Origin of the sequence: Croceicoccus esteveae, from assembly GCF_031846435.1 — a bacterium.
Classification (GTDB): Bacteria; Pseudomonadota; Alphaproteobacteria; order Sphingomonadales; family Sphingomonadaceae; genus Croceicoccus; species Croceicoccus esteveae.
Genome location: NZ_JAVRHS010000001.1, coordinates 455,008 through 570,350, shown reverse-complemented (window position 1 = coordinate 570,350; position 115,343 = coordinate 455,008). Strand labels below are relative to the sequence as shown.

Below are 115,343 nucleotides of genomic sequence, written 5' to 3'. Positions count from 1 at the left end.
CGCGCGTCTGATCCGGCCGCTGCTTGTGATCATCAGCGTTGCACTGACTGCGCGACTCTTGTGGGGATGGTTCCAGGCCTGATTGTCAGAACTCGTACACCACCGTGAGCCGCGACAGCGTGTCGGTTTTGAAAGCCTTGTCAGGTGGATCGGTATCATGTTCAAGGCTGTAGGACAGTCGCGCTTTCAACCCTGAACCAATGTCCGCCTCAAGCCCGGTCAGCGATGAAAAATTCGAATTGCCCGAGCGGATGAACAGATTGGCTTCTTCGGTAAGGTTGATGATGTCCGTGATTTGCCAATCGGCGTTGAATGCGCCCAAAGCTGCCAGAAAGCTTTCCGAGCCATCGGGTGTCAGTTCCACCCGCCTGTATGCCGGCCCGCCCTTGAACGACACTTGCAGGCGGTCACGCTCGATCAGGCGGTAACCCACGCCTCCCGAAAGCGAATAGCGCGACGTGAAACCCTGAAACCGATCGCTTTCATATTGCAGCAGGGAAAACACGAAGCCTTTGTCGGAAAAATTGTAGTTTGGCTCATAAGAAGCACGATAGCGCTCGCGGGTGGTGCGGCCGGCGCTGCGTTGATAGTCCACACGGCCGGCCAGCTTGTGCCGCCAGTCGACGCCGATCCGCTCAAGCGCGAGCGCGCCTGTAAATCCGGTATTCCGCGTATTACCGGTCGATCGGAATGCGCCAAGCTCGCCCTTGCCTTCCCAAAGGTCAAACAGGCCGCCGCCATGCGCAGGCGGCGCGTCTGCCTGTGCCCGGGCGGCAAGGCGGGCGCGCTGCTTTTGCTGGAAACTGTCATAAAGGATGTCGATTTCGCGCACATCTGCCGGGTGTGTCTGACGTGCAAACTTCGTGATCGTGTCGACGGCCTCTGCATCGCCCGACGCAATTGCCGCTTCCACCATGGCGCGCACGCCTGGTGGCAATTGCGCCGCAGCAGGAGTCGTGCAGGCAAGCATCGCCATAAGCACAACCGAACCGACCTTCTTCATCACGCGGCGCTCTAGCAATCAGTCGCGCAGCCGCCAACCGGTCTTGAAGATCCATGCAATGATCCCGACGCACAGCACCAGGAACGCGATCGTCAGCCCGGCGGCAAGCTCGATGCTGACGTCCGCTTCGCCATAGAAGGTCCAGCGAAGGCCGCTCACCAGATAGACAATTGGATTGAACAGCGCGACGGTGCGCCATGGGTCTGCCAGCATGTCGATCGAATAGAAAGTGCCACCCAGAAAAGTCAGTGGCGTAAGCACCAGCAGCGGAATCATCTGTAGCTTTTCAAACCCTTCCGCCCATAGTCCAAGAATGAACCCGAACAGGGAAAAGGCGCAGGCGACTAGGATGATAAAGCCGAAAGCCAGCACCGGATAGGTGATGTGGTAGTCGACAAAGACCGTGGCGGTCACAAGGATGATCGCGGCAAGGATGAGGGATTTCGTGATTGCAGCGCCGATAAATCCGATGAGCGTCTCGGCAACGCCGACCGGCGCTGATAACAGTTCGTAAATGGAGCCGGTGAACCGGGGCATATAGATGCCGAAGCTGGCGTTCGACGTGCTTTCGGAGAGGAGAGTAAGCAGCAGCAAGCCCGGCACGATGAACGCGCCATAGCTGACGGTGCCGACGCTTTCCATGCGGCCACCAATGGCAGCACCAAACACGATGAAGTACAGACAGGTGGTAATGACCGGCGAAATGATCGTGCCGAACACCGCGCGCCACGCCCGATACAGTTCGTTGCGGTAAATGGCCCAGGCACCGGTTGCATTGAAGCTGCCCATCATCGAGCCGCTCCCGCGCCATTTTCCACAAGGTTCACGAAGATATCCTCCAGGCTCGATTCGCTGACATCGAGCGCGGTGAAAACGATGTCATGTTCCACCAGCATCCGCGCAAGCTCGGCAATCTCCTGCTTGCCTTTGCCCGACCCGTCGCCGCCCCTGTAACACAGCACGCTGCCGCCTTGCGTCAGCGTCGCGTTCATAGCCGCGATTGGGGGCGGCAGCATCGCGAGGGGCTCTGCCAGGGTGAACCGCGCTTCTGTCCGGCCAAGCCTTGCCATCATGGCTGCCTTGTCATCCACCAGCAGGATGCGGCCCTTGTCGATGATGCCGACACGGTCGGCCATTTCCTCGGCCTCTTCAATGTAATGCGTGGTAAGAATGATGGTGGTGCCGGTATCACGCAGTGTGTCAATCAGCCGCCACATGTCCCGGCGCAGTTCGACATCGACGCCAGCGGTCGGCTCATCGAGAAACAGCAGTTCCGGATCGTGCGCCAGCGCCTTGGCAATCAGCACGCGGCGCTTCATGCCACCCGACAGGGTGCGGATCTGCGCATCGCGCTTGTCCCACAATTGCAGCGAGCGCAGCACCGTTTCCACCCGGCCAGGATCAGCAGGTGCGCCGAACAGACCGCGGGAAAAGGCGATGGAGCGCCCGACCTTTTCAAAGATGTCGAAGCCCAGTTCCTGCGGCACCAGCCCGATGCGCCTGCGAATGCCGCGCCAATCGTGCCGCATGTCCTTGCCAAAGGCCATGATGGTGCCCGATGTCGGCCGTACCAACCCGCATACCGCGCCGATCAGCGTGGTCTTGCCCGCGCCATTGGGGCCAAGCAGCGCAAAGATCTCGCCCTTGCCAATGGCAAGATCGGCATGGTCGAGGGCAGTGACGGCAGGCGCGCCGCCGCGGGCCGGATATTGCTTGGTCAGGCCGCGTATATCAAGAACGATGTCCATCGCCGGCGTAGTGCGGGCAGCGCGATCCGATTGCAAGCCGTCTGACCGATTGCAATCGGTCAGGGGATGAGCAGCGATGCATCGCCATAGCTGTAAAAGCGGTAATCGCTTGCGATCGCGTGGGCGTAAGCCGCCTGCATCCGCTCCAGCCCCATCAGCGCGCTTACCAACATGAACAGCGTGGAACGCGGCAGATGAAAATTCGTCATGAGACCATCCACTCCGCGAAACCGGTAGCCCGGCGTGATGAAAATGGCCGTGTCTCCTTCAAAGGGCTGGATTGTTCCAGCTTCATCACAGGCGCTTTCCAGCAGCCGGAGCGAGGTAGTGCCCACGCAGATGAGCCGCCCGCCATCCTGCCGCGCCTTGTTCAGCCGTTCGGCAGTGGCAGCGTCGATCCGGCCCCATTCGGCATGCATGACATGGTCGTTGGTATCATCGGCCTTGACCGGCAGGAACGTGCCCGCACCAACATGCAGGGTCAGGAGTTCGCGGGCAATTCCCGCCGCCTCCAGCGATGCCAGCAGTTCAGGCGTGAAGTGGAGCGCTGCGGTCGGAGCCGCGACTGCGCCGTCCCGGCTGGCAAACATCGTCTGATAATCGGTGCGATCCGCTTCATCAGGCGTGCGCCGTGCCGCGATGTAGGGCGGCAGAGGCATCGTTCCTGCCCGTTCCAGCAACAGCTCGACCGGCTCGTCACCTGCGAAGGCCAGCGTCCAGCTGCCATCGGGGTGGCGTTCTTCGGCAAGCACGGCGACGTCATTGCCGAACGCGATCGTCTCTCCTGCACGCAGACGCCGGCCATTGCGGACGAAGGCCTGCCAGCGGCGCAGATCGAGCCGCTTGTGCAGGGTGACGCCAAGCCTTGCCTGCCCACGCCGCCCTTCCAGCTGCGCAGGAATGACCCGCGTATCGTTGAAGATGAGAACATCGCCTGCCCTCAGAGCCGACGGCAAGTCGCGCACTGACCGATCCACCACCGGCGATCTGCCATCCACGACAAGCATGCGGGCGCTGTCACGCGGACGGGCCGGACGCAGGGCGATCCGGTCTGTCGGCAGTTCAAAATCAAAATGATCAACACGCATGGTGCGCGTGTAAGGATGGGCGGCAAAACTGCAAGCGGATCGCCGCCCGGCCACACCGGCAGCACACCGGCAGGCAGGCCACTCACCGTCAACTGCCGGCGATCGCGCCACTCACATGATGGATGCCGCCGGCTTACTCCGCGATTGGCGCATTCAGCATGTCGACCGTCGTTTCGCCCCGATCGGGAGAGGCAAGATCAGGCCGCGGCTTGCCCTCGCTTGCCAGCGACGCCTGCACGATACGGGTCGGACTGGCTGGCGGTTCACCCCTCGCGATGACATCGACCTGATCCATTCCGGCAATGACGCGGCCAAAATTGGTGTAATTGCGATCGAGCGACATGCGCGGATAGAACACGATGAAGAACTGGCTGTTGGCGGAATCAGGCTCTGCTGTACGGGCCATGGATACACTGCCGCGCAGGTGCGGGACCTGGTTGAATTCGGCCGCAAGATCGGCAAGCTGGGAGCCGCCTTCGCCAGTCCCGGTCGGGTCACCGGTCTGTGCCATGAACCCCTCGATCACCCGATGGAAGATGACGCCATCGTAAAAGCCCTGTCGAGCAAGCGTCTTGATCCGTTCCACGTGACCCGGCGCCCAATCGGGCTTCAGCCGGATGGCGACTCGACCGCCATTTGACAGATCGAGCAGGAGGACATTGTCAGGATCTGCAGCGATATCGGCGTCCACCAGCCAGTAGCTTTGCTGGGCTGAAGGCGTAGCGACCGGCGCATCCTGCGCAAACGCCGGCGTCGACAGGACAAGGGCCGGGCCAAGCAGGCCTGCGGCGAAACGACGCATCTTCATTGAAGGCACTGCACCTTTCCGGCCAATATCGCGGCCATGTTCTTCGTTATGATATGTCAGGGCCAGGACGTCAGGGCCAGGCAGTGACGATGGTGTGGTAGCCTGTCAAAGCTGACAAGGTAATGAACGTCTGTGCATCACGGCATGAATTTAAAGACTGCCCTTCTGGCCATGGGCAGCGACATGGGCGATGACTTGTTCGCGGACCGCGCTGCTGACAAATGGTGTGATGTCGCCGCCAAACCAGGCGATCTCCTTGACCAGCTTCGATGCGATTGGCTGCAGGCTGACGTCGGCCATGAGGAAGACAGTCTCGATGGCATCGTTCAACTGCTGGTTCATGCCGGCCATCTGATATTCATATTCAAAATCGGCAACTGCCCGCAATCCGCGCACGATCATGGTCGCGCCCTGTGCCTCGGCAAACTTGATGAGCAGGGCATCGAACGGGACGATGTCGATATTGTCGAGCTCCATGCGCGCCACCTCTTGTGCCACCATGGCGTTACGCTGTTCGGTAGTGAACATCGGGTTCTTCGATGGATTGGTCGTGATGCCGATTATCAGCCGGTCGACCAGCTTTGACCCGCGGCGGATGATGTCGCAATGCCCCCGCGTGATCGGATCGAAAGTGCCGGGGTAAAGACCCACGCGCTGCCTGCCTGGCTCAACCTCTTGCTGCGCGACCATGGTTTCCCCCTTCATGTCCTTACCTGCAAACCCCTGATCGCGACTGCCGGCCATCTTTCACGATCGGTCATTTTTTGCGTGCGATCGTGAAACGCGCCACGTCGCGCAGCAGGTCCGCTTCTGGTCCATGATCGGCAAGATGCGCAATCGCCTGTTCCACCAGCGCCTGCGCCTGATCGCGAGCACGAGCGGGCCCGAGCAGGGACACAAAGGTTGCCTTGCCTGCCAGCGCATCCTTGCGCAGCGCCTTGCCCGCAAGGTGTTCGTCGCCTTCATGATCCAGCAGATCATCCGCAATCTGAAATGCAAGCCCGACATCGCGCGCATACATGCGCAGCGGCTTGCGCGCTTCTGAAGAAACGCGGCCAAGGATTGCGCCCATTTCGACAGAAGCAGTCAGCAGCGCGCCGGTCTTCAACTGCTGCAGGCGCGTAACGGTAGGAAGGTCAAAGATCTGGTGTTCAGCAGCAATGTCCATCATCTGCCCGCCTGCCATTCCGGCAAGGCCACTGGCTCGGGCAAGCGCGGAGACAAGATCGGAGCGGGTGACCGGATCGTCGCTGATATCGTGCGAGCCCAAGATCTCGAAGGCCAGCGCATGGAGCGCATCGCCTGCAAGCACGGCTGTGGCTTCATCAAAAGCGCGATGCGTGGTCAGCTTGCCGTGCCGCAATTCATCGTCGTCCATGCATGGCAGGTCGTCATGAATGAGAGAATAGACGTGTATCGATTCGAGCGCGCATCCGACCTTCACCGATACATCGCGATGAACATCGAACATTCCGGCGGTTGCCACGCACAGCAATGGCCGCATCCGCTTGCCGCCGCCGATCGCTGCGTAACGCATCGCTTCGACAAGCTGGCGGCGCGGATCGGACGGAATTGGCAGCAACGCATCGAAGCAACAATCGACCTCCTGCGCTATGCGCTCAAGCGCAGCCGGCAGAGTGTCGGTGGCGTGGACCATGGACACGTTCACCCAACGCCCGGCTCATCAAAGGGGCGGGTTCCCGCTGCCTTGCCGTCTGCATCAGCCACGATGGCTTCGATCCGCGCCTGCGCTGCGTCAAGCCGCGATTGGCAATGCTTGCGCAGCTTTTCTCCGCGCTCGTAGAGATCGATCGATTCGTCGAGCGCGGCCTCCCCACCTTCGAGGCGGCGCACAACCTCCTCAAGCTGCTTGAGCGCAGCTTCGTAGCTCAGCGCGGTGATGTCCTGATTGCCCTCATCCATGATGGTGCAGCTTTGGCGGTGTGGCGCAGCATGGTCAAGAGAGGGGAAAAGTTCTGGAACGATGATGGTAGCTTGGGTTAAGGCGCCGAACATGCCCCAGACCCCAGATCCGATCACCGCCCAGACCGTTGCCGCGCACGGGCTTTCCCCAGAAGAATACGACCGGGTGCTCCATGCGCTCGGGCGGGAACCCAATCTCGTCGAGCTCGGCATCTTTTCCGTGATGTGGTCAGAGCATTGCAGCTACAAATCCAGCCGCTTTCACCTGAAGCGCCTGCCAACCGAAGCGGAATGGGTCATCTGCGGCCCTGGTGAAAATGCCGGCGTCATCGATATCGGCGAAGGGCCAGACGGCAGCAGGCTTGCCTGCATCTTCAAGATGGAGAGCCACAACCACCCCTCCTACATCGAACCGTATCAGGGAGCGGCGACTGGCGTTGGCGGCATCCTGCGCGATGTGTTCACCATGGGCGCGCGGCCGGTTGCGAACATGAACGCCCTGCGGTTCGGATCGCCGGACCATCCCCGGATGAAGCATCTGGTGAAAGGCGTCGTCGCTGGCATCGGTGGCTATGGCAATTGCGTGGGCGTACCCACGGTGGGCGGCGAAACGAACTTCGACCCTGCCTATGATGGCAACATCCTGGTGAACGCGATGACGGTCGGCATCGCAGAACAGGATCGCATTTTCTATTCTGCTGCGACCGGCGTGGGCAATCCGATTGTCTATGTCGGATCGAAAACCGGGCGCGACGGCATCCATGGTGCCACCATGGCCAGCGCTGACTTTGACGAGAACTCCGATGAGAAGCGCCCCACGGTGCAGGTGGGCGACCCGTTCACTGAAAAACTGCTGATCGAGGCATGCCTGGAGCTGATGGCGACCGATGCCATCGTTGCCATTCAGGACATGGGCGCGGCGGGCCTCACCTCCTCCAGCGTGGAAATGGCGACGAACGGCGGCACCGGCATCACGCTCGACATGGGCGCGGTGCCCTGCCGCGAGGAAGGTATGACGCCTTACGAAATGATGCTGTCCGAATCGCAGGAACGCATGCTGATGGTGCTGAAACCCGGCCGCGAAGCCGAGGCAGAGGCGATCTTCCGCAAATGGGAGCTGGACTTTGCCGTGATCGGCACCGTTACCGACACCGGGCGAATGGTGCTCACTTTCAAGGGCGAGACCGTTTGCAACATTCCTCTGGGTCCGCTGGCCGACGATGCACCGCAGTACGAGCGCCCTTATATTACGCGCGAAGAATACCGGACCTGGGCGCAGGTCGAACCTCTTGGGCAGGTGGAGGAAAGCGCCGACCTTGGCGCGGACCTGCTGGCCATGATGGGCAGCCCTGCCCTCGCCTCCCGCCGGTGGATCTGGGAACAATATGATTCGCAGGTCGGTGCAGACACGATGCAGCGTTCGGGCGGCGATGCCGCCGTGGTGCGGATCCATGGCACGCAAAGGGCGCTGGCGATCACTACCGATTGCACGCCGCGCTATTGTTTTGCCGATCCTTACGAAGGCGGCAAGCAAGCCATTGCCGAAGCCTACCGCAATCTTTGTGCAGTGGGTGCACGACCATTGGCAGTGACCAATTGCCTCAATTTCGGCAATCCTCAGCGGCCCGAAATCATGGCGCAGTTCGTCAACTGCCTCGAAGGCATGGGCGATGCGTGCCGGGCGCTGGCTTTCCCCATCGTCAGCGGCAATGTCAGCCTGTATAATGAAAGCAAGGCGACCGGCGGCGGTTCGGCGATCCTGCCGACGCCTGCCATTGGCGGCGTCGGCGTTCTTGAAGACAGCAGCCGCATGGCCACTATCGCTTTCAAGAATGCGGGCGATGCCATCTGGCTGATCGGCGGGCATGGCACTGATCTTGGCCAGTCACTCTGGCTGCGCGATGTGCAGGGCCGCAACGCGGGTGCGCCTCCCGAAGTGGACCTGAAAAAGGAGTTTCGAAACGGCGAACTGATCCGTGCCATGATCACAGGCGGCATGCTCAACGCCGTTCACGATGTATCAGACGGCGGCCTGCTCGTGGCACTGGCGGAAATGGCGCTGGCAGGCAATCTTGGCGCTGATATCGATCCGCTCACCACCGGCGAGGCATTCGCCGAGGATCAGGGCCGTTATGTCGTGACCACCCCTGCCGGGGCTGCCGACCTCGAAGGGGCGCTGCGAATCGGCACCGTTGGCGGGGATGTCATCAGCGGTGTTGACCTTCCCACACTGCGCAGCGGACATGAGCGGTTCTTTGCCGATTGGATGGACGACTGAGAGCCGATTGGCAGCTTGGTTATCCCGGCCTGCAAGAACCGATGCTTCTGATGTGTCAGTCCACCCAGTCTTCGCGCGCAATATCGAGCAATTGCAGGATTGCGGTCAGGTCGCCCCGCTCAACCCAGCCGTTGGCGGCGGTTCGCGCCGCAGGTTTCGCCCGATAGGCAATGCCGTAATCGGCCGCCTGCAACATCGGAATGTCATTGGCACCGTCGCCCAGAGCCATGCTGCGCGCGCCGTCGCCAAGCCGGGCCTGTTCTTCTTCAAGCACGCGCCGCTTTGCAGCGGAGTCCACAATCGCTCCTGTAAGTGTTCCGCTCAGCCGGCCATCAGCGGCGCCGAGCCGATTTCCGACCACACGGTCAAAGCCGATCATCTCGGCAACAGGATCGGCAAAGCTGTGGAACCCGCCGGTGACAAGTATGCTGCGCGTCCCGCGCGCAGCCAATGTGCGCACCAGAACACGTGCGCCCGGTGTCGGCACGATCCGTTCAGCCAAGCATTGCGCGATGCAATCCTCAGGCAGGTCGGCAAGCAGGCCGACCCGCTCTGCGAGCGCGGCGGCGAAGTCGATTTCCCCATTCATCGCCCGTTCGGTGATGGCAGCAATCTGCGGCTTCACACCGGCATAATCGGCGAGCTCATCGATGCACTCCTGCCCGATCATCGTGGAATCCATGTCGGATACAAGAAGATGCGGCACTGTAATGAGATGATCCGCCATCAGCAGGTCGCACGGGCCGAAAGCTTCGTCCAGAATTTGCACCACGGCAGTCCGGTCCCCTTCGGGCAGAAGGATCTGCAACGTATCGCCGCAAAACTCCAGCATCGCTGCTTCGGCGACAGGCCAGCCCCGGCGCGCCAACTGCGCAGAAGCGGCATCAAGTGCGGTTTCAAGTCGGTCCTTGTCTGCTAACAACCGCACGATGAGCAATGTCTGGCACTCCGCAAAAGACGGTGGGACAAAACCGCCGCTCGCGCTCATCGCAGGGCCGACCGCCAGCGGCAAGAGCGAACAGGCCGTGCGCCTGGCCTTGCGTTTGCAGGACAGGGGGCAGCCTTCTATCATTATCAATGCCGACAGCGCGCAGGTATATGGCGACCTTCGTGTGCTTTCAGCGCGGCCTTCGGTTCACGACATGCACGGTATCGAGCATCGGCTGTTCGGCACCTGGGATGGTGCGCAGGCGTGTTCCGCTGCCGACTGGGCCGCAGCGGCACGGGTCGAAATTGCACGTGCGCACGATGCCGGCGCGCTGCCCATTCTGGTCGGAGGCACAGGGCTTTACCTTCGCAGCCTGCTCGACGGCATCGCTCCTGTGCCGCAAATCGAGCCCGCCATTCGCGCGCAGGTCCGCGCCATGATGACCAGCGCTGCCCATGCCGCGCTCGGTAACGAGGATCCTGCCGCCGCACGGCGCCTGGCTCCTGCCGATACGACGCGCATCATGCGGGCGCTGGAAGTGGTGCGCTCCACCGGACGGCCGCTCCACGCTTGGCAGGAAAAACGCTCAGGCGGCATCAGCGAGCAGGTTCGCCTTTGGCCGGCTATCCTGCTGCCTGATCGGACAGCGCTTTATGCCCGTTGCGAAACGCGCTTTGCCAGTATGATGGACAATGGCGCGATCGATGAGGTTCGTGCCCTGCTGGCTCGCCGGCTCGACCCTGCCCTGCCGATCATGCGCGCCATTGGCGTTGCAGCCATCGCCACGTTCCTGCAACAGGAGAGCGATCGCGAGACGGCAATCACCATCGGAGCACAGGCGACTCGCCGATACGCAAAGCGTCAATACACCTGGTTTGGCAATCAGACGCCTGCCGCATGGCACTTCGCGGGTAACAATGAAGCTTTTGACACCGCCTTAAACGACATATTATTATCAAGACTGCTGTTGACATGACATAGCGTTTCACTTAGCAGTCGCACAATATTGTGAGCAAGCGGCCCGGCAGCCTGTCTTCCGGGCCGCAATTATGTCAGATTTCATCCTGATGGGAGACTTCCCCGTGACCCACCCTGCGACAAAGCGCACCGGCGCCGAGGTCCTGATGGACAGCCTGGTTGAGCAGGGCGTGGAGGTTGTGTTCGGCTACCCCGGTGGCGCAGTGCTCCCCATCTATGATGCGCTGTTCACCGATGATCGCATCCGCCATATCCTGGTGCGCCACGAAGCCGGCGCTGCCCATGCAGCCGAAGGTTATGCTCGTTCCACCGGCAAACCCGGCGTGGTGCTGGTCACTTCCGGGCCGGGTGCAACGAACGCGGTCACCGGCATTGCCGACGCGTTCATGGATTCCATACCCATAGTCGTGCTCAGCGGGCAGGTCGCCACCGCGATGATCGGCACCGACGCGTTCCAGGAAGCGGATACGATCGGGATTACCCGCCACTGCACGAAGCATAATTATCTGGTGAAGGATCCAGCAGAGCTTGCCGGCACCATCACCGAGGCTTTCCGCATTGCAACGACGGGACGGCCCGGCCCGGTGGTCGTCGATATTCCCAAGGACGTGCAGGTTGCCGAGGTCCAGGCAGGAAGCGCTTCCCCGCTGCGCGCCGACCGTTACCGACCTGTGCTCCTTGGCCGGGATGAAGCGATATCTGAAGCGGTGCGGCTGCTGGCTGCCGCTAGGGCACCGGTGCTCTATACAGGTGGCGGTGTCATCAATTCAGGACCGGAAGCGTCGGTGTTGTTGCGCGAGTTGCAGGCAGCATGCGGCGCCCCGGTGACTTCCACGCTGATGGGATTGGGCGCTTTCCCTTCGCGGGGCAAGGCATGGCTTGGCATGCTGGGCATGCACGGGACATTCGAAGCCAACATGTCGATGAACCGTGCGGACGTCATCCTGTGCGTGGGCGCGCGCTTCGATGATCGCGTGACTGGTCGTCTTGACGATTTTGCTCCCGATGCAATCAAGATCCACATCGATATCGATCGCTCCTCGATCAACAAGACCGTTGCGGTGGATCTGCCGATCATCGGGGACTGTGCGCATGTGTTGCGCCAGATGCTTGATGAATGGAAAGCAACTGGCGCGCAGGCTAACGATCTGGGCGAATGGTATGCCCGCATAGAAGGCTGGCGGGCGCGGCTTTCCCTGGCCTATCCCAAATCCGACACGCAGATCATGCCGCAGCATTCCATCGAGCGCCTGTACGAGCTGACGAAGGATCGCGACCCGATCATCACGACCGAGGTGGGTCAGCACCAGATGTGGGCAGCGCAGCATTTCCGGTTCTTCAGCCCCAACAAATGGCTGACCAGCGGAGGTCTGGGTACCATGGGCTATGGTCTGCCCGCGGCGATCGGCGCGCAGATCGGCAACCCCGACGCACTGGTCATCGACATCGCCGGCGAAGCTTCAATCCAGATGAACATCCAGGAACTTGGCACAGCGAGCCAGTATCGCCTGCCGGTGAAGGTGTTCATCCTCAACAATGAATTCATGGGCATGGTCCGCCAATGGCAGGAGCTGACCTATGAAAGCCGGTACTCGAACAGCTATTCGGAATCGCTGCCCGATTTCGTGATGCTGGCGCAGGCCTATGGCTGGAAAGGCATTCTGGTGCAGGACCCGGATGATCTCGATCAGGCAATCAACGACATGCTCGCGCATGACGGTCCGGTCATGGTGGACTGCCGGGTTGCACAGCTGGCAAATTGCCTGCCGATGTTCCGTTCAGGCGCGGCACACACCGACATGCTCCTTTACGGCGACGAAGCACCTGCGGCTGTCACGACAGAAGCACTGGCCGCGGTATGAGCATGCTGGATGAACGCCCATCTGAACGTCACGTACTGACAGTGACGGTGGACAACGACCCGGGCATTCTGGCCAAGATCGCGGGCCTGTTTACCGCGCGCGGTTACAACATCGACAGCCTGACTGTCGCCGACATCAGCGAAAATCATCGTGTTTCGCGCATCACCATTGTCACACAGGGCCCGCCTCAGGTCATCGACCAGATCCAGGCGCAGCTTGAACGGCTGATCCCGGTCCACAAGGTGGAGGATCTTACCGAGCTCGGGCCGCATGTGGAACGCGAACTTGCGCTCGTGAAAGTGGCGGGACGCGGCGACAGCCGGGTGGAAGCGATGCGGGTTGCCGGGGTGTTTCGCGCCAAGGTGGTCGACACCACGACGCAAAGCTTCGTCTTTGAAATCACCGGGGCACCGGCAAAGATCGACAGCTTTGTTGCGCTCATGCGCGAGCTCGGTCTGGTCGAAGTCGGCCGCACAGGCATCGTCGGCATGATGCGCGGTGTCGGCTGAGCCAGGTTTCTTGCTCCTTGGTGAAGGAGCGCTTCACGCCTTGAGGGATGATTGACTTTGAAAGTATTTTACGACGCGGATTGCGACACGAACCTGATCGCCGACAAGAAGATTGCCATTGTCGGCTACGGCAGCCAGGGCCACGCCCATGCGCAGAACCTGCGTGACTCCGGCGTGAAAGAGGTTGCCATTGCTCTGCGCGAGGGGTCCGCAACCCGCAAGAAAGCCGAGGACGCCGGCTTCAAGGTAATGACGAATCGCGACGCAGCGCAATGGGCAGACATCGTCATGGTGCTGGCGCCCGATGAACACCAGGCCGCGATCTGGCAGGACGATCTTGCCGGCAACATGAAGCCGGGTGCGGCGCTTGCCTTCGCTCACGGGCTCAACGTGCATTTCGGTCTCATCGAACCGTCCGCCGATCTCGACGTCATCATGATCGCGCCCAAGGGTCCGGGGCACACCGTGCGCAGCGAATATGTGCGTGGCGGCGGGGTGCCCTGCCTCATTGCCATTCACCAGGATGCAACCGGCAATGCCCATGACGTGGCGCTTGCCTATGCCTCGGGTGTGGGCGGCGGCCGCTCCGGCATTATCGAGACGAACTTTCGCGAAGAATGCGAAACCGACCTGTTTGGCGAACAGGCGGTGCTGTGCGGCGGCATTACCCACCTTATCCAGGCCGGGTTCGAAACCTTGGTCGAAGCAGGTTATGCGCCCGAGATGGCTTATTTCGAATGCCTGCATGAAACCAAGCTGATCGTCGACCTGCTGTACGAAGGCGGCATTGCGAACATGCGGTATTCGATCAGCAACACGGCCGAATATGGCGATATCACTACCGGCCCTCGCATCATCACGGACGAGACGAAAGCCGAGATGAAGCGCGTGCTGGCCGACATACAGTCAGGCAGGTTTGTAAAGAACTTCGTTCTCGACAATCGCGCCGGGCAACCTGAATTGAAAGCGGCGCGCAAGCAGGCCGAAGCGCACCCGATCGAAAAAACCGGTGCGCAGTTGCGGGCAATGATGCCTTGGATCGGTGCCAACAAGCTGGTGGACAAGGAACGCAACTAAGCATGATCTAAGCAGACGCTGCTTGCGCTGAACAGACGATGTTGCCGGTGCGTCGATCTGCACCGGCAGCGATTGCCGGCAAAGTAACACACAAGTTGCTTGCGACGGATCGGTCCAGCGGCCACTCTTGTCGCTGCACCCGCCTGAAAAGGAATTGTTCATGCAACCAAGATACCTTGTACCTGTCGCGGCGGCTCTTATGATCACTGCTGTGCCAGTGCTCGCGACAAGCCAAAGCGGGCCGCAGGTCCCCGGAGCGCAGGACGTCTCCCGGGTGAGCGCCGGCACCTATCGCACTGACCCTCTGCACACGTTGGTCGGCTGGAGCGTCAATCATTTCGGGTTCAATGATTACTACGGCGTGTTCGGCGATGCAGAAGGCGTGCTGCAGATCGACCCTGCCAATCCTGCGGCAGCCAGTGTGGCAGTCACCATCCCGATCACCAGCCTTGCAGTCGTCAGCGAAGGGCTGCGCGAGCACCTGCTGCGTGGCGGCAAGGATGGCGCGGCGGCCGATTTCTTTGGCCCTGAACCTGCACCTGCGATTTTTCGTTCGACTTCTGTCCGAATGGATGATGACGACAAGGATGAGGCGGTGATCACGGGAAATCTCACTCTCAATGGTGTCACCCGGCCAATCACCATAGAGGCGGAGTTTACCGGCGCCGGCGCAAACCCGATGAGCAAGAAGGAAACCATTGGCTTCGAAGGCGAAACGGTGATCCGGCGCTCCGAGTTCGGGATGAGCGCCTTGATCCCGCTCGTCGCAGATGAAGTCGAGTTGAAGATCAGCGCTGCGTTCGAAAAGCAATGATCGGCGGGTTCGGGCGGCGCGGTCTGCCGCCTGCCTGAACTTGGCTATGGACATATGTTGCACACGCTCACATAACATTATGAAACATGCTTTTTGATGCTGCCCTTGTGCTGCGGTTTTCGGGATTGCCCGCGACCCTGGCTTCGCTTTTGCGACTTACCCGCCCCCGGGCGTGAACTTCTGCGCGGCTATCTGCGCGTAGTGTCCGGGGGTTGATACAGCAAAGCCACTCTCGCAAAATCTAAAAGCGGAAAACCTACATGTCCATGTTGCCTGATCCGTCGGTAAAGTACCGGCCATTTGCTCCTGTTGATCTGCATGATCGCACGTGGCCGTCACGTGTGATCGATGCGCCCCCGCGGTGGCTTTCAACCGATATGCGCGACGGCAATCAATCACTTATCGATCCTATGGACAGCGCAAAGAAGAACCGCTTCTTCGATCTGCTGGTGAAGGTCGGACTCAAAGAAATCGAGGTCGGATTCCCGGCTGCCGGAGCGACAGAATTCGGCTTCATTCAGGGGCTGGTGCAAAGCGGACGCATTCCCGACGATGTGGTCATACAGGTGCTGACGCAGGCGCGCGAGGATCTGATCCGTACCAGCTTCGACAGCCTGGAAGGCGCACGAACTGCAATCGTGCATCTGTACAACGCAGTGTCGCCAGCCTGGCGAGAGATCGTGTTTCGCATGGATCGTGCGCAGGTGCGCGAGATTGCCGTTACAGGTGCGAGCATCATGCGTGACGAAGCGGCCAAGCGGCCCGACACTGACTGGCGCTTTCAATATTCGCCCGAAACCTTCTCGACCGCAGAACTCGATTTCAGCCTCGAGTGCTGCGAAGCGGTGATGAGCGTGCTGTGTCCCACGCCTGACCGGCCGCTGATCCTCAATTTGCCTGCCACGATCGAGGCGGCAACACCCAACATCTACGCTGACCAGATCGAATATTTCTGTCGCAACATTCCCAATCGCGAGAGTGTCGTAGTCAGCCTGCACACTCATAATGACCGGGGCACCGGTGTCGCCGCTGCCGAGCTTGGCATCATGGCCGGCGCAGACCGGATCGAAGGCTGCCTGTTCGGCAATGGCGAGCGTACGGGCAATTGCTGTCTCGTGACAGTCGCTCTCAACATGTACACGCAAGGCATTGATCCGGGACTGAATTTTTCGAACATTGATGAAGTCATCGAAACGGTGGAATATTGCAACCAGATCCCGGTGCATCAGCGACACCCCTATGGTGGTGAGCTGGTGTTTACGGCATTTTCGGGCAGCCATCAGGATGCGATCAAGAAAGGATTTGAGGCACGGGACCAGCAGAACGACCGTGGCTGGCGCGTGCCTTACCTGCCGATCGATCCCGCCGATCTTGGCCGCAACTACGAGGCTGTGATCAGGGTGAATTCGCAATCCGGCAAAGGCGGTTTCGCCTGGGTTCTGGAGCAGGATCAGGGATTGAAATTGCCCAAGCGGATGCAGGCGCATTTTTCCAAGGCAGTCCAGCATCTCGCTGATGAAAAGCAGCAGGAAGTAACGGCACACGACATCTGGTCCGCTTTCTGTCGCGAATATCATCTCGATGCACCGCAGCAATTCACGCTGGTCGAATATGAGGAGACCAGGGCAGCGGATGGTTCCCGCATCTTTGCCGGCACGATCGGCGTCGATGGCAAGGAGCGCAGCGTATCGGGCCGCGGAAACGGGCTGTTGTCATCGGTGGTCGCGACGCTCGCCGACAGCTTCCAGATAAGCTTGGAAATCATCGACTATTCGGAGCATGCCATGTCGACCGGATCAGATGCCCGCGCGGCCGCTTACGTTGAATGCATGGCCGCAAATGGCGAAATCATCTGGGGGGTCGGCATCCACGAAGACGTCGCAACCGCCAGCGTCCGCGCCATCTTGAGTGCCGCCAACGCAGCACACGGCCTCCTTCCCCGCTGATCAGCAGGAATGTGCTTGTCAAACGGCACTCCATAGCGCGTCCGCCATGGCGTCCAAGGTGCTGAAATCAACGCCTTGGGCTACCGGATCCTTGCGATTGAGCGTAACCGGCGGGCCTGCGGCGCTGCACAAGCGGCGTCGCAGCGCCAGTTGCAGGAGGAACAATCGTTCCGCAGCATCCCTATCTGCCTGAAGAACGCATGCAGGGCGTCGTTGCGACCAATTTTTTTCAATGACCGCCACCCGCTCTGCAACGACGTCGGTGTAATGCCGGTGCGGTCCACGATGCAACGGCAATTTCTGCTCGGCCGCATGGCTTTCGGTCCCAGGAAGCAGAACACCATTGGTGGTAAAATCTTCAAAACCGACACCTTGGGCCTTCATCACCATCCAGAACGGCCGCAAATTTTTTAGTTTTTGCAACTGCCTGGGAAGCAGGTGATGCTTCTGCCAGCCCGGTTTGAACCCTCCCCGGTTGCGGCAATTCACGTCCCTGAAGAACAGCCGCGGCCTGCCGCCGGCGTAAAACCGTTGTGTCGCCCCCAAAATAATGTGCCCCCCGACTCATAATTGTCAATAAAGGGTTAACGGCATCGCCGGGATCGAAAAAGATGCGTTCGGCAAAATTGTGCCTCGTGCCTGCCAATCCACTTTGCGAAGCAACGCAACAGCCGTAGACGCAGTGACATGGAACCTGCGATGATGCCCGCCAGCCCCTTCGAGCTTGCCGCGATCGTTTCGGTCACGGCGGCCGTGCTGGGCTGGATCAATTATCACCTGCTACCGCTGCCAAATGCCATCGGGCTCACCGTGCTTGGCGCCGCGCTGTCGGGTGCACTGCTTGTCGCCAATGCGTTCGCACCCGGGCTGCAACTGGATAACATGGTCAAGGCGCTGCTCGCCCAGACCGATTTTTCGCAGACCCTGCTGGAAGGCATGCTCAGTTTCCTGCTGTTTGCCGGAGCCTTGCACGTGAACCTGCGGGCTTTGCGTGCCGAATGGCTGCCGGTGCTGCTGCTTTCGACGTTGGGCGTGATCCTGTCGACCGTGATCGTCGGGTTCATGATGTTTGCCGCCATGCAGCTGATCGGGATCGGCTTGCCGCTGATCTGGTGCCTGGTGTTCGGTGCGCTGATCGCGCCGACAGATCCTGTGTCCGTGCTGGGCATCATGAAGCAGATGAAGGTGCCCCCGCTCCTCCAGGCGACGGTGTCGGGCGAAAGCCTGTTCAACGACGGCGTCGGCATCGTGGTATTTACCATCCTGCTGGGGGCGGCAGCGTCCGGGCAGGATTTTTCTTTCGCCAAGGGTGCGCATCTCTTCATCGTCGAGGCGGGCGGCGGGTTACTGGTCGGGCTTGCCGCCGGCAGCATCGCATTTCTCGCCCTGCGATCGATGGACGATTACCCGATGGAGGTGCTCATCACGCTTGCCGTTGTCATGGGCGGCTATGCGCTGTGCAACCGGCTTCACCTGTCGGGGCCGCTCGCAATGGCGGTTGCCGGCCTGCTCATCGGCAACATGGGCACGCGCTATGCGATGAGCGAAGTGACCCGTGATTACCTCATCAAGTTCTGGGAAGTGGTGGACGAACTGCTCAATGCCGGACTGTTCCTGCTCATCGGACTTGAAGTCATTGCCATCGTGCCGGCGCTGGACGAGCTGTGGATTGCACTGGTGGCCGTTCCTGTAACCCTGCTTGCCCGGACCATCGCGGTGCGGGTGTCGCTGCTTGCCGTGCGGATCACCCGTGGACGCCAGCCTGCGGCCCGGCGCGTGCTGATCTGGGGCGGATTGCGCGGTGGCATCTCGATCGCGCTGGTGCTGACGATCGATGCCGGCACTGTCCGTGACCTGCTGCTGGCTGCAACATTTGCCGCCGTGCTGTTTTCGGTGCTGGTGCAACGGGCGACGCTGGGCCCGCTGATCGACCGGGCAAAGGCCGAGATCGACGCCTCGAAGAAGATCAGAGCGAACCCCTGATGGTGGTGCGGTTTCGTTGCGCCGGCGGTGCTTTTCCAATACAGCCGCGCTAAATCTCTTTGTCAGGCAGGACTGCCGCATGGCGGCGATCTGCCTTGCCAGCTTAAAGGAAGTGCAATGTCGCGTCGTCGCCAGATTTACGAAGGCAAGGCAAAGATCCTTTACGAAGGGCCGGAGCCAGGCACGATTATTCAATATTTCAAGGATGATGCCACCGCGTTCAATGCGCAGAAGAAAGGCACCATCAACGGCAAGGGCGTAATCAACAACCGCATCAGCGAGTTTGTGTTCACGCGTCTGTCGCACATCGGCATACCCACCCACTTTATTCGCCGGCTGAACATGCGTGAACAGCTGGTCCGCCAGTGCGAGATCATTCCCATTGAGGTTGTGGTGCGCAATGTCGCGGCAGGATCGCTTTCAAAACGGCTTGGCCTTGAAGAGGGGGAGGCTCTGCCGCACACGCTGGTCGAATATTACTACAAGGACGACGCGCTTGGCGACCCGCTGATCGCAGAGGAGCACATCGCCTGTTTTGGCTGGGCCTCCAATGAAGAAATGCAGGACATTGCGGCAATGGCCATCCGCGTGAACGATTTCCTGGTCGGAATGTTTGCTGCCGTCGGCATCCGGCTGGTCGATTTCAAACTGGAGTTCGGTCGGCTGTGGGATGGTGATTACGCGCGCGTCATCCTTGCCGACGAGATCAGCCCGGACGGCTGCCGACTGTGGGACATGGTCACCGGCGAAAAACTCGACAAGGATCGTTTTCGTCGCGACCTGGGCGGCGAAGAAGATGCCTATCAGGAAGTTGCGCGCCGCCTTGGCGTCCTTCAGGAAGACGGTCCCAGCGAGGTCGCCGACCTTTCGCATCACCGTAAGTTGCGGGGCAAGAACTGACACCGGCAGATGGGCTGGCGTGTGGTGGCGATGACCCTGGCAGCTTGCGGGTTGACTGGATGCAACACCCTCTCCCTGCCAACGCAGGCGTCAGCCGCTGCCGGCCTTGTGACGCTCCCGGCAGGCGGACCGGTTAGAATGCAAGCCGGCCGGAACGGCGTGCCCGCGCCCGAGGCGATCCTCGATAACAGCGATATTAAAATTGACCCTGCGATCCGTCTGGGACGGCTCAATAACGGCCTGCTTTACGCCATCATTGCGAATGCCACGCCTCCAGGAACGGGCGAAATCCGCCTGCGGATCGACGCCGGCTCGCTTGATGAGGAGGAGCACGAGCGCGGTTTTGCACATTTTGTGGAGCACATGGCGTTCAACGGTTCCACGAGCGTTCCCGAAGGCGAAATGATACGGCTTTTGCAGCGTGAGGGGCTGGCATTCGGCGCCGACACCAACGCCAGCACCGGGTTCGAGGCCACTACATATCGCCTTCGCCTGCCCAGCAACCGTCCCGAACTGCTCGACACCGCGTTGATGCTCTTTCGCGAGATCGGAAGCGAACTGACGTTTGACGCACAGGCCGTGGAACGGGAACGCGGCGTCCTGCTGTCGGAGTTACGCGACCGGCACGACTACCGGCTTAAAGAAACCATCGGCCGATATCGTTTCGAAACGCCGGGCAGCAGGCATTGGCAGCGGCTGCCGATAGGCGGGCGTGACAGTCTTGAAAACGCCGACGGCGCTGCGCTCCTCGCTTTCTGGAAACGCCATTATCGCCCCGAGCGCGCAGCTATCATAATCGCCGGAGATTTCGACGTTGACGCGGTGGCGCAGGCGATCGAACATGCGTTTTCAGACTGGACGAATGATGCGCCGGCTGCTCCTGCCCGCGAATATGGCGGGATTGCCATGCGCGATCGCGGTCGCATGGCAGTTTACATCGATCCTGCCCTCTCAGAGCGGCTCACTGCTTCGGCAGCAGCGCCTGCCCTGCCCGCTGCCGACAGCGCGGACGAGCGGCAGCGCAATGTCCTGCGCCGCATCGGCTATGGCATCGTCAACCGGCGTCTCGCCAGACGGTCGCGCGACAAGAACGCACCTTTTGCTTCGGCGGGTTTCGGCACCGGCACCCTGTTCCGCATGGGACAGGTCACGCGCCTTGTCGTTGACACCGAAGAAAATGGTTGGCCGGAGGGAATTGCAGCGTCAGTGGCGATCTACCGGGACGCTCTTCAAAACGGGTTTTCTTCTGCCGAGGTGGACGAGCAATGGGCCAATATCCTCGCTGCGGTGGAGAACGGCGCGACGGGCGCACAAACCCGTAGCCACGCTGCTCTGGCTGATGGGCTGGTGGCACTGCTCGACACCGGGACCATCCCCGCTACACCGGCCAGCGCATTGGCGCGGCTGGAAGCCATGCGCGCTTTGGTCACGCCTGCCAACGTGCTGTCCGCGTTGAAAGAGGATGCCTTGCCGCTCACCGATCCTGATTTGCGTTTCCGCGGCAGAACCGCACCTGCAGGCGGTGGAGAAGCGATGCGGGCTGCCTGGCACAAAGCCATGCAGGCATCCTCTATGCTCGATGCGCATGACGAGGCCGGACATTTTGCCTACGATGATTTTGGTCCGTCCGGAACGGTGGCGACGGATAAGCTGGAGCCGGTCTATCAGATCCGGACCATCCGTTTTGCCAATAATGTCCGACTGAATCTGAAACGTACCAGTCTTGCCCAAGACAGGATCAGCATCTCGCTCACCATCGATGGTGGCGATCTGCTGACTACGGCTGAGGAACCGCTCGGCGTGCAGCTTGTCCCGCTGCTTGCGGCGGGTGGCCTTGGCAAGCACGATGCAGACAGCCTGCAGACGCTGCTTGCCGGGCGCAGCGTGGGCCTTGGTCTCACCAGCGCGGGCGATGCGTTCGTGGCAAGCCGCACCACGACATCGCGAGATCTTGAACTGCAATTGAAGCTTCTTGCAGCACTGGTGGCTGATCCTGGCTTTCGCGAGGAACCGGTCGCGCGATACAGACGCACTCTGCCCGACACTTTTGCTCGGCTCAATGCCACGCCCTTTGCTGCGCTGCGTGCGGCAGAAGGCGGTATCCTGTCACAGACCGATCCCCGCTTTACCCTGCAATCACAAGCTGCTTACGAAGCTTTGTCCTTTGCCAGCCTGCGTGAAACCATTGGTCCCTCACTTGCACATGGCGCGGTGGAGATCGGCATCGTTGGCGATTTCAATGAAGATGCCGCCATTGCTGCTGTTGCACGCAGTTTTGGCGCTTTGGGCCAGCGAGACGCCGCATTCGCTCCTCGCACGACGGCACGGCGTCGCAGCTTCACGACCGAGCGGGCCGAACATGTGGTTCACCATGCCGGAGCGCGGGATCAGGCGCTGATCCGCGCGATATGGCCGACTACTGACGACAGCGATCCGGAGCTTGCCGCCCGCCTTGAATTGCTTGAAAAAGTCGCAGGCATCGCCTTGACCGAAGAACTGCGTGAGCGGCTTGGCCAGGCATATTCGCCCTCTGCGGATAGCAGCATGAGCAATGTCTACGCCGAATACGGCACGTTTTCACTGACGGCGGCCGTGGCTCTGGATCATCTGGCCCCATCGCAGGCAGCGTTGATGGCCGTGGTCGCGGAGCTGCGCGATCATCCGGTTAGCGCCGACCTGCTGAACAGGGCGCGGCAGCCGCTGCTTGACACAATAGACAATGCTCTCAAAACAAACGCTGGCTGGCTCGGCCTTGTCGGCAGGGCACAAGGGCGGGCAGAGCGGCTGGCCAGGTTTGAAGGTTTTCGGCAGCGGATCGAGGCCATTACGCCCGATCACCTGCAACAGGCTGCGCAACGCTGGCTGAACACAGGGGATGCCGTGATCATCCTGGTCGTTCCTGACAAAGCCGATCAGACTTGACGCAGATGACGCAGGTCTGACGATGCGCCATCCTTCTTGAGCGCTGGCGGCTTGCTCTACGCTCCTGTGAGCGTTACCGCCAAAATCAGGCCTCTTTTACCAGGAAAGTCGCGTTATGAAGGTGCATGTTCACGTCAGCCTAAAGCCCAATGTTCTCGATCCGCAGGGCAGAGCCATCCATCATGCGCTGGAGGGACTTGGCTTTGATGGCGTGAACGACGTTCGGGCGGGTAAAATGATCGTGCTTGATGTGGCCGACGACACCAGCGATGCCACACTTGACGAAATGTGCCGCAAGCTGCTGGCGAATATGGTCATGGAAAACTACCGCATTGAGAAAGCAGGCTGAGATGGGCATTACCGCCGGTGTCGTGATCTTTCCCGGGTCCAATTGCGACCGCGACATGCTCGTGGCAATCGAACGCGTGCTTGGCCGCCCCGCCGTGCCGATCTGGCATGCAGACACGCAGCTTCCAGACACGCTTGGTCTCATCGCAATTCCCGGCGGTTTTTCCTATGGCGATTATCTGCGCTCTGGCGCCATGGCAGCACGCAGCCCGGTAATGCGCGCCGTTTCCGAAGTGGCGCACAAAGGCATGCCGGTGCTGGGAGTATGCAACGGATTTCAGATCCTTACCGAGATGGGCTTGCTGCCCGGTGCTTTGCTGCGCAACGCCGGCACGAACTTCATCTGTCGGGATGCAGAACTGATTGTCGAGAATGCCCGAACACCGTTCACGCACGGATATACCGCCGGGCAAAGGATTACCATTCCAGTGGCTCACCACGATGGCAATTATTTCGCGGATGACGCCACGCTGGATCTGCTGGAGAACGAGGGCCGCGTGGTCTTCCGCTACGCGGACAATCGCAACGGTTCAGCGCGCGACATTGCCGGCATCGTGAGTGCTGCAGGTAATGTGCTCGGCATGATGCCACACCCCGAGCGCGCCATCGATGCCGCACATGGCGGCACTGACGGCAGGACTTTGTTTCAGAGCATGTTTGACGCGCTCCAGCCAGCCTGAGCTTGGCGGAGCGCGTCTGTACTGCGTCGACGGCGCGGTAGCAGCGTCAGTAGGAGCCGCGGCTCGCCATCACGCTTGGCAAAGTAAGCAGCAGGATCTTCAGGTTACGTCCAACTGTGCCCTTGCGCACGTAGACGACATCGAAAGCCACACGACGGCGGTAATCAACGTCATTGCGGCCGCTGATCTGCCAAAGACCAGTCATGCCGGGGCGCACCGCGCAATAATGATTGAAGTACCGCCCGTAGCGCGTGATTTCCGCAGCGACGATCGGGCGTGGACCGACAAGGCTCATCTCACCGCGCAACACGTTCAGCAGCTGCGGCAGTTCATCAAGGCTGCTCTTGCGCAAAAACCGGCCAATGCCGACGATGCGCGGATCGTCACGCAGCTTGTGATCCCGTTCCCACTCGATACGTGCAAGCGGATCATTGGCCAGCATCCGTTCCAGTCGCTGCTCCGCGTCAGTAGCCATCGTGCGGAATTTCAGGCACTTGAACACTCGACCATGGCGGCCGATACGATCCTGGCGGAACAGGGCCGGACCAGGATTGGTGAGGATGATCGACAAAGCGATGATCGCCATCAGCGGCCCGAACAGCACGAGCAGACCGCTGGCACACACGACATCGAAGATACGCGCAGTCAGCGGGTCAGCGGCGATAATGCGCCCGGTCGTCCGGATCCGGGGCGGGCGGTATGCGCTGCGCTCGATCGGGGTAATCATCATGTGCGTGGCCTTTTGCGTTGCGGTGCAGCAAAGCTATAGCCCCTGTCATGAAGTTTTTGAAGGGTGTTAACCTATTGGAAACTTTCCGTATCGATCTGGGACGCAGATCATAGCCGTTCCATTCAAAATCAAAATAGCCGTGCGCCAAGGATTACGACACCCCATGAAAGCGCCGTCCCGGTCGCAAGAATGATTACCTTGGCAGCGCCCGGCCAATCTGCATCAGGCGACGGCACCTGGCGTACGCGCCTTGCTCCACCAGCAGTGCCAAAACCCTGTGGCAGACCCGCCGCCGCATGCCGCAGAACACCACGCTGACTCGAAGCTGGATTTACGATATTGGCCATGATCAAACCCCTGCTGTGTGGATCGATCCTAACCAGCAAAAGTTTAAAAATGGTTAGCAACTCTGCGTGAGCCGCCGCTGCCTTCCTCCGCTTGCGGAATATCGACCGTCCGTCGGCGCAACGCACGGCCGATTCGCACGTTTACAGAACGCTTTCGATCCACGCCTTGATCTGACCCTTGGGAGCAGCGCCAAGCTTTTGTGCAACCTGCTTCCCATCCTTGAACAACACCATCAGCGGAATTGATTGAACGCCAATCTGCCCCGGAACATCCGTGTTGGCCACGATGTCCATTTTGGCAATCGTAACCTGACCTGCCATTTCATCGCTGATTTCCTCGAGGGCGGGAGCTATCATCTTGCATGGGCCGCACCAGTCAGCCCAGAAGTCCACCAATACAGGCTGACCGGATTTCAGCACATCAGCATCGAAACTGGCGTCAGTCACATTCTTCGTCGGCATCTGGTCAACTCCTTTGATTTGTCAGGCTTCCATCTGGAGGTCGTGCAGCCAAAGCGCAACCGGGTCGGGAAAATGCCGCTACAACGCAGTCGGCTCCACATCATGCAGCAGCGAGGCAGGCAGGGTGAACAGCCGCGGTGCCTGGGTGTATAGCAAACCTGCTTCTACAGTTCGTGCGGGGTAGATGATTTGCAGGGCCGTCACATAGGCGGCCATTTGCCGCAGGTGTGCCAAGGGGATTTCGCCCAATGCGGTGGGCGGGCTGCGAGTCGTCTTGTAGTCCACGACCTGAACAAGATTGCGACCGATCAGCAGGCGATCGACCGTGCCTGTGATGACCCGTCCATCGAAAGTCGCGGTCAGCGGCACTTCTGCCAATGCATCCGCGCTGAAGATGGCGGCGAAGGCCGGATCATCGAGCACCTTCATGGCCGCGCTGATCAATGTCTGACGATCGTCAGGCGTGAGATCGGCTGCCTGTTTCGACAGCCAGCGGCTTGCTGCGGCAAGACGATCGGCAGGAGCAACGACCGGCAGACGTTCCAGCAGCCGGTGGATCAGCACGCCGCGCCGTGCAGGATCGATCGGAGCCGCCATGTCCGGGTGCGGTCGCAAAGGCGGATCAGGAGCGGCGTAATCATCCAGCGTGGACGGTGCCAATGGCCGTGGTGGGCGCGGCTCCTGCCCGACGGGCTGGTGCAGCCACTCCGGCAGTGTCACTCGCGCTGCGGGCGCAACCGTCGGCATCATACTGACCGAATGACAGGCTTCCTGTCCGGCCGTCAGCGCCCCCGCCCAGATCGGATCATCCTGCCAATCGCCGCTGAACAGGTCACTGAGCCGCGCGTACCAGCTGTCCTCGGGCGGAGCATCGCGCCGCGCCGGCAAGGCGCCGGCGATGAACAGCGCCTCTTCGGCACGGGTCATGGCAACATAGAGCAATCGCCAATGCTCCTGTCGCTCGGCAATGGCAGCGGCTTGCTGCGCTTCGACGATGCGGCCCCGCCGTTCCTCCTTGCGTAATGGCGGCAGTGGCACACAACGGGGCGCAAACCCCATTGCAGGATCGCCCGCTTCAGTCAGTTCCATACCGGATGGCATCGAACGGTCCGGATCATCGGCAGCATCGGCGAGAATGACGATTGGCGCCTGCAATCCTTTGGAACCATGGACCGTCATCACGCGGACCAAACCTGCATCCTGTGCCGCTTCGCGCTTCAATTCTCCGGAACCTGCGTCAAACCAGCGGACAAAACCCGCAAGGCTTGCTGTCTGCACAGCGGCAAAGGCCAGCGCGGCATTCAGCAGTTCATCAATCGCGTCCCCTGCTTCTGCACCAAGCCGGGCCATCAACACGCGTCGCCCCTGCCATGGCCCTACCAGCAGCCAGTGCAGCAATGCCTGTAGCGGCTGGTAATCGGCACGTGCCAACAGCGCGAGCAGCCGCGTCACTGCATCGCGCGGCGTCTGTGCCGTGGCGGCGCGCAGATGATCCCAGAGCCGCACATGCTTCTCGCGATAGCCATGCTCCAGCAGATCCGCCTGGCTCCAGCCGAACAGCGGGGACACCAGCAGTGCTGCGAGACTAAGATCGTCGTGTGGTTGCGCGGCAAAACGCAGCGCTGCCATCAGATCGCGCACCACAAGCGGTGCACCCAGCCGCAGCCGGTCCACTCCGGCCACGGGCACACCTTGTGCATGCAGCCGTGCCACGATGAGCCCGGCAAGATCCTTGCGCTTGCGGACCAGGATCAGAATGTCGCCCGGCCCGGCGTGTCGCGCCTGCCCCTTGACCAGCATGAAGCCGCTGTCGAGCCAATGGCGCACCTGCCGCGCGATATTGTCGGCGACGCAGCGGTCGGGCCGCGACAGCCACTGTTCCTCTCCCAGCCGGTCACTGCCTCCTGTCTCTTCGGCTGTGGAAGCAAGGCCGCCTTCACCATCCTGTGCGTCTGCGGCGGCGCCGACGGCACGCCACAAGACCACCTGCCCGGGCCGTTCTTCGCCCAGATGCCTGCCTGGATCTGCGGTCAGGCCGAAATTCTGCGGCCCGATCGCAGCGATGGCGTCATCCACAAAATCGAGGATCGGCTGCGCGGTGCGGTAGCTGCGTTCCAGCCCATATTCCTTCAGCGTGCGCAAGGTGTGTTCGCCGCGCAGCCGTTCCTTGTTGGCAAAAGCCTGCGCCATGCGCCCCCGCACCCGCTGACGCGCCGCTTCGAAATTTTCTGGGCTCGTGCCCTGGAAGCGGAAAATCGCCTGCTTGTAGTCGCCGACCACGAACAAAGTGCGCGGCCGTTCTCCGGCAGCACCAATTCCGGCGTAAAACTCTTCGGTCAATGCATTGATGATGTTCCACTGCGCCGCATTGGTGTCCTGTGCTTCGTCAACAAGGATGTGATCGAAGCGGCGGTCAAGCTTGTAGCGGATCCAGTCCGACATGTCGGACCGTTGCAGCAGGCGGGCGGCCTGCCGGATCTGGTCGTCGAAATCGATGAACCCCTCGCGGTTCTTTGCCTCCTCCCAGGCCAGAGCGAAGCTGCGGCCCAACGTCAGGGCCGGAGAAAGCCAGCTGGCCAGCGCTTCGAGCGCCTGCGCATCCTCCACTGCTTGAAGGAGCTCCTTCACTTCGGCAGCATGTTCTTCGTAGGCAGGGTCGATTTTCAGCACGAATTTCAGCGATCGAACAGCGCCCGCCTTCGTGAACAGCGCGCTGCGCAGCTGCGGCAGGGTGGCAAGCCTCTCTATCGGATTGCGTTCAAGCCATGCCGCTATCGCAGATGCATGCCCGAGGCCTGTCTTCGTGCCCCAGCTTTGCAGTGCAGCCATGCAGGAACGCAGCGCATCGACAGCAAATAAATCGTCACTACACGAAGCTGCCAGTTCATCCGGTTGGGCCTCGGCCGCAAGACCCAGCAATCGTCTCACCCGCGTCATCAGCGGCGGCTGCCACGCGCCTGGTCCTTCCCACACCTCGCGCGCGGCGGCGCAGGCCATCAAGAAATTTTCAATGGCGCTCTGGTCCATCCGCAGCGACAGCATGGCCAGAGCCTGCGTCAACGTCGTATTGCCGGTCTCCTCTGCCTCGATCAGCATCTGCGAGAGCACCTGTCGCAGCAGCAGTTCGCGATCGCGGTCCTCCATCGGCCGCGTGCCGGGGATCAACCCGGCCTCCATGGGAAACGCCGACAGCAGCCATTGCGAAAATGCATGAATGGTCTCGATCCTCAGGCCGCCGCCGGGACAATCCAGCACCGAGGCAAAGCGGGTACGCGCCCGTGCGCGTGTGTCAGGATCAAAGGGAGCGCCAATCGCCCGCAGACTGTTGGTGAGCACGGCTTCATCTGCGCGCACCCAGCTGGTCAGCTCGTCATTGACGCGGTTTGCCATTTCGGCAGCGCCCGCGCGGGTAAAAGTAAGACACAGGATCTGCGACGGCTCCACGCCGGGCTGGAGCAGCAGGCGCAGCACGCGTGAGGACAGCACCTGCGTCTTGCCCGTACCGGCCGATGCCGAAAGCCACACCGATTCCTTCGGATCGACCGCATGGCGCTGATTGTCCTGCAGCGCGAAACGCCTTGTCGCACCTGCTGGCGACACCATCGATCTGACGGTCACAGACCCGCACCATCGCGCGTAGCGCGCGCATGCCATTCATCCAGCCGCATCAGCTGATCATATTCGGCATAGGACGGCAGGTCAGGGTTCAGCCGGGCAGTGAACGGCTCAGTGCCCTTGATCCACCGGTTGATCGCATCCGAGAGAAGCTCCGCGCTCTTCGTCAGGAATTCGGGGCGCGGTATGCCCGTCTTCTTCGATCCTTCGAGCACAGGCTCTTCCCGGTATCCGAACCGATCCCGCGCGTCTCCCTTGTCGCCCCTGGTTCTGGCAAGGGACCAATATTCGAACGCCTGCGGCTCCCCGCGTATACCGTCAAAACCGCCTTGTGCTGCAACAAGGCCGGTAGTGCCAAGCTGCAGCGCAAACCCTGCGGCGACTTCTGACGCCCGCGGCGGGTGCCCTGTCTTGTAATCGACAATGCCGAGCCTCCCATCGGCAAGCCTGTCGATCCGGTCCGCCCGTGCGGTGAGCGTCACGCCCTGCACTTGCATGGTCCCTGTGCACTCCACGGCGGCAATGGTACGCCCTTGTGCCGCAAGCGCGATTGTTTCAGCCTCTATCCAGTCAAGCGCAAGCAGCAGGCGCGGCTGCCACAGACCGCGCATGAACGGATGGCCCGACATGGCACGTAACATGCCCTCGGCCAGCGGGCGCAGCGTTCCCGGCGCTGCCCCATGCACCTTGTACCATTGTTCCAGGATGGCATGCACCGCACTGCCTTTCCAGGCCGGCGACGGCTCCACGTCCATGCCTTCGACCGGGCGCAGGCGGAGGATCGACACTGCGTAAAACCGATAAGGATCGGACCGCAACTGATCGAGCGAGGTTGCCGACAGGTCCACCAACCGCTGCGCAGCGCTGGGCATTGGCTGCGGGCGGGGGTGCGGATCGCTTGCCGGTGCCGCATCAATCGCTGCGGCAAGCATCGGGGCACGCGCTTCCTCGTGCCGGACCAGTAATTCGGACCCCAGCATGGCCTTTACCCGCAGGATGAACCGGCTGGGGATTACCGGACCGGAATTGTCGCGGCGCGCGTGGCTCAGCACCACTTCAGGTGCGCCAAGCGCCGCGGCCAGATCATGGGCGGATAGCCCGATGCGAAAATCGGCTCCCGGTATGCCGAGCGCGCGCAGGATAGCAGGCGCGATCAACGGGTCTGTTGCAGGCGGTTGCGGCCAGCTTCCCTCGTGGAGCGCGCCGCAGATCACAAGGTCCGCACGGCTCATCCGCGCTTCGATCAGGCCATAGATCGCAACCCTTGGATGGCCGCCATAGGGCGGTCGCACTGCCTGTATTTCCATCGCATCGCGCAGGATCGCCGGCAGTTCCTCCGGTCGCATGATGGTCGTGATCCGGCCAGCAGCATTGCGCAACTCCTCGACAAGGCCGGCAAGCGCGCGTCCGTCCGCATCTTTCCAGATGGCCATGCCGCACAAGGCTTCGGCGGCGGTGGCAAGTGTGTCCAGCGCATGATCAAGAGCGATGCGGTCCGATCCGCCCATCGTGTCGAGCGGTAACATGACCGCTTCCACTTCCTGCCCCCACTTTGCCATGGCGCTGTTCTGGCGCCGGGCCGCCAGCCCCTTTGCAATCATGGCCAGTGGCGCCAACCCCGAACCGGTGCGCGGCCCGCGCATGGCCAGATCCAGCGCGCGGGCATGCTGCAGCCATGCAATCCGGTCTGTTGCCAGCCCTGCATAGGGGTGCAGCAGCGTAGCGATGAATGGCACCGGCGCAGCACGGGTGGCCAGCACCTCTGCAAGCAGCAGCAGCATGCGTCCTGCCGTCGTCTGCGGCAGCGGCACTCCGGCTGTATCATCAGCAGCAATATTCCAGCGCTGCAGATGTGCGATCACCCGGCCAGCCAGCCCGCGGTCAGGCGTAATCAGCGCAACGCGCCGTTCAGGCGTTTCCACCGCCTCGCGTATCAGGATGGCGATTGCCTGCGCCTCCTCCTCCTGATGAGCGGTTTCCATGATCCGCACTCCGCTCAGGCGGCGGCGGTCGGCAGCCAGGCCGATCCACCCGGCGCTGTGTTCAGGAGGCAGGAACAGGTTCGATATGGCATGGCTGCGTTCGGGCGGGGCCCTGCCCAGACCGGCGCGGTGCCATGCACGCACCTCTGCGCGTGCCACTCCCATCCGGTTCAACAGCAGCTTGAGGTGGTATTGCGGATGGGTCACGGCATCCCCGGCACCAATGGGCGGATCATCGACATCATCTGCAATCCCTGCGCGACCAAGGTCGCTCCACACCGCCGCATCGAGCGAAAGATCAAGATCGGGCAGGACCACCGATCCACGTGGCAGCCCGGCAATCACCCGCAGCAGACGGGCAATAGAGGGGCTGGCGCTGGTAACTCCGGCTGCGACGATGTCGCCTGCCGGAGGATTTTGCCGCCAGCGCTGTGCTGCATCATCCAGCAGCCGGTTGCGCCGTGCCGGTGCATCGAGCATGCCGCGTTCCTGAAGGCGGGCAAGCCACATCGTCTGAACCGTAGCGAACAGATGCAAATTGCGGGTCCAGTGCTCCGACAGGTCGCCCAACCGGTCGAGCACTGCTGGCCCCATCAGCTCCTCGGGGCCGATCCCCTCGACCAGCAGCCGGTCCATGCCACGCCCGATCTCCCGCGCGTGACGCAGCAAGGCGGCCTGGCTGACCCCTTCACCCAACCCGCTGCGCTGCATGGCGGTACCAAGCAACTGCGCCAGTTCAAGCCAGCGCTGCACCGGATCCACTTGTGCGGGAATATCGCTGTCGCTGTCCAGCGGATCGAACAACGGACCAAGCGTCTCATCCAGATCAAGGTCGCTCACCACTGCCATGCGCGGCAGCAGCAACCCGTCTCCGCCCAACCGCACGAAAGCTTCCGTTACAGTGCGGATCGCCCGATGGCTGGGCAGCAGCAGCAGCAGCCGGGCAAGACCTGTTTCATCCTGTCCGTAACGCGGGATCAGTCCTGCGACCAGCGCATCGGCAAAACCGCGATGCGCCGCGATGGAATAGATAGATAACCGGGTCTGCGTGCCGTTGCTATTCAAGCGCAAGGATCTCCTCGGCTACACGAATGTGTTCGGGTCGGCCAACTTCCACCCAATCGCCGTCGTGAACCGTACCGAACAGGCGACCTTCCCCAAGCGCACGTTGCCACAGGATGTTGGTGGAAAAACTGTCCTGCGGCGGCAGGTCACGCAGCAGCCGCTTCGACACCAGCTGAATGCCGGTAAAAACATGGGAGGCGGTCTGTGCAGTGCGGCGCTGCAGCTGTCCATTAGCTCCCAGTTCAAAATCTCCCGGACCGTCGTGATTGCGCGCGCGGGCCAGTGGCACGAGCAGCAACAGCGCGTCCATCACCGCATCGTCCCAGGCAGCAGAGAGCTGGCGGAACACATCTGTTGCTCCATCTGTCCACAAGCTGTCGGAATTGAGGCAGAAAAACAGGTCCGCAGCGATCAGCGGCATTGCCCTTGCCAGCCCTCCGCCCGTCTCGAGCAAAGCGTCGCGCTCATCGGAGATGATGATCTGCGGGCTGCTGCGTCGGGCAAGATGCGTCTCGATCATCCGGGCCAGATAGTGCACATTCACGACGGCGCGCCCAATGCCTGCCGCGACGAGCTTCTCAAGCACATGGTCCAGCATGGGCTTGCCGCCAACCTTCACCATCGGCTTGGGGCAAGCATCAGTCAGCGGACGCATGCGTGTTCCCAGCCCCGCTGCCATTATCATCGCAACATCGGTGGCCAATGCATGGGTGGCCAGTGGCGGTCCTTGCGGCAATTCTTCGCCGGTCACGCCGGTCCTGCCGCCATGCGCAGATGAGCCGGAATATTGGCATCAAACCAGCGCGCCACCGGATCAAGCGCAGGATGCCGCAGATCGCGTTCCAGCGCTGCCCAGACGCGGGGCACCAGATCGAGGTAGCGATGCTTGCCATCGCGAAGGGACAAGCGCGTGAAAATGCCGATGATCTTGGCATTGCGTTGCGCCCCCAGCCGCGCATAATCAGCGCGGAAGTCTTCTCCTGCGCCAACCAAGGTCTCATAGTTGGAGAGCATCGCCTGCTCCAGCGGCACCGGCACATCGCGGCGGGCATCCTGAAGCAGCGACACCAGATCATAAGCCGGGTGACCGATCAGCGCGTCCTGAAAATCCAGCAGGCCCTGACCTCCGTCATCGAGGAGCATGATGTTTTCGGCATGATAGTCCCGCAGGACAGTGACCCGGCTGCTTCCTTCCAGCACCGGCGCCAGCACTGCGCGCCACGCAGCTTCAAAACCGGCATCATCCACCGACAGGCCCTGGGACACACAGAACCACTCGGCAAACAGCTTGGCCTCGCGCAGATATTCGTTGAGATCATATGCATCGAACGGACCGGCGGGTGTTTGGTGCAACCGCGCCAGCACACCGACCGCTTCACGGTAGATCGCTTCCTCCTCGTCGAGATTCTCATCCAGATGATCGCGCATGCGCCGATCGCCGAAATCCTCGAGCAGGGCAAGGCCGGCAGCGACATCGGTGGCGAGGACGCGCGGTGCACGAAATCCATGCCCGGCGAGATAATCGCACGCGGTGAGGAACGGTTGCGGGTCTTCCTGCGGCGGCGGCGCGTCCATCAGCATGGCGGTCGCGCCATTGTCCCGCCTGATGCGAAAATATCGCCGGAACGATGCATCGCCGGCCAGCGGCTGCACCTGCGCATTGTGCCAGCCCGAAGCATTGAGGAACGCGCGTATCTGCGGCACGACAGCATCTTTGGTCATCATGGCAGCCGTGATAGCCAATCGGCACCCGGTTCCACAATGGCTACCCGCCCTGCCGCCAAACTTTCCAGCGTGATCGACAGGCAGCCCGCTTCCTGCAGGAAGCCGCCGACATGCTGCGGCCACTCGGCAATCAGGACCGCACCCTGCCGGTAATCATCAAGACCAAGTTCGGCCCCCTGGCCTGGATCATCGATGCGATAGAAATCGGCATGTACCACAGGAAGCGATATTCCCGGAGGATCGTAGGTCTGGATGATGGCGAAACTCGGGCTTGGCACCTCGCCGGCATAGCCCAGCGCTGCGATGATCGCCCGCGCCAGCGTGCTCTTGCCGGCACCCAGCCCGCCGTTCAAGGCTATGACATCGCCGGGTAAAAGCCTGCCCGCAATGCGTGCGCCAAACCGCTCGGTCGCAGCCAGACCATCAAGCAGCACTTGCATCAATGAAGAACAATGCGAGCAGTGACGGCCGCATCGCTGTCCAGCATTTCAAATGTGCCGCCATGCGCCTCGATGATTTCGCGGGCTTGCGGCAGTCCCATCATTGCCTGCTGGCGCGCGGCTTCCCGTTCGCCCGCATCCCGGTCGTCCGGGTCTGTATTTGCCTGACCTGCTGCACGGTGGCGTACATCAACATAGCATTTGCCACGGCGGCGGGTGAGTCCGATATCGATTTTTCCGCCGCGCGAGGTATCCGCGATCGCAGCGTCAATGATCGCGCCAATGGCAAGAGCCAGCCGATCCGGTTTGCCTGTCACCATCCCGGCGCTGCGATCGCCGCGCAGATTGAGAGTCAGCCCCGCAGCCTCGATCTGCGCCGCGCGTTCATGAACCAATCGGACCATCAGCGGCATGATTTCCATGTCCACGTCCGGCTCGGCGACAGGCTCGCTCCCCTGTCCCGCCATGGCGAGCAGCGTATCGATCTGATCGGACAGCAGGTGGGCTGTTCCTCTCATGGCATTCGCAACCTCGTGCGGGGCCTGAGATCCATCCTGCAGGGCCGCGGCAGATTGCATGATTGCGTGAACGGGGCGGCGCAGTTCATCACCGATACCAGCCAGAAACCGCGTCTTTTGTGCATCTGTATCGAGCAGAGCCTGATTTCGCCTGATCAGCGCCGCTTCGGCACGCTGCGAATCGGTGACATCAAGCGTGGTCAGCAACCCGTTGCCATCCGGAAGCGGCACCGCTGCCAACGACAACGTACGACCGTCGCGCATCGTAACCTGCATCTCGCCATGCTCGCGCCGCAGGATCGCGGCCTCGAGCAGCGTGCCGATCAGTTCTGCTGACGCTGCCTCCTGCAATTGCGGTCGCATCGCGGTGAGCAGCGCATCGACATGCGGTTTGGCCGCGAGGAACCTTTCGCCAAGGTTCCACTGGGCGCCGAATCGCCGGTTCCAGAATTGCAGCCGCCCATCAGGTGCCAGCACCGTCAGCGCTTCGAAGAGGTTGTCGAGCGTCGCCGACCGCACGCGCAGCAGCGTGTCCCGCGCGCTGGAGATGCGGAGCTGCTCGGTCAAGTCCTGCACGATCAGCGTCAACCCGCCATCGGGCATTGGCTGCGCGATGATGTGCAATTGCGTTCCGTCTGCCAGCATCCATTGATCATGCTGCACCTCGGTTGCTTCGAACCAGCCGTTGCGCTCCCGCCGCCATTGCGGAAAATCGCGCGCTTCGGGCAGGCGGCCGGCATCGCGCATCCGGTCAAGCAACCGATCGAAGGAGACTTGCTCGTGCGGCAGATCGCTGAGGTGGAACATGCGGTGCATCGTTGCATTGGCAAGGATGAGGACGCGCTCGGCACTGAACTGCGCCACGCCGGAAGGCAAATGGTCGAGCAAGCTCTGCTGCGCCTGACGAAAGGCGTGGAACCGCTGCGTCACCTGCTCTGCCTGATCGGTGCTTTCTGCATAGCCGGCAAGCCGACCGTCTCCGACCGGCCAATCCATGACGCGGTAGGTCCGCGGTTCTCCTGAACGCGCGCTTTGCACCACGCGCTCGACATCGGCTGCTGCGCCGGGGAGGCTGCCGACAAGGCCAGCTGGCGCAGGGGCGAGTTCAGCTGACTGCCTCACCGCTTCATGCGCAGAAGCGGCTCCTACCGCGCTTGCATAGGCCTGATTGACAAGCTCGAGCTGTCCTTGTGCATCTCGCAGCCATAACGGCCATGGCGCGATGTCGATCACATTGGCCAGCACATCACAATCTGCATGGGCAAGCCGCGCCTCCTCGCGAAGTGCGGCAAGCCGCGCTTCCTCTTGCGTTACATCCGCCACCCAGACGACAACCGCACCACGCGCGGCAATGCGCGCATCGGCGGGATGTCCGGACAGAGCCAGCACACGACCGTCTGCCGCAAGGCGCATGCGAATAGCGAAAGGTTTACCGGTGCTGCCGGTTTCCCGCACGTGCTCTTCAAGCGCGTGCACATCCGTTCCGGCATGATCGGAAGTCGCGAGTGTCTGCGCAGCAACCTTGCTGGACAAGTCGGCCAAAGTGCGGGGCAGTGCCGGCAGCGCGAACATTTCGGCCATGGAGCCTCGTGCCTCCAGTTGGCCTTCTGCATGCACTAGCATCGGCTGCGCCGGCGAATGCTTCATGAGCCGCGTCAACCGTGACAGCCCCTCGCCGTCACTCGAACGGCGCGCAGCTGCGCCAGTCCGCGACGCGCGCAGGATCATCCATATGGCCACTGCCGTCCAGATGAACAGCACCAGCCCCAATGCCGCAATTTCGAGGGGTCCGATCACTATTGACATTTACCGTCACCGCTTTGCTTGCGCACCGCGGCCCGTTGCCGCCAGCAAGGCCGGCGCAGTCCTTTCAGGACCGGCCGGACCTTTGCCTCTTCAGTAGCGATAATGCTCCGGCTTGTACGGACCTTCAACCGGCACGCCGATATAATCCGCCTGCCGCTCGGACAGTTGCGTTAACTTGACGCCCAGATGATCGAGGTGGAGCGCGGCCACCTTCTCATCCAGATGCTTGGGCAGGACGTAGACCTCGTTCTTGTAATCGTCACCCTTGGTGAACAGCTCGATCTGCGCCAGCACCTGATTGGTAAAGCTGCTGCTCATCACGAAGCTGGGATGCCCGGTCGCGCAGCCCAGATTGACGAGGCGGCCCTTGGCCAGGATCAGGATCTGCTTGCCATCGGGGAAAGTGACAAGATCGGTGCCAGGCTTGATCTCTTTCCATTCGTAATTGTCGAGCGCGGAAATCTGAATTTCGGAATCGAAATGACCGATGTTCGACACGATCGCCATATTCTTCATGGCTTTCATGTGTTCGCCTGTAATGACGCTTTCATTCCCCGTCGCGGTCACGAAGATGTCGCAGCGTTTTACCGCCTCATCCATGGTGACGACTTCATAACCTTCCATCGCGGCCTGCAATGCGCAGATCGGATCGATTTCGGTCACCATCACGCGCGCGCCGCCATTGCGCAGCGAATCGGCCGAACCTTTGCCGACGTCGCCAAATCCGGCGACGCAGGCGACCTTGCCCGCCAGCATCACGTCGGTCGCGCGGCGGATCGCATCAACCAGCGATTCCTTGCAGCCATACAAATTGTCGAACTTCGACTTGGTCACGGAATCATTGACGTTGATGGCCGGGAACGGCAATTTGCCTGCCTTGGCGATGTGGTAAAGACGGTGAACGCCGGTTGTCGTCTCCTCCGACACGCCGCGGATCGCCGCAACGCTCTTCGTCAGATAGCCAGGCTTGCGTTTGATGAACGCCTTCAGCGCGCGCTGCATTTCAATCTCTTCGGCGTTCTGGGGGTCGGGCATGTCCTCACCCGCTTCCATCCGGGCGCCCCATAGCGCGAACATGGTCGCATCGCCGCCATCGTCGAGGATGAGATTGGCCGTCTGGTCGTCGCCCCAATCGAAGATGCGGCCGACGTAATCCCAATATTCGGCCAGCGTTTCGCCCTTGATCGCGAACACCGGCACATCTGTTGCAGCGATGGCGGCAGCGGCGTGGTCCTGTGTCGAAAAGATATTGCACGTTGCCCAGCGCACTTGTGCACCAAGCGCGGTCAGCGTCTCGATCAGCACGGCCGTTTGAATGGTCATGTGCAGCGACCCGGTAATGCGGGCACCTTTGAGCGGCTGCGAAGCGCCGAACTCCTTGCGCAGGGCCATGAGGCCAGGCATTTCGGTTTCGGCAATGGCAATTTCATTGCGACCGTATTCGGCAAGCCCGATGTCGGCAATCACATAGTCGTGAGTCTTTGCGGCAGTGGCCAAAGGGTAAGCTCCTGTCGGATGTCATGGCTGGGGCGCACCAGCGGCACGCTGTTCATGCGCAACCCCCTACCCTTTTGCTCTCGAAAGGGCAAATATAAAGAAAGTCTTATATTGCTATGCCATCCCGCGAACAGATCGCTTTGCCGCGACACGGCCAACATGCGGCACACGCTTCTGCCCTGCCTTGGCTGGGTAGGTATCGCCGCTGTCTTCGCGTGCGGCCATACCCAAACTGAGAAGCGCAAATATGATGATCGAGGAAAAATGCATTCCACCAAAGCCGAAGCTTTCGAACGGCAGCCGCATCGCAAAGAACACCCAAAGCGCACAGCACAAGACCAGATCGACATGCGACCGCACCATCGCCTTTGAAAACAGCACGACTGAAAAAAATCCGACGACAATGGCGTAAAGGGCCAGTCCGACAATGCCCAGATGCACTAGGATCTCGCGCGGCGTGTTGTGAAAATTGAAGCCCGAACGACCCTTGATGCCCATCATCCGCCACATGTATTCAGCATCGAGATTGTTGTGGACCCAGAAGCCATTGAACCCGAGGCCGAACCACGGACGCGCTGCAATCAGGCTGTCCGCCTTGAGCCACAAATCGGCACGTCCGGTCAGGCCGGAATCCTTGCCGCTGCTTTCGAGCACGGCTTCGTAGATGAACGAGAACCAGTAATCCTGTGCAATCACCAGCGCCACGACGCTGACCAGCACCACGATAAACAGCGAAATGCGGGCCTGCACCGGCAGCCGGCGCGATAGCAGCCACAGCAACAGGCAGGTCGATGCTACGACAGAGCCAATCAGCGCACCGGTCGCTTTGCTGGACCAGAGAAGCCACAGCGAAATCGGCAAGGCCAGCCAGGCGCAGAGCAGCCATACCCGCTCCTTGCGCTGCGAAGCCCAGGCGATTGCAGCCAGCGACATGATGAGCGTGACCCCGGCAACTTCGCCAGCAGCATTCTTCGACGCCAGCAAACCGGCGTAAGCGGCGCCCCCCGCGCCCCAGCCGACCCAGCGCCCTAACATCAGGCTGAGAACCGCGAAGATGAAAAAGGCGAGGAACGTGCCTTTCAAAAAGGCGGTTCTGGTCAGCCCGCAGCCAAACATGACGCCGGCAAACACTGTGACCAGGAACAGGAACCCGTACCGCAGGGTGGCTGCCGGATAAGGCGACCAGAATACCGAAAGCAGCGCCAGCAGAGGGATAAGCAGCAACGGCCAGGCAATTTTCGCCACCTGCGGCAACCGGTCCGCGAACAGCACCACATAAGCGGCAACCACTGCAAATATCGTAAGCGGAGTAAGCGGCCCAAGGTAGCTGTTAAGCAGCAGCGCCAGCAGCGCCACCGACAACAGGCCAATCTGAACCCACAGGACCACGCCGGGCGGACTTGCCAGCAGCATGGCCGACCGCGCACGCCGACCGCCGAGACCTTTTCTCATGGCTGAGCGCTGCCCAGGCTGACTGCCGATCGTCGATGCTCCGGAACTTGCAAACCCGGCCCGTGTCGATCCGCTCTGCCGCGAACTCGGCCTTGCCATTGTTCTTGCGCGCCTGTCCTTCATTCTCACGATGCCATCATACCTGTTCTGCAGCAGCAGTGCAGATACTCCGCCGCCAGTCCAGTCGCAAGCGGGCACATCTTGTGCGCCTCGCCTGCGACACGGTTGGCGGCGCAGATCACCTTTGCCCGTGGTCCAAATCTGCCTCGTTCTGGGGCAGGTAGAGCCGCTCGCCGTGCGCCTTGTAGACCTGCGACATGCGCGCCATGCCTTCGCGCGCTTCCTCGCGCTGTTCAGGCGGCGTTTCGCGCGCGATGTTTTCCGAAGCCAGATAGCTGTCGCTGTTCTGCCTGGCGGCAAAATCGCGCACTTCCTGCGTGATCTTCATCGAACAGAACTTGGGCCCGCACATGGAACAGAAATGCGCGGTTTTGGCTCCTTCGGCGGGCAGCGTCTGGTCATGATATTGCTCCGCCGTTTCGGGATCGAGCGACAGGTTGAACTGATCACGCCAGCGAAACTCGAACCGTGCCTTGCTCAATGCATCGTCGCGCACCTTGGCCGCCGGATGGCCCTTGGCAAGGTCGGCGGCATGGGCAGCCAGCTTGTAGGTGACGACACCGACTTTCACATCGTCGCGGTCGGGCAGGCCCAGATGCTCCTTGGGCGTGACATAGCAAAGCATGGCGGTGCCGTACCAGCCGATCTGCGCCGCGCCGATACCGCTGGTGATGTGGTCGTAACCGGGTGCAATATCGGTGACGAGCGGGCCAAGCGTGTAGAACGGCGCTTCGCCGCACGCCTCCAGCTGCTTTTCCATGTTTTCCTTGATCTTGTGCATGGGCACATGACCCGGCCCTTCGATCATCACCTGCACATCCTGTGCCCAGGCGCGCTTCGTCAGCTCGCCCAGCGTATAAAGCTCGGCGAACTGTGCCTCATCGTTGGCGTCGGCGATGGAGCCGGGGCGCAACCCGTCGCCAAGCGAGTAAGCGACGTCATACGCCTTCATGATCTCGGTGATGTCGTCGAAGCGTTCGTAGAGGAAGCTTTCCTTGTGATGCGACAGGCACCATTTTGCCATGATCGAGCCACCGCGCGACACGATGCCGGTCATCCGCTTCGCCGTCATCGGCACATAAGGCAGCCGCACGCCGGCGTGGATGGTGAAATAATCGACGCCCTGTTCTGCCTGTTCAATGAGCGTGTCACGGAAGATTTCCCACGTCAGATCCTCGGCAATGCCGCCGACCTTTTCCAGCGCCTGATAGATCGGCACGGTGCCGATCGGCACGGGGCTGTTGCGGATGATCCATTCGCGCGTGTCGTGGATGTTGCGCCCGGTACTCAGGTCCATGACCGTATCCGCGCCCCAGCGGGTCGACCACACCATCTTGTCGACCTCGGCCGCGACATCGGATGCGACCGCGCTGTTGCCGATATTGGCGTTGATCTTGACGAGAAAATTACGCCCGATCGCCATCGGTTCGCTTTCCGGATGGTTGATGTTGCTGGGAATGATGGCGCGGCCGCGCGCGACCTCGTCCCGCACGAATTCCGGCGTGACATAGTCCGGAATCTCGGCGCCCCACGCCTCGCCATCGCGCACATGGTCGCGCATCTGCTCCCGACCCAGATTTTCGCGCGTGGCGACATATTCCATTTCGGGGGTGATGATGCCGCGCCGGGCGTAATGCATCTGCGACACGTTCTGGCCTGCCCGCGCCCGCAACGGCCGGCGCACGACATTGGGGAAGCATGGCACGCCGCCGCTGCGGTCGGGGCCAAGCTGGCCATTGTCTTCGGGCCGCACCTCGCGACCGTCATATTCCTCGACATCGCCGCGTCCGATGATCCAGTCGCGCCGCAATGCAGGCAATCCTGCCTGGATGTCGATCAGACCTTCGGGATCGGTGTAGGGTCCGGACGTATCATAGACCCGCACCGGCGCATCGTCGCAGGACGGATCGAGCACGATTTCACGCATCGCGACCTGGTGTGGCCCCACATAAACCTTGCGGCTGCCGCGAATGGGGCCAGTCGTAACGCCGATTTCCACAGGTGAATTGATATCTGCCATGCTCTCTCTCCTTGTCGAGAGAGGGAATGCGGATTCCGATGATGCGGCCCGCCCTTCCCTCCGCCCGCATTAACGGGTTCAGGTTCTACGGGTCGCAGGGTGCTGATCCTGCCTCTCAACCCAAGCGGGCTCCCCGGGGATGCAGCGATCGTATCCGGTCATGGCCGCGCCGTAAAGCAACATCGTCATTGCGCAGGGTCATTGCGCAGGGCCATTGCGCAGGCCGCGCTCCTGTGCGAGCAGGCGAGCCATGGCCAGACCTTACGATATCGCCATTGCCGGCGGCGGGCTTGCCGGCGCGCTGGTCGCGCTTGCGCTGGCCCGGCATCACCCCGAACTGCGCGTCGCCCTTGTCGAGGCGGGCGATACCATCGGCGGCAATCACATCTGGTCCTTCTTTGCCACTGACATCGCCCCTGCGCATCGCGCGCTGGTCGAACCGCTGATTGCCGCCCGCTGGGACGAGGGATACAAGGTGGTCTTCCCACGCTTCAGCCGCGTTCTCGACACCCCTTACCGTTCCATCACATCTGAGCGGCTCGACGCCGCAGTGCGCGCAGCTCTTGCACCCGAACAGGTGATGACAGGGGTCACGGTCAGCAGGGTCGCTGCGGACGGGATCACGCTTGATGATGGCAGCGTTGTCGCAGCACATGGAGTCATCGACGCGCGCGGGATCGCTGCGCAGGATGTGGCACTGCTGCGCGGCGGCTGGCAGAAGTTCACCGGGCAGATGCTGACACTCGAACGCCCGCACGGTTTGCAGCGGCCGGTCGTGATGGACGCCAGCGTGGTGCAGCATGACGGCTACCGCTTCGTCTATTGCCTCCCATTTTCCAGCCACGAGGTGTTTGTCGAGGACACCTATTACAGCGACACGCCTGAACTTGACCTGGCGTTGCTGAAGCAGCGTATCGCCGAGTATGCGCAAGGACATGGCTGGACCATCGCCCATGTTTCCCGCACCGAAACGGGCGTGTTGCCGGTGGTCAGCGGCGCCGGGCATACCGCTTTTGCCAGCGTTTTTGCGCAGGGCACCGGCGTCGCAGGCGTGCGGGCCGGCCTGTTCCAGCCACTGACCAGCTATTCGCTGCCCGATGCGGTACGCTTTGCCCATGAGCTGGCAGCGCTCGATGATCTTGGCAGCGCCGCGCTGGCGCGGTTCAGTCAACGCTATGCGGCCCACCATTGGCGTTCGCGCCGGTTCTACCGAACGCTGACCGCCATGCTGTTCGGTGCCGCCGCGCCGAAAGACCGTTACAAGGTGCTGGAACGGTTCTATACGCTCGATGATGCACTGATCGAACGGTTCTACGCCGGGCAAGGCACTTTTGGCGACAAGGCACGCGTGCTCGCCGGCAAGCCGCCGGTGCCGCTGTCTGCGGCAATCCTTGCACTGGCGGGCTCGGGCGCACCCGGTTTCCTGGAGACGAAACGACAATGACGGACAATGGCACGGCACAGCGTGCAGCGGTAATCGGCGCAGGCTTCGGCGGCCTGGCACTGGCCATCCGCCTGCAGTCCGCCGGCATCGACACGACTGTCATCGAAGCGCGGGACAAACCGGGTGGTCGCGCCTATTTCTGGGAACGGGACGGCTTTACGTTCGATGCCGGCCCCACGGTCATCACCGACCCTGATTGCCTGGCGCAATTGTGGCGGCTTACCGACCATGACATTGCCGAGGATATCGAGCTTCAGCCGGTCCAGCCGTTCTACCGGTTGAACTGGCCCGATGGCACCAACTTCGACTACACCAACGATGTGGCAAAGCTTGCAGCCGGCATCAACAGCCTGAACCCGGCCGATCTTGCCGGTTACGAAGAGTTCCTGACCTATTCCGCCGCAGTTTACGAAGAAGGTTATGTGAAGCTCGGCCATGTGCCGTTTCTCAGCTTTTCGAGCATGATCAAGGCCGCACCTGCCTTGATGAAGAACCAGGCATGGCGCTCTGTCTACTCCATGGTCTCGAAATACATCCAGAACGAGAAGCTGCGCGAGGCACTGTCGTTCCACACCCTGCTGGTCGGCGGCAATCCGATGAACACCAGCTCCATCTACGCGCTCATTCACAAGCTGGAAAAGGATGGCGGCGTGTGGTGGGCCAAGGGCGGCACCAATCGGTTGATTGCGGCCATGGTCCGGCATTTCGAACGCATTGGCGGCACAGTTCGTCTTGGCGATGCGGTCGCGCGGATCGACACCATCGGCAATCGTGCAACCGGCGTCACGACCAGGAGCGGCTGGCATCAACCCTTCGATGTGGTCGCCACCAATGGTGACCTCATGCACAGCTATCGCGATCTGTTGTCCGGCAATCGGCGCGGTCCGCAGGCGGCACGCACGCTGGCGCGCAAGAGATGGTCGCCCAGCCTGTTCGTAGTTCATTTCGGGCTTGAAGGAACCTTCCCGCACATTCCGCACCACATGATCCTGTTCGGGCCGCGCTACAAGGGTCTGCTTGATGACATCTACAAGCATGGTGTGCTGCCACAGGATTTCTCGATCTATCTTCACCACCCCAGCGTCACCGATCCGTCGATGGCGCCGGCGGGCAAGAGCACGTTCTACGCGCTGGTGCCGGTGGCGCATCTGGGCAAGCTCAGGATCGACTGGAAAACCGCCGGAGCCGATCTGGAACGGCGCATTCTGGACGAGATCGGCAGACGGCTGATTCCTGATATTCATGACAGGGTGGTGACGAAGTTCCATTATTCACCACTGGATTTCTCGCACGACCTGTCCGCCCATCTGGGCAGCGCGTTCAGCCTTGAGCCGCTGCTGACGCAGAGCGCGTTTTTTCGTGCGCACAATCGCGATGATGAAATCGGCAATCTGTATTTCACCGGCGCGGGCACGCATCCGGGCGCTGGCATCCCCGGCGTTGTCGGCAGCGCGAAGGCGACGGCGCGGCTGATGCTGGCCGATCTGGCGCGGTAAGATCCTGCCGTGGTGACCATCGCGCCGCGTGGCGAACTCGTTCGTCATGCGCATCGGTCGATCGCGCGCGGCTCGAAAAGCTTTGCCGCGGCCAGCCGGCTGTTCGCGCGTCAGGAACGCGAGCGGGTCTGGCTGCTCTATGCCTGGTGCCGGGCATGCGACGATCTGGCCGACATGCAGGAGATGGGAGGACCGCTGGGTGACCAGTCCGATCCGGAAGCGCGGCTTGCCATCATCCGCTCGCGCACCGCGCTTGCGCTGGCGGGCAAGCCGACCGGCGATCCTGCCTTTGACGGGTTCGGCGTGGTGGCGGCTGAATGCGGCATAACTGCCGAGGATGCAGAGGACGTGATAGCCGGCTTTGCGCTCGACAGCGCTGATTGGCGCCCCCGCAGCGAAGCGGACATGATGCAATATTGCTACCACGTAGCAGGCGCGGTCGGCGTGATGATGGCGTTGGTCATGGGTGTATCGCGCGAGGATGAGGAAACGCTGGACCGCGCCTGCGACCTGGGGCTGGCGTTCCAGCTTGCCAATATCGTGCGCGATGTGTGCGAGGATGATGCTGCCGGGCGCTGTTACCTGCCTGTCGAATGGCTGGTGGAGGAGGATATCCCGCCCGGCGAACACATGAAGCCGCCCTATCGTGCAGCGCTGGTCAGGCTGGTGGCGCGGGCCTGCGCCATCGCGCGCAGCCATCAGGCATCGGCGCGAATCGGCGCGGCGGCGCTGCCGTACCGGGCACGCTGGGCCATTCTTTCGGCCAGCGGCATTTACGGAAAAATAGCAGAACTGGTGCAGGATGCAGGACCGGCCGCATGGGACCATCGTGCCGGGACGAGGCGCTGGGCCAAGTTTGGCTTCGTCACTCGCTCTGCTGCGCAGGCGTTGCGTGCTCCGGGACCGGAGTGCCATCATCTTGCGCAGCAGCGGCGCTGGTCCCGCAGGCAATTTGCGACAGGGGCGCGTGGATGAAAATGGTTGGCAGGAAACGCTATCGAGGAGCACCGCCGCTCCAGTTCTGGCCGAAAGCAAAGCGCAAGTCGCGAATGCCCGGCGGGGCATTGACGCTGATCATCATGTCCTTGTGCCTGATCATGGCAGGCATCTTGCTGCGCCAGGACGTGACGATCGGCGACATCACCATCGGCGCGCCTTCTGCGACCACCGGGCAACTCGGCATCCCTCCCGCCAGCGCCGCAGACACGCTGTCCGCCCGCTTCGTCATGTGCGATGGACCGGCGCGTGACAATTGCGTGGTCGACGGAGACACGTTCTGGTTCGCGGGCGACAAGATCCGCATTGCCGATCTCAACACGCCCGAGACATCATCCCCGGATTGCGACGCTGAGCTTGTGCTGGGAACAAAAGCGACAGATCGGCTGCGCGAATTGCTGAACGCCGGCCCGTTCAGCCTGGTTGCTGCCGACCGGGATGAGGACCGTTACGGCCGCAAATTGCGCACAGTGGAACGCGGTGGCCAGTCGCTGAGTGAGATTCTCATCCGGGAAGGGCTGGGAGAGAGCTGGAAAGGCTATCGTTCCGGCTGGTGCTGAGCGGCATTGACCCTGCACCTGTTCCCTGCACCTGTTCATCGCCTGTTCGCATTTCGGTGCTAAGCAGGCTTTGAAGAAGCAGGAACACTTCTGGTTTAAGGTGCGTTGAAACATCATGACATTAACGGTTCTGCTGCACGACATTACCGGCGCCAATGAAGCGGAAACGGCTTTCATTCGTGAATCAGTCACGCTTCTGCGTGAGGCGGTCGCGATGCCGGGCTTTGGCGCGAGCATCCGCAAGGCTGATTATGGCGGCAGCCTGTGGCAAGGCATGCATGGAAAGATCCGCGCCTTGTCTGGTGATGAGATCTGGGAACGCGTTCACGATGGCCGAGAGGCAGGCACCACTGGTGACCACGCTCTCAATCTGTCGATCGATGTTGCGGACCTGCCCGGCCCCGAAACTGCCAACGGTGCGCGGCCCATCATCGGCAGTACGCAGGCAGGACAATTGCCAATCCGAAGCGCCCGCTGGTTTGTCCAGGCCTGCATGCTTGCCGACGATCCGGTAAATATGGCCGCGCATCTGATGCACCAATGGATGCATGTGTCGGGCTTTGTTCACGGTCCGGACGGACATGACAGTCTTGACGCTCCCGCAGTGGTCGCAAGGCTGGTGCGCCGTGCGCTGGAATACCATCACGGCAACCGCATCAACGCCGAAATCACCGCAGCGCTGATCGGCGGTGATACCGGCTGCTACGCGACCACGTCTGCAAACCTACTGTAAAATTGCAATAGCTGCTCCGGTTGTGTTCTCCTGCATGAAGCGGGACGTTCCAATTGTCTTCTCACACCCCTATCTCTCGTGGCGATGGCCGATACAAATCATGACGCGGCGCGCTTCGACACGCTTGCCCTGCCTGCGGTGCATGCCAGCCATGCCGGTTGCTGGTTAAGCGACCGTGATGGGGCGATCCGCACCGTAGTGCGCGGTGAAGCGATCCTGGCCGCTTCACAATCGCCATTGCTGATGTTGAATGCGCCGCTGGTGGCCAACAGGCTTGGCTACCCCGAACTTTCAGGGCTCGATCTGCTTGAGCTGTTCGCTTTTATCTACCCAGCGAGATTTCTGGTGCCGACGCCGCACGGACTTGCTGAAACGCTGGGGCTGCCCGCACCACAAGGTGATGCCGACGTGCCGCGGCTCTTGGCACAGGCAGCCGGAGTGCTCTTTGCTGCAAGCCAGCGGGATGATTGGGCGGAGCGGGCAGGCGCATGGGCGGTCCTTCAATCGCTGTCGCGGCTGCACTGGCCTTGGGCGGGTCTGCTGGCGCGTCATGTGAAGCGTCCGGACCGAGCGGAGCCGTGGCTGTTCGGCAGATTGCCGCAATGGGAAGACCGGGCACCACGGCCGGCGCCGGCTTCGATCATCCCCGATACAGGTGCAATCGCCAACAGGCTCGACAGTTTGACAGGAGCAGGCGCCGAGGTGCGCGAGGGGCAGCGCCACTATGCCACTGCGAGCGCCCATATCTTTGCCCCGCGCCCTGCCCTTGGCCAACCGAACATGCTGCTTGCGCAGGCAGGCACGGGCATTGGCAAGACGCTGGGTTATCTTGCGGCAGCGTCGGTGTGGAGTCAGAGCGCAGGTGGGACGGTATGGGTGTCCACCTACACCAAGGCGCTGCAGCGGCAATTGCGCCGCGAGAGCCGTCGCGCGTGGCCCGACCCGACAGGGCTGCTCTCGCCCGCTTCATCGGCAAAGCGGCTTGCTGGCCAAGCGATTGATGCAACTGACAATGTTCCGCAATCGAGCCTGGCTGATGCCACCCAGCAAGAAAGTCAGGCGGCAGAGACCCCAGCCGTAGTGGTGCGCAAGGGGCGCGAAAATTACCTGTGCCTTCTTAATCTGGAGGATGCGCTGCAAGGCGGCTATTCCGGACGCGCCGGTATATTTGCGCAGATGATCGCGCGTTGGGCCGCTTTTACAGAGGATGGCGACATGATAGGCGGCGACCTGCCCGGCTGGTTGCCGACGCTTTATCAGCGGCGCGGTCTGGCGGCACTTACCGACCGGCGGGGCGAATGCGTTTATGCCGCATGTCCGCATTATCGCAAATGCTTCATCGAACGCGCGGCGCGCCAGTCTGCCCATGCCGATCTCGTGATCGCCAATCACGCGCTGGTGATGGTGCACGCTGCTCGCGGCAGCGGCAATGGCGAGGATGCAGAACAACGGGTTCGCCCGTCCCGCATCATTTTCGATGAAGGACATCATCTGTTCGATGCCGCCGATGCTACCTTTGCTGCCGCGTTGTGTGCAAGCGAAGCAATCGAGATGCGCCGCTGGATCATCGGCCCCGAAGGCAAGGCGAAAGGCAGGCGACGCGGCCTTGCTGCAAGATTGGCCGATCTTGCCTCCTATGACGAGGAGGGCGGCGCGGCCATTCGCCTGGCTGGAGAAGCCGCGCAAGCACTGCCTGCAGACGGCTGGCTGACGCGTATTGTCGAGGAGAACCCGCTGGGTCCGGTAGAGGAACTGCTTGGCGCAGTACGCGAAGTGACGCTGGCACGCGATGTGAAGGGGCAGGATGCAGGCTATGGTCTGGAAACCGAAGCTGCCGATCTGCCTGCCGGCTTCATTGCCGCGGCCGTCATGGCCCACAAGGCCTTGTCGGAGTTACGTCGCCCGTTGCAGGATCTGGCAAGGCGGCTCGAAGCGGTTCTGACCGACCCGCCCGACTGGCTGGACGGGCAAGGACGTCAGCGGCTGGACGGAGCGCGCCACTCGCTGGCATGGCGGATCGATACGCTGGTTGCCTGGGAAGCCATGCTCGACCGCATTGGCGGCCCGGCAGATGAGGACTTCGTCGACTGGCTGGCGGTGGAACGTGGCGACGGACGCATCTATGACGTTGCCATTCATCGCCGCTGGCTCGATCCGATGCGGCCGTTCGCCTCGTCCGTGCTGAAGCCCGCGCATGGCGTGATGCAAACCAGCGCGACCTTGTGCGGCCGTCTTGACCCTGCGCAAAGCGCGCTCGACTGGCCGGGCGCGTTGCGCCGGTCCGGCGCAGCCTATCTTGACGTCGTTCCAAAGCTGCTCGAGGCAACCAGCCCCTTCGATTATGAGAATCAGGCTGAAGTGATCATCGTGACTGACGTTCGGCGCGGTGACATCGCCGGTCTTGCGGCCGCATATGGACAGTTGATCGAGGCCTCGCGTGGCGGCGTCCTCGGCCTGTTCACCGCTATTCGCCGCTTGCGAGCGGTGCATGATCGCATTGCCGACCGGCTGGCTCGTGGCGGGCTGCCGCTGTACGCCCAGCACGTCGACCCGATCGACACGGGAACATTGGTGGATATCTTTCGTGACGATCCACACGCGAGCCTGCTCGGCACCGACGCACTGCGAGACGGAGTCGATGTTCCGGGCCAGTCGCTCCGCCTTGTTGTCATGGAGCAGGTGCCATGGCCAAAGCCATCAATCCTGCACCGGGCCAGACGCGCTGCGCATGCGGCGGATGAAACCCGCCTGGCACGGCAGGATTATGACGACGGCATTGCCCGTGCGCGCCTTGCGCAGGCGTTCGGCCGACTGATCCGCACCCGGCAGGACCACGGGCGGTTCGTTGTGCTGTCGGCTGCATTTCCATCCCGCTTGCTGTCTGCATTCCCGCAAGGCACGCCGGTCCGACGCATTGCGCTTCACGAGGCTTTACAATTGGTCAGCGGCGGTGTTTCGTCCCCCGACGCAGAAGTTAGCAGCGTACAGGAGATTGACGCTTGAAGACGATCGGACTGTTGCGCCACGCCAAGTCCGAGGAACATGTGCCAGCCGGGCGAGATTTCGATCGCGGTCTGAACGCCAAGGGAGAACGCGCAGCCTTGGCAATCGGTCGCCACATCCATGCGCATGGACCTGTTTTCGAGCGGATCATCGCCTCTCCCGCGGCAAGGGTGCGCGCGACGCTCGATATCGTGCGGCAAGCCATCGGCGACGCTGCGCCGCAGGTCATTGAAGACCGACAGCTTTATCTTGCCACCGCTGAAACCATTGCCGAAGTGGCGGCGGAACATGGCGGCGGCGTCGACAAGATGCTGATCGTGGCGCATGAGCCCGGCCTTGCGGACTTTGTGCTGAGCCACGTGCCTCACGAAAATGGCAATTCGCTGCGCGAGACTGTTGCAGAAAAATACCCGACCGGCGCCTTTGCCGTCCTGAACTTCGATATCGAGGATTGGTCGCAACTGGCAGCCGCTCAGGGCCGGCTCTGCACTGTGACAAGGCCGCGGGATCTCGACGTCAGCCTTGGGCCCGAGTTTGCCGATCAGGCTTAGTCGAGCGCGTCGGCAAGCTTGTTCCGAATTGCACGCAGGCGTGCCGCCACAGCGGCCGCACCGGACCAACCGGGTGTGGCCATGGCGGCATCGGCGGCGGCGCGTTCGGTCTGGCCAGTCGCCGGCATGTACGCAGGTGCCTGCGGGGCAGTGGATGCAGCGCTTCTGGACTTGCCATCCTCAAGCAGTAGTTTGCGCGCACCGCGAATCGTCATGCCCTGCTGGTTTAACAGGACATCGATACGTCGCAGCAGGGCCACATCTTCTGGCCGGTAATGTCGGCGGCCGCCGCTGCGCTTTGCTGGCCGGAGCATCTCGAACTGCTCCTCCCAATACCTCAGAACATGCGGCTTGATTGCCAGCGCGGCTGACACCTCGCCAATGGTGCGGAATGCCTGCTGATCCTTGCCATCCGCGAAAGACGTAGCCCCGCTCCTTGCTTCGTCCTCGGTCACAGCCCGCTGACGCGGTCTTTCAGGATCTGGCTGGCACGGAAAGTCACGACTGTGCGCGGCGTGATCGGCACTTCTATCCCGGTCTTCGGATTGCGCCCGACCCGCTGGTTCTTTTCCCGCAACATGAAAGTGCCAAAGCCGGCGATCTTCACATTCTCACCGGCTTTCATCCGGTCACCGATATGCTGCAGAAGCGATTCGATCATATCGAGCGATTCGGCACGGCTGAAGCCCAATTTCTTGTGCATGGTATCTGCCAGATTGGCGCGCGTCAGTGTTCCCGGCATTGAACTTCTCCTGTAACGTTGCGGGAGCGCTGTCCTATACGCTGCTTCACACCCGCAGCAGGCTGGCACCCCACGTGAACCCGCCTCCCATAGCCTCCAGCATGACGAGATCACCCTTTTTGATGCGTCCGTCCCTTACCGCCACATCATAGGCAAGCGGCACGCTCGCGGCAGACGTGTTGGCGTGAATGTCCACCGTTCGGATGACTTTGTCAGCAGGTAGGGAGAGTTTACGAGCCGTGGCGTCAAGTATTCTAGCATTGGCTTGATGTGGCACAACCCAGTCAAGCTGAGCGCCTTCCATTCCTGCCTCGTCGAGTACCTGTGTAAGCACATCGGCAAGATTGACGACCGCATGGCGGAAAACTTCGCGCCCCTTCATCCGCAGCTTGCCTACCGTGCCCGTTGTGGACGGGCCACCATCGACATACAGCAAGGATCCATGTTCGCCATCGGTATGCAGCCGGGTGCAGATGATGCCAGGCGCGGTTTGCGCCTCTGATGCTGCGATCTCCTGCGTTTCCAGCACGAAAGCGCCCGCTCCGTCGCCGAACAGAACGCAGGTGGTGCGATCGTCCCAATCCACGATGCGGGTGAAGGTTTCCGAGCCTATGACCAGGGCGCGTTTCGCCATGCCGGTCTTGAGCATGGCTTCGGCGGTGCCGAGCGCGAACAGGAAACCTGAACATACCGCTGCAACATCGAAGGCGAATGCATTCTTGCAGCCAAGTTCGTGTTGTACCCAGCTTGCGGTGGAGGGAAACGTCTGATCCGGAGTTGCGGTTGCCAGCACGATCAGCCCGATTGTGTCAGGATCGACGCCTGCGGCATCCATTGCCCGGCGCGCGGCATCGGCGCCAAGCGTTCCGGTCGTCTCACCCTCGCCGGCGATGTGGCGCTGGCGAATTCCGGTACGCTCCACGATCCATGCATCGTCGGTGTCGACAGTCTGCGCCAGCTCGGCATTGCTGACTACCCTTGTAGGCAAAGCGGAACCGCTGCCCATCACGACGACCCTTGTCATTGCTCCTGCCGTTGCATCGCTCATTTGCCGACCTGCAGCATGCTGTTTCCGTCTGCGTCGCCCATCGCTTCCTTGCGCAAACCCCGACTGTTCAGATCAAGCGGCGCAGCCTCAAGCGTCATGCCGGCGGTAAGGTCAGCCGTGATCCGCTCGGTGAGGTTTTCTTCCAGCAACCGGGCAGTCAGCGCGACCGCATGGGCAACCCCGACGGCCGTGGCGCTGCCATGGCTTTTGACGACGATCCCGTTCAATCCGAGGAACACTGCCCCATTGTGATTGTTGGGGTCGAGATGATGCTTCAGCAATTCCGTTGCCGGCCGTGAAATAAGAAAGCCGATCTTGGAGCGTACGGAGCTTTGGAACGCCTGCTTCAGCAGGTCAGTCACAAAGCGGGCTGCTCCCTCGACTGCCTTAAGGGCGATGTTTCCGGAAAATCCATCGGTTACAACCACATCGGCGCTTCCACGCGCCAGCTTGTCGGCTTCGATAAAGCCATCAAAACGCAGGGCCAGCCGTTCACCCGCTCCACGCAGCTGGTCGGCGGCGTCGCGCAGCGCTTCTGTTCCCTTGGTTTCTTCCGTGCCGATGTTCAGCAACCGGACCCTTGGCGATGCAAGACCGGTTGCGATGCGCGAATAAGCCGCACCCATTATCGCGAACTGAACGAGGTTGCGAGCATTGCATTCGGTGTTCGCGCCAAGGTCGAGCATCACGAGATCGGTTTCGCTCATCGTTGGCAACAACGCTGCCAGTGCAGGCCGGTCAATTCCGGGCATGGTGCGCAAGGACACCTTGGCCATCGCCATGAGCGCGCCTGTATTGCCGGCAGAAACAGCGGCGCCTGCGTCGCCCTTCTTGACTGCCGCAATTGCCATGCCCATCGACGTGTTTCGCGCGCGGCGCAGTGCCTGCGTGGGCCGCTCGTCGCCACCCACCTGTTCAGAAGCGTGCAAAACCTCAGACGCGCCGCGCAGATTGGGGTGTCGTTCGAGCGCTGCCTTGATCCGTGTCTCATCCCCGACCAGCAGGAATTTGAACCGGTCGTGTCGGCGACGCGCAAGCGCCGCCCCTTCGATCATCACGCGCACGCCTTCATCGCCACCCATCGCGTCGACAGCGATCCGCGGCAGGTTCATCGGCAATACTCCGGACGGGGAATGCGCGGAAATCGGGTCGGAAGCAGGCGTCAGGCGCCTACAGCCACAATTTCCCGACCATTATAATGACCACAAGCATTGCACAGATTGTGCGGCCGCTTCAATTCGCCGCAATTGCCGCACTCGTGAAAAGCAGCCGGCTTCAAGGCGTCATGCGCCCGACGATTGCCGCGGCGGTGGGGAGAGGTTTTTCTTTTTGGGACAGCCATCTTGGCACCTGTAGGATGAATTGCGGAACTGTTGTCGGCGTCCTAGGCGAAGCACCACGTGATCGCAAGGGTGCGTCCCCTGACAATCATCGATCCTGTGCGCTTCATCGGATCACCGTGCAGGCGCGCGCTATAGCGGTTCTGCAAAAAGGTGCAAGCCGGACCGGCGCCTGCACGCAAACGGGTTCACTGCGCTATTGCCCGGTCGCTCACGAATGGATTGGTCTGTCGTTCCGCGCCGAACGTGCTGACCGGGCCGTGTCCCGGAACAAAAGTTACGTCATTGCCAAGCGGCCACAATTTTTGCGTTATGGAGTCGAGCAGATCCTGGTGATTGCCCATCGGAAAGTCGGTTCGTCCGATGGATCCATTGAACAGAACATCGCCTACGATGGCAAAGCGGGATGGCGCGTGATGAAAGACCACGTGACCAGGCGTGTGGCCGGGGCAGTGGATCACGTCGAGCACTGCATCGCCTAGCGTGACCTTGTCTCCATCGGCAAGCCAGCGATCGGGTTCGAAACACACTCCGTTGATGCCATAGGCACGGCCATCTTCCTCAAGCCGGGAGATCCAGAAACGATCCGCTTCGTGCGGACCTTCAATGGGCAAGCTTAGTTCCCTGGCAAGGACACCCGCTTCTCCGCAATGATCAATATGCCCGTGCGTCACCAGGATCTTTTCCAGCGTGACACCGGCTTTGGCGACCGCTTCCTTCAATCGGTCGAGATCACCGCCCGGATCGACAAGCGCCCCTTTCATAGTGCGCGTGCACCAGACCAGCGAGCAGTTCTGCTGCAATGGCGTCACAGGCAGGATGGCAGCGCGCAGGGTCGGTGGAGCCGGGCTGCGGCTGATATCGGGATGCTGATCGTTCATGACCGCCTCGTCTGGTGGTAAAATGCGCTCATTGCAAGCAACAGCCGATGATTGCAGCCAGCCCGGATTCCTGAAGCGTCAGAGCCGCCCCCCTTTCCAGACGACCCGACCAAGCACCTCCACCTCGCCGAGCGGCACATCCGCATGCGAGGGATAGGCATGATTGTCAGAGATGATCGACACCAAACCGGGCGCGGTAAAATGCAGCCGCTTGACCAGAAGCGTGTCGTCCCGCCGCACGACATGAATCCCGTCACGCAACCGCGTCAGCGCGCAATTGACGATGATCTCGTCGCCATCGTGCAGCGTCGCTTCCATTGAATCGCCCTCTACGGTTATTGCCGACAAGGCTTTATGGGCAAGACCCTGCTCCCGAAGCCAGCCAGAGGAAAAGCGCAGATGCCCCACCGGCACCTCGTCTGCTGCAACCGCGCCCGATCCGGCGGAGGCACCGAGCGCAAGCCGCGGAATATCAATCCAGTCGGCCCGGCTACGCTGCGCCAAAGCATCACGGGCAAAGGATTTTTCCTGCGCATCCACCCCGCCGCTGAGGACTGCTTCGTCAACACCAAAAAATTCAGCCAGCAATTTCCGGTCGTTCTCCTCCAGCTTGCGTGGACTGCCCTTGCGGACAAACTGCTGCATATAGCTCGGGTTACGCCCGATGAGGCGGGATAGCGCTGACAGGCTGGTCCCACTTTCATCAGCCAATGCAAGCAGCCGTTTACGAACTGGATCATCGATCATGAAACCGATCTACACGAAAGATTTTTCCTAGACAAGTAGGATTTTATGCCAGAACAAAGGATAAATCCTATGCCGAATCATCGTATTCGGCACCGGCAACAGGGAGGTTACAATGCTGATAAGGGATATCGAAAAGTTTCTGCGGCGCACCGGCATGCCCGATACCAAATTCGGCCGGCTTGCGGTGCGTGACCCGCGCCTCGTGCTTGATCTCAGAAAAGGCCGTGAACCGCGCCGTCGCATGGTGATCAGGGTAGAACATTTCATGAACAACTATAATGTGAAATCCGTGGAGAGCAGCCATGTCCTGTGAAACATCGATCCTTTACGAAGCGCCTCTTTCCTCGTCATTATCAAGACGTCCGCCTCGTCGTCGTGCGCGCTGCAATGCAGATCGACTGGCAGACGCGGTTCTGGCGCTGTCGGGGCATGCAGCTGCGCTGGTGATCCATACGCAGATGCCATGGGCAAGCATCACTTTTTCCGGAGCCCGGCACACCATGAAGCTCGTCTTTTCCGGTCAAGGTGCAGTCCGCGCCGGCGAAGCGTTCATTGCCGCGCTGCCCGATCATGAATTCGGCATTCTAGGGCAGCTTGTTGCCGATGCTGCTGTAAAGGCAGTGGAAAGCCGGTGGCTGCCCGAACCCTGGATGAACGTTGATATCGAGTTGCTGATGCTCGAGGATCACTGACCGCAACGGACACCGGGAATGATTTGCAGCGCTTGCATGCGCCGGTCCGCCTGACTCATTACCACTGCTTAGTGGGGCACCCATTCCCACTCCAGCGGATCGCCGTCCATTACCTCGACGCCATTTTGCGCAAGCTCATCGCGGATGGCGTCGGAGGTTGCGAAATCCTTTGCTTCGCGCGATTGCCGGCGCTGCTGCAGCGCTTCTTCGACCTCTCGCGTGGTCAGCTGCGCTGCTGCGGGGCGGATACGCAATTCCTCCCTGCTGGGCAGAGAAAGGCCCAGCGCCGACATCAATGCGCTTACCAGGATCGCCTGCTCATCGGCCGGAACCTTGCGTGCGGCCAGTGCCTCATCAAGAATGGTGAGCGCAACAGGGGTGTTGAGATCGTCTGCCAGAGCCGCGTCGAACCTGTCGAGCAGCGCGACCAGACGCACATCGGCAAGCCGTTGCGCCACATCTGCCTGCTGCGCAACCTCGGGCACGCAAGGCACCAGTTTGCGAGCGGCAATCAGCATGCGTTTCAATCGGGTCAGTGCTGCGGCCAGCCCTTCCCAGGAAAATTCCAGTTCGCTCCTGTAATGCGCCTGCAGATACATCAGGCGCAGGGCCAGCGGGTGATAGCCTTTTGCGACCAGCAGCGGCAGGCGCAGGAACGTACCCGACGACTTGCTCATCTTGCCCGTGCGGTCGACCAGAAAATTGTTGTGCATCCAGATACGGGCACCTGAATGATCCGCATCATCGAGCGATCCGCAACCACGAAAGGCCTGGTTCTGCGCGATCTCGTTAGGGTGATGAATTTCGCGGTGGTCGATCCCGCCGGTGTGAATGTCGAACGGAAAGCCGAGCAATTCGCCGCTCATCACGCTGCATTCAAGATGCCAGCCAGGAGCGCCGCGCCCCCACGGCGAGTCCCATTCCATCTGCCGCACTTCACCCGGCGGCGTCTTGCGCCAGATGGCGAAATCGGCTGGCTGGCGTTTGCCCGCCACCGCGTCGATGCGCCCCTCGCCTGCGTCTGTTGCCTGCCGCGCCAGTCGCCCGTAATCACTGACGGACGCAGTGTCGAAATAGAGCCCGCTGTCGAGTTCATAGCAGTGCGCATCCGCGATGGATTGGGCAAACGCAATCATCTGCGGGACGTATTCTGTCGCGATGGTCCACCGGGACGGCGCGCGGATGTTGAGCGCTGCCACATCGTCCTGAAAAGCTTGTGTGTAATGGCGCGCAAGATCCCAGATCGACTGCGACCGTGAGCGTGCCGCCTCTTCCAGCTTGTCCTGACCCGCATCGGCGTCATCAGTCAGATGCCCCACATCAGTAATGTTGATGATATGGCGCAGGGTATAGCCTTTCCAGATCAGCGTCCGGCCAAGGACATCGGCGAATACATACGCACGCAAATTGCCGATGTGTGCGTAATTGTAGACCGTCGGACCACAGGTGTAGACCCGCGCCTCACCTGCATGAACAGGCACGAACGGTTCCCGCTTTCGGGTGAGCGAATTGAACAGGTGCAAGGAAGATTTCATCGAAATGCGAGGCGCCCCAAGAGATGCAATAAGGTTTTCGACACGTTGTTCAACGGCTTCTCACCATGAAAGAATATTACCAATCCAGCGGTATGGCCAATTTTGAACCTTGACCGCGAAATTGCGCAACAACTGCGGTTCGAAAAGTCCAATCAGTTGGTCTGGAACTACGTTTATTGGGTCGGATCGATTCGAATTAGCAATGCGCTTCGCCAAGTCCTTCAACATATCTTTTGTTCATCAGAATTCGATTTTGGAGCCGCAAGGCTGGCACTGTCAATCTGGCGAGCACGATTACAATAACCAACGTTGCATAAACGTAACGATCGTCGGGTCGGGGCCGCTGCAAGTTGCTGTTGTCAAGATGCGCCGTGTCAATGCAAGCAGCGCCGATCCTTCTGAAGCTTGTTCGGGCACATAGGGAACGGGGGAACACTTCCGTGATATCGTCCATCGCTCCTTTTACCCGAGGCGGTATTCTTTCGCCATCAGCCTTACGTGGGCATCGCCAGACGCTTGTGACACAACGGTTTCGTTAATCATCCGTCGCCTTCGAACAGGCCAGCCAATTGTTCGATCATGGTGCCGCCAAGCTGTTCGGCATCCATGATTGTGACTGCACGCCGGTAATAGCGTGTGACATCGTGGCCGATACCGATGGCGACAAGCTGCACGGGAGATTTGTTCTCGATCCAGTCGATCACCTTGCGTAAATGCATTTCAAGATAGCCGCCGCTGTTCACAGACAAAGTGGAATCGTCCACCGGCGCACCGTCTGAAATGACCATCAGGATGCGGCGGTCCTCGTGCCGCATCAGCAGCCGCGAGTGTGCCCACAGCAACGCCTCGCCGTCGATGTTTTCCTTCAGCAGACCCTCGCGCATCATCAGGCCGAGATTGCGACGCGCACGGCGCCACGGCTCGTCCGCCTGCTTGTAGACGACATGGCGCAGGTCGTTGAGCCGCCCCGGCGTCGCCGGCTTCCCATTGGAGAGCCATTGTTCGCGCGATTGTCCGCCTTTCCAGGCGCGGGTGGTAAAGCCGAGGATCTCGGTCTTGACCCCACACCGCTCAAGGGTCCGCGCCAGCACATCAGCACTGATCGCTGCAATGGAGATGGGACGCCCGCGCATCGAGCCTGAATTGTCGATCAGCAGCGTTACCACGGTATCCTTGAACGCGACGTCGCGCTCCACCTTGTAGGACAGGGCGTGACCCGGCATGGTGACGACCCGCGCCAGCCGGGCAGCGTCCAGCATGCCCTCTTCCTGGTCGAAATCCCAGCTCCGGTTCTGTTGCGCCATCAACCGGCGCTGCAAGCGGTTGGCCAGCCGGGTCACTACGCCCTGCAATCCCTTGAGCTGCGCATCGAGATAGGCGCGCAGGCGGTTCAGTTCCTCTTCATCGCAAAGATCATGCGCGGCGACCACCTCGTCGAAATCGGTGGTGTATGCCTTGTAGTCGAAATCGTCAGGAAGTTCGGACCACGGCCGGTTAGGGCGCACGGGCAGCATGCCATCTTCACTGCCTTCGCTGTCATCGGCTTCTGCGTCCGCCTCCCCGTCGCCGTCATCATCGCCATCGCCCTCGCCATTATCGCCATCCTCGCCTTCGCCCGGCTGGTCCTCGGCACGCATATCGTCCTGCTCGGGTTCGGCGGTATCCTGATCCTGCTCCTCGCTGTCTTCCCCTTCGGGTTCGTCGCCGCCTTCGTCCGTCTCGTCCGGTTCAGGTTCACGCGCAATCAGTTCAAGGTGTTCGAGCAGGGTGAGCGCCTGTTGCTGGAATTCTGCCTGATCGGCCATGGTATCGGCAAGCCTGTCGAGATCGTCACCGATTGCCGCAACGATCTGTTCGCGCCGCAACTCGACACCCTCACTCGCAGCAGGCGGCGTCCGCTCGCCTGTCAGACGCTCACGCAGCAGCAGCGCAAGGGCAGTGGCGATCGGCACATCCTGCGCATTTTCTGCCCGCACGATAGGATCCGTCATCAGCCGCCTGTCGAGCGCGGCGGCCAGGTTTTTCCGCATGCCGGACATGGCGTTGCCGCCCAGCGCTTCCCAGCGGACCTGCTCCACCGCATCGTATGCGGCGGCTGCGACAGGTTCGGCCGGTCGGCTGCGCCGGTGACGTTGCGGGTCATGGAAGCGCTGCTTGAGCGCAAAACCGTCGGCAACACCGCGCGCTGCTGCGACCGGGCCTCTCTCAAGGTTACGTCCCGGCATGGGCACGCGCACAGTGGTGCCAGCTTCGGACGGCTCATCCGAAGTCCAGGCGACATCAAGCTCCGGCTCTTGTGCAACGGCACGCGCCGTTGCAGTCAATGCCGCACGAAAGCGGTCGAGCGGGGTCTGATCGGCCATTGGTATCGGCCTACAGGATCGACTGGCCGGACGCTGCCCAATCGGCGGTAAACCCTTCCAGGCCGCGTTCGGTCAGCACGTGATTGGCAAGCGAACGGATGACCTTGGGCGGCATGGTGGCGACATCGGCGCCGATACGGGCCGCTTCAAGGACATGGATCGGGTGACGGATCGACGCAGCAAGGATCTCGGTTTCAAAAGCGTAATTGTCATAGATGAGGCGAATGTCGCGCAACAAGTCCATGCCATCGAACCCGTTGTCGTCGTGCCGCCCGACAAAGGGGGACACGAAAGTCGCACCCGCTTTTGCCGCGAGCAATGCCTGCGCCCCTGAGAAGCACAATGTGACATTGACCATGGTGCCATCGTCGGTCAGCTTGCGGCAGGTTTTCAGCCCGTCAATCGTCAGCGGCACCTTGATGCAGACGTTATCGGCAATCCGCCGCAGGATTTCCGCCTCCTGCATCATCGTGTCATGATCGGCAGCGACCACTTCTGCGCTGACCGGACCATCCACAAGAGCGCAGATCTCCCTTGTCGCCTCAAGAAAATTGCGGCCCGATCGTGCGATCAGCGTCGGGTTGGTCGTCACCCCGTCAAGAAGCCCGGTTTGCGCAAGGTCGGCGATGTCGGCGATGTCGGCGGTATCGGCAAAGAATTTCATGGCTGCTGGCCTCTTGAGGAAAATGGGTGAGCGAGTGTCGATCAGTGCGAACGGGCGGGTCCTGAAAGCCTATATGCAGGCAGGCCGCCAAGTGCCAGCCCCCCTGCCTGCACTCTGCTAACGTTCAGCCAGACAAAATCAGCTGGCCCCAAATATTTCCTGCAGCAGCCGGTCTCCGGTGGCAGCAGGATTTGCGCGGATCATGGCCTCTTGTCGGCCGATCTCTGCCCAGATTGTCTCCTCGATGCGGCCCGCAAGCAAGGCAGTGACATTCTGCAGATTGATGCCCGCAAGCTGCGACAGCGCCGGGCCGATCACGGGATCCTCGATGATGCGCAACCCTTGCGATACCTGCGGCACCATGATGTCAAGCAGCCGACGCCCCATCGCCGCACGCAGTGCCGCAGTGGCAGAAGATGGTGCTCCATTTACCAGATCACGCGCGTTGTCGATCCCGATCAGCCGCACTGCGTCAGCGATCTGCGGTGCGGCGGTTTGCGCTGCGTCCGCTGCAACCGTGTTCAAGGTCTGGTCCAGCCTCTGCCGGACCTGTGGCGCGCGAAGGATGGTTGCCAAGGCTGCACTTCTTTGCGGACCAAGCAATTCCCCAAGATCTTCCCGCCCAAGGCCTGCATCCAGAAAGCCGTCAGGCGCCAGCAACCGGGCAAAGGCATCTTGCGAGGAACGCGTGAGCAGCCGTTGGATCGCGTCAGCGAGGCTGGCCTGCCGATAGGCTGCACAGCCAGGCAGGGTGAGCGCCAGTGCCCCCGTTACGGCAACGCCAGCAGACCGGGCAATGAAGCCGCGGCGTGTTTCCAAAGCAAGTGGGGGCATCAGCGCACTCCTGTTTTGATCTTGTGTTTCGCAATTTTCCGATCCCGGTCCATATAGCAGGCATCCCATGAACCGTGTTCGCCTTCTTGTCCTTAATGCCGCATTGGGTCCGCTCGATTACAGCGTGCCCGAAGGAATGGCGCTTGACCATGGCAGCGTGGTTATCGCGCCGCTCGGTCCGCGGCAAGTGACAGGGGTGGTCTGGGAAGCCGACCGCCTGCCCGGCGGCGAGGTCGCCGACCAGCGCCTGCGCCCGCTGGTCGCGGTCTTGCCCGTGCCGCCAATCGCTGCCGCGCTGCGCCGGCTCATCGAATGGACCGCCGATTATTACTGCGCACCGCTTGCCAGCGTAGCACGCATGAGCCTGTCGTCAGGCGCTGCCCTCAAGGGCGGAGGAACGATCACCGAGTACAGGCTTTCAGGAACAGTGCCGGCAAGGCTCACTGCGCAACGCAGCGCCGCGCTTGCTGCACTGGCAGGCAGACAGGGCACCATGCGCGAACTTGCCGCAATTGCCGGCGTGTCAGAAGGAGTGCTGCGCGGACTGATCCATTGTTCTGCAATGGAGCCGGTGCAAGTGTCGATCGACCGCCCGTATGCCCCTGCCAACGCCGAATACGCTGCGCCGCAGCTTAACGACACGCAACGCCAAGTCGCTGACGAGCTGATCAATGCGGTGCAGCAAGCCACTTTTGCGCCTTTCCTGCTCGATGGCGTGACAGGCTCGGGCAAGACCGAAACCTATTTCGAAGCCATTGCCGAGGCCATGCGCCGCGACCGGCAGGTCATGGTCCTGCTGCCCGAAATCGCGCTGACGGAAAACTTCCTCAAGCGCTTCGAAAGCCGCTTTGGCGCGCCGCCTGTCGTGTGGCATTCAAGCCAGAAGCAGTCCCAGCGCCGCCGCGCCTGGCGGCAGGTGGCAAGCGGCGGCGCGCAGGTGGTGGTGGGCGCACGATCCGCGCTGTTTCTGCCATTTGCCGACCTGGGTCTCATCATTGTCGATGAAGCGCACGAGATCAGCTTCAAGCAGGACGATGGCGTGCGGTACAATGCCCGGGATGTGGCAGTGATGCGCGCCCGGTTCGAACAGGTGCCCGTAATCCTGGCCAGTGCGACCCCCGCGCTGGAAAGCCTGCAGATGGCCGAGGCCGGTGTTTACCGCAAGCTTGACCTGCCCGGCCGTTACGGCAGCGCTACCCTGCCGGATATCGCCATCGTCGACCTGCGCGAACAGGTGCCGCCGCGCGGACGCTGGATCGCGCCGCCGCTGGTGACAGGCATGGCCGCGCGGCTGGAACGCGGCGAGCAATCGCTGCTCTTTCTCAACCGGCGCGGCTATGCCCCGCTGACGCTGTGCCGGACCTGCGGATATCGCTTTGAATGTCCGAATTGCTCGGCCTGGCTGGTGGAGCATCGATTGTCGCGCCGGCTGGCCTGCCATCATTGCGGGCACGAGGTTCCCAACCCTGATCGCTGCCCCGAGTGCGGCGAGGCCGATTGCCTGACCGCGTGCGGGCCGGGCGTGGAGCGGATCGCAGACGAGGTCGCAGAGCTGTTCCCGCAGGCGCGGGTTGCGATCGCCACTTCCGACACGCTGTCCAGCCCTGAACGGATCGGCGCCTTCGTCGAGGCAGCAGAGCAAGGCGCAATCAACGTGATTGTCGGCACGCAACTGGTGACAAAGGGTTATCATTTCCCCGAGCTCACCCTGGTGGGTGTGATCGATGCCGATCTTGGCCTTGAAGGCGGCGATCTGCGGGCAGCGGAACGATCCTATCAACAGATTGCGCAGGTTGCCGGCCGCGCCGGGCGTGCGGCCAAGCGCGGCGAGGTGCTGATCCAGACCCGCCACCCCGATGCTGCTGTCATCAGCGCGCTTGCCTCGGGGGATCGCGACGCATTCTATGCTGCCGAAACGGAAGCGCGGCGTCATGCAGGCGCACCGCCATTCGGCCGCTGGGCCGCGATCATCGTGTCCAGTGAAACGGAACAGGAGGCGCGCGATGCCGCCCGCGCAATCGGCGGGGCCGCGCCGCGTCTTGACGATCTGGCGGTCTATGGCCCTGCCCCGGCCCCTCTGTCGCTGCTGCGCGGACGCTATCGTTACCGGCTGCTGATCAATGCACGACGCAGTGCAGCCTTGCAGGAAACGCTCAGAAACTGGTTGTCAGACATGAACTTTCCAGCCGGTGTGCGCGTTGGCATCGATATCGATCCGTACAGCTTCGTGTGAGCCTTGCGGCTTGCAGGGGCATCTGTTCAAAGAAGGTTCCTTGCCGACCATGACTGTTCTTGTTCCGATCCTCGGTGATCAGCTTTCGCCCGACCTTGCCAGCCTGCGCGGCTGCACGAAAGAAGGCACCGTGCTGTTGCTGATGGAGGTGCGGGAGGAGACGACCTACGTCAGGCATCACAAGCAGAAGATCGTGCTGATCCTGTCGGCGATGCGCCATTTTGCCGAAGCGATGCGGGCCGATGGCTGGACTGTCGATTACATCGAGCTGCTCGACCCTGACAACACCGGCAGTTTTTCAGGAGAGATCACACGCGCCGCCGCACGCCACAACGCCAAAGCCATTCGCATTGTGGAGCCGGGCGAATGGCGCGTGCTGCAGGATCTCAACACCCTCAAATCCAGCCTGTCGTGCCGGTTCGACATTCTGCCCGATGATCGCTTCCTGTGCTCCATTCCGCAGTTCATCGGCTGGGCGCAGGGGCGGCGCGAAATCCGCATGGAATATTTCTATCGCGACATGCGCCGCCAAACCGGGCTGCTGATGGACGGCGACGATGAACCGGCTGGCGGGCAATGGAATTACGATGCGCAGAACCGCGCGTCACCCGATGACAGCATGGACCCGCCGCCCACGCCCAAGTTCAGACCTGACGCGGTGACACAGGCCGTGATCGCGCTGGTCGAACAGGAGTTCGGCGACCATTTCGGCACTCTTGACAGCTTCAGCTGGCCGGTCACCGCGTCGCAGGCCCAAACTGCCGTCGATGCCTTCATCGAACAGCGTCTGCCCTGCTTTGGCAAATATCAGGATGCGATGGTGCATGGCGAGGATGATCTGTTCCATTCGCTGCTGTCCACCTCGCTCAACCTCGGGCTGCTCGATCCTCTCGCCGTGTGCCGCAAGGCAGAGGCGGCGTGGCGCGCCGGCAAGGCACCGCTCAACGCGGCCGAGGGTTTTATCCGCCAGATCATCGGCTGGCGGGAGTTCATCCGCGGCATGTACTGGTTTGAAATGCCGGAATTGCGCGCTGCGAACGCGCTTGATGCAACGCGCCCGCTGCCCGAGTTCTACTGGACGGGCGAAACCGACATGCGGTGCCTCGCCGATTGCGTGCGTTCGACTCGCGACAATGCGCATGCCCATCATATCCAGCGGCTGATGGTCCTGGGCAATTTTGCGCTGATTGCAGGCGTGCTGCCGCAGGATCTCGAGGACTGGTTCCTGGTCGTTTATGCCGACGCCTACGAATGGGTGGAGCTGCCTAATGTCGGTGCGATGGCCCTGTGGGCGGACAAGGGCCGGCTGGCATCCAAACCCTATGCCGCCGGTGGCAATTACATCAACAGGATGTCCGATTATTGCAGCGATTGCCGCTATGTCGTGTCGCGCAAGACGGGCGAAGGCGCGTGCCCGTTCAATTCGCTGTACTGGCACTTCATGGTGCGCAACCGTCGCCTGCTGGAAAACAACAGCCGGGTTGCACGGGTCTTTTCAACCTGGGATCGGATGGCCGAGAAGAAGCGCGCCGATTACCTCGCCACGGCAGAGGCTTTTCTTGCCTCGCTGGAGCCGGCCCGGCCCGGCTGGGCACGTGACGAACCTGACGGGCAAACTGGCTTACCTGCTGTCGGAATCGAGCCTTAGCCCAGAACCACGCCTTCGCGGCGGAGCAGTTCGTGCTTCAGCGCCGCGCCATGGGCATAACCACCAATTGTGCCATCTGCCCGGATCACCCGATGGCAGGGGATCAGCACAGCAATCGGGTTCGCACCATTGGCGCTGCCTACCGCACGTGTGGCGCCCGGCCGACCGATCGCGGTTGCGATCTGCTGATAGGATCGGGTCTGCCCGCGCGGGATCAGACGCAGCTGCGCCCACACGCTTTGCTGGAACGCAGTACCGCGCAGGTCGAACGGCAGGTGGTGCACGGCCGTCTTCCTCTCGCCATGCCCGGTCTCGTTGTCTGGTGCAGGCGTCGTCCTGCCGGCGAACGTCATGGCCGCAAGGATGGGTTCGGCCAATCGATCGAGCATTCCTCCGCCCTCCACCAGCCGCGCCCTTGCAAAGCGTGCAGCAAGTGCATCGCGCGATGTGTCGAATGACAAGAGGCATAGCCCTGCGCCTGTCGCCGCGATCAGCAGCGGGCCCAGTTCTGTCGATTGCAAGGTCCAGTGGATCACCTCGCGCCTGTCTCGAGCCGTAGGAGCAGAACCGCTGGAATCTTTCCGGTCCATTGCGATTGGCTCCATCATCTGGCGCTCCCATCAACTTGGCCCATCAACTTGGCCCATCCTCTGCGCCGCACCGGCCATGAAGGAGCAAATCGGACCAATTGTTAGGTCTGCGCCTTTCTTCCCCTGCCATCAAGCGCGGTTTGCAGCTAGAGGGTCTTCGTCTCATGCCCCCATCATCTACAGGAGCAGCCTTGTTCGCCCTTCATCTTCGTGTCCCTGGTCCCTGGCTGCATTATGCAATCCTGCTTGTCATGCTGGCAGGTGCAGGTCTTCTGGCCAGTGCAGGGCTCGCGCGGGCGGACAGCACCGACATCAATGCCGCGGCTCGCAGCGTGGTGCGGGTCGTGATCGTACAACGCGATGCAAGTGGCTATGACGTGATCGGCCATGGCACCGGTTTTGCCGTCACGCCAAAGCTGATCGTCACCAATGCCCATGTGCTTGCACCGCTGCTTCAGGACCCGGGCCTGCGGCTTGGCATTGTACCTGCACAAGGCCGGACCGGCTATTTTGCCCGCGTCGTGAAGGTCGCCTCCAGGATCGACCTGGCTCTTGTCGAACTGACCGAGGATGCCACCTTGCCACCTGCCACCTTGTATGCGCGGCCGGTGGACGACGGGTCCGACGTGTTTGCAGTCGGCTATCCCGCCAATGTCGACCAGGCGTTGGGACTTGGTCTTGACGGGCTGACCTCGCCGCAGGCCCCGGTAAAGACGCGCGGCCAGGTTTCGGGCGGACGCAGTTCCACCTTGTATGACACCATCTTGCATACCGCGCCCATTGGCGTCGGCAATTCCGGCGGGCCATTGCTCGACCCCTGCGGCCGCGTGGTCGGGGTCAACAGCTTTGGCACCATCAGCGAAAACAACAGCGATTCGGAATTCTACTTCGCGGTGTCCGGCCGCGAGCTGGTCCCGTTCCTGCGCGCAGCAGGAGTGGATGTCGCGATCTCGGCGCAGCCCTGCCGCTCCCTGGCCGAGTTCGCGCTCGGGCAGGATGCGCTTGACCTGCGCACAGAGGCTGCCGCGCAGGCCCGGCTTGCCAACCGAGCGGCGCAGCAGCAGGCCGAAGCGGAGCGGGCGCGCCGGACAGCCGAACTGCAAGCCATCGACAATCGGGAACAGATGATGGCACTTGCCGGCATATTGCTGGTCGCGATGCTGCTGTCGGCGGGTGGCGCGGCAATGCTGTTCGAGCGGGAGCGGCGCGAACTGGCGCTTGCTGCCGCAGTGTTCGCAGCGGTGTGCCTTGGCGGCGCGATCGTCGCCTGGACCCAGCGGCCTTCCATCGCCGAGGTCGAAGCACGTGGCGCAGCGGCCGAACAGGCAGCGCGCAAGGCGCCGCGCGACCCGCCGCTTTTGCAGACCAGCACACAGAAAATGCTGGAAGGCGGCAGTTTTGTGTGCCGCCTGCTGCCTGACCGCAGCCGGGTGACGGTATCCCAAACTCCCGACGTGGCGTTGCGGTGGGATGCAGACGGCTGCGCAAACGGGCAGACGCAGTTTGGCGATGCGGGCGGGCAATGGTCCCGGCTGAAGCTGGAGGAGAGGGAGCAGGCGATCGTCATCGACAGCTACGACCCACAAGCCCGGACGTTCATCACCGACCGCTATTTCGTCGATCTGCCGACCCTGGAAGCCATCCGGGTCGAGCGGGCCCGCTTCGAAGCTCCGGCATGTGGCGCAGGCGAGCTGGCCGCTCGCGAGCTTGGCCAACAGCAGGAAGCGATCCGCGCCCTGCTCCCCGTCCTTCCCAATGAGCGGCTGGTCCATACCTGCGAGCCTGAGCCGGGTCTGATCGGCAATGATGCTCCTGCTACAGCAGCAGGCGGCTTTCCACCCGCTGGTTGAAATCAGCGGGCACGATTGCCAAAAGCAGTGCTGGACGGTTGCTAAAAGAAGCTGGCCTTGCTAGGCGCGCCCTCGTGAATGGACGCCGCCTGCACCCCTGTGGGTGGCGCGTGCGTTCGCTGCACAAGAAGGCACATCTTCCGGTCAAGAGGAACGACAGGCGCGTGGATATTTCCGGCGGCATCAAGGCTAGCCTAGCAGGGCGCTATGCATCGGCGCTGTTCGACCTTGCGGTGGAGCACAATCAGGTGACGGCAGTGGAGCGCGACTGCGACGCCTTGCGCGATGCGCTGGCTTCGTCGGCAGACTTCCGCTCCCTGATTCGCGATCCGGAGATTTCCCGTGGTCAGGCAGGCAGTGCGATCGGCGGCATTGCCGATTTGCTTGGCCTCGCGCCGCTGACTCGCAATTTCCTCGGCGTGCTGGCGCAGAACCGCCGGTTGGCCGCTCTGCCCGACATGATCCGCGCTTTCCATGCCATCGCGGCGGCGCAGCGCGGCGAAGTCACCGCCGATGTGACCAGCGCGTATCCGCTGGACGATGGTCAGATTGCCACTCTGACGCAGAAACTGACTGCGCGTGAAGGGCGCGATGTCAAGGTTCGCACGCATGTCGATGCACATATTCTCGGCGGCCTGGTAGTGAAGATCGGCAGCCGCCAGATCGACAGCTCCATCCGCACTCGACTGAATTCCCTCGCCCAGGCGATGAAGGGCTGAGCCAAGCTTTTAAGGAAGGCTGATAATGGATATCCGCGCCGCAGAAATTTCCAAGGTCATCAAGGACCAGATCGCCAGCTTCGGCACCGAAGCGCAGGTCAGCGAAGTGGGCAGCGTGCTGTCGGTCGGTGACGGCATCGCCCGTATCCACGGTCTCGACAAGGTTCAGGCCGGCGAGATGGTGGAGTTTGCCGACGGTGTGCAGGGCATGGCCCTCAATCTGGAAGCGGACAATGTTGGCGTCGTGATCTTCGGCTCGGACGCCGCGATCAAGGAAGGCGATCAGGTCAAGCGGACCGGCACCATCGTCGATGTGCCCGTCGGCAAGGGTCTGCTTGGCCGTGTCGTCGACGCGCTTGGCAATCCGATCGACGGCAAGGGCCCGATCGTGGCAAGCGAGCGTCGCCGGGTCGAATCCAAGGCACCGGGCATCATCCCGCGCAAATCCGTGCACGAACCAGTGCAAACGGGATTGAAGGCGATCGACGCGCTGGTGCCGATCGGCCGGGGTCAACGCGAACTGATCATCGGCGACCGTCAGACCGGCAAATCCGCCGTCGCGATCGACACCTTCATCAACCAGAAGGGTCCGAACGCCGGCGATGATGAGACGAAGAAGCTTTATTGCATCTATGTCGCCGTCGGCCAGAAGCGTTCGACCGTGGCGCAGATCGTGCGCAGCCTCGAAGAAAATGGCGCGATGGAATACTCCATCGTGGTCGCCGCCACCGCGTCGGAACCTGCCCCGTTGCAGTTCCTCGCGCCCTACACCGGCTGCGCGATGGGCGAATTCTTCCGCGACAATGGCATGCATGCGGTGATCGTTTATGACGATCTGTCCAAGCAGGCAGTCGCCTATCGCCAGATGTCGCTGCTGCTGCGTCGTCCGCCGGGCCGCGAAGCGTATCCGGGCGACGTGTTCTACCTGCACTCCCGCCTGCTGGAACGCGCGGCCAAGATGAACGACGAGATGGGCGCAGGTTCGCTGACCGCGCTCCCTATCATCGAGACGCAGGCCGGCGACGTGTCCGCCTATATTCCGACCAACGTGATCTCCATCACCGATGGCCAGATCTTTCTGGAAACAGGCTTGTTCTACCAAGGCGTGCGTCCGGCCATCAACGTCGGCCTGTCGGTGTCCCGCGTCGGGTCCGCCGCCCAGACGAAGGCGATGAAGAAAGTGTCGGGCTCGATCAAGCTGGAGCTGGCGCAATATCGCGAAATGGCCGCCTTTGCGCAGTTCGGCTCGGATCTCGATGCGTCGACGCAGCGGCTGCTGAACCGTGGTGCGCGTTTGACCGAATTGCTGAAGCAGCCGCAGTTCTCGCCTCTGCCGTTCGAGGAACAGACCTTGTCGATCTTTGCTGGCACGAACGGCTATCTCGACGCGGTGCCGGTGGACCGGGTGACCGAATATGAAGCGGCAATGCTGGCCTTCATGCGTTCGCAGCACGCCGCAACGCTGGACCTGATCCGCAGCACCAAGGACTTCGGTGACGAAGCCAAGCAGCAGACCATTGCGGCTCTCGATAGCTTCGCCAAGCAGTTCGCGTGAGCTTGACCTATCGTGCGAACATTGCGGTAAAGCCGACGCCTATGAAGGCGGCGTGCAGCGCCATTCCCGGTATCATCATCTGCAAGGAGTGGCAGGACCACGCTGCGCCCGATTTCCACGACGCGCAGGGTTATACCAGAGACGTGTTCGCACCATATGAGGGCTGGCTCGTCAAGGCACCTGAACCGACCGAAACAAGGCCGATGAAAGCGTAAGAAATGGCATCGCTCAAGGAACTGAAAGGCCGGATCAACTCGGTCAAATCGACCCAGAAGATCACCAAGGCCAAGCAGATGGTCGCGGCAGCGAAGTTGCGCAAGGCACAGGCCGCGGCTGAAGCTGCACGCCCTTATGCCGAACGGCTGGGGGCGGTCATGGCCAGCCTGTCCGCGCGCGTGGGCAGTAGCGAAAACGCGCCACGGCTGCTGACCGGTACCGGCTCGAGCAGCCGGCATCTGCTGGTGGTGGCAAATTCCGACAAGGGTCTTGCCGGTGCGTTCAACTCCAACATCGTGCGCGCTGCTCTTGCCAAGGCCAAGGCTCTTCTTGCAGAGGGCAAGGAAGTTGAGTTCTATCTCGTAGGACGCAAGGGGCGGGCACCGATCAAGCGGGCCCATCCCGACCGTGTCGGTATTCAGTTCGACACCACTGACGTGCGCGAACCCGGCTACGGCGAGGCAGAGAAGATCGCAGACGAGCTGATCGGAATGTACAATGATGGGCAATTCGACATCGCACATCTGTTCTACTCGCGCTTTCAGTCGGCGTTGACGCAGGTTCCCACCAGGCAGCAGATCATCCCTGTTCCCGCGCCGGATACGTCTGCCGCCAGCCAGAGCGGCGCCGGTGCGGTTGTCGATTATGAACCCGGCGAGGAAGAAATCCTCGCGCAGCTGCTGCCCCGCTATCTCAAGACACAGATTTTCGGGGCGCTGCTGGAAAACAATGCCTCCGAGCAAGGTGCTTCCATGACTGCGATGGACAACGCCACGCGCAATGCAGGCGATCTGATCGATCGGCTGACCATTCAGTACAACCGCAGCCGGCAGGCCGCGATCACCACCGAACTCATCGAAATCATCGCCGGCGCCGAAGCGCTTTAAGGCAAGATCAGCAAGGCAAGGACACATCATGGCCACTGCACCCGTGTTTGACAGCACCAGCAATATTCCCGCTCAGGGCAAGATCAGCCAGATCATCGGCGCCGTTGTCGATGTCACCTTCGAAGGCGAACTGCCTGCGATCCTGACTGCGCTTGAAACCACCAATGGCGGCAACACGCTCGTCCTCGAAGTCGCGCAGCACCTTGGCGAAAACACCGTGCGCACCATCGCGATGGATGGCACCGACGGACTGACGCGTGGGCAGCAGGTGCGCAACACCGGCTCGCAGATCCAGGTGCCGGTCGGTCCCAAGACTCTCGGCCGCATCATGAATGTCGTCGGTGCGCCGATTGACGAAATGGGCCCGGTAGGCGCGGCAAAGACAGCCCCGATCCACGCCAAGGCGCCGGAATTTATCGAGCAATCCACTGAGAACGCCATTCTGGTGACCGGTATCAAGGTGATCGACCTGCTTGCTCCTTATGCAAAGGGCGGCAAGATCGGCCTGTTTGGCGGCGCAGGTGTCGGCAAGACGGTGCTGATCCAGGAACTGATCAACAACATCGCGAAAGGTCACGGCGGCGTGTCGGTGTTCGCCGGCGTGGGTGAGCGCACGCGCGAAGGCAACGACCTCTACCATGAGTTCCTCGACGCCGGTGTCATTGCCAAGGACGAGAACGGCAACGCCACGTCCGAAGGATCGAAGGTTGCGCTGGTGTTCGGCCAGATGAACGAACCGCCGGGCGCTCGATCACGCGTCGCACTGTCCGGCCTCACCATGGCAGAATATTTTCGTGACGAGGAAGGACAGGACGTCCTGTTCTTCGTCGACAACATCTTCCGCTTCACGCAGGCAGGCTCTGAAGTGTCTGCGCTCCTTGGTCGTATTCCATCAGCAGTGGGCTATCAGCCGACGTTGTCGACCGATATGGGCGCGCTGCAGGAACGCATCACCTCCACGACAAAGGGGTCGATCACCTCGGTACAGGCGATTTACGTGCCCGCGGACGATCTTACCGATCCTGCTCCTGCCACATCCTTTGCTCACCTTGACGCGACAACGACGCTCAACCGCGCAATTTCGGAACTGGGAATCTATCCTGCGGTCGATCCGCTCGACTCCACCAGCCGCGTGCTGGAACCGCGCGTGGTCGGACAGGAGCATTACGAGACGGCACGACGCGTTCAGGAAACCTTGCAGAAGTACAAGTCGCTGCAGGATATCATCGCCATTCTGGGCATGGATGAACTGTCCGAAGAGGACAAGCTGACTGTCCAGCGTGCGCGCAAGATCCAGAAGTTCCTGTCACAGCCCTTCCACGTTGCCGAAGTGTTTACCGGAATTCCGGGCAAGTTCGTCGCTGTGGAGGATACGATCCGCTCCTTCAAGGCAGTGGTTGAAGGTGAGTACGATCACCTACCCGAAGCAGCGTTCTACATGGTGGGCGGTATCGACGAGGCGGTTGCCAAGGCCAAGATGCTGGCCGAGGAAGCCTGACGCGATGGCGCTGCACTTTGAACTTGTCACCCCTGCCCGGCTGATCCGGTCGCAAGAGGTACATATGGTGGTGGTACCCGGAACCGAAGGCGAATTCGGCGTGCTGGGCGGCCATGCGCCGTTCATGGCGACGATCCGCGACGGCGATGTGCGCGTGTTTGCATCGCCCGGTGCCACCCCTGAAGTCATCAGCGTCGAAGGCGGTTTTGCCGAGGTCGCCGATGGCCGCCTGACAGTGCTTGCCGAACATGCGACGGGCTGAACCGAACGGCTAACTGAAAGAAATACCATCCCACTTAAATCTGAAGGCCGCCGAACACGCAGTTCGGTGGCCTTTTTCAATCTGCAAAAGATCCGGAGTGCGAGGCCCAGCTCGGTAACTTCTGATTTACCAACAGCTGCTACAGATTGTCTGTCCGGCCAGATCGGACAGGTGCAGGCTGGATCAAAGGTGCAAGAGGAATGAAGGGTTCAGGTCGCGCGGAACTGTTTGAGGGCTCGCCTCGCCAGCGCCGCAGTTTTGGCATAGCCCGACCGATGACAAGCAGCGCTGAGTTGCGCGGCCACCCTGCACCGCAGGAACAGAATAGCGCACGCGACACCTCGCCGGATCACCATGACGCGCTTGGCCAGGATCGGCTTACCGCCATGCAGCGGCTTGCCGAACGTGCCGGAGCAGCCAACGACCAACCTGCACCAGATGATGGGTTTGCGGCCAGTCTCCACAAGATCAAGGAACAGGTGCTGCCGCGCTTGCTGGAGCGTGTCGATCCCGAAGCGGCTGCGGCGTTATCCAAGGATGAACTTTCGGACGAGTTCAGACCGATCATCATGGAAGTGCTGTCAGAACTGAAAATCACGCTCAACCGTCGTGAACAGTTCGCGCTGGAAAAAATCCTCATAGATGAACTGCTTGGTTTTGGTCCTCTAGAAGAACTGCTGTCCGACCCTGACGTTTCGGACATCATGGTGAACGGGCCGCAGCAGACCTACATCGAGCGAAAAGGGCAACTGCAACTATCCCAGATCCGTTTTCGCGACGAGAGCCATCTGTTTCAGATTGCCCAGCGCATCGTCAATCAGGTCGGCCGCCGTGTGGATCAGACGACACCGCTTGCCGATGCCCGTCTGAAAGACGGCAGTCGGGTGAATGTCATTGTTCCGCCGCTCAGCCTGCGTGGAACGGCAATTTCCATTCGCAAATTCTCCGAAAAACCGATCACGATCGACATGCTGCGGCAATTCGGATCCATGAGCGAGAAGATGGCTACAACGCTGAAGATCGCTGGCGCTTGTCGGATGAATATCGTTATTTCAGGGGGCACCGGATCGGGCAAGACCACTATGCTCAACGCCCTGTCGAAGATGATCGATCCGGGTGAGCGTGTCCTGACGATCGAGGATGCGGCCGAGTTGCGACTGCAGCAACCGCACTGGTTGCCGCTGGAAACGCGGCCGGCCAATCTAGAGGGGCAGGGTGCCATTACCATTGGCGACCTTGTAAAGAACGCATTGCGGATGCGTCCAGATCGCATCATCCTTGGTGAAATTCGTGGCGCAGAATGCTTTGACCTGCTTGCAGCGATGAACACCGGGCATGACGGGTCGATGTGTACCCTGCACGCCAACAGCCCGCGCGAATGTCTTGGCCGAATGGAAAACATGATCCTGATGGGCGACATCAAGATCCCGAAGGAGGCAATTTCCCGCCAGATCGCGGAATCTGTTGATCTCATCGTTCAGGTAAAAAGGCTTCGGGACGGATCACGCCGGACGACGAGCATCACTGAGGTAATCGGCATGGAAGGCGAGGTCATCGTCACCCAGGAACTGTTCCGGTTCGATTATCTGGACGAAGGAGCGGACGGAAAGATCATGGGCGAATATCGCTCATCAGGCCTTCGCCCTTACACCCTTGAAAAAGCACGGCAATTTGGGTTCGACCAGGCTTATCTTCAGGCCTGCCTGTGAAGGTTCCTTGCTGGCGCTGCATTCCTTGCGCCTTCTTCGCCAGTCAGCAGCCTTGATCCAGATGCCGTGCCGGTTCCATACCGCGGCATGCTCTGCACGATCCTGCCTCTCAAAATCATCTCCTCACGCCAGCCCGGTAATGAAGATGGAAGGCAACGGCCAGTCTATGCCCTGATCCTGCGGTTGGGTGCAGGGATCATGTTGGCTACCATGCTGATGCTGGTCAAACTGCTGTCCGACCGCAACGTCGAGTTGCCCCAGATCCTCTTTTTCCGGCAAGCGGTTTCCATCGTCGTACTGACCGGCTTTCTGCTTGTTCGCCGTGAACTCCATCGCCTGGCGTCAAGGCGGGTGCGTTCGCACGCAGCGCGGGCGATTACCGGCACTATTGGTATGGCATTGAATTTTGGTGCGCCAATCCTGCTGCCACTGACGGTAGCAACCACGCTCGGTTTTGCTAGTCCGATATTTGCCGTCATTCTTTCTGCAATGTTCCTTCGCGAAGAGGTGGGTCGCTGGCGCTGGTCTGCAGTGGCGTTTGGTTTTGCAGGCGTGATCATCATTGCAGGACCGTCAGGCGCGGATATTCCGCTGCTTGGTGCTGCGGTGGGTCTGGGTGGAGCGCTCATGGTGGCGATCATCTCCGTACAGGTCCGCGACTTGGCAAGAACGGAAGACAGCATCGCCATCGTCATCTATTTTTCCGCGTTTTCGGCGCCGTTATTGCTTTTGATCGCGCTCTTCTTCCCGTGGCCGGGAAATACCGTCGATTACCTGCTGCTGTTGTTGATGGGCTGCTTTGGCACAGCCGGCCAGATATTGCTGACCGGATCCTTGCGCTTTGGCACGGTGTCGAGCGTCATTGTCATGGATTACGGCATGCTGATCTGGGCAACACTCTACGGCGTCGCCGTGTTTGGTACCCTGCCCCCAGCGACCCTTTGGGCTGGTGCGCCACTCGTGATCAGCGCAGGAGTTATCATCGTTTGGCGGGAACATCGGCTGGCACGGGTCCGCGGTGCGCCAGACGTCGTATGACGCGGGGAACGCGCTGCCCGTCCGTGCGTTTGGCACGCGTAGTATCAAAAAAAAGGACCTGCGTATGATCCGTCGTATCGTCATGGCCGCCGCCATCGGCAGCCTCGCCCTAACCGCCGCTGCATGCAACACCGTAAGCGGAGCCGGAGAAGATCTGCAGTCGGCATCTGACGCAGTAGAGGAAGAAATTTGATCCGCTGATCCGCTGATAGCATCCATCGCCTCCGCAGTTTCACATTGCGGGGGCGTTTTGCTATCTGCGATACACGAGCAGCAGATTATTGGCTGGCATTTCGACCCGCTCTGTCCGGCGAAAGCCATGTTGCTTGGCTGTTGCATCTACATGCGACAAGTCGCGCAAACCCCATCCTGGATCTCTTCCACGCAAGGCTTGATCGAAGCTGATGTTTGATGCTGCAGTGGTTACGTCCTGCTCAAGAAACGGCCCGTAGATGATCAGCGGTTGGCCAGCTTGCAGGCTGCGTTCAGCGCCGCAAAATAAGCCCGATGTGGCTGTCCATGCGCTGATATGAAGCATGTTGATGCACAAGATTGCCTCTGCCCACCCGACCTTCCAATCAGGCGCACTCGCGTCAAGCACCATCGGTGGATGCACATTGCCGATTGGATCGGCTTCGCGCCAGGCCGCAATCGAGGCAAGCGCGGCAGGATCACTGTCGGTTGGCTGCCATTCGAGATGGGGGAAGCAGGACGCAAAGTACCGGGCGTGTTCTCCGGTACCGCTGGCAATCTCGAGCACGGTGCCCCGTGCAGGCAGGAGCCGAAGCAGGCATTCGGCAATTGGCTCCCGATTGCGCATCGTTGCAGGCGCGTGCTGCCGTGCATCCTGCTCAACCATTCATGTCATTCCTCAAGCTGCGCCACGAGCATGCGAGAGCCAAAATGCTCCCAACAGGCCATCTCCGCTTTTTAACGTCCGCCGATTTCGGAAGGCACAGGCTCGCCTGATGGAGCGGGCTGCCCCTTCCACACCAGCACCGGTTTGCGCGCCGCCAGCGTCTCATCCATCCGCCGGCGGGGGGCATGATGTGGCGCGGATTTCAGCGTCTCATCGCCCTCCTTCGCCCGAGAGGCCACTGCGCGCAGGCTGCCAATGAGGCGATCGAGCCCGCTGCGGCTTTCCGTTTCGGTTGGCTCGACCAGCATCGCGCCGTGAACCACCAACGGGAAATACACTGTCATCGGGTGAAAACCCTCGTCGATGAGCCCCTTCGCAATATCGAGCGTGGTAAACCCTTTGGCCATTCCGGCATCGCTGAACAGCGCCTCGTGCATGCAGGGGCCGCTGTCGCCGAACGGCGCATCCAGCATGTCATCCAGACTGCGCAGCACATAATTTGCGTTCAATACGGCATCCTCGGCCACCTGCTTCAGCCCATCGGCGCCATGGCTGAGCATGTAGGCAAGAGCGCGGGTGAACATGCCCATCTGACCATGGAAGGCAACCATGCGACCAAAGCTGTCGGGAAGCAGTTCAGATGCGCCGCGCTCCTCCACCAGCCGCAATCTTCCCTCTTCGTCGCGGTGCACAAAAGGGATTGGTGCAAACGGCGCAAGAGCTTCTGACAGTACCACAGGTCCCGACCCCGGCCCGCCGCCGCCGTGTGGCGTAGAAAAGGTCTTGTGCAGATTGATGTGCATCGCATCGATACCAAGATCGCCGGGTCGCACCTTGCCGACGATGGCATTGAAATTGGCGCCATCGCAGTAGACCAACCCGCCGGCCGCGTGCACCGCGTCAGAAATCGCCTTCATGTCGCGTTCGAACAGCCCGCAGGTGTTTGGGTTGGTAATCATGACCCCGGCAACATCGGGACCAAGCCTTGCCTCGAGCGCGGCAAGATCGACACGCCCCTGCGCTGTTGCCGGGATGTTCTCGACAGCGTAGCCCGCAAAAGCGGCGGTGGCGGGATTGGTGCCATGTGCGCTTTCGGGAACCAGGATTACCGCGCGCCGGTCGCCTCTTGCCTCAAGAGCAGCGCGGATCGCGAGGATACCGCACAATTCGCCATGCGCGCCTGCCTTGGGGCTCATCGCAACAGCAGGCATCCCGGTCAGCTTCATCAGCCAGTCGGCAAGCTGTTCGATCACTGCCAGTGCGCCTTGCACGGTATCCATTGGCTGCAGCGGGTGAATGTCGGCAAAGCCGGGCAGCCGCGCCACTGCTTCATTGAGCCGCGGATTATGTTTCATGGTGCAGGACCCGAGCGGGAATGGCCCGAGGTCAATGGCGTAGTTCTGACGCGAGAGGCGCGTGTAATGCCGCACCGTCTCCGGTTCGGAGAGGCCGGGCAGATCAACCGGCTGCTTGCGGATGAAGGGCGCCAGAAATGCGGATGGCTCCGTTGCCTCCGCATCAAAATCAACCCCGCAATTGCCGTTGCTGGCAAGCTCGAAAATCAGCGGCTCTTCAAGCTGCAAGCCCAGATCACCGCTGCTGGTGATCTGCTTGTTTGCGTCGCCTTGCGGCATCTGCGGTTTCCAGCCTGCCCTGTTCGGCGCATTCATGCGAGTTCTCCTTCAAGGGCGGCTGCCAGCGTTTCGATGTCTTCCATGCTGACCGTTTCTGTAACTGCCACGATCAGCCCGCCTTCCAGTGCGGTCACGCCTGGAAACAGCCGACCCATCGTAACGCCGCCGAGCACACCCCTGTTGGCCAGACGCAAGGCTACTGCGCGGGCATCCTGCCCAAGGCGCAAGGTAAATTCATTGAAGAAAGCATCGTTGACCAAGGAGACCCCGGCGATCTGCGTCAGGCGTTCGGCAGCCTGCACTGCACGCGCGTGGTTGATCCTTGCCAATCGTTCAAGACCGACTCCACCCAGCAAGGTCATGTGGACAGAAAATGCCAGTGCACACAGCCCTGAATTGGTGCAGATGTTGCTGGTCGCCTTCTCTCGCCGGATATGCTGTTCACGCGTTGATAGCGTCAGCACGAAACCGCGCTTTCCATCGGCGTCCACCGTTTCTCCGCACAGGCGGCCCGGCATCTGCCGCACGTATTTTTCCCGCGCTGCAAACAGGCCCAGAAAAGGACCGCCGAACTGCAGCCCCACCCCAAGCGACTGTCCTTCGCCGACGACGATATCCGCGCCCAGTGCGGCAGGACTTTCAAGCATGCCGAGCGCCACCGGCTCAGTCACCACGACAACCAGCAGAGCGCCCTTGGCATGAGCGGCGTCAGCAATGCGCGCCAGATCGGGAATGCGGCCCAGAATGTCGGGGTACTGCACCACCGCACAGGCGGTTTCGTCGCTGATCGCAGCAATCACCCGGTCGTCGTCTGCGGCCGCTTCGAGCGAAGGCAGCGCGGTGGCGAGAACGTCGCCGGTATATTTCGCCATCGTGCTTGCAACCGAGACATAGTGCGGATGCAGCCCTGATGACAAAACTGCATGATTGCGTCGGGTGATGCGGCCTGCCATCGCGATCGCCTCCCAGCAGGCGGTGGAGCCATCATACATCGACGCATTGGCGATATCTGTGCCAAACAAGCGCGCAACCTGCGTCTGGAATTCGAACAGAACCTGGAGCGTGCCCTGGGCAATCTCCGGCTGGTAGGGTGTATAAGCAGTCAGAAACTCGCCGCGCTGAATGATATGATCCACGCTTGCCGGAATGTGGTGACGGTAAGCGCCTGCCCCCAGAAAGAAGGGCGCATCGGCGGCGGACAGGTTTCTGGCGGCCAGGGCCCGCAGATGCCGGCCAACCATCATCTCGCTGGCGTGGTGCGGCAGTCCCTCGATCGGGCCGGTCAGCCGCGCTGACGCAGGAACATCGGCAAAAAGTGCGTCGATATCGGGCACGCCGATACGTTCCAGCATGGCCGCACGATCATCGGGAGTGAGAGGCAGATACCGCATCAACAGATCTTTCTTGCCATGCGATCAACAGGATCAAGGCTGGACTTGGTGACCGCCTTTACAGGCTGTCGGTGTAGGTGCGATAAGCATCTGCATCCATCAGGCCGTCGAGTTCACCCTTTTGCGACAGGCTGATCCTGAACAGCCAGCCATCTGTTTCGGCAGCGGTGTTGACCAGTTCAGGCGTGTCCTCAAGCGCGGAATTATGTTCCACCACCGTGCCCGAAACAGGCGTGAATACATCGCTGGCGGCCTTGACCGAATCGACCACTGACACCGCCGCGCCCTTGGTCAATGTATCGCCCGCTGCTGGCAATTCGACAAATGTGATGTCACCCAGCTGTTCCTGCGCATAGCCGGTAATGCCGACAGTGCCGGTGTCGCCGTTCACGGCAATCCACTCGTGTTCCCTGGTGTAATAGGTGGTCATCGGCTCGTCTCCTGCGTGCTGGGCTTGGGTGGAGTTTGTGTCTGGGGTTGAACCTTGCGATGGTAGCGATGCGGTACAAAGGGCATTTCCGCGACCGTTGCGGAAACCATCTTTCCGCGCAGTTCGACCGTAAGGGCCGTGCCGGGCAAGGCATGGCCAGCCTCGATCGTGGCCATCGCGGCAGGTGCGCCAACGCTGGGTGCAAAGCCGCCGCTGGTGACGGTGCCGATCCGCGCATCGCCTGCGTAAACAGCGGCGCCTTCGCGCGCGGCCATGCGCCCGTCGAGGAGCAGGCCGACACGCCGGGCGCTGGTGCCGTTTTCCAGCAGCGGCAGCACCGCGGCAGCACCGATGAATGCGCCTTCAGAGCGCCGGCGTCTGGAAATGGCAAAGCCCAACCCGGCGGTGACCGGATCGGTGCGCTCGTCCATGTCGTGACCGTACAGCGGCAACCCGGCCTCCATGCGCAGCGAATCGCGCGCGCCAAGGCCGATCGGCCGTACCGCGCCATCCGCCAGCAGCGCATCTGCAAAAGCTTCGGCACAATGAGCCGGCAGCGAGATTTCAAATCCGTCCTCGCCGGTATAACCCGTTCTGGAGATGCCGAGCATGTGCCCCTGCCATTTGGCCTGCGTCGCCTGCATGAACGCCAGATCTACGACCTGCGGCAAGAGTTTCAAAAGCACCGCTGCCGCTTTGGGACCCTGCAGCGCCAGAAGCGCATGTTCGTCAAGATGGGTAAGCGTCACAGTCTCAGGCAGGTTTTCATGCAGCCAGGCCATGTCATCCCATTTAGTTGCCCCATTTACCACCAGATAATAGCGCGGCTCGTCTGCGGTGCCGATATTCGTCACCATGAGATCATCGAGAATGCCGCCCGCTTCGTTCAGCAGAAGCGAGTAGCGCACACGACCTGCCCGCAGCGCCTGTATGTCTGACGGCAGCACAGCGTCAAGGGCGGCGGCCGCTTCTGCCCCGCTGACCAGAAGCTGGCCCATGTGGCTGACGTCGAACAGACCGGCATTTTCGCGAGTCCAGGCATGTTCGGCGAGGATACCTTGATACTGGATCGGCATGACATAGCCTGCAAATTCGACCATCCGAGCGCCATGGCGCCGATGCCATTGGTCGAGCGGCAGGAGGTTGGCAGCAGGCGCCTCGTCATCATCTGGCTGGTCAGTCATGGCTGCTCCTTGTTCCGTCACATGCAAAAGGCCACACAATCGCAAAACACGATCCTGACCCCCTCTGTCACGGAAACCTGAGAGCTTTCTTCCGCTTGCGGCAGAAGGTTACACCGTCGGTGGCCCTCGCCAGCATTGGCAAAGGCGCTTTCCAGAGTATCGCTATCGACCGGGGCGGTCCCTTGTGCCTGAGAGATTCCGGGGCGGTTGCTCCTTCGGCGGCCGAAACCCGCTGCCAAGGCGAATCATCGGCACTCTCCCGCTTGGTCAGCGACGCGCCGGTTGTTACGTCCGCATCCTGCAAAGTCAATCGCGGCTGCGCGGCTGATCCTGACGCCGCAGAGGCAGGCACGGCCATCTGTTACACGTTCACGAGTTCTTCGGGCGGCGGACCGAACAACGCGGTGTGGCAGCGGATTGCGTAAAGATCCGTCATGCCTGACAGGTAATCGGCAATTCGCCGGCTGCGACCCGGCTCGTGAGCAGGCAGCGCAGCCTGCCAATCAGGTGGAAGCAGCAGCGGATCCGCTTTGTAGGCACCAAACAGGCGGGTCAGCAGATCGTCGGCAAGCTGGGCTGTGCGCTCCTGCGAGGGATGAAAGTAGAGATTGGTGTGCAAGAAACGCTTCAGCCGGTGTTCGCGCGCCGCGCCTGCCGGTGAAAAGCCGACCAGCGCACCATCTGCGTGGCGGACATCGGCAAGAGTGCCGATCCCGGCGCAGGCGATCCGCCGACGCGTTTCGTCCAGCACGTCATTTACCATCCGCCCGATCTGCCCGCGCACAAGCTCGCGCTGCAACCGATCCTGCGGGGCGCCGGGGAAAACCTTTTGCAGGCGGAGCCAATCCTCTGCCAGGAAATCGAGCTCGAAAAGCTGCTCCAGCGTTAGAAAACCTGCGCGCAGTCCATCGTCTATGTCATGATTGTCGTAAGCTATGTCATCCGCAATGGCGGCAACCTGCGCCTCCAACGTCGGCCAGGTGGCAAGATCGAGCGGCCATGCAGCGTTCAATTCATCCAGCGCCCATGGCAGAGCTGTTCCGGGCGCGATCGGCCCGTTATGTTTGGCAAGCCCCTCCAGCACTTCCCAGCTCAGGTTGAGCCCGTCGTGGGTGCAATACGGGCTCTCCAGCCGCATGACCACGCGCAGGGTGTTGGCGTTGTGGTCGAAGCCGCCATGCGGTTCAAGCACCCTGTCAAGCGCGTGTTCGCCAGCATGGCCAAACGGCGGATGCCCGATGTCATGCGCCAGACACAAGGCTTCGGTCAGATCTTCATCAAGGCCGAGCGCGCGGGCGAGCACGCGACCGATCTGCGCAACCTCAAGGCTGTGGGTAAGCCGGGTACGAAAATGATCGCCATCGGGGGCGACGAACACCTGGGTTTTGTGACGCAAGCGGCGAAATGCGATGGAGTGGACGATGCGGTCGCGGTCGCGCTGATAGGGGCTGCGCGGGCCGCGCACGCCGCCTTGTGGCTCACCAAATTCACGTCCCCGACCAAGCGCGGGGTTGGCCGCATAGAGTGCGCGATTGCCTGATGCCGGGATGCAGGGTGTCTCCATCCCTGGCGGTGTGCCAGATCGTCGCTGCCAAGAATACCGGATCAAACAGGGAACCTGCGCCTTTGGCGCCGCTATTGCTGGTTGATACCAAGAATCCATTCCGCTGCGGCCGTGGCATGAATGTGCGCGCCATCGAATACCGGCAGGATATTGGCGTTCACATCCACGATCAGTTCGAGCTCGGTGCAGCCCAGCACCACGGCTTGTGCGCCAACGCGCGTCAGGCTGGCCATGATCGTCTTCAGCTCGCGTTCCGCAGATCGCGTGACCTTGCCCAGCATCAGTTCACCGTAGATGATCGCGTCGAGGCGCTCGATGATGCTTGTGTCCGGCGGCAGCAGCGTAACACCCTGCCCGATCAGCCGGTCGCGGTAGAAATCTTCGGTCATCACATTGGCAGACCCGATCAGGGCAGCACATTCGACTTTGGCATCCCTCATCCGCGCCGCCACACAATCGGCAATGTGGAACACGGGTATGGTTACTGCGTCAGTCACGGCAGCATGGATGCGGTGCATCGAATTGGCCGCAATGACGATCGCGCCTGCGCCTGCGCCCTCAAGCCGTCGAGCCGAGGCACTGAGGATTTCGGCGGCTCGTTGCCAGTGCTGCTCATCGTTGCCGATGCGGTACAGCGGACCAAAATCAAGGCTTTCGATCAGGATCGGCGCGCTGCGGTTGGTCCCGGCGTGCTTCTGCACGACGCGGTTGATGGTCTGATAATAGGATTGTGTCGACACCCAGCTCATGCCGCCGATCAGTCCGAGCTTGCGCAACGGTCGGTCATCTTCGGCTCTGGCAGCAGCTTGGGCAGATGGTTCTGCTTGGATACGGTTCACCTGCGCATCGAGGTCGTTAACAACAAGAGAAGATGCCGGTTGGCGGAAGCCATGCCTGCATCAATGCGCCAGCGCCTTGTTGATTTCCTCGACCATCTTCTTGGCATCGGACAGCAGCATCATGGTCTGATCCATGTAGAACACGTCATTGTCCACCCCGGCGTAACCGACACCACCCATGGATCGCTTGACAAAGAAAATTGTCTTTGCCTTTTCGACGTCGAAAACCGGCATGCCATAGATAGGACTGGTCTTGTCGGTGCGCGCGGCCGGATTTACCACATCATTGGCGCCAATGATGAACACCACGTCGGTCTGTGCAAATTCGCCGTTGATGTCCTCAAGCTCGAACACTTCATCGTAAGGCACATTCGCTTCGGCGAGCAGCACGTTCATATGACCAGGCATCCGGCCGGCAACCGGATGGATTGCGTACTTTACGGAAACGCCTGCTTCCTTCAGGATATCGCCCATCTCCCGCAAGACATGCTGTGCCTGCGCGACAGCCATGCCATAGCCGGGAACGATGATAACCTGATTGGCCTCCTTCATCAGGAACGCAGCATCCTCCGCGCTGCCGCGTTTCCACGGCCGGTCTGTTTTTGCTGCGGCATCGCCACTGCCGCCGCCGTCGCTGCCAAAACCGCCGGCAATAACGGAAATGAAGCTGCGGTTCATGGCCCGGCACATGATGTAGGAAAGGATTGCGCCCGATGCCCCGACCAGTGCGCCAGTGATTATCATGGCGGTGTTGTGCAGGGTAAAGCCCATCGCCGCCGCCGCCCAGCCTGAATAGCTGTTGAGCATTGAAACCACGACCGGCATGTCCGCTCCGCCGATCGGGATGATGAGCAGGAAGCCGATGATAAACGCAAGCACCGTGATGACGGCGATTACCCAGACCGATTGATCCACCGTGAAGTACAAAGTCAGCAGAATGATTGCGGCAAGCGTAGCCAGATTGATGACATGCCGCGCTGGCAGCATGATTGGCGCACCGCTCATCGTGCCTGCAAGTTTCAGGAATGCGATTACCGATCCTGAAAAGGTGATCGCGCCAATGGCAATGCCCAACCCCATTTCCGCCCGGCTGACGGGATCGATAACGCCTTCGGCCAGAATGTCGAACGCACCCGGGTTCAGATAGGCTGCCCATCCGACCAGAACTGCCGCCAGGCCGACCAGGCTGTGAAATCCCGCCACAAGCTGCGGCATGTCTGTCATCGCGATCTTGCGCGCAATAACGAAGCCGATGCTGCCGCCGATTGCGATTGCGATGATGATTTCCAGCAGGCTGGCAATGTCATGCGTGACCAGCGTGGTGACTACGGCAATGAGCATGCCGGCCATGCCGTAGCGGTTGCCCTTGCGCGACGTGGCGGGCGAAGACAGTCCGCGTAAGGCGAAGATGAAGCAGACGCCGGCCACAAGATAGGCAAGTGCAACCCACGGGTTCACCGCATGCGCTCCTGCGGCAGGGACTACCGCGTAATCATTGCCCAATACTGGTGGCGGCGCAAAAGCGACGCCTGCGAAAAATTGCGGGAAGGATACAGAACCGGCCAGGCCCATGGTGTTCAACCCCTGTCCTTCGGCGCCGGCGCGGCCGACCGTTCTTTTTTCTTGTACATGGCAAGCATGCGCTCGGTGACTGCAAAGCCGCCGAAGATATTGACGCTGGCCATGACGACCGCAATGAGCCCCAGCCATTTGGATACCACCGATCCTGCCTCTGCCGAAGCGATCAGCGCGCCCACGATAATGACCGAAGAAATGGCATTCGTGACTGCCATCAGCGGCGTGTGCAAAGCAGGGGTGACGGACCAGACGACATAATAGCCGACAAAACAGGCCATCACGAAAATCGACAGGATGGCGATGAAAGTCATGTGAGGTTCCCCTGCTCCAGCAGCCGCGGATGCACGATCCTGCCGCCTTGCGTCAGCCGTATCGCCGTGCCGATTTCGTCATCGAGCACCGGTTCGCCGGCCGCCTCATCCCAGAACGCGGACAGGAAGTTCAAAAAATTGCGCGCCAGCAAGGCAGAAGCGTCCGTTGCCAAATGCGCCGGCGTGTTGGCGTAACCGATGATCTTGACGCCATGACGCTCCACCAACCGGTCAGGCTGGGAGCCTTCCACATTGCCGCCTTGGGCAACCGCCAGATCGAAAATGACACTGCCGTTCTTCATCGTTGCAATCTGCGCGTCGGTCACCAGGCGAGGCGCCGCCCGACCCGGGATCAGTGCAGTGGTAATGACGATGTCCTGCTTTGCGATATGGCTGGAAACAAGCTCTGCCTGCGCGAGCCTGTATTCCTCGCCCATTTCAGTCGCGTAACCGCCGCTGCCCTCACCTTCGATGCCTGCGACGCTATCCACGAAAATCGGCTTGGCGCCCAGCGACTGGATCTGCTCGCGCGTTGCCGAGCGCACGTCGGTGGCGGATACCTGCGCCCCGAGCCGCTTTGCAGTCGCGATGGCCTGCAGACCCGCCACGCCTACGCCCATTATGAAAACACGCGCTGCAGTGATCGTGCCTGCCGCAGTCATCATCATGGGAAAGGCGCGGCCGAAATTGTCAGCACAGGCCAGCACCGCCTTGTAGCCCGCCAGATTGGACTGGCTGGACAACACGTCCATGGACTGCGCGCGCGTGATGCGCGGCATCAGCTCCATCGCCAAGCCTTCAAGGCCGGCCGCTGCATAATCATTGATGAGATCGCGTCTTCCGAAAGGATCGAAAATGGCGGCGATGCGCGCGCCGGGTGCCGCACCTTGCAGCAGTTCCAACGCCGGCGCCTGCACACCAAGCACCACATTGGCCCCTTGCATGATGGCCGCCAGGTCGCCGACCTGCGCCCCTGCATCAGCAAAATCTGTATCGGTGATGGAAGCTGTGTCGCCGGCACCTGTTTCAACCCGGACATGCGCCCCAAGCTTGATCAGCTTGCGCACTGTTTCCGGCGTTGCAGCAACGCGGGATTCACCCGCCGCACGTTCCTTCACGATCGCGATTGTCGTCGCCACAGCCGGCTGTACCCCTTTAAACCGTTCGGGCTCGCAAGCCACAGGTTACGTCATTCATTTCAACGACCCGACGAACGGTATTGAACCCGGCTGCTCAACTGATGATGAGTACCACGATTGCCACGATCACCGCTATAGCCACCGCACTCCATTTGGCAATGGTGATGAACCCGGCGTATGTCCCCTTGGCACTTTGCAGATTGTCGCGTCTTGCCATCACCTTGTCTTCCTTGGCCGATTGTCCACCACCGTCATGATGGCACTGATGTCACACAATTGCGGCTTCCCTTGAAGGCCTGCCGGCTTTTCGGGTTGCTTATACAGCCCGCTGCACCGGCACAAGCCTTCACGCATTGGGCTTTACAGGTCCGGTGCAAAAGTCGCTCGCACATGTCGGACAAAAGATTTAGGATGTTGGGCGCAGTCTAAAGGTGTTGTTCACAAACCCGCACTAGCTAGATGGTGAAGTGAACAAAAGCAGTCCCAGGGCTGCGCCAAACGGGTGGTCAGGGCTGCCCGCAGGGGGAAATGTGGAACAGGAAAGCCGGCTTCTTTTACTGGTCGACGATGATCCCGCGCAGATCCGTATGGTCTCATCCATTGCGTCGCGCGCGACATGGCGAGTGATGCACGTTGGGGATGGTGATGCGGCGCTGTCCCTGCTCAGGCAGCCGGACGCTCCCCATTTTGACGCGCTGCTTCTCGACAGCTGGATAGCCGGCGAGGATTCCTGCCAGCTGATCGGGCAGATCCATGCTCTCCTTCCTGAACTCGCAGTGCTGCTCCTGACCGCGTCATCCTCGCCACTGCTGGCGGTGCAGGCGATGCGCGCAGGGGCGGCGGATTATCTGATCAAGCCATTAGCGGCCGAACGGCTGTTGTATGCACTGGAAAGCTCCAGTTCGCGCGAAGCGGACGGAGGCACGCTGCTGCCTCTGTCCGAAAAGCTCGACAGCCCACCCGATTTCGACATGATGATCGGCTCTGCACCGAATTTCAGATCGGCGCTGGCCCGGGCTGCCAAGACGGCGCGTGGTCATGGTCTGGCCCTGATCAGCGGAGAGATCGGCACAGGCAAGGAGGTGCTGGCCCGGGCCATGCATTCCGCCAGCCCCCGCGCGCGTGAGCCGCTGCACATCATGCATGCGGCAGGCATGGCACCTGGCCATCTTGAATCCGCGCTTTACGGACACGAACGCGGCGCCTTTGCCGGAGCTTTCGACCGTCGTGTAGGCGCTCTTGAGAAAGCCGACGGGGCAACCTTGCTCATCGACGATATCGAGCATCTGCCGCTGGCGCTCCAGGCGCGACTGGTGCAGACCATTGAACGAGGCGAGATAAAGCCGGTTGGGGCCCAGCATGGTTTTCGCGTCGACGTGCGCATCATCTGCACCTCCTCGGCTCCGTGCGGCGAATTGCAGGAAGCTGGTGTGCTCGATCCCCGGCTGTGCGGTCTGTTCGACCCCGCTGAAATCCTGCTTCCACCGTTGCGCGCGCGACAAGGCGATATCTACTCCCTGTCGCGACACTTCCTGCGGTTGATCGGCAAGCAACCCGGCCTGCGCACCTTGAGCATCACGGATGAAGCGCTTGCCCTGCTCAACGGCTACAGCTGGCCGGGTAACCTTCGACAATTGCAGGCAGTGCTGTTTCGTGCGGCAATCTTTTGCGACACCGATGCCTTGTCACCTGCGGACTTCCCGCAGTTGCTCAACATTGTCGGCGCCGACCTTGTGCCCAGCGCGCCAGCGGCTGGTGGCGTTACCCTCTTCAGCGCAGATGGCAACATCCGGCGGCTGGAAGATATCGAAGCCGATGTGATCCGGCTTGCGATCGGGCATTATCGCGGCCGCATGAGCGAAGTCGCCCGCCGGCTGGATATCGGACGATCAACGCTCTACCGCAAGCTGGTTGAGCTGGGAATCGACAACGCGGCCTGACTGTGTGCTCGCCCCTTGATCGGCAACCACCGGCTTTACCCGTTCTGGCCACCGCGGCGAAGCGCCCCTTCTTCAGGCCAAATCCTCAGGGATCTGACTGAAATCGGTAAGTGCCGCATCCTTCAAGCCGCGCCATATGTCGGCAGCCTGACGGGTTTCGGCGACATCATGGACACGGAGCAAGGGCACGCCTGCGTCCATGATCTTTCCTGCAATTGCCACAGATCCGCCAAGGCGCCGGTCTGCCGGTGCCTCCTTTGAAAGCGCGCCGATCATGCGTTTGCGGCTTGCCCCCACCAGCAGCGGCTGCCCCAACGCATGAAACAGCGGCAGAGCGTTGATGAGCGCAAGATTTTCGGCAAGCGATTTGCCAAAACCAATGCCTGGATCAAGAATGATGCGGTCGCGCGCAATTCCCGCCGCAATGGCCCGGTCGCGCCGTTCGGCCAGCCAGTCAAACACGTCAAGCACAACATTGCTCGAACCTGCTCCGGCGTGCAAATCGCTGCCACTGCCGGATGCATGCATCAGCACCACCGTCACGTCTGCATCGGCAATGATTTGCGTGGCTCGCGGGTCAAAGCGGAGCGCGGAAACATCGTTGATGATGCGCGCGCCAGCGGCAATCGCTGCTGCCATGACGGTGGCGTTGCGGGTGTCGACCGACAGCGCCGCGCCTGTCGCCGCCAAGCCTTTAATGACGGGCAGGACCCGGGCCTGCTCCTCTTCCTCATACACCGGGGCAGCGCCGGGTCTGGTTGATTCGCCACCGATATCGATGATTGCTGCGCCCGCCTCGAGCATGCGTACACCGGCAGCGACTGCCTGATCGGGCGCGCCAGCATATGCATTGCCGTCCGAAAAGCTATCCGGCGTGACATTGAGAATCCCCATCATCTGAGGTTGATCGAGAGGGATAATGCGCCTGTCCCGGTTGAACAGCGGCAGCACAAGCGGCGGCTGGGATCGGCGCAGATTGGCCCATTGCTCCTCTCCTGCCGCGGCAAGCGCATCAGGCAGCTTGCCCAGCGCGCGCGTCATTCCGACGCTGTCTGTCATGTGCCAATCAATGACGCGACCATCATCGTCGCGCCTGATCAATGCGAACCGGCAGGCATACACCATGGAGCCGCCCAGCCGTACCGCTTCTTGCGTAACACCAACGAGCTGCGGCGCATCGACAAATGCTACCGGTCGGATATAGACCCGTTCCACCGACCGGGTCACTCCTCGTTGGCGAGAAGGTAGAGCTGGCGCGCCGTGTCGATGGGCTTCAGCCCCTCCTCATGCATGACATGCCAGAAAGTCCAGCCGTTGCAGGACGGAGCATTCTGCAGCTGCGCGCCAACTGCATGGATCGAGCCTGTCGCACCGGCAGCGTCAAGCGATCCGTCGGCACGTACAAAGGCGCTGAAACGCCGCTTCTTGTCCACCAGCATCGTGCCTGCCGCAATGTATCCCGCTTCAACCAGCATCCCGAACGGCACCCGCGGCGCCTGTCTTTTGGACTGCATCGTCTTTATTGCTCGTTCATCGAGCGGAAGCGCGCTTCTTATCCGCTCCATCGCCGCGTCGCGATATCGGGCTTCCTGTTCGCAGCCGATCCACTCGCGGCCCAGCCTTTTTGCAACCGCGCCGGTGGTGCCGGTACCAAAGAAGGGATCGAGCACAACATCGCCGGGCCGTGTCGTTGCCAGCATGATCCGATAAAGCAATGCTTCGGGTTTTTGAGTCGGGTGAACCTTGACACCGTCATGTTTCAGCCGCTCCTGTCCCGAACAGATCGGCAACAGCCAGTCAGATCGCATCTGCAGTTCATCGTTCAGCGTCTTCATGGCGCGATAATTGAACGTGTATTTGGCCTTCTCATCAAAGGCCGCCCAGATCAGCGTTTCATGCGCATTGGTGAACCGTGTACCCTTGAAATTGGGCATTGGATTGGATTTGCGCCACACGATGTCGTTCATGATCCAGAACCCAGCATCCTGAATCGCCGTGCCGACGCGGAAGATGTTATGATAACTGCCGATGACCCACAAAGAGCCGGCAGGCTTCAGGATCCGGCGTGCCTGCGCCAGCCAGTTGCGCGTAAACAGATCATAAGCGGCAAAGCTTGCAAACTGATCCCAATCGTCGGTAACGGCATCGACCGTGCTGCCGTCCGGCCGCAGCAGATTGCCGCCGAGCTGCAGATTATAGGGCGGATCGGCAAACACCATATCAATGCTGTCGTCGGGAATGGCGGCCATGGCGGCAATGCAGTCCCCGGCAAGGATCGTGCCAAGAGGCAGCTTGGCGGCAGGCGAAACGTCGCAAGATGACGCAGCGTGCGACTGTCCTGCCGCAGGTGAAGTTTTGGTGCGGATCTTCAAAACTGTGGCCATGATATCCCGTTTCTGCCTGTGGATAACCCGTTTGAGTCCGCGCGGACTCCGCGTCAAGGGTCATGCGCAAGACGCGCCAGCGCACACACCTGCAAGTCCCCAGCCTCTCCTGGTGCGAAACGATGATCAGACACCGCAGCAGGTGGCGGGAGCGCCGCAGCACCTCAATATCTGGTGGTGTGCCCTTGTGGACTCGCCCGGTTCAAAACATGTCAAGCTGGGCAACAGGGGCAAAGCTGCGCCTGTGCAGCGGGGTCGGTCCATGCTTGCGCAGCGCGGCCAGATGCTCCTTGGTGCCATACCCCACGTTCCGCTCCCAGCCATAGTGCGGATAGCGCAGCGCTGCCTCCCGCATCAGCCGGTCGCGATGTTCCTTCGCGACGATGGATGCAGCCGAAATGCAAGGCTGCGTCGCATCCCCGCGCACAATCGCCCGGGCTGGCCAGCGCCATCTGTGGCAGCGGCCTGCCGGCGTCAAATTGCCGTCGATCAGCACGTCCATGGATTTGCAAAGCCGCTGCTTGCAAACGGCTTCTACCGCCATGGACATGGCGAGCATGGTCGCGCCCAATATGTTGAGAGTGTCGATCTGCGCTGCATCCACCACGCCGATGCCCCAGACGCAGCGGTGACGGATCGCTTCATCCAGTGCGGCGCGAACCGGGCGGGACAGCGTCTTGGAATCGCCCAGCCCGGCAGGCCGGGGCTTACATAGCACCACCGCTGCTGCCACGACCGGACCTGCAAGCGGCCCACGACCCGCTTCATCAACGCCGACAATCATGGTATCGGTTTGCGGCACAAGCGTCATATTCGGAAAAGTTGCCAATTCATGATCAGATCTGCCTTGCATCGTCCAGCCCTGCTCCTTGTCCTGCCTCTCTTGCTTGGCGGGACATCTGTGGCAAGCTGCAGTTCGCCTTCGCGTCCTGTTATCGATGACGAAATGCGCATGGGTGCAGGCGAACAGCAGTTTACAGGCTTCGCTCGCGAGAACATGGGCACGTTCGACGAGCCCTGGGCGATGGCATTCGAGCCGGGCACCGGCAATCTGTTCATTACCGAACGCGAGGGCGCCATTCGCATCCGCCAGCCCGACGGCACGATCAGCAGTGTTTCAGGAGTGCCGGCGGTGGACTATGGCGGTCAGGGCGGGCTCGGTGATCTGGTATTCGCGCCCGACTATCTGCAAAGCGGTGCCGTTTACCTGAGCTGGGCAGAGGCAGGTCCTGCCGACACCCGCGGAGCCGTCGTGGGTCGTGCCATCCTGAAATGCGAAGAGGACCGCGCAAGCGGCTGCCGCCTCGATGACCTCAAGGTCATCTGGCGGCAGGAGCCAAAGGTGACAGGACGCGCGCATTACTCCCATCGCATCGCGTTCTCGCCAGATGGAAATTACCTATTCATCACCAGCGGCGAACGCCAGAAAAAGACGCCGGCGCAGGACCTCTCCAACACGCTGGGAACAATCGTGCGTCTGCTGCCCGATGGCACCCCCGCGCCCGGCAATCCGTTCGCCGGACGAGGCGGACCCGCGGCGCAGATCTGGTCATACGGTCATCGCAACATGCTGGGCATCGGTTTTGACCCGGCTGGCCAGTTATGGACGCTGGAGCACGGCCCCAAAGGCGGGGATGAGCTTAATCTGGTGGAACGCGGTGCCAATTACGGCTGGCCGATCGTGTCGAACGGCATTGACTATGATGGTGGCAACATCCCCGACCATTCGACCCGACCCGAATTCAATGCGCCCGATATTTCCTGGGATCCGGTGATCGCACCGGGCAACTTCATCTTTTACACCGGCACTATGTTTCCCGCGCTCGACGGACAGGCGATCATCGCCGGGCTGAAAACGCAGAACATCGTCACGGTGGGCTTTGACAGCGGAACCCCGGTTGAGCTTTCGCGTGAGCCAATGGGCGCGCGGATCAGAGAGGTTGCGCAGGCTGCAGACGGGGCCATCTGGGCTGTGGAAGATGGCAAAGGCGCGAAACTGTGGCGATTGACCCCAAAACGCTGAGCAAATCTGTCCGGCTTCAAGCACAAGACAGATCAGGAGACATGAAAGCGGATCGACAGCGCCGCACGCAAAGCCTATCGGCGCGCGCAGCATGGCATCCATAATTCCTCTTTCCAATGTCGAGACGGGCATGATCGAAGATCTGCTCGATCTCGCGTTTGATCCGCAACGGCAGCGCCGCACCGCTTATCTCGTGCGTGAGGGGATGGATTGGTTGCCTGCGCTGTCCTTCGCCGCGCTTGACGACGAGGAAATGCTGACCGGCACCATTCAGTGCTGGCCGGTCGGCCTCACGGATCCTGCAGGGCGCGTCCATCCGCTGGTCATGGTCGGGCCGGTGGCGGTCGTGCCCGGTGCGCAGAATACAGGGTTTGGCAGGATGCTGATGCTCACCGCTCTAAAGGCGTTGTCCGAAACATCGGGAGCACGCGGGCCACTGCCGCAGGTGCTGGTGGGTGACCCTGCCTATTATGGCAGGTTCTTCGGTTTTGTCGCCGATCATACCGCTGGCTGGCGGCTGCCCGGCCCCTATGACCCGGCACGCTTGCTGTGCCGCACGGCCAATCCTTTGGTGCTTCCCACCCATGGCATGCTCGGTCCGTGGACCAGGGCGGTGCCGTCTGTGCAATAGCGTGACATCGGCCAAGGCAATTGCAACATGCCTCTTGGCGATCGGGTGCCGGGGTGCCAGATAGATGATGTGCCGTACACTCCCTCCCCCGATCTTGCCGCCATGCGTCTTGAGGATATCAGCGCCGCTGTTGCTGCCCGCAGACTTGCGCCTCTGGAACAATGGAACCCTGTTGAAACAGGTACGAGCAATATGCGCATCGCGCGCGACGGGCGCTGGTGGCACGAGGGCGGCATCATCCATCGGCCAGCGATGGTGCGCAGCTTTTCAGCATTGCTGCGCCTTGATGAGGACGGCTTCTGGCTCGTAATGCCACACCAGAAACTTTCCATAATCGTTGAGGATGCCCCGTTCATTGCTACTGACGTCGTCGCTCTTGACGAAGCCGGTGAACAGGTGCTCGCCTTTCGCACCAACACAGACGAACTGGTCATCGCCGATGCCGCGCATCCGATCACGGCGCACGGCGATCCTGATACGCCGGCGCTTTATGTGCTGGTACGCGACAGGCTCGAAGCGCGGCTCGACCGGTCCACCTATACACAGCTTGCCACCATGGCGATGGACAATGGCAGCGATCCGCTTGCGATTGTCAGCAGGGGCGTAACCTTTTCGCTGCTGCCCGGGACCTGATCTCCACATGAACGACATTCACGGCCGGCTTATCGCGATGCACCGGCGTGGGCACACGCGCGCCATTACCGACCTGCGGGATGAAGCAGATTTCATGCCGGACCGGCCAGCACGGGCCGCTGCCGTGCTGATCGCTGTCACACAGCGCCAGGACGAGCCTGGCATCCTTCTGATCGAGCGGCCAAGTGCGATGCGCACTCATCCCGGGCAGGTGGCATTTCCCGGCGGAGCTATCGACAGCGGCGAAACTCCCGTCCAGGCAGCCTTGCGCGAGGCACAGGAGGAAATTGCCCTGCCAATAAGCCAGGTGCACGTCATCGGCGAAACGGACCGGTACCGCACCGGCAGCGGCTTTGCCATCACACCGGTGCTGGCGACGGTGCCGCCTGACCTTGCGCTTCGCTCCAACCCTGCAGAGGTGGATGAATGGTTCGAAGTACCCTTGTCCTTCGTCTTCGATCCGGCCAACCATGTCTCGCGCAGCGCCATGCATCAAGGTCGCGCGCGCCAGTTCATCGAAATTCACTGGCAGGGCCACCGCATCTGGGGCGTAACGGCAGCCATCATCCAGAACCTGTCGAAACGGCTGGGCTGGGACGAGCAGCCTCGGTGAAGCTGCCGCCACTCGACTGGACCCGGCGGGACGGGCTGGCAGCACTGGTCGCAGCACTGGGCGCGGCCGACTGCCGTTATGTTGGCGGCTGCGTGCGCGACGCGCTGGCAGGAACGGCCGCGCGCGACATCGACATTGCCACCCGCCATCTTCCGGAAGAGGTAATGCTTCGGTTGCAAAGTGCCGGCATCCGGACAATCCCCACCGGCATTGAACATGGCACGATCACAGCGCTGCTCACAGACGGTCCGGTCGAAGTGACCACGCTGCGCCGCGATGTGGTGACAGATGGACGCCATGCAGTCGTTGCTTTCACCTGCGACTGGCAGGAAGATGCCGCAAGGCGCGACTTTACCATCAACGCGCTTTACGCCGACCCGGCGACGCACGAGATTACCGACTACTTCGGCGGTCTTGATGACCTTGCTGCCCACAAGGTCAGGTTCATCGGCGATGCGCATGCGCGGATTGCGGAAGATCATCTGCGGATCCTGCGCTTCTTCCGCTTCCAGGCTCGATTCGGTTCCGAACCTGCCGACGCAGAGGCGCTGGCGGCCTGCAGCCAGGGCGCGCCCATGCTGATGGCGTTGTCGCGCGAACGGGTGGGAGCCGAGCTGACAAGCCTGCTCGGGCTTGCCGATCCGGTCGCGACCGTGCGCCTCATGTCAGCGTGCGGCGTATTGCCGACAATCCTTCCCTCAGCAGGCCCGACGCAGCTCGACACGCTGGTTGTTCTGGTCGCCGGCGAACGCGATGCCGATGTGGCACCTGACGCCATGCGGCGTCTGGTCGCGCTGTTACCCGACGAACGGCAGGCTGCACTGCAGGCCGCTTCGCGTCTGCGCCTCTCGAATGCACAGAAAAAGCGGATTGCCTGCGCAGTGGAGGCCGGCGACGTGGATGGCAGCCATCCGCGTGCGCTTGCCTATCGTCTGGGCATGCAATGTGCGGTCGATCGCCTGTTGCTTTGTGGCAAGTCCATCGCGCCGCTGCGCAACTGGCAGGCACCGCGACTGCCGGTTGGCGGACGCGACCTGATGGCGCTTGGAGTTGACTCCGGTCCGCAAATCGCCCGCATCCTGAAGACGGTCGAGCAGTGCTGGATCGAAGAAGGTTTTCCCGACGAAGCCAGAACCCGCGAAATACTCGCTGCGCAGCTTGGCAGCGGAGTGGCATAGTTGCCTGACATGGCAGCCTTGGCGTTACAACCAGCGGGCACAGCCAGGCAGTACAGATAGTCACCACACCGAAAGCTGCGTCATGCTATGATGGCTGCCATGGATCTGTCCTTCATCCCCTTTGAGCGCCTCCCGTTTGGCGCCGTCCTTGCCGCGCAGCCGCTGCTTGCGCTGGCGCTTCTTGCGATTGCACTGTCCATCATCGGCGGCGTTGTGGGGCGCATTGCCCCTGCGCCGGGAGCGGCGATGCGGATGATGGGCAGCCTCGGACTTGCCGGTGTGCTTGTGCTTACCATCGTCGATGTGGCGCGGCTCAATCCCGAACTCGACCTGGCCCTGCCGCAGCTCGGCCTCCCGAAACAGATTGTGGAGGGCGACGAGACCAGGGTGCCGCTGGGAAGGGACGGGCATTACTGGCTTGAGGCGACGGTGAACGGTCACCCGGAACGGTTCCTCGTCGATACCGGTGCGTCGCTCACAGCGATCGCGCCTGAAACCGCGCTGGCGGGCGGCATTGCCAAAGCGTCGCTGCGCGGCACGATCGCGCTGCGCACTGCCAATGGCGCTGCTCCTGCACAGCTGGCGTCAATCGGCGAATTGCGGGCCGGCAACATCGTTGCGCGTGACCTTGACGCTGTCGTTGCGCCATCGATGCAGGGCATGAACGTGATCGGCATGAACTTCCTGTCGCGGCTGGACAGCTGGCGGGTGGAGGATGGCGTGCTGATCCTCGTGCCGCATCATCCGCAGCCGGCAGCCACAGGCTGACGCATCAAACTTCCGGCTCGTCATGCAGAAAGGATTTGCATGATTGCACAAGCAGGACTATCTGCCCGGCCATGACAGCGCGGGTTCGTCCCGCGGCATCGGATGCCAGCGTGAACGCTGCCACTTCAAAAGGCAGATGTCCGCACCCGATTTACGGTTCATACCGCAAAGCTTCCCATTCACGCTAGGGTCGCCTGAAAGACCCCCGCGCAATCTGCGCGCCTTCCGCCATGCGGAACGCGGCCGTGCGCCTGTACAAGAGATCAATTCATGTCCTATTTTTCCGAACTCGGCCTGCCTGAACCCATCCTGCGCGCACTTGCCGCCAAGGGTTACGAAGAGCCCACCCCGATCCAGCGGCAGGCAATCCCCGCATTGATGGAAGGGCGCGACCTTCTGGGCATCGCCCAGACCGGCACCGGCAAAACCGCGGCCTTTGCGCTCCCTTCGCTCCACCGGCTCGCGCAGAGCGGCAACAAACGCAAGCCGGCGTCGTGCCGCATGCTGGTGCTGTCGCCGACCCGTGAACTTGCGGCGCAGATCGCCGACAACATGGCCTATTATGCCAAGCATTTGTCGCTCGACATTCAATGCATCTTCGGCGGCGTGCCGGTGCCCAAGCAGGCGCGCAAGCTGGTGGGCGGCACAGATGTGCTCGTCGCGACGCCGGGCCGCCTGCTCGATCTTATCGATCAGCGTGCGCTGACCTTGCGCGATGTGGAAATCTTCGTGCTCGACGAAGCGGATCAGATGATGGATCTGGGCTTCATCAAGCCTCTGACCCGCGTTGCCGCAATGTTGCCTGAAAAGCGGCAGAGCCTGTTCTTTTCGGCAACCATGCCGTCCGCCATTCAACAGCTCGGCAAACGCTTCATCAAGGATCCGGTGAAGGTGGAGATCGCGCCGCAGGCGACCACGGCGGAACGCGTCGAGCAATATGTCACCTTTGTCAACCAGGCGGAAAAGCAGGCGTTGCTGACCCTGTCGCTGAAGGCCGGGCTGGACGACGGCAAGATCGAACGCTGCCTCGTGTTCACCCGCACCAAGCATGGCGCCGACAAGGTTGTGCGCCATCTGGCCGCCGCCGGGATCAACGCCGCCGCCATCCATGGCAACAAGAGCCAGGCACAACGGACCCGCGCGCTCGACGGATTTCGCGAGGGGCGCGTGCCGGTGCTGGTCGCGACCGACATCGCCGCACGCGGCATCGACGTGACCGGAGTGAGCCATGTGTTCAATTTCGAGATCCCCAATGTCGCCGAACAATATGTCCACCGCATCGGCCGCACTGCGCGCGCGGGCGCCGACGGCATCGCGATCAGCTATGTCGCGCCCGATGAAAAACCCTATTTGCGCGACATCGAACGGCTCACCCGCGTGAAGCTGGACCCGGTGCCGCTGCCCTCCGACTTCGTCATGCAGGCGCAGACCCTGCCCAAGCCATCGCGCCAGCCCGCAGGAGCCGAACGGGCACCGCAAGGCGAACGGCGCGGTTCCGGCAGCGGACGTGGGCGCGGCGCAGGTGGACGCAGCGCAGGCGGAGACAATCGGAGTCGCTCACGCCCGCAGTCTGGCGGCGAACGCCGGACCGATGGCGACAGCGGAAATGCCAACCGCAGGTCACGGCCCCGCGGTCCGCGTCCGGGCGGGTCGGACAAGGGTGCCGCCCGCGCCTGAGCCTGTCCTTCAGAAAAGCCATGATGACAGGGGTCGTGCCGGACAGGCGCGGCCCCTGTTTTCGTGCGAGGGGGCAGCCGATACCGGATGATCGGAAGGGGCCGTCAGAACCGATTGTCGCGCGGGAACCCATTGGGCGGCAGCCTGCCGGCAGCACCGCGGGCAACTTTCCACTGCCACATGTCCTTTTCAGTGCGCGTGCGGCCGGTTTCGCCGCCCATGGCCCAGCTCAGCCCGTCCTCCAGCTTCAGCGTGATCGCGTCGGACAAGCCACCATCACGGTAACGCTGCAATTGCACGCCCGCGCCACGCGCCATTACCGGCAGTTCCTCAAGACTGAATACGATCAGCTTGCGATTGTCGCCAACGGCAGCGACGTGGTCATGTTCTGCAGGGATCCGCCGGGCGATAAGCAACTGCGATCCTTCCTTCACATTCACCACCTGCCGGCCCTTGCGGGTTTCGGCAAGCAGATCGCCCATCTGTGCCGCAAAGCCGCGGCCACTGTCGGTAACCAGGAGGACCTGTTCACCTGCCTTGTACAGCATTGCCCCGACGATCTGCGCCGATGAATCGATGTCGACCATGGACCGCACCGGCTCGCCGAAACCGCGCCCCCCCGGCAGTTTGTCGCAGCCGATGGTATAGACCCGGCCGTTGTCACAGGCGAGCAGCAGCTTGTCGGTGGTCTGCCCGTGCAAGGCGTAGGCAGCGCCATCACCTTCCTTGAACTTGAAATCGCCGTCCAGTTCGGCATGACCGCGCAGACCTCTGATCCAGCCACGCTGCGACAGGATGATGGTCACCGGTTCTTTTTCGATCATCGCATCGAGGTTGAACTCCACTGTGGGTTCTGCCTCGGCAATGGTCGTGCGGCGCGCGCCAAGCGCTGTTGTTTCGGCATAATCCTTGCGCAATGCAACAAGATCGCGCTTCATCCGGGTGCGTTGCCGCGCCGGATTGTCGAGCAATTTTAGCAGTTCTGCCTGCTCCGCCATCAGCGTGTCGCGTTCGCGACGCAGCTCCATTTCCTCCAGCTTGCGCAAGGAACGCAGCCGCATGTTGAGGATCGCTTCGGCCTGCCGGTCGGTGAGCAGGAACTCCGCCATCAACACAGGTTTTGGCTCATCCTGAGAACGAATGATTTCGATCACCCGGTCAAGGTTGAGGAAGGCGATGATGTAGCCTTCGACCAGTTCCAGCCGGGCAGCGATCCTGTCCAGCCGATGCTGGCTGCGACGCAACAGGATATCGGTCTGCGCCGCGATCCAGTTGGCCAGCACTTCGCGCAGACCCATGACGATGGGGGTGCGTGTCGCGTCAAGGACATTCAGATTGAGCGAGAACCGGCTTTCCAGATCGGTGAGCCGGTAAAGCCCTTCCTTCAGCAGTTCAGGGTCCACCTTGCGGCTCTTGGGCACGACAACGATCCGGATCGTCTCATCGCTTTCGTCGCGCACATCTTCCAGGATGGGCAGCTTGCGATCGGCGATGAGGTCGGCGATCTGCTCAATGAGCTTGCCCTTGTGCACCTGATACGGAATTTCGGAGATGACCAGCTGCCATTGTCCACCGCTCAGCCGCTCGATCCCGGTATCCCGGTCCTCCGCCCGCTGCGCTTCTGCTGCGTGGAAGCGCCCCCGCATGCGAAAGCTGCCCCGGCCTCTGGCGTAGGCTTGCGATATCGATGCGGCGCTGTCCACGACAAGTCCGCCGGTCGGGAAATCGGGCCCGGTAAACACCTGCATCAGCTGATCATGGCTCGCCTGCGGATCATCGATCATCAGCAAGGTGGCGTCTATGATTTCAGCCACGTTGTGACTTGGTATTGATGTTGCCATGCCGACTGCGATGCCGCTGGCGCCATTGGCAAGCAGATTGGGGAACAGGCCGGGGAAGATGTCGGGCTCCTCTTCCTCCCCATTATAGGTGGCGATGAAATCGACAGTGCCTTCTTCCAGCCCGGCCATGAGCTGGCTGGCAGTCTTTGTCAGCCGTGCTTCTGTATATCGGTAGGCTGCGGCATTATCACCGTCGATATTGCCGAAATTGCCCTGCCCCTCGACCAGCGGGTAGCGCAGCGCAAAATCCTGCGCCAAACGCACCATGGCGTCATAGACGCTGGTGTCGCCATGCGGGTGATATTTGCCGATCACGTCGCCCACCACGCGTGCCGATTTCTTGAAGGCCTGCCCCGGGTCGAGCCGCAACTGCCGCATCGCCCAAAGCAGCCGGCGATGCACCGGCTTCAGCCCGTCGCGCAGATCTGGCAGTGATCGTGCCGTTATCGTGGACAGCGCATAAACGAGGTAGCGTTCCGATAGCGCGGCATCGAAAGGGGCGTCGATCAGCTTGTCGAAGGGATCGGGTTCGTTCTTGTCGGTCTTTTTGATTGCCATCGTGCCAACCGCTCTAGCAGCACGGCGGAGCGTGGCAAACGGCGGAACGTATCCCATCCCCGGTCCGTTGGCGGGGAAAGACCCCATTTGCACTCACAGGAGAATTTGCATGGCAAAAGTGCTGATCATGGCCACCGACGGCTTTGAACAATCCGAACTGATCAAGCCGAAAGCGGCGCTCGAGGACGCAGGCTTCACCACCGACGTTGCCAGCCCGGACAGCGGCACGATCAAGGGTTGGGATCAGGGAAACTGGGGCAAGGAAGTCCAGGTGGACAGGACCTTGAGCGAAGTCGAGGTGAGCGATTACGACGCGCTTGTGCTGCCGGGCGGACAGATCAACCCTGACAAACTGCGGATGGAGGAAAAAGCCGTCGCTATCGTAAGGGAGTTTGTCCAGGCAGGAAAGACCGTTGCGGCGATCTGCCATGGACCCTGGCTGCTGGTCGAAGCCGATGTGGTAAAAGGCAAGACGGTGACCAGCTGGCCGTCAATTCGCACGGATCTGAAGAACGCAGGAGCAAAGGTCGTCGATCAGGAAGTCGCGACCGACGGGCAGTTCATCACCAGCCGCAAGCCTGACGATATCCCTGCCTTCAACGCTGCCATCATCAAGTCGTTGCAAGATTAACCTGTGGCTGGTCGGGCGGGCGCATGCAGGTTGCGGCGTCCGTCCTTCACGCCTGATCGGACCTTCGTGATCAGGTGCCCCCGATCATGTCTGTCGCATGTCCCGCGAGCGCCCTGGGATCCGCACGGTCAGTCCATCGAGCGCCTCGGTCAGACTGATCTGGCAGGATAGCCGGCTGGTCCGCTGCACGCCTGCGGCAAGATCCAGCATGTCCTCCTCATCATCCGAAGCGTCACCGAGCCTGTCGAACCAGTCGGCCGCGACAATGACATGGCACGTCGAGCAGGCCATCTGCCCTTCACAGGTGCCTTCCAGCGGCATCCCTGCCGCCTGCGCAACCCTGAGCAGATTGTCGCCGGGTTGCGCCTGCACGCTGACCTGCTCTTCGCCGGCGTTGATGAAATTGACGCGGATCATGCCGGGGGCACCTTTTCCAGAAGCTGAGCCTCAGCCGCAGTTTCGATCAGGACGCAGGCTTCCTCTAGTTGCGCCGATGTGGTGTATCGTCCAAACCCGAGCCTGATAGCGCTTTTCGTCTGCGAGGGATCAAGGCCGATCGCGCGCAGCACATGGCTAGGCCGGCCGGATCCCGAAGCACAGGCCGATCCTGCCGAAAAGGCAACGCTGCGCACCTGCGACATCAGCCGGGCAACATCGAGCCCGTCCTTCCTCAGGTTGAGATTGCCCGGCCATCTCGTCTCGAGGCTGCCATTGACTGTCCAGCCAGTCAGGCTGGCAAGAGCCTGCCGCTGCAATGCTGCGACATGGATGGCATCCTCCTCCATCTGCATACGCGCAAGCCGCGCTGCCATGGCAAAGCCTGCACATAACGCCGGGCTCAAAGTGCCGGAACGCATCTGCCCCTGTTGTCCGCCGCCGGTAATCTGAGGGACAAGTTCGATGCCGTCTGCAACCCACAAAGCGCCGATCCCCTTGGGGCCATGCAGCTTGTGTGCCGATACCGCGATCATGTCCGCCCCTGCCACCGGAAGCTTGCCATAGGCTTGCACCGCGTCACACAAAAGCAATGCGCCAGCTTCGCGGGCCTTGTTGGCAAACTCGGCGATCGGCTGGATCGTGCCAATCTCGTTGTTGACCTGCATGATGCAGGCGAGGCGCACGTCTTCCGGCCATTTGTAGCCAATATCGGCGATACCGTCTCTGGTGACCGGCAGCGTGACAACGGGTGCACCTGTCGCAGCGGCGGTGTCCAGGACGGCAGCGTGTTCTATCGCCGACACCAGCACGGGCCGGGTGTCGGCGCATGGCGCGGACCCACGGATGCCAAGGTTGATCGCCTCTGTCCCGCCGGAGGTAAGAACAATACGCCCATTTGGCGGGAAAAGCGCAGCGATATCGTCAAGCGCGAGCTCGACTGCTGCCTGCGCCATGCGCCCCAGCCTGTGCGGACTGTGCGGATTGCCGAAGCCTGTGCCGTCCGGCCCGTCAAGCCATGGCAGCATCGCCTCACGTGCTTCAGGCGCAAGCGGCGTCGTTGCCTGATAATCAAGGTAGATCATGCCGGCGCCTTGCGCGGCTGCGCCATTTCGCTCCACACCGCGACAAAGCGATCAATGTCGCGAGCCGTGGTTTCGACCCCTATGCTGACGCGGATCACCTCGGCAGCGGCACGCGGGTCCATGCCCATTGCCTGCAAGACATGGCTCGTGCGCAGCGATCCCGATGAACAGGCGCTACCCGCCGACACCGCAATGCCGGCGCTGTCCAGCCGGATGAGTTGCACTGCCGCCGCCTTTCCGGGCAGACGATAGGCGCCGATCGTCGCGATGCGCGGTGATCCTGCCGCCACCACCATGCCGCCGTCGCGTCTGATTGCGCTTTCCAGCCGGTCGCGCAATTGCCTGGCCTCGGGCAGCCACGCAGATTTGCGCCCGGCTTGCAACGCCGCCGCCATTGCCATCGCGCCTGCCACATTTTCGGTGCCGCCACGATAGCCGCGCTCCTGCCCGCCACTTGGCGCCAGCAGTGCCGGATCGCGCACCAGCAAGGCACCGATGCCGGGAGGTCCGCCAAACTTATGGGCAGAAATGGCTGCCATATCGCATGTCGGCAGCGGTATTTTGCCGGCGCTCTGCGCACAATCGGCCAGCAGCACGCCGCCAGCATCGCGGATCAGCGGCGCTGCTGCGTCAAGTGCCTGTATCACCCCAGTTTCATTGTTCACCTGCTGGATGCAGACGAGCGTGTCGCGTGTGTCTGACAAGGACGTGCAATCGACAAGCCCATCTGATCCCACACGAAGCGTCACCGCTTGCCCGGCATGCCTGCTGACCGCCTCATGCTCCACTGCACTGACCATCCGCTTTCTTGCATGGGCGCGGGTCATCGCCATAGCGAGCGCCTCGCTTGCGCCGCTGGTGAAAATCACCAGCCCATCCCAGTCAAGCGCCTCTGCCATATGTCCGCGTGCTTCTTCGAGCGCTGCACGCGCTGCACGGCCGGCGCGATGAGGACTGGATGGATTGGCGTCAAGAGCAAGACCGGCACGAAGCGCGTCCATCGCATCGGGCAGGAGCGGCGCACTTGCCGCATGATCGAGATAGACGGTTTGAACCAGAGCGGATTGTCCAGATTTGAAACTTGGCTGACCACAGGCAGATCAGACCGGATGATGCCAGACAGCGTGTGCATTGCCTTGGCGCGCTTGCACTCTATATAGGCAGCGCAAGCAAATCACACCCCTGCCCGCCACATTTGCGGCACGAGGCGGGGCCAACATCGGGTTTACGATACAAACCATGCCAGCTGTAATCTTTCCCGGCCCCGAAGGCCGTCTCGAAGGCCGTTTTCATCCAGCACCGCGCCCGCGCGCGCCGCTCGCCATGATCCTGCACCCGCACCCTCAGGGCGGCGGCACCATGAATGAGCGGATCACGCAGGCATTGTTCAAGGATTTCGTGTCCCGCGGCTTTGCAGTGCTGCGCTTCAACTTTCGCGGCGTCGGACGCAGCCAGGGCAGTTTCGACAATGGCATCGGTGAATTGTCCGACGCGGCGAGCGCGCTCGACTGGGTGCAGGCGGTACATCCCGAGGCGCAGGTCACCTGGGTGGGCGGCGTCAGCTTCGGCGCGCTGATCGGCATGCAGCTGATGATGCGCCGGCCTGAAATCCGCGGCTTCATTTCCATCGCTCCGCCTGCGAACATGTATGATTTTTCTTTTCTGGCGCCCTGCCCTGCGTCCGGCATCATGATCCAGGGCGCGGCCGACACGGTCGTTACGCCCGTGTCCGTTCAGAAGCTGGTAGAGAAGCTGCGCACGCAAAAGCACATCACCATCCACCACGAGGAAATTCCCCGTGCCAACCATTTCTTCGAACACGAGCACGACGAACTGATGCGGGCAGTGGGCAATTACCTTGACTTTCGGCTCTCTCCTGATTGCCCGATCCGCTAACCTGCTCATCCATGACCGCTGGCTGCCGATCTCTTTGCGTCAGCCGGAGACGACACCAGAAACGAGACTGTTGCCATGACCGATCCCCTGTTTGAAGCTGTTGACCTGGGCGCGCTTGCCTTGCGCAATGCGGTGGTGATGGCACCCATGACCCGCGACCGCGCCGGACCGGGCGATGTTCCAACCGATCTCATGGTGGATTATTACCGGCAGCGGGCTTCCGCCGGGCTCATCGTGACGGAAGGAACGCAACCCAGCGCCGACGGCAAGGGATATTGGCGCACTCCGGGGATCTGGTCCCCCGATCAGGTCGCCGGCTGGTCGCGCATTGCCGAAGCAGTGCACGAACGTGGCGGCCTGATCGTCGTGCAGTTGATGCATTGCGGCCGCGTATGCGTCATTGCCAACAAACAGGACGCCTCACAGGTGGTCGCTCCGAGTGCAATTCCCTCAGCGGACAAGGTGCCGGGTCCCGACGGGGTGCCGGTACCCACTGCCCAGCCGCGCGCGCTTGCCACGCAAGAGGTGCGCGAAGTGGTGCAGCAATACGCCGATGCAGCGCGAAATGCGCGAAAGGCCGGGCTCGATGGTGTTGAGCTGCACTGCGCCAGCGGCTATCTGGCCAACCAGTTTCTCAACCCCAACAGCAATGATCGCACCGATGAATACGGCGGATCGGTCGAGAACCGCATCCGCTTTGTAATCGAGGTCCTGCAGGCGATGGGCGATGCCATCGGACATGATCGCGTGGGGTTCCGCATTTCTCCCGGCAATCCTTACAATGACATGGTCGATCCTGATCCAGCGGCAACCTTCGTGCCGTTGCTACAGGCGGCTGACAAGCTCGGCCTTGCCTATGTGCACCTCGTGGATGTGGGCGGCATGCTGCAAATGGTGCAGGACAATTGGTCAGGCTCCATCATTGCCAACAACGGGTTGAAGCCAGATGGGGCACGCGAACTGCTGTCCAGCGGGCGGGCGCAGGCGGTATCTTTCGGGCGGCACTTCATCAGCAATCCCGATCTGGTGGAGCGGCTGCGCGAAAACGCGGAACTGACGCGCGTCGACCGGGATCGCATCTATACAGGTGAGGAGCAGGGTTACACCGACTATCCGGAACGCGACGGAGTAATCCGCAACACAGCGGCTGCTGCCTGAAATATTGGATCCGCCGGCGCTGCGAAGGGCCGGCGGATCATCAGGATCAGATAGGGCCGGTGCCTGCGGTTCCGGGTAAGCCGGCATCCGAACTGTCGGATGCGCGTACACCCGTCACGTCGGCAGGATTGGCAGACCTGTCGTTACCCTGCGCCAGCTTGCTCTCCAGCGCGTCGATACGGCGGACAAGCGCTTCGTTGTCGCTCCGGGCAGCCGCTGCCATCTGCTTGACCGCTTCGAATTCGTCGCGACTGACGAAGTCGAGCCCGCCCATCGCTTCCTTCAGCCGTTCACGGGCAGCTTCGGAAGCCTCTCGGCCCATGCCGGCAAAAGTGCCGGCAGCAGCGGTGATAAGGCGGGTGAGGTCGGATATCCGTGGATTGTCGCTTTGCATGCGATGCAAGATGGCTGTTTTGACCGTTCAATTCAACTGCCAGATCTGCAAATTGAGGGCGGCGGCAAACCCTATCCACCCGAGATACGGAATGAGCAGGGCCGCGGCGAGCCGGCTTACCTTGGCGAAAATTGCCATGGTGGTCATGACCAGCACCAGCAGCAGCACGATCCAGAAAAACGCAATGCCGATCAAATGCGCGCTGAAGAAAAGCGGAGTCCAGGCAAGATTGACGACAAGCTGGATGAGAAAAATGGCGATTGCCGATCCCTTGTGCCCCCGTCGATCAGACGCAATCACCAGAGCGAGCGCAAAGCCCATCATCGCATAGAGAATGGTCCACACAACGCCGAACACCCAGCCTGGCGGAAAGATATCGGGCTTGATCAGCGTCTCTAACCATGGGTCATTCTCCGACGAACCGGACAATTGCCCGACCAGCAATCCGGCGACCACGACCAGCGGCACACACAGCAACGCCCACCAAAGCAGGGATTTCTGCCGATGACTGGCAGTATGGTGCGTCGCTGCGGCAGGCCCGGCAGCAACATCGCCCCGAGCAGCGGGATCCTGCTCATGATGAATGGAGCCGGCTACTGGACGTTCGTCGTCTTGATCGGCGTTGTTCATCATGTTTCGCGCTCACGATTGTTATTCCGGTGCAGATTGCCCGATGTGCGGGCGCCTCGCTAGGATGTTCTTTGCGCCCAGACGAGAAATTCGACATTGCCGCCCGGCCCACGGATCGGGCTGGTGGTGAGGCCGTTTACCTGCCAGCCAGTCTGTGTCAGCCATTGCTGCACCTCGTCGCAGACGCGGGCATGCAGCGCAGGCTCACGTACAATGCCGCCCTTGCCCACCTCGCCGCGCCCCACCTCGAACTGCGGCTTGATGAGCGCGATCAGCGTTGCAGCAGGCGCTGCCAGGGCAAGCGGCACCTCCAGCACTTTGGCAAGGCCAATGAAGCTTGCGTCGCACACCACCCAGTTACATGGCCGGTCGATCTGCACCTGCGTCAGCACCCGCGCACTGGTCTGTTCCAGCACCGTGACACGTGGATCGCTGCGCAAGGACCAGGCAAGCTGATTTGTGCCTGAATCAACGGCAAACACATGCGCTGCCCCGTTCTGCAGCAGGACATCGGTAAACCCGCCCGTCGAACTGCCGATGTCCATCGCCACCGCGCCCGAGGGGTTCAACGCGAATGTCTCCAGCGCATGCGCCAGCTTTATGCCGCCACGCGAAACCCATGGATGATCGCGTCCGCGCACGTCCAGCACAGCGTCGGGGGCAAGCTGCTGCCCAGGCTTGGTGATCTTGTCTTCCCCTGTAAAGACGATCCCTGCCATGATCAGCGCCTGTGCCCGTGCCCTGCTTGGCGCAAGCCCGTTCTGGACCAGCAGCTGGTCTGCCCGGGTCTTGCCCGCACCTCGTGGACCGGCTTTGGGCAAGAACGGCTTCCTTGTCATGAACATGCCACTGCAAATTGCGAGGCCGGCAGCTGGTCAGCGCCGGCTTTGTGCTTGAACATGGCGGCCTCCACTCGCATAAGCACGCCATGAAGCCAAGTCATGATACGACCGCGAAGCAGGCGATGCGCAAATGCTGGATGTTGACCGGCATGGCCATCGCATTTACCGGTCTGGGGCTTGCATCCTGTGCCCCGCAGCAGGCAGTTGCGCCCGCCCCTGCACCTGTGCGCCCCGCTGCTCCTGTTGCTCCACCGCCGCCAGCAACCGTTGCATCCAACTGGCAGGATGGGGCATTGACGCCGGGCGACTGGTTCTATCGCGCCGATCCCGCGGCCACGCGGGCGCTGTTCGGCACCGCTGGCGGAGCAACGCTGTTCACGATGGCCTGCGAGCCGGCCAATCGCCAGATCAGATTATGGCGCGCTGGTGCTACCGGCAAAGCCGCTGCAATGACGATCGTGACAACATCGCAAAGCAGGACCTTGCCTGCACTCGTGGTCGACGGATCAACGCCGCAGACCATGGCCACGCTGCCGCCGCACGATCCGATCATAGATGCCATGGTGTTTTCACGCGGACGTTTTGCCGTCATGGTCCCGGGCGCGCCGGATCTGCTGCTGCCCAATTGGGCCGAGATCGCCCGGGTCGCCGAGGATTGCCGCTGATCGACCTTGTGCCGGAGCCTGCCCAGGCAAGGTCCGGCTCGTCAGCATCATCGAGATCTTTGTTCGCGGGACTTGCAGGACGTATGGCGCCTTGCCATGTTGTCCACCATGGGTCCGGTCAAGATGCCGGGACCCTGCCGCCGCCCGGGTTCTGGCCGGAGCCTGCGCAGCGCGGCCTTTGCATTCCGGCGCGAAAGGAGGTGATCCGATGTCTCATGGTCAAGCACAGAGGTCGGAAACGTCCGTGAAAGGTTCCTGCCTGATCTAGCCTTCAGGCACAGGACAAGCAGGAATTGTGAACGGCGGCACTTCCGGCCGCTGACCATGCGAAGGCTCGGACAGGTGCGACCCTGCTCCGGGCCTTCCTTGTATCTGCACGTTGCGTATCTGCACGTCGCGTTTCTGCACGGCCATAGTTGCGCCGCAGTAAAAGCAAGGTTTCGTGGCGTGACGGCATGCCGGCCAAAGTAGCCCTGCAAAAAATCGAGGTTGCCAAGCCGGCAGTGTGCTGTGCAACAATGCGCCGCACAATGTCAGGAGAGTTGGCCAAGATGCAAGATCCCGTTACCCTCACTGTCAAAAACGGCATTGCTACCGTGTTGATCGACAATCCCCCGGTAAATGCGCTTGGCCATCAGGTCCGCGTCGGCCTGCGCGATGCAGCTGCACGGATTGGCGATGATACACAGATCCGGGCGGCAGTGATCATGGGCCGCAGCCGTTTTTCTGCCGGGGCGGATATCCGGGAATTTGGCAGCGACATTGCCGGACCTTCGCATTCCGAAGTATTCAACCAGATAGAGGGGCTGATGAAGCCAGTGGTGGCGGCCATTGACGTTACCGCTCTGGGTGGCGGCGCAGAGTTGGCGATGGCCTGCCATTACCGGATCGCGACGCCCACTGCACGGATCGGCTTTCCCGAGGTGAAGCTCGGCATTCTGCCCGGCGCGGGAGGAACGCAGCGGTTGCCCAGACTGATTGGCGCCGAGGCGGCGCTGGACATGATGCTTTCAGGCAAACCGATTACCGCTGCAAAGGCGCTGGAGCTTGGACTTGTCGACAAGCTTTCCGGCGATGCGGACCTGCTGGCGCAAGCGCTGCGGCTGGCAACAGAAATGATGAACTTTGACAGTCCACTGCCGCGATCATCGACGCGAGATGCGCGCATCAAGGAGGATCGCGCCGACAAGGAGCTGTTTGCAAGAATTCGCAGCCGCAATGCCCGCGCGATGCGCCACCTGCTTGCGCCAGAGGCAATCATCCGCTGCGTTGAAGCTGCCGTGACCCTGCCGTTCGAAGAAGGAGTCCGTGTCGAAAAGGCAGAATCAGGTCGGTTGATGGCGTCCGATCAGGCAAAGGCGCTCTCCCATGTTTTTTTTGCCATGCGCCAGACAGCCAAAATTCCGGATGTGCCGGCACATACTCCTGTAAAGCCCATCAACAGCGTGGGCGTGATCGGCGCAGGTACGATGGGCGGCGGCATCGCGATGAACTTCGCCAATGTTGGCATCCCCGTCACCATGGTCGAAGTGAAGGCAGAAGCTCTGGATCGCGGCCTGTCGGTGATCATCCGCAATTACGAGAACACCGCGGCCAAAGGCAAGCTGACTCAGGAACAGGTCGACAGGCGGCTGTCAGCGATCACCGGCACGCTTGCCATGGACGATCTGGCGCATTGCGACCTCATTATCGAAGCCGTCTTTGAAAGCATGGAAATCAAGGAACAGGTCTTCAGCCAGCTCGACCGGATCGCCAAACCCGGTGCCGTCCTCGCCAGCAATACAAGCTTTCTCGACATCGATCATATAGCCGGCTTCACCAAGCGACCAGACGATGTTCTCGGGCTGCATTTCTTCTCGCCTGCCAATGTCATGCCTTTGCTTGAAGTGGTCCGGGGCGAGCAGACCAGCAACACCGTGCTTGCCACCGCAATGAAGCTGTCGCGACAGATCGGCAAGACACCGGTGCTGGCGCGGGTCTGCGATGGTTTCATAGCCAACCGCCTGATGCTGCCCTATCTGGTAAATGCGCAGGAAATGCTCGTCGAAGGCACGTCGATGGAGGAGATCGACGCCGCCATGACTGATTACGGCTTTGCCATGGGGCCGATTTCGCTGCTTGATCTGGTCGGGTTGGATGTCGTCACTTTTCCCGGCGAGATCAAGCTGACCGAGGAGCTGGTGAAACAGGAACGACGTGGTCAGAAGCTCAATGGCGGGTTCTACGATTATGATGACAGACGGCGCGCAACGCCCTCGCCTGCTGCGCTGGCAGTCATAGACGACGTCCGGCAGCGGCGTGGGATCAGAGGTGACCGGCGCCGGCAGCCGGAGGAGATCGTCACCGGTCTGCTATACCCCGTGATCAATGAAGGAGCACAAACCCTTGACGAAGGGATTGCGCTGCGTTCGGGCGATATCGATGTAACGGCAATCCTTGGTTACAACTGGCCCGACTTTACCGGCGGTCCGATGTGCTGGGCAGATCAGCATGGGCTGGCAAGGATTGTCGACGGCTTGAAGAAAATGGGGCACACGCCAGCGCCGCTGCTCACCAGGCTCGCGCGCGAAGGCGGCAGCTTCAGCGGATGAGATGGCGGTAGAGGCTCCAGGAGCAGGGGTTGAATGGGGCTGAGGTTCTGAGCGCATGCGTAATGCGCTCCTGCCTCAGCCGCCCTCCTCATCCTCGATGAAACGGGTGTTCCAGATGGAATAGACAAAGGTTGCCGACCAGGTAATCAGCATGAAGCCTCCCAGTGCCTGCAACATGATCAGCAAGCGGACCGGACCATCTGCCGTTTCGCTGCTGAAACCCAGAGTCGTGTAACTCATTCCGGCAAGATAAAGGATGTCGGTTGCGGTTTCGTATCCCTCAGCCAGCTTGCCAACACCTGGTAGCTCCAACATGAAATACAGCAGCAGGCTGCCCAGCACAATCTCGCTGAAATGCAGCAGCGCCACGCCCCAAAAGGCAAACAGCACGGCAAAATAACGGTAATTGCCAATCTGCGGCTTCATTTTCTTGATAAGGAGAATACCGCCAAGATGCCATGCGCCGAGAAACGCGACAAACGCCAGGCCCGCCCCAAGGACCATCCATTCTGTTCCTGTCATCCGTGCGCAACGTGACGACGGCAGGAACGTTCCATCATCATCAGCCCTGCCTCACCTCAACGAGAATTCGTCAGCATGATGAGTTTCTAGCGCCGTTTTTGAGCAAATGCCGCCGCTGCGCCAAACAGACCAGGTTGCGGATGAATGATCAGCTTTACGGTGATCGTCTCCATCAGGTCCCTGAACCGCCCCTTGGCGACAAACCTGCGGGCAAAGTCGCCTTGCAACAGCTTGTCCTTGATGCGCAGGCCAAGTCCGCCGGCAATAACCACCGTGCCTGCGCCATGCGCCAGCGCCAGATCGCCTGCGACGCTGCCCAAGATCATGCAGAAGCGATCGCATGCCTTTACCGCAAGCGGGTCGGTGCCGGTCAGAGCACCGAGCCACAATTCCCGGTCGTCTCCCGAAGGGGCGTGCAGCCCCTCGATTCGGGCGATCGCTTGTGCAAGGTTCACGATTGCAGGCCCTGAACACATACGTTCAGTGGAAACGCGGGGTAGCACTTCGCGAACATGAGCAAGAATGGCTTCATCCATTCTGTCCTCTGGCGCAAAACCCACATGGCCGCCCTCTGTTGCCTGCACACGATAATCGGCTGCATCGCCGTCGGCGTGCCATAGTTGAGCGACCCCCAGACCCGTACCCGGTCCCGTGATTGTCGTCACGCCAGTGCGTGCCAGCGGTTCGTCCGGTCCGGAGATATGCACGAAATGTTCGTCGCCTGCCTTGGCAACGGCATGGCCGACGGCGGCAAAATCATTGATCAGGATATGATCATCGAGTTGCAGCTCGCGTGCGATACGGTCGGGACGGATTACCCAATGCGAATTGGTAAAGCGCATCTCGCCGCCCCGTAGCGGCGCGGCAACGGCAATGGCGGCAGCCCGCGGCAGCTCGCCAGCACAGCTTTGGGCAAACCGCTGCCATGCCGCTTCAAGGCCCGATACGCTGCCCGTGGCAAAGGTTTGCGGTTCGTCGAGTGAAACAACCTCGCCATTGCTGATCTGCGCCAGCGCAAACCGCGCGTTGGTGCCCCCTACGTCGACCGCGACAAGATCCGTGCTGCGCGCCATGGTGAGTTTATTTCCTGAAGTGGATGCCGACCGCCTTTGCTAACCTGCGCGAAATCCGATCGCAAGGCGCGGCGTTGCCCGTGTTGTGCTGACGAAACTTCCGGCAATCGCGATTATGGCGAAATTAAGGCGTGACAATAGCGACACGTGTGCCTATCGCAGCAGTGGCGGACACCATGCCAAAGCTCGCGATCAGCGAAACCGATCCCGCTTTGGCGGCCGCTGTCTTAAGAAGCGCTGAAAGATACAGGCGCTGGCGACGAGAGGGAATATACCCGCTCGTCCCAACAGGAGAAGATTTTATGAAGATTGCTCTTTTTGCAGCCCTTCCCGCCATTGCTCTGCTGGCCGCTTGCGGTCCCGACACGGCGGTCGAAGAAGCCGGTGATCAGATGGAGCAGCGCGCCGACGCCGTCGAGGAAGCTGGCGACAACCGCGCCGACATGCTCGAAGATCGTGCTGATGCCGCTCCGACAGAAGCTATGGAAGACCAGCTTGACGCACGTGCCGATGCGGTGGAGGCACAGGCTGATGCCCGCGCCGACCAGATCAACGAGGTCGCCGACTCCATGGAATGATCGCCACTCCGGCAATAACGAAGAAAGGCCTCCTTTACCCGGAGGCCTTTTTTAATGAGGCGATCAGGCCTTCTTCTGGAACACCGACGCCTCGCTCAACGTGGCAGCAGATAGGCACCTTGCGGGACAGGATCGTCGAACCGTTTCACCGTATCGCCAAGCGCCTCGGTGACCAGATGGTTGATCAGTTCAGGAAACAGCAGCGGCTGCGGCGCGGCCTCCCACAGGAAAAATCCATAACTGCCCGGAATTGCGTTGATCTCGTTGAACCATAATTCACCGGTCCTGGCGTTGGCCATGAAGTCGATCCGTGGGGTACCGCGATGGCCGAGCGTCACGAAAGCCTTGCGCGCATAATCATGAATGCGGGACTGCAAATCGTCAGGCAGTTGCGGGTTAATGTCGCGGGTAAGAGACAACATGCCTTCGGAAGGCAGGAAAGCGCCCTTGACCGCTCCACCGGAAGAAAGATATTTCTCTCTGAAATCAAGCAGCTCCGCGCTACTCTTGGGACGTTCTATCGCTGAGAGATGTACTTCCCCGGCTGACCAGCGCATCGCGATGTTGTATTCCACCAGATGCTGCACCTGCGGTTCGATCAGAGCAAGGTTATCCTGCGCCAGCACGTAAGCCACAAGTGCGGCAAGTTCATCGGGTGTTTTGGCCAGCCCCACGCCGATCGACGATCCCAGATTGGCAGGTTTGACAATCGCGGGGAATCCGATCCTGTCCGTGACCTCGCGCACCAGCGTTGCGCTGTCGGCCAGACTGGCGCGATTGGCAGTGACATGGTCGAGCACGTTGACACCGGCAAGCTTCACCAGCGCCTTGGTCGCATCCTTGCGCATTGCCATGGCGCTGCTGCCGGCGGCAAAGCCTGTAACCGGTATGCCGAGCAGCTCGAAGTGCCCCTGCAATCGTCCATCCTCTCCGAACGGCCCGTGGAAAACGGGCAGGATGCAGTCAATTGGCTTTTGCCGGCCCGAAGTCATCTCCTGCATCACCGGACCATTGGCTGACCAGCGAAAGAAGACCTCTCCCGCATTGGCAGGTTTGGGCTTGAACTGCCTGATATCGCGTAGAGTTGGTGATGAAAAAAAACGGTTTTCAAAGTCTGTGTAAACGGGTGTTATGCTGATTTTGCGCACATCGGCAGCATCCATCAGCTGCTGCGCGGACACGACCGAAACATCATGTTCCTGACTGGCACCGCCAAAAAGTACCGCTACCTGCAATCTTTCGTCCGGCAATTCACGTCCCCGTCTGTATGCGATGTTGTGTCGAAGATTGTTGCGCGCCCTCGCAGCGCCGGTTGAATGCGCCGTCTTGTGCCTTAAAAATGCCGCTGTAAGAAGACCCTTATGAAGCCTGCACCGCTTATCGACTTTCACCACATCAGGATCGGAACACCGGGCAAACCCTGCGTGGTGTTCGGCCATGGCTGGGGTCGCACGCACCGCGATTTCATCCCGGTGGCAGAGGCACTCGCCCCGTCCATCGACGGTTATCTGTTCGATTTTCCCGGGTTCGGCCAGTCGCCACGGCCTTCAGAACCGTGGGGCACGGCAAAATACGCAGAAGCCATGGCACGTCACCTGCTCGACCAATGCGGCATCCAGCAGTGCACCTTTGTCGGGCACAGTTTTGGCGGCAGGGTCGGGCTGCGTCTGGGTGCACGGGCGCCCGGTCTGGTCCGGCGCCTTGTCATTGTCGCAGGCGCCGGTGTCCCGCGCGTCCTGCCATGGCAGGAGCGGCTGCGGCGCAAGCAGCGCTCGATGCGTTTCCAGCGGCTCAAGGCAAAAGCCACGACGCCCGAGGCGCTGCTTGCGCTGGAGCAGCAGTATGGCAGCGCCGATTACGTCGCCTCACGCGAGGCAGGCATGCGCGACATTTTCGTGGCCACGATTGCAGAGGATCAGACCGATCAGCTCGGCAGGATCAGCGTGCCGACTGCGTTGATCTACGGTGCACTGGACACTGAAACACCGCCGCAGATCGGGCGCAGCATCGCGGCAGGCATAAGCGGCGCTGAATACATCGAATGCCCGTTCCTCGACCATCTCTCCATCCTTGATCGCGGGCGGCACCAGATCGCGCTTGCCATCAAGGAAGGGCTCGGGGAGCACGCCGCATGACTTTTGCCCTTCTCCTGTTTGCCGCTGCACTTGCGTGGCTGGCATGGGTGCGCCTGCACACGCTGCTGACTTATTACCAGCAGGAGGAATATAACTCCGGCAGGTTTGCAGCCGCAGTGCTGCGG

At 61.3% G+C, this 115,343-nt stretch carries 107 protein-coding genes, 1 pseudogene and 3 riboswitches (2 of these 111 only partly in view); of the genes and pseudogenes, 50 read left to right on the top strand and 58 right to left on the bottom strand.

Annotated features, from left to right (window positions below; all coding sequences use genetic code 11):
• Positions 1-82: the 3' portion of a TSUP family transporter gene (locus RM533_RS02700; protein WP_311339634.1), read on the top strand. The gene continues 677 nt to the left of window position 1, outside the view; the window shows 82 of its 759 coding nt (coding positions 678-759); its start codon lies beyond the left edge, outside the window; its stop codon occupies positions 80-82.
• Positions 83-85: 3 nt separating this feature from the next.
• Here RM533_RS02700 and RM533_RS02695 read toward each other — a convergent pair whose 3' ends face one another.
• The 8 genes from RM533_RS02695 to RM533_RS02660 form a co-directional block, all read right to left on the bottom strand.
• Positions 86-1,003: a DUF481 domain-containing protein gene (locus tag RM533_RS02695; protein ID WP_311339633.1), complete on the bottom strand. Its 918-nt coding sequence runs from the start codon at positions 1,001-1,003 to the stop codon at positions 86-88.
• A gap of 18 nt (positions 1,004-1,021) precedes the next feature.
• On the bottom strand, positions 1,022-1,792 hold the full coding sequence (locus RM533_RS02690; RefSeq protein WP_311339708.1) for an ABC transporter permease: 771 nt from the start codon (positions 1,790-1,792) through the stop codon (positions 1,022-1,024).
• Positions 1,792-2,751, bottom strand: coding sequence for an ABC transporter ATP-binding protein (locus RM533_RS02685; RefSeq protein ID WP_311339632.1), 960 nt, complete (start codon positions 2,749-2,751; stop codon positions 1,792-1,794). Before RM533_RS02685 ends, RM533_RS02690 begins: the two co-directional genes overlap by 1 nt.
• 59 nt (positions 2,752-2,810) lie before the next feature.
• Positions 2,811-3,839 carry a tRNA preQ1(34) S-adenosylmethionine ribosyltransferase-isomerase QueA gene (gene queA, locus RM533_RS02680; RefSeq protein WP_311339631.1) on the bottom strand — a complete coding sequence of 343 codons (1,029 nt, stop codon included), beginning with the start codon at positions 3,837-3,839 and terminating at the stop codon, positions 2,811-2,813.
• 133 nt (positions 3,840-3,972) lie between these two features.
• On the bottom strand, positions 3,973-4,647 hold the full coding sequence (locus tag RM533_RS02675) for a peptidylprolyl isomerase (RefSeq protein WP_311339630.1): 675 nt from the start codon (positions 4,645-4,647) through the stop codon (positions 3,973-3,975).
• Between the two features lie 150 nt (positions 4,648-4,797).
• Positions 4,798-5,352, bottom strand: a complete 555-nt coding sequence (coaD, locus tag RM533_RS02670) for a pantetheine-phosphate adenylyltransferase (RefSeq protein ID WP_311339629.1) — start codon at positions 5,350-5,352, stop codon at positions 4,798-4,800.
• 52 nt (positions 5,353-5,404) lie between these two features.
• Positions 5,405-6,304 carry a polyprenyl synthetase family protein gene (locus RM533_RS02665; protein WP_311339628.1) on the bottom strand — a complete coding sequence of 300 codons (900 nt, stop codon included), beginning with the start codon at positions 6,302-6,304 and terminating at the stop codon, positions 5,405-5,407.
• 8 nt (positions 6,305-6,312) lie between these two features.
• The gene (locus RM533_RS02660; protein WP_311339627.1) at positions 6,313-6,570 is read right to left on the bottom strand and encodes an exodeoxyribonuclease VII small subunit; all 258 of its coding nucleotides are present in this window, start codon (positions 6,568-6,570) and stop codon (positions 6,313-6,315) included.
• Between the two features lie 91 nt (positions 6,571-6,661).
• Between RM533_RS02660 and purL the strand changes: the two genes are divergently transcribed.
• Complete coding sequence (purL, locus tag RM533_RS02655; RefSeq protein WP_311339626.1) at positions 6,662-8,848, top strand: phosphoribosylformylglycinamidine synthase subunit PurL; 2,187 nt, start codon at positions 6,662-6,664, stop codon at positions 8,846-8,848.
• A 55-nt stretch (positions 8,849-8,903) separates the two neighbouring features.
• Here the strand turns inward: purL and serB are convergent, their stop codons facing one another.
• A complete protein-coding gene (serB, locus tag RM533_RS02650) occupies positions 8,904-9,785 on the bottom strand; it encodes a phosphoserine phosphatase SerB (protein WP_311339625.1) in 882 nt (293 codons plus the stop codon).
• Here serB and miaA point away from each other — a divergent pair.
• The 6 genes from miaA to leuA all read left to right on the top strand — a co-directional run bounded on the left by miaA (position 9,778) and on the right by leuA (position 16,962).
• Positions 9,778-10,752 carry a tRNA (adenosine(37)-N6)-dimethylallyltransferase MiaA gene (gene miaA / locus RM533_RS02645; protein ID WP_311339624.1) on the top strand — a complete coding sequence of 325 codons (975 nt, stop codon included), beginning with the start codon at positions 9,778-9,780 and terminating at the stop codon, positions 10,750-10,752. The two genes, serB and miaA, sit on opposite strands and share 8 nt — an antisense overlap.
• A gap of 73 nt (positions 10,753-10,825) precedes the next feature.
• Complete coding sequence (gene ilvB / locus RM533_RS02640; protein WP_311339623.1) at positions 10,826-12,616, top strand: biosynthetic-type acetolactate synthase large subunit; 1,791 nt, start codon at positions 10,826-10,828, stop codon at positions 12,614-12,616.
• 2 nt (positions 12,617-12,618) lie between these two features.
• Positions 12,619-13,125: an acetolactate synthase small subunit gene (ilvN, locus tag RM533_RS02635; RefSeq protein ID WP_432265007.1), complete on the top strand. Its 507-nt coding sequence runs from the start codon at positions 12,619-12,621 to the stop codon at positions 13,123-13,125.
• A 57-nt stretch (positions 13,126-13,182) separates the two neighbouring features.
• The gene (ilvC, locus tag RM533_RS02630; RefSeq protein WP_311339621.1) at positions 13,183-14,202 is read left to right on the top strand and encodes a ketol-acid reductoisomerase; all 1,020 of its coding nucleotides are present in this window, start codon (positions 13,183-13,185) and stop codon (positions 14,200-14,202) included.
• Between the two features lie 160 nt (positions 14,203-14,362).
• Positions 14,363-15,016: a YceI family protein gene (locus tag RM533_RS02625; protein ID WP_311339620.1), complete on the top strand. Its 654-nt coding sequence runs from the start codon at positions 14,363-14,365 to the stop codon at positions 15,014-15,016.
• 260 nt (positions 15,017-15,276) lie between these two features.
• Positions 15,277-16,962, top strand: a complete 1,686-nt coding sequence (gene leuA, locus RM533_RS02620; protein WP_311339619.1) for a 2-isopropylmalate synthase — start codon at positions 15,277-15,279, stop codon at positions 16,960-16,962.
• Positions 16,963-16,980: 18 nt separating this feature from the next.
• Here leuA and RM533_RS02615 read toward each other — a convergent pair whose 3' ends face one another.
• Positions 16,981-17,451, bottom strand: a complete 471-nt coding sequence (locus RM533_RS02615) for an AHH domain-containing protein (RefSeq protein WP_311339707.1) — start codon at positions 17,449-17,451, stop codon at positions 16,981-16,983.
• Between the two features lie 198 nt (positions 17,452-17,649).
• On the opposite strand from RM533_RS02615, the gene RM533_RS02610 reads away from it, so the two are divergent.
• From RM533_RS02610 to purQ, 5 genes are all read left to right on the top strand, one after another.
• Positions 17,650-18,945, top strand: coding sequence for a cation:proton antiporter (locus tag RM533_RS02610; RefSeq protein WP_311339618.1), 1,296 nt, complete (start codon positions 17,650-17,652; stop codon positions 18,943-18,945).
• A 117-nt stretch (positions 18,946-19,062) separates the two neighbouring features.
• Complete coding sequence (gene purC, locus RM533_RS02605; protein WP_311339617.1) at positions 19,063-19,845, top strand: phosphoribosylaminoimidazolesuccinocarboxamide synthase; 783 nt, start codon at positions 19,063-19,065, stop codon at positions 19,843-19,845.
• 138 nt (positions 19,846-19,983) lie between these two features.
• The gene (locus RM533_RS02600; protein ID WP_311339616.1) at positions 19,984-22,767 is read left to right on the top strand and encodes a M16 family metallopeptidase; all 2,784 of its coding nucleotides are present in this window, start codon (positions 19,984-19,986) and stop codon (positions 22,765-22,767) included.
• Between the two features lie 115 nt (positions 22,768-22,882).
• Complete coding sequence (gene purS / locus RM533_RS02595) at positions 22,883-23,116, top strand: phosphoribosylformylglycinamidine synthase subunit PurS (protein ID WP_311339615.1); 234 nt, start codon at positions 22,883-22,885, stop codon at positions 23,114-23,116.
• Between the two features lie 7 nt (positions 23,117-23,123).
• Positions 23,124-23,795 (top strand): phosphoribosylformylglycinamidine synthase subunit PurQ, encoded by a 672-nt coding sequence (gene purQ, locus RM533_RS02590; protein ID WP_311339706.1) that lies wholly within the window; start codon positions 23,124-23,126, stop codon positions 23,793-23,795.
• A 46-nt stretch (positions 23,796-23,841) separates the two neighbouring features.
• Here the strand turns inward: purQ and RM533_RS02585 are convergent, their stop codons facing one another.
• The 12 genes from RM533_RS02585 to thiC form a co-directional block, all read right to left on the bottom strand.
• On the bottom strand, positions 23,842-24,525 hold the full coding sequence (locus RM533_RS02585; RefSeq protein WP_311339614.1) for a sugar transferase: 684 nt from the start codon (positions 24,523-24,525) through the stop codon (positions 23,842-23,844).
• A gap of 128 nt (positions 24,526-24,653) precedes the next feature.
• Positions 24,654-24,872 (bottom strand): hypothetical protein, encoded by a 219-nt coding sequence (locus RM533_RS02580; RefSeq protein ID WP_311339613.1) that lies wholly within the window; start codon positions 24,870-24,872, stop codon positions 24,654-24,656.
• A 141-nt stretch (positions 24,873-25,013) separates the two neighbouring features.
• Positions 25,014-25,334 carry a thioredoxin gene (trxA, locus tag RM533_RS02575; RefSeq protein ID WP_311339612.1) on the bottom strand — a complete coding sequence of 107 codons (321 nt, stop codon included), beginning with the start codon at positions 25,332-25,334 and terminating at the stop codon, positions 25,014-25,016.
• A gap of 78 nt (positions 25,335-25,412) precedes the next feature.
• Positions 25,413-28,937: a double-strand break repair helicase AddA gene (gene addA, locus RM533_RS02570; RefSeq protein ID WP_432265014.1), complete on the bottom strand. Its 3,525-nt coding sequence runs from the start codon at positions 28,935-28,937 to the stop codon at positions 25,413-25,415.
• An 11-nt stretch (positions 28,938-28,948) separates the two neighbouring features.
• Positions 28,949-31,996, bottom strand: a complete 3,048-nt coding sequence (gene addB / locus RM533_RS02565) for a double-strand break repair protein AddB (protein ID WP_311339610.1) — start codon at positions 31,994-31,996, stop codon at positions 28,949-28,951.
• Positions 31,989-32,681: a nucleotidyltransferase family protein gene (locus tag RM533_RS02560; protein WP_311339705.1), complete on the bottom strand. Its 693-nt coding sequence runs from the start codon at positions 32,679-32,681 to the stop codon at positions 31,989-31,991. Before RM533_RS02560 ends, addB begins: the two co-directional genes overlap by 8 nt.
• A gap of 62 nt (positions 32,682-32,743) precedes the next feature.
• Positions 32,744-33,721, bottom strand: a complete 978-nt coding sequence (locus tag RM533_RS02555) for an aminoglycoside phosphotransferase family protein (protein WP_432265006.1) — start codon at positions 33,719-33,721, stop codon at positions 32,744-32,746.
• Complete coding sequence (tsaE, locus tag RM533_RS02550; RefSeq protein WP_311339609.1) at positions 33,718-34,161, bottom strand: tRNA (adenosine(37)-N6)-threonylcarbamoyltransferase complex ATPase subunit type 1 TsaE; 444 nt, start codon at positions 34,159-34,161, stop codon at positions 33,718-33,720. Before tsaE ends, RM533_RS02555 begins: the two co-directional genes overlap by 4 nt.
• Positions 34,161-36,485: a sensor histidine kinase gene (locus tag RM533_RS02545; protein ID WP_311339608.1), complete on the bottom strand. Its 2,325-nt coding sequence runs from the start codon at positions 36,483-36,485 to the stop codon at positions 34,161-34,163. Before RM533_RS02545 ends, tsaE begins: the two co-directional genes overlap by 1 nt.
• A gap of 90 nt (positions 36,486-36,575) precedes the next feature.
• A complete protein-coding gene (gene ahcY, locus RM533_RS02540) occupies positions 36,576-37,982 on the bottom strand; it encodes an adenosylhomocysteinase (protein WP_311339607.1) in 1,407 nt (468 codons plus the stop codon).
• A 114-nt stretch (positions 37,983-38,096) separates the two neighbouring features.
• Positions 38,097-39,434 carry an O-antigen ligase family protein gene (locus RM533_RS02535; protein ID WP_311339606.1) on the bottom strand — a complete coding sequence of 446 codons (1,338 nt, stop codon included), beginning with the start codon at positions 39,432-39,434 and terminating at the stop codon, positions 38,097-38,099.
• A 238-nt stretch (positions 39,435-39,672) separates the two neighbouring features.
• Positions 39,673-41,574, bottom strand: a complete 1,902-nt coding sequence (thiC, locus tag RM533_RS02530; protein WP_311339605.1) for a phosphomethylpyrimidine synthase ThiC — start codon at positions 41,572-41,574, stop codon at positions 39,673-39,675.
• A gap of 38 nt (positions 41,575-41,612) precedes the next feature.
• Positions 41,613-41,720: riboswitch (TPP riboswitch) on the bottom strand.
• Between the two features lie 104 nt (positions 41,721-41,824).
• On the opposite strand from thiC, the gene crtY reads away from it, so the two are divergent.
• From crtY to RM533_RS02495, 7 genes are all read left to right on the top strand, one after another.
• Positions 41,825-43,018, top strand: coding sequence for a lycopene beta-cyclase CrtY (gene crtY, locus RM533_RS02525; RefSeq protein WP_311339604.1), 1,194 nt, complete (start codon positions 41,825-41,827; stop codon positions 43,016-43,018).
• Positions 43,015-44,514: a phytoene desaturase gene (locus RM533_RS02520; RefSeq protein ID WP_311339603.1), complete on the top strand. Its 1,500-nt coding sequence runs from the start codon at positions 43,015-43,017 to the stop codon at positions 44,512-44,514. The genes crtY and RM533_RS02520 overlap by 4 nt, the downstream gene beginning before the upstream one ends.
• 18 nt (positions 44,515-44,532) lie before the next feature.
• Positions 44,533-45,489 carry a phytoene/squalene synthase family protein gene (locus RM533_RS02515; RefSeq protein WP_432265013.1) on the top strand — a complete coding sequence of 319 codons (957 nt, stop codon included), beginning with the start codon at positions 44,533-44,535 and terminating at the stop codon, positions 45,487-45,489.
• On the top strand, positions 45,486-46,070 hold the full coding sequence (locus RM533_RS02510; protein ID WP_311339601.1) for a thermonuclease family protein: 585 nt from the start codon (positions 45,486-45,488) through the stop codon (positions 46,068-46,070). The genes RM533_RS02515 and RM533_RS02510 overlap by 4 nt, the downstream gene beginning before the upstream one ends.
• 115 nt (positions 46,071-46,185) lie before the next feature.
• Positions 46,186-46,803: a hypothetical protein gene (locus RM533_RS02505; protein WP_311339600.1), complete on the top strand. Its 618-nt coding sequence runs from the start codon at positions 46,186-46,188 to the stop codon at positions 46,801-46,803.
• An 84-nt stretch (positions 46,804-46,887) separates the two neighbouring features.
• On the top strand, positions 46,888-49,806 hold the full coding sequence (locus tag RM533_RS02500; RefSeq protein ID WP_311339599.1) for an ATP-dependent DNA helicase: 2,919 nt from the start codon (positions 46,888-46,890) through the stop codon (positions 49,804-49,806).
• Positions 49,803-50,357, top strand: coding sequence for a SixA phosphatase family protein (locus RM533_RS02495; protein WP_311339598.1), 555 nt, complete (start codon positions 49,803-49,805; stop codon positions 50,355-50,357). Before RM533_RS02500 ends, RM533_RS02495 begins: the two co-directional genes overlap by 4 nt.
• Here the strand turns inward: RM533_RS02495 and RM533_RS02490 are convergent.
• The 7 genes and pseudogenes from RM533_RS02490 to RM533_RS02460 all read right to left on the bottom strand — a co-directional run bounded on the left by RM533_RS02490 (position 50,354) and on the right by RM533_RS02460 (position 55,115).
• The gene (locus RM533_RS02490) at positions 50,354-50,812 is read right to left on the bottom strand and encodes a MerR family transcriptional regulator (protein WP_311339597.1); all 459 of its coding nucleotides are present in this window, start codon (positions 50,810-50,812) and stop codon (positions 50,354-50,356) included. The genes RM533_RS02495 and RM533_RS02490 overlap by 4 nt on opposite strands.
• Positions 50,809-51,105: pseudogene (locus RM533_RS02485) on the bottom strand (integration host factor subunit alpha); the annotation flags it as partial. The gene RM533_RS02490 and the pseudogene RM533_RS02485, both read right to left, overlap by 4 nt.
• A 40-nt stretch (positions 51,106-51,145) precedes the next feature.
• Positions 51,146-52,123 (bottom strand): beta-ketoacyl-ACP synthase III, encoded by a 978-nt coding sequence (locus RM533_RS02480; protein ID WP_311339703.1) that lies wholly within the window; start codon positions 52,121-52,123, stop codon positions 51,146-51,148.
• Between the two features lie 20 nt (positions 52,124-52,143).
• Positions 52,144-53,259: a phosphate acyltransferase PlsX gene (plsX, locus tag RM533_RS02475; protein ID WP_311339595.1), complete on the bottom strand. Its 1,116-nt coding sequence runs from the start codon at positions 53,257-53,259 to the stop codon at positions 52,144-52,146.
• A 50-nt stretch (positions 53,260-53,309) separates the two neighbouring features.
• On the bottom strand, positions 53,310-53,489 hold the full coding sequence (rpmF, locus tag RM533_RS02470; protein WP_311339594.1) for a 50S ribosomal protein L32: 180 nt from the start codon (positions 53,487-53,489) through the stop codon (positions 53,310-53,312).
• 186 nt (positions 53,490-53,675) lie between these two features.
• Positions 53,676-54,368 carry an MBL fold metallo-hydrolase gene (locus RM533_RS02465; protein ID WP_311339593.1) on the bottom strand — a complete coding sequence of 231 codons (693 nt, stop codon included), beginning with the start codon at positions 54,366-54,368 and terminating at the stop codon, positions 53,676-53,678.
• Between the two features lie 78 nt (positions 54,369-54,446).
• Complete coding sequence (locus RM533_RS02460; RefSeq protein ID WP_311339592.1) at positions 54,447-55,115, bottom strand: S24 family peptidase; 669 nt, start codon at positions 55,113-55,115, stop codon at positions 54,447-54,449.
• Between the two features lie 112 nt (positions 55,116-55,227).
• On the opposite strand from RM533_RS02460, the gene RM533_RS02455 reads away from it, so the two are divergent.
• Positions 55,228-55,428 carry a hypothetical protein gene (locus RM533_RS02455; RefSeq protein WP_311339591.1) on the top strand — a complete coding sequence of 67 codons (201 nt, stop codon included), beginning with the start codon at positions 55,228-55,230 and terminating at the stop codon, positions 55,426-55,428.
• Positions 55,418-55,807: a hypothetical protein gene (locus RM533_RS02450; RefSeq protein WP_311339590.1), complete on the top strand. Its 390-nt coding sequence runs from the start codon at positions 55,418-55,420 to the stop codon at positions 55,805-55,807. The genes RM533_RS02455 and RM533_RS02450 overlap by 11 nt, the downstream gene beginning before the upstream one ends.
• A 68-nt stretch (positions 55,808-55,875) precedes the next feature.
• Here the strand turns inward: RM533_RS02450 and cysS are convergent, their stop codons facing one another.
• The 4 genes from cysS to RM533_RS02430 all read right to left on the bottom strand — a co-directional run bounded on the left by cysS (position 55,876) and on the right by RM533_RS02430 (position 61,203).
• Entirely contained in the window at positions 55,876-57,342 is a 1,467-nt protein-coding gene (gene cysS, locus RM533_RS02445) for a cysteine--tRNA ligase (protein ID WP_311339589.1), read from the bottom strand.
• Between the two features lie 539 nt (positions 57,343-57,881).
• Complete coding sequence (gene cobT / locus RM533_RS02440) at positions 57,882-59,705, bottom strand: cobaltochelatase subunit CobT (protein ID WP_311339588.1); 1,824 nt, start codon at positions 59,703-59,705, stop codon at positions 57,882-57,884.
• Between the two features lie 10 nt (positions 59,706-59,715).
• Positions 59,716-60,369 carry a fructose-6-phosphate aldolase gene (fsa, locus tag RM533_RS02435; protein ID WP_311339587.1) on the bottom strand — a complete coding sequence of 218 codons (654 nt, stop codon included), beginning with the start codon at positions 60,367-60,369 and terminating at the stop codon, positions 59,716-59,718.
• A gap of 138 nt (positions 60,370-60,507) precedes the next feature.
• Positions 60,508-61,203, bottom strand: coding sequence for a DUF4197 family protein (locus RM533_RS02430; protein WP_311339586.1), 696 nt, complete (start codon positions 61,201-61,203; stop codon positions 60,508-60,510).
• A gap of 67 nt (positions 61,204-61,270) precedes the next feature.
• On the opposite strand from RM533_RS02430, the gene RM533_RS02425 reads away from it, so the two are divergent.
• Positions 61,271-63,436 (top strand): primosomal protein N', encoded by a 2,166-nt coding sequence (locus RM533_RS02425; RefSeq protein ID WP_311339585.1) that lies wholly within the window; start codon positions 61,271-61,273, stop codon positions 63,434-63,436.
• 49 nt (positions 63,437-63,485) lie between these two features.
• Positions 63,486-65,084: a cryptochrome/photolyase family protein gene (locus RM533_RS02420; protein WP_311339584.1), complete on the top strand. Its 1,599-nt coding sequence runs from the start codon at positions 63,486-63,488 to the stop codon at positions 65,082-65,084.
• Here RM533_RS02420 and RM533_RS02415 read toward each other — a convergent pair.
• Entirely contained in the window at positions 65,081-65,692 is a 612-nt protein-coding gene (locus tag RM533_RS02415) for a methylated-DNA--[protein]-cysteine S-methyltransferase (protein WP_311339583.1), read from the bottom strand. The genes RM533_RS02420 and RM533_RS02415 overlap by 4 nt on opposite strands.
• Before the next feature lie 146 nt (positions 65,693-65,838).
• Here RM533_RS02415 and RM533_RS02410 point away from each other — a divergent pair, with 146 nt between their 5' ends.
• From RM533_RS02410 to RM533_RS02365, 10 genes are all read left to right on the top strand, one after another.
• Complete coding sequence (locus tag RM533_RS02410; RefSeq protein ID WP_311339582.1) at positions 65,839-67,524, top strand: S1 family peptidase; 1,686 nt, start codon at positions 65,839-65,841, stop codon at positions 67,522-67,524.
• Between the two features lie 164 nt (positions 67,525-67,688).
• On the top strand, positions 67,689-68,243 hold the full coding sequence (locus RM533_RS02405; protein ID WP_311339702.1) for a F0F1 ATP synthase subunit delta: 555 nt from the start codon (positions 67,689-67,691) through the stop codon (positions 68,241-68,243).
• A gap of 25 nt (positions 68,244-68,268) precedes the next feature.
• On the top strand, positions 68,269-69,798 hold the full coding sequence (atpA, locus tag RM533_RS02400) for a F0F1 ATP synthase subunit alpha (RefSeq protein ID WP_311339581.1): 1,530 nt from the start codon (positions 68,269-68,271) through the stop codon (positions 69,796-69,798).
• Complete coding sequence (locus RM533_RS02395; protein ID WP_311339580.1) at positions 69,795-70,013, top strand: hypothetical protein; 219 nt, start codon at positions 69,795-69,797, stop codon at positions 70,011-70,013. Before atpA ends, RM533_RS02395 begins: the two co-directional genes overlap by 4 nt.
• Positions 70,014-70,016: 3 nt before the next feature.
• Positions 70,017-70,901 carry a F0F1 ATP synthase subunit gamma gene (locus tag RM533_RS02390; protein ID WP_311339579.1) on the top strand — a complete coding sequence of 295 codons (885 nt, stop codon included), beginning with the start codon at positions 70,017-70,019 and terminating at the stop codon, positions 70,899-70,901.
• A 28-nt stretch (positions 70,902-70,929) separates the two neighbouring features.
• Positions 70,930-72,399 carry a F0F1 ATP synthase subunit beta gene (gene atpD, locus RM533_RS02385; protein ID WP_311339578.1) on the top strand — a complete coding sequence of 490 codons (1,470 nt, stop codon included), beginning with the start codon at positions 70,930-70,932 and terminating at the stop codon, positions 72,397-72,399.
• Positions 72,400-72,403: 4 nt separating this feature from the next.
• The gene (locus RM533_RS02380) at positions 72,404-72,661 is read left to right on the top strand and encodes an ATP synthase F1 subunit epsilon (RefSeq protein WP_311339577.1); all 258 of its coding nucleotides are present in this window, start codon (positions 72,404-72,406) and stop codon (positions 72,659-72,661) included.
• Between the two features lie 386 nt (positions 72,662-73,047).
• Entirely contained in the window at positions 73,048-74,370 is a 1,323-nt protein-coding gene (locus RM533_RS02375; protein ID WP_311339701.1) for a TadA family conjugal transfer-associated ATPase, read from the top strand.
• An 87-nt stretch (positions 74,371-74,457) separates the two neighbouring features.
• Entirely contained in the window at positions 74,458-75,408 is a 951-nt protein-coding gene (locus tag RM533_RS02370; RefSeq protein WP_311339576.1) for a DMT family transporter, read from the top strand.
• A gap of 64 nt (positions 75,409-75,472) precedes the next feature.
• Positions 75,473-75,601 (top strand): hypothetical protein, encoded by a 129-nt coding sequence (locus RM533_RS02365; RefSeq protein ID WP_311339575.1) that lies wholly within the window; start codon positions 75,473-75,475, stop codon positions 75,599-75,601.
• 60 nt (positions 75,602-75,661) lie between these two features.
• Here the strand turns inward: RM533_RS02365 and RM533_RS02360 are convergent, their stop codons facing one another.
• From RM533_RS02360 to RM533_RS02310, 11 genes are all read right to left on the bottom strand, one after another.
• Positions 75,662-76,267 carry a DUF938 domain-containing protein gene (locus tag RM533_RS02360; RefSeq protein ID WP_311339574.1) on the bottom strand — a complete coding sequence of 202 codons (606 nt, stop codon included), beginning with the start codon at positions 76,265-76,267 and terminating at the stop codon, positions 75,662-75,664.
• Positions 76,268-76,338: 71 nt separating this feature from the next.
• Positions 76,339-77,937, bottom strand: coding sequence for an aminomethyl-transferring glycine dehydrogenase subunit GcvPB (gcvPB, locus tag RM533_RS02355; protein WP_311339573.1), 1,599 nt, complete (start codon positions 77,935-77,937; stop codon positions 76,339-76,341).
• Positions 77,934-79,292: an aminomethyl-transferring glycine dehydrogenase subunit GcvPA gene (gene gcvPA, locus RM533_RS02350; RefSeq protein ID WP_311339572.1), complete on the bottom strand. Its 1,359-nt coding sequence runs from the start codon at positions 79,290-79,292 to the stop codon at positions 77,934-77,936. The genes gcvPB and gcvPA overlap by 4 nt, the downstream gene beginning before the upstream one ends.
• 58 nt (positions 79,293-79,350) lie before the next feature.
• A complete protein-coding gene (gene gcvH, locus RM533_RS02345) occupies positions 79,351-79,722 on the bottom strand; it encodes a glycine cleavage system protein GcvH (protein ID WP_311339571.1) in 372 nt (123 codons plus the stop codon).
• On the bottom strand, positions 79,719-80,906 hold the full coding sequence (gcvT, locus tag RM533_RS02340) for a glycine cleavage system aminomethyltransferase GcvT (RefSeq protein ID WP_311339570.1): 1,188 nt from the start codon (positions 80,904-80,906) through the stop codon (positions 79,719-79,721). The genes gcvH and gcvT overlap by 4 nt, the downstream gene beginning before the upstream one ends.
• A gap of 54 nt (positions 80,907-80,960) precedes the next feature.
• Positions 80,961-81,071: riboswitch (glycine riboswitch) on the bottom strand.
• Positions 81,072-81,178: riboswitch (glycine riboswitch) on the bottom strand. It lies immediately after the preceding riboswitch.
• Positions 81,179-81,267: 89 nt separating this feature from the next.
• On the bottom strand, positions 81,268-82,470 hold the full coding sequence (locus tag RM533_RS02335) for a deoxyguanosinetriphosphate triphosphohydrolase (RefSeq protein WP_311339569.1): 1,203 nt from the start codon (positions 82,468-82,470) through the stop codon (positions 81,268-81,270).
• A gap of 71 nt (positions 82,471-82,541) precedes the next feature.
• Positions 82,542-83,309 (bottom strand): aspartate/glutamate racemase family protein, encoded by a 768-nt coding sequence (locus RM533_RS02330; RefSeq protein WP_311339568.1) that lies wholly within the window; start codon positions 83,307-83,309, stop codon positions 82,542-82,544.
• Positions 83,310-83,369: 60 nt separating this feature from the next.
• Positions 83,370-84,881: an NAD(P)(+) transhydrogenase (Re/Si-specific) subunit beta gene (locus RM533_RS02325; protein ID WP_311339700.1), complete on the bottom strand. Its 1,512-nt coding sequence runs from the start codon at positions 84,879-84,881 to the stop codon at positions 83,370-83,372.
• A gap of 5 nt (positions 84,882-84,886) precedes the next feature.
• On the bottom strand, positions 84,887-85,198 hold the full coding sequence (locus tag RM533_RS02320; RefSeq protein WP_311339567.1) for an NAD(P) transhydrogenase subunit alpha part 2: 312 nt from the start codon (positions 85,196-85,198) through the stop codon (positions 84,887-84,889).
• Positions 85,195-86,337 carry an NAD(P) transhydrogenase subunit alpha gene (locus tag RM533_RS02315; protein ID WP_311339566.1) on the bottom strand — a complete coding sequence of 381 codons (1,143 nt, stop codon included), beginning with the start codon at positions 86,335-86,337 and terminating at the stop codon, positions 85,195-85,197. Before RM533_RS02315 ends, RM533_RS02320 begins: the two co-directional genes overlap by 4 nt.
• 94 nt (positions 86,338-86,431) lie before the next feature.
• Complete coding sequence (locus RM533_RS02310) at positions 86,432-86,554, bottom strand: aa3-type cytochrome c oxidase subunit IV (RefSeq protein ID WP_311339565.1); 123 nt, start codon at positions 86,552-86,554, stop codon at positions 86,432-86,434.
• A 313-nt stretch (positions 86,555-86,867) separates the two neighbouring features.
• On the opposite strand from RM533_RS02310, the gene RM533_RS02305 reads away from it, so the two are divergent.
• Positions 86,868-88,277: a sigma-54-dependent transcriptional regulator gene (locus RM533_RS02305; RefSeq protein WP_311339564.1), complete on the top strand. Its 1,410-nt coding sequence runs from the start codon at positions 86,868-86,870 to the stop codon at positions 88,275-88,277.
• Between the two features lie 72 nt (positions 88,278-88,349).
• Here the strand turns inward: RM533_RS02305 and folP are convergent, their stop codons facing one another.
• The 3 genes from folP to rnhB all read right to left on the bottom strand — a co-directional run bounded on the left by folP (position 88,350) and on the right by rnhB (position 91,472).
• A complete protein-coding gene (gene folP, locus RM533_RS02300) occupies positions 88,350-89,492 on the bottom strand; it encodes a dihydropteroate synthase (protein ID WP_311339563.1) in 1,143 nt (380 codons plus the stop codon).
• Positions 89,493-89,500: 8 nt separating this feature from the next.
• Positions 89,501-90,661 carry a site-specific DNA-methyltransferase gene (locus RM533_RS02295; RefSeq protein WP_311339562.1) on the bottom strand — a complete coding sequence of 387 codons (1,161 nt, stop codon included), beginning with the start codon at positions 90,659-90,661 and terminating at the stop codon, positions 89,501-89,503.
• A gap of 202 nt (positions 90,662-90,863) precedes the next feature.
• The gene (gene rnhB / locus RM533_RS02290; protein ID WP_311339561.1) at positions 90,864-91,472 is read right to left on the bottom strand and encodes a ribonuclease HII; all 609 of its coding nucleotides are present in this window, start codon (positions 91,470-91,472) and stop codon (positions 90,864-90,866) included.
• Positions 91,473-91,493: 21 nt separating this feature from the next.
• Here rnhB and RM533_RS02285 point away from each other — a divergent pair, with 21 nt between their 5' ends.
• The 7 genes from RM533_RS02285 (at position 91,494) to RM533_RS02255 (ending at position 98,184) form a co-directional block, all read left to right on the top strand.
• Entirely contained in the window at positions 91,494-92,684 is a 1,191-nt protein-coding gene (locus RM533_RS02285) for a PQQ-dependent sugar dehydrogenase (RefSeq protein ID WP_311339560.1), read from the top strand.
• A 91-nt stretch (positions 92,685-92,775) separates the two neighbouring features.
• Positions 92,776-93,315, top strand: coding sequence for a GNAT family N-acetyltransferase (locus RM533_RS02280; protein ID WP_311339559.1), 540 nt, complete (start codon positions 92,776-92,778; stop codon positions 93,313-93,315).
• 69 nt (positions 93,316-93,384) lie between these two features.
• Positions 93,385-93,948, top strand: a complete 564-nt coding sequence (locus RM533_RS02275; RefSeq protein ID WP_432265012.1) for a DUF1285 domain-containing protein — start codon at positions 93,385-93,387, stop codon at positions 93,946-93,948.
• Positions 93,949-93,955: 7 nt separating this feature from the next.
• Positions 93,956-94,561, top strand: coding sequence for a CoA pyrophosphatase (locus RM533_RS02270; RefSeq protein ID WP_311339557.1), 606 nt, complete (start codon positions 93,956-93,958; stop codon positions 94,559-94,561).
• The gene (locus RM533_RS02265; RefSeq protein WP_432265005.1) at positions 94,558-95,739 is read left to right on the top strand and encodes a CCA tRNA nucleotidyltransferase; all 1,182 of its coding nucleotides are present in this window, start codon (positions 94,558-94,560) and stop codon (positions 95,737-95,739) included. Before RM533_RS02270 ends, RM533_RS02265 begins: the two co-directional genes overlap by 4 nt.
• Positions 95,740-95,838: 99 nt before the next feature.
• A complete protein-coding gene (locus RM533_RS02260) occupies positions 95,839-96,507 on the top strand; it encodes a retropepsin-like aspartic protease family protein (RefSeq protein WP_311339556.1) in 669 nt (222 codons plus the stop codon).
• Between the two features lie 270 nt (positions 96,508-96,777).
• Positions 96,778-98,184 (top strand): DEAD/DEAH box helicase, encoded by a 1,407-nt coding sequence (locus RM533_RS02255; RefSeq protein WP_311339555.1) that lies wholly within the window; start codon positions 96,778-96,780, stop codon positions 98,182-98,184.
• 104 nt (positions 98,185-98,288) lie between these two features.
• On the opposite strand, the gene parC is transcribed toward RM533_RS02255, so the two are convergent.
• Positions 98,289-100,583 (bottom strand): DNA topoisomerase IV subunit A, encoded by a 2,295-nt coding sequence (parC, locus tag RM533_RS02250; protein WP_311339554.1) that lies wholly within the window; start codon positions 100,581-100,583, stop codon positions 98,289-98,291.
• A 109-nt stretch (positions 100,584-100,692) separates the two neighbouring features.
• Here parC and RM533_RS02245 point away from each other — a divergent pair, with 109 nt between their 5' ends.
• Entirely contained in the window at positions 100,693-101,214 is a 522-nt protein-coding gene (locus RM533_RS02245) for a type 1 glutamine amidotransferase domain-containing protein (RefSeq protein WP_311339553.1), read from the top strand.
• Between the two features lie 84 nt (positions 101,215-101,298).
• Here RM533_RS02245 and RM533_RS02240 read toward each other — a convergent pair whose 3' ends face one another.
• The 3 genes from RM533_RS02240 to RM533_RS02230 are packed head-to-tail and all read right to left on the bottom strand — an operon-like array spanning position 101,299 to position 103,792.
• Positions 101,299-101,631, bottom strand: coding sequence for a 2Fe-2S iron-sulfur cluster-binding protein (locus RM533_RS02240; protein WP_311339552.1), 333 nt, complete (start codon positions 101,629-101,631; stop codon positions 101,299-101,301).
• The gene (locus RM533_RS02235) at positions 101,628-102,734 is read right to left on the bottom strand and encodes a cysteine desulfurase family protein (RefSeq protein WP_311339551.1); all 1,107 of its coding nucleotides are present in this window, start codon (positions 102,732-102,734) and stop codon (positions 101,628-101,630) included. Before RM533_RS02235 ends, RM533_RS02240 begins: the two co-directional genes overlap by 4 nt.
• A complete protein-coding gene (locus RM533_RS02230; protein ID WP_311339698.1) occupies positions 102,731-103,792 on the bottom strand; it encodes a cysteine desulfurase family protein in 1,062 nt (353 codons plus the stop codon). The genes RM533_RS02235 and RM533_RS02230 overlap by 4 nt, the downstream gene beginning before the upstream one ends.
• A gap of 181 nt (positions 103,793-103,973) precedes the next feature.
• On the opposite strand from RM533_RS02230, the gene RM533_RS02225 reads away from it, so the two are divergent.
• Together RM533_RS02225 and RM533_RS02220 are read left to right on the top strand one after the other, a co-directional pair.
• On the top strand, positions 103,974-104,630 hold the full coding sequence (locus RM533_RS02225) for an alpha/beta hydrolase (protein WP_311339550.1): 657 nt from the start codon (positions 103,974-103,976) through the stop codon (positions 104,628-104,630).
• Between the two features lie 75 nt (positions 104,631-104,705).
• Complete coding sequence (locus RM533_RS02220) at positions 104,706-105,788, top strand: alkene reductase (protein ID WP_311339549.1); 1,083 nt, start codon at positions 104,706-104,708, stop codon at positions 105,786-105,788.
• A 46-nt stretch (positions 105,789-105,834) separates the two neighbouring features.
• Here RM533_RS02220 and RM533_RS02215 read toward each other — a convergent pair whose 3' ends face one another.
• The 3 genes from RM533_RS02215 to RM533_RS02205 are packed head-to-tail and all read right to left on the bottom strand — an operon-like array spanning position 105,835 to position 107,651.
• Positions 105,835-106,182: an accessory factor UbiK family protein gene (locus RM533_RS02215; RefSeq protein WP_311339548.1), complete on the bottom strand. Its 348-nt coding sequence runs from the start codon at positions 106,180-106,182 to the stop codon at positions 105,835-105,837.
• A gap of 27 nt (positions 106,183-106,209) precedes the next feature.
• Positions 106,210-106,812 (bottom strand): TspO/MBR family protein, encoded by a 603-nt coding sequence (locus RM533_RS02210; RefSeq protein ID WP_311339547.1) that lies wholly within the window; start codon positions 106,810-106,812, stop codon positions 106,210-106,212.
• A 59-nt stretch (positions 106,813-106,871) separates the two neighbouring features.
• On the bottom strand, positions 106,872-107,651 hold the full coding sequence (locus RM533_RS02205; RefSeq protein WP_311339546.1) for a TlyA family RNA methyltransferase: 780 nt from the start codon (positions 107,649-107,651) through the stop codon (positions 106,872-106,874).
• 89 nt (positions 107,652-107,740) lie between these two features.
• Here RM533_RS02205 and RM533_RS02200 point away from each other — a divergent pair, with 89 nt between their 5' ends.
• Positions 107,741-108,319, top strand: a complete 579-nt coding sequence (locus RM533_RS02200; RefSeq protein WP_311339545.1) for a hypothetical protein — start codon at positions 107,741-107,743, stop codon at positions 108,317-108,319.
• A 551-nt stretch (positions 108,320-108,870) separates the two neighbouring features.
• On the top strand, positions 108,871-110,910 hold the full coding sequence (locus RM533_RS02195) for a 3-hydroxyacyl-CoA dehydrogenase NAD-binding domain-containing protein (protein ID WP_311339544.1): 2,040 nt from the start codon (positions 108,871-108,873) through the stop codon (positions 110,908-110,910).
• A gap of 75 nt (positions 110,911-110,985) precedes the next feature.
• Here RM533_RS02195 and RM533_RS02190 read toward each other — a convergent pair whose 3' ends face one another.
• Together RM533_RS02190 and RM533_RS02185 are read right to left on the bottom strand one after the other, a co-directional pair.
• Positions 110,986-111,414 (bottom strand): ion channel, encoded by a 429-nt coding sequence (locus RM533_RS02190; RefSeq protein ID WP_311339543.1) that lies wholly within the window; start codon positions 111,412-111,414, stop codon positions 110,986-110,988.
• A 104-nt stretch (positions 111,415-111,518) separates the two neighbouring features.
• Positions 111,519-112,505: a glucokinase gene (locus tag RM533_RS02185; protein WP_311339542.1), complete on the bottom strand. Its 987-nt coding sequence runs from the start codon at positions 112,503-112,505 to the stop codon at positions 111,519-111,521.
• A 302-nt stretch (positions 112,506-112,807) separates the two neighbouring features.
• Here RM533_RS02185 and RM533_RS02180 point away from each other — a divergent pair, with 302 nt between their 5' ends.
• Positions 112,808-113,083 carry a hypothetical protein gene (locus RM533_RS02180; RefSeq protein ID WP_311339541.1) on the top strand — a complete coding sequence of 92 codons (276 nt, stop codon included), beginning with the start codon at positions 112,808-112,810 and terminating at the stop codon, positions 113,081-113,083.
• 95 nt (positions 113,084-113,178) lie between these two features.
• Here the strand turns inward: RM533_RS02180 and RM533_RS02175 are convergent, their stop codons facing one another.
• Positions 113,179-114,318, bottom strand: coding sequence for an ATP-binding protein (locus RM533_RS02175; protein ID WP_311339540.1), 1,140 nt, complete (start codon positions 114,316-114,318; stop codon positions 113,179-113,181).
• A gap of 126 nt (positions 114,319-114,444) precedes the next feature.
• Here RM533_RS02175 and RM533_RS02170 point away from each other — a divergent pair, with 126 nt between their 5' ends.
• Together RM533_RS02170 and RM533_RS02165 are read left to right on the top strand one after the other, a co-directional pair.
• On the top strand, positions 114,445-115,218 hold the full coding sequence (locus RM533_RS02170; protein ID WP_311339539.1) for an alpha/beta fold hydrolase: 774 nt from the start codon (positions 114,445-114,447) through the stop codon (positions 115,216-115,218).
• On the top strand, positions 115,215-115,343 hold the start of the coding sequence (locus tag RM533_RS02165; RefSeq protein ID WP_311339538.1) for a Mur ligase family protein. The gene runs 1,485 nt beyond the window's last position; only the first 129 of its 1,614 coding nucleotides appear in the window; its start codon is at positions 115,215-115,217; the stop codon falls past the right edge of the window. The genes RM533_RS02170 and RM533_RS02165 overlap by 4 nt, the downstream gene beginning before the upstream one ends.

Coding starts and splice junctions, on each gene's coding strand:
- addA (WP_432265014.1), bottom strand. CDS start 28,937: ATGGTGTCGCCAGCAGGTGCGACAAGGCGTTTCGCGCTGCAGGACAAT.
- gcvPB (WP_311339573.1), bottom strand. CDS start 77,937: ATGAATGCGCCGAACAGGGCAGGCTGGAAACCGCAGATGCCGCAAGGC.
- RM533_RS02480 (WP_311339703.1), bottom strand. CDS start 52,123: ATGACAAGGGTCGTCGTGATGGGCAGCGGTTCCGCTTTGCCTACAAGG.
- rnhB (WP_311339561.1), bottom strand. CDS start 91,472: ATGACGCTTGTGCCGCAAACCGATACCATGATTGTCGGCGTTGATGAA.
- RM533_RS02365 (WP_311339575.1), top strand. CDS start 75,473: ATGATCCGTCGTATCGTCATGGCCGCCGCCATCGGCAGCCTCGCCCTA.
- RM533_RS02270 (WP_311339557.1), top strand. CDS start 93,956: ATGAACGACATTCACGGCCGGCTTATCGCGATGCACCGGCGTGGGCAC.
- RM533_RS02375 (WP_311339701.1), top strand. CDS start 73,048: ATGCAGCGGCTTGCCGAACGTGCCGGAGCAGCCAACGACCAACCTGCA.
- thiC (WP_311339605.1), bottom strand. CDS start 41,574: ATGGCAGATATCAATTCACCTGTGGAAATCGGCGTTACGACTGGCCCC.
- RM533_RS02180 (WP_311339541.1), top strand. CDS start 112,808: ATGAAGATTGCTCTTTTTGCAGCCCTTCCCGCCATTGCTCTGCTGGCC.
- RM533_RS02210 (WP_311339547.1), bottom strand. CDS start 106,812: ATGAACAACGCCGATCAAGACGACGAACGTCCAGTAGCCGGCTCCATT.
- RM533_RS02585 (WP_311339614.1), bottom strand. CDS start 24,525: ATGATGATTACCCCGATCGAGCGCAGCGCATACCGCCCGCCCCGGATC.
- rpmF (WP_311339594.1), bottom strand. CDS start 53,489: ATGGCTGTCCCAAAAAGAAAAACCTCTCCCCACCGCCGCGGCAATCGT.
- RM533_RS02580 (WP_311339613.1), bottom strand. CDS start 24,872: ATGGCCAATATCGTAAATCCAGCTTCGAGTCAGCGTGGTGTTCTGCGG.
- RM533_RS02260 (WP_311339556.1), top strand. CDS start 95,839: ATGGATCTGTCCTTCATCCCCTTTGAGCGCCTCCCGTTTGGCGCCGTC.
- RM533_RS02200 (WP_311339545.1), top strand. CDS start 107,741: ATGAAGCCAAGTCATGATACGACCGCGAAGCAGGCGATGCGCAAATGC.
- purC (WP_311339617.1), top strand. CDS start 19,063: ATGTCGCGTCGTCGCCAGATTTACGAAGGCAAGGCAAAGATCCTTTAC.
- coaD (WP_311339629.1), bottom strand. CDS start 5,352: ATGAAGGGGGAAACCATGGTCGCGCAGCAAGAGGTTGAGCCAGGCAGG.
- RM533_RS02380 (WP_311339577.1), top strand. CDS start 72,404: ATGGCGCTGCACTTTGAACTTGTCACCCCTGCCCGGCTGATCCGGTCG.
- RM533_RS02555 (WP_432265006.1), bottom strand. CDS start 33,721: ATGATGACCAAAGATGCTGTCGTGCCGCAGATACGCGCGTTCCTCAAT.
- RM533_RS02225 (WP_311339550.1), top strand. CDS start 103,974: ATGCCAGCTGTAATCTTTCCCGGCCCCGAAGGCCGTCTCGAAGGCCGT.
- atpA (WP_311339581.1), top strand. CDS start 68,269: ATGGATATCCGCGCCGCAGAAATTTCCAAGGTCATCAAGGACCAGATC.
- gcvH (WP_311339571.1), bottom strand. CDS start 79,722: ATGACCACCTATTACACCAGGGAACACGAGTGGATTGCCGTGAACGGC.
- miaA (WP_311339624.1), top strand. CDS start 9,778: ATGAGCAATGTCTGGCACTCCGCAAAAGACGGTGGGACAAAACCGCCG.
- RM533_RS02675 (WP_311339630.1), bottom strand. CDS start 4,647: ATGAAGATGCGTCGTTTCGCCGCAGGCCTGCTTGGCCCGGCCCTTGTC.
- RM533_RS02190 (WP_311339543.1), bottom strand. CDS start 111,414: ATGGTCCTTGGGGCGGGCCTGGCGTTTGTCGCGTTTCTCGGCGCATGG.
- RM533_RS02220 (WP_311339549.1), top strand. CDS start 104,706: ATGACCGATCCCCTGTTTGAAGCTGTTGACCTGGGCGCGCTTGCCTTG.
- crtY (WP_311339604.1), top strand. CDS start 41,825: ATGGCCAGACCTTACGATATCGCCATTGCCGGCGGCGGGCTTGCCGGC.
- RM533_RS02545 (WP_311339608.1), bottom strand. CDS start 36,485: ATGTCAATAGTGATCGGACCCCTCGAAATTGCGGCATTGGGGCTGGTG.
- RM533_RS02360 (WP_311339574.1), bottom strand. CDS start 76,267: ATGGTTGAGCAGGATGCACGGCAGCACGCGCCTGCAACGATGCGCAAT.
- RM533_RS02660 (WP_311339627.1), bottom strand. CDS start 6,570: ATGGATGAGGGCAATCAGGACATCACCGCGCTGAGCTACGAAGCTGCG.
- leuA (WP_311339619.1), top strand. CDS start 15,277: ATGTCCATGTTGCCTGATCCGTCGGTAAAGTACCGGCCATTTGCTCCT.
- RM533_RS02185 (WP_311339542.1), bottom strand. CDS start 112,505: ATGGCGCGCAGCACGGATCTTGTCGCGGTCGACGTAGGGGGCACCAAC.
- trxA (WP_311339612.1), bottom strand. CDS start 25,334: ATGCCGACGAAGAATGTGACTGACGCCAGTTTCGATGCTGATGTGCTG.
- RM533_RS02235 (WP_311339551.1), bottom strand. CDS start 102,734: ATGATCTACCTTGATTATCAGGCAACGACGCCGCTTGCGCCTGAAGCA.
- cysS (WP_311339589.1), bottom strand. CDS start 57,342: ATGAAATCTTCCTTGCACCTGTTCAATTCGCTCACCCGAAAGCGGGAA.
- fsa (WP_311339587.1), bottom strand. CDS start 60,369: ATGAAATTCTTTGCCGATACCGCCGACATCGCCGACATCGCCGACCTT.
- RM533_RS02215 (WP_311339548.1), bottom strand. CDS start 106,182: ATGCAAAGCGACAATCCACGGATATCCGACCTCACCCGCCTTATCACC.
- RM533_RS02335 (WP_311339569.1), bottom strand. CDS start 82,470: ATGGAGACACCCTGCATCCCGGCATCAGGCAATCGCGCACTCTATGCG.
- RM533_RS02690 (WP_311339708.1), bottom strand. CDS start 1,792: ATGGGCAGCTTCAATGCAACCGGTGCCTGGGCCATTTACCGCAACGAA.
- RM533_RS02535 (WP_311339606.1), bottom strand. CDS start 39,434: ATGAGAAAAGGTCTCGGCGGTCGGCGTGCGCGGTCGGCCATGCTGCTG.
- RM533_RS02245 (WP_311339553.1), top strand. CDS start 100,693: ATGGCAAAAGTGCTGATCATGGCCACCGACGGCTTTGAACAATCCGAA.
- RM533_RS02425 (WP_311339585.1), top strand. CDS start 61,271: ATGAACCGTGTTCGCCTTCTTGTCCTTAATGCCGCATTGGGTCCGCTC.
- RM533_RS02665 (WP_311339628.1), bottom strand. CDS start 6,304: ATGGTCCACGCCACCGACACTCTGCCGGCTGCGCTTGAGCGCATAGCG.
- ilvN (WP_432265007.1), top strand. CDS start 12,619: ATGCTGGATGAACGCCCATCTGAACGTCACGTACTGACAGTGACGGTG.
- purS (WP_311339615.1), top strand. CDS start 22,883: ATGAAGGTGCATGTTCACGTCAGCCTAAAGCCCAATGTTCTCGATCCG.
- RM533_RS02410 (WP_311339582.1), top strand. CDS start 65,839: ATGCCCCCATCATCTACAGGAGCAGCCTTGTTCGCCCTTCATCTTCGT.
- RM533_RS02420 (WP_311339584.1), top strand. CDS start 63,486: ATGACTGTTCTTGTTCCGATCCTCGGTGATCAGCTTTCGCCCGACCTT.
- gcvT (WP_311339570.1), bottom strand. CDS start 80,906: ATGACTGACCAGCCAGATGATGACGAGGCGCCTGCTGCCAACCTCCTG.
- RM533_RS02685 (WP_311339632.1), bottom strand. CDS start 2,751: ATGGACATCGTTCTTGATATACGCGGCCTGACCAAGCAATATCCGGCC.
- RM533_RS02255 (WP_311339555.1), top strand. CDS start 96,778: ATGTCCTATTTTTCCGAACTCGGCCTGCCTGAACCCATCCTGCGCGCA.
- RM533_RS02625 (WP_311339620.1), top strand. CDS start 14,363: ATGCAACCAAGATACCTTGTACCTGTCGCGGCGGCTCTTATGATCACT.
- purL (WP_311339626.1), top strand. CDS start 6,662: ATGCCCCAGACCCCAGATCCGATCACCGCCCAGACCGTTGCCGCGCAC.
- RM533_RS02325 (WP_311339700.1), bottom strand. CDS start 84,881: ATGGGCCTGGCCGGTTCTGTATCCTTCCCGCAATTTTTCGCAGGCGTC.
- RM533_RS02415 (WP_311339583.1), bottom strand. CDS start 65,692: ATGATGGAGCCAATCGCAATGGACCGGAAAGATTCCAGCGGTTCTGCT.
- RM533_RS02195 (WP_311339544.1), top strand. CDS start 108,871: ATGCAAGATCCCGTTACCCTCACTGTCAAAAACGGCATTGCTACCGTG.
- gcvPA (WP_311339572.1), bottom strand. CDS start 79,292: ATGCGGTATCTGCCTCTCACTCCCGATGATCGTGCGGCCATGCTGGAA.
- RM533_RS02240 (WP_311339552.1), bottom strand. CDS start 101,631: ATGATCCGCGTCAATTTCATCAACGCCGGCGAAGAGCAGGTCAGCGTG.
- RM533_RS02600 (WP_311339616.1), top strand. CDS start 19,984: ATGCAAGCCGGCCGGAACGGCGTGCCCGCGCCCGAGGCGATCCTCGAT.
- RM533_RS02285 (WP_311339560.1), top strand. CDS start 91,494: ATGATCAGATCTGCCTTGCATCGTCCAGCCCTGCTCCTTGTCCTGCCT.
- RM533_RS02455 (WP_311339591.1), top strand. CDS start 55,228: ATGCTGATAAGGGATATCGAAAAGTTTCTGCGGCGCACCGGCATGCCC.
- RM533_RS02390 (WP_311339579.1), top strand. CDS start 70,017: ATGGCATCGCTCAAGGAACTGAAAGGCCGGATCAACTCGGTCAAATCG.
- RM533_RS02430 (WP_311339586.1), bottom strand. CDS start 61,203: ATGCCCCCACTTGCTTTGGAAACACGCCGCGGCTTCATTGCCCGGTCT.
- tsaE (WP_311339609.1), bottom strand. CDS start 34,161: ATGCAAGTGCTGCTTGATGGTCTGGCTGCGACCGAGCGGTTTGGCGCA.
- ilvB (WP_311339623.1), top strand. CDS start 10,826: ATGTCAGATTTCATCCTGATGGGAGACTTCCCCGTGACCCACCCTGCG.
- RM533_RS02295 (WP_311339562.1), bottom strand. CDS start 90,661: ATGGCCACAGTTTTGAAGATCCGCACCAAAACTTCACCTGCGGCAGGA.
- RM533_RS02610 (WP_311339618.1), top strand. CDS start 17,650: ATGGAACCTGCGATGATGCCCGCCAGCCCCTTCGAGCTTGCCGCGATC.
- cobT (WP_311339588.1), bottom strand. CDS start 59,705: ATGGCCGATCAGACCCCGCTCGACCGCTTTCGTGCGGCATTGACTGCA.
- RM533_RS02170 (WP_311339539.1), top strand. CDS start 114,445: ATGAAGCCTGCACCGCTTATCGACTTTCACCACATCAGGATCGGAACA.
- RM533_RS02520 (WP_311339603.1), top strand. CDS start 43,015: ATGACGGACAATGGCACGGCACAGCGTGCAGCGGTAATCGGCGCAGGC.
- RM533_RS02500 (WP_311339599.1), top strand. CDS start 46,888: ATGGCCGATACAAATCATGACGCGGCGCGCTTCGACACGCTTGCCCTG.
- RM533_RS02465 (WP_311339593.1), bottom strand. CDS start 54,368: ATGAACGATCAGCATCCCGATATCAGCCGCAGCCCGGCTCCACCGACC.
- RM533_RS02370 (WP_311339576.1), top strand. CDS start 74,458: ATGCTCTGCACGATCCTGCCTCTCAAAATCATCTCCTCACGCCAGCCC.
- RM533_RS02505 (WP_311339600.1), top strand. CDS start 46,186: ATGACATTAACGGTTCTGCTGCACGACATTACCGGCGCCAATGAAGCG.
- parC (WP_311339554.1), bottom strand. CDS start 100,583: ATGGCAATCAAAAAGACCGACAAGAACGAACCCGATCCCTTCGACAAG.
- RM533_RS02460 (WP_311339592.1), bottom strand. CDS start 55,115: ATGATCGATGATCCAGTTCGTAAACGGCTGCTTGCATTGGCTGATGAA.
- RM533_RS02310 (WP_311339565.1), bottom strand. CDS start 86,554: ATGGCAAGACGCGACAATCTGCAAAGTGCCAAGGGGACATACGCCGGG.
- RM533_RS02205 (WP_311339546.1), bottom strand. CDS start 107,651: ATGACAAGGAAGCCGTTCTTGCCCAAAGCCGGTCCACGAGGTGCGGGC.
- queA (WP_311339631.1), bottom strand. CDS start 3,839: ATGCGTGTTGATCATTTTGATTTTGAACTGCCGACAGACCGGATCGCC.
- RM533_RS02510 (WP_311339601.1), top strand. CDS start 45,486: ATGAAAATGGTTGGCAGGAAACGCTATCGAGGAGCACCGCCGCTCCAG.
- RM533_RS02560 (WP_311339705.1), bottom strand. CDS start 32,681: ATGATAATGGCAGCGGGGCTGGGAACACGCATGCGTCCGCTGACTGAT.
- RM533_RS02320 (WP_311339567.1), bottom strand. CDS start 85,198: ATGACTTTCATCGCCATCCTGTCGATTTTCGTGATGGCCTGTTTTGTC.
- plsX (WP_311339595.1), bottom strand. CDS start 53,259: ATGAACCTGCCGCGGATCGCTGTCGACGCGATGGGTGGCGATGAAGGC.
- RM533_RS02280 (WP_311339559.1), top strand. CDS start 92,776: ATGGCATCCATAATTCCTCTTTCCAATGTCGAGACGGGCATGATCGAA.
- atpD (WP_311339578.1), top strand. CDS start 70,930: ATGGCCACTGCACCCGTGTTTGACAGCACCAGCAATATTCCCGCTCAG.
- RM533_RS02450 (WP_311339590.1), top strand. CDS start 55,418: ATGTCCTGTGAAACATCGATCCTTTACGAAGCGCCTCTTTCCTCGTCA.
- RM533_RS02695 (WP_311339633.1), bottom strand. CDS start 1,003: ATGAAGAAGGTCGGTTCGGTTGTGCTTATGGCGATGCTTGCCTGCACG.